Origin of the sequence: Tenacibaculum sp. 47A_GOM-205m (assembly GCF_000518405.1) — a bacterium.
Classification (GTDB): Bacteria; Bacteroidota; Bacteroidia; order Flavobacteriales; family Flavobacteriaceae; genus Polaribacter; species Polaribacter lutimaris.
Genome location: NZ_JADN01000003.1, coordinates 633,453 through 732,026, shown reverse-complemented (window position 1 = coordinate 732,026; position 98,574 = coordinate 633,453). Strand labels below are relative to the sequence as shown.

Here is a 98,574-nt window from a genome sequence, read left to right as displayed (position 1 = left end):
TTTCTTAAAGCGGGTGCAAACATACAAACTGTTTTTATTCTGACAAAAACTTTTTTAAAGTTTTTTTTAGTCTGTTTTTCGCTGTTTTAATGAACTGTCTCCGTTAAAATCGGACTGCAAAGATACTACCTTTACTTTAAATAAAACAAGAAAAAATTAAACTATTTTTTAACCTTTTCTTATTGTATCACACACCCTATTTTAATGAACTCTTACTAACTTTTTAGCTTACCGCTTTTCCGTTAGCGGGTGCAAATATAGAACCCTTTTTCAATACAACAAGCACTTTTCTTACCTTTTTCTTACCCCTCTTTTTAACCCTTTAAACCTTAACTATTTACATGTAAACTTTTTTTACTTAGCTAGCGCTTTTAACTACTCTCTTGTAAGGATTCTCTCTTATATATTGGCACTAACAAGATCCCTTCTTCTTAAAAAACATAGCTTGCCTGAACTTTAAAAAAAAAACAAACGCTAACAATAACTCATTTATTAAGCATCAAAAAACGGAAAATTTAGCGCTTCTTCTTTCTATCTCTTTTCTTACGAAGCTTCTTAAAGTACTCTTTGTACTCCGATACATCCATATATCCCCTACTCTTCAATACAATATTCGTATAGTCCTTCGCTAATTTAGGCTCCTGATACTCCAACTTCTCATCTATATAAGCTCGTTGTAATATATCCTCTATCAAATAATCTTCATTATTACTCTCTGGAACGTATTCTGACTTTAAGGATAACTTGAACATATTTGCCGTAGTGTTGTACCAAAAAGCTTTCCATCCGCTTCGAATTTCTTTCACATTATCAAAGGCTGTTTTTCCTGTTTGACGATGAATTAACTTCAACAATATTCTCCCTTCTGTTCTTGTTAGTTTTTTTAATGGTGCTGTTAATTCTTCTTCGAGGTATTTTTGAACACGCTTTACATATTGCCTCTTTTTGCTTTTTGATTTAATTCTCGACAAACGAGAATTCACACTATCTACTCTTTTTGCAGCTAGAGTTGCATAAGGATATGCTTTGAATACTTTTTTTCGCAACCAATAATAATATAAAATATCGTTTTTCTCTTTAAACTTATGTTTTGGCAACACTGTTACTTCGTTTAACCTTATCATTAAACTATCTCCTACTTTAACTAAAATATATTCATCGTTAAAGTTTGGCAAACTATCTTTAAGTTGAGCACTAATTGTAGTAGTCGCTAATAGTATATATAAGTAAAGTATTCTTTTCATTTAATTTTTATGTACAAAAAGGATTCCAAATGTATCATTTCTGTTTTAAAACAAAAAACTCATGAAAAATTTCATGAGTTTTTTGTTTTATTTCAGGCTTATACTATTCTGCCATTATTGATTCAGCTACTTTTTTATACGTTCCGTTTTCTAATTTTTCACGAATCGCTGTAAATGCTTCTATTGTTTCAGTTACATCGTCCATTGTATGACGTGCAGTTGGAATCAATCTTAAAATAATTAATCCTTTTGGGATTACTGGGTATACTACGATAGAACAGAAAACCCCATGGTTTTCTCTTAAATCGTTGACCATAGCCATTGCTTCAGGAATATCTCCTTTTAAATATACAGGAGTAATACAAGTTTCGGTAGTTCCTAAATCAAACCCTGCTTCACGTAAACCTGATTGCAAAGCATTGGTAACTTCCCATAACTTATCTTTTAACTCTGGTTGTGTACGAATTAAATCTAAACGTTTTAAAGCTCCTTTTACCATTGGCATTGGTAATGATTTTGCAAACATTTGAGATCTCATATTGTACTGTAAATACTGTACTACATCTTTATCTCCTGCAAAAAATGCTCCAATACCCGCCATAGATTTAGCAAAAGTAGCAAAATAGACATCAATTCCGTCTTGTACTCCTTGTTCGAATCCTGTTCCTCTTCCTCCTTCTCCTAAAGTTCCAAATCCGTGCGCATCATCTACTAATAAACGGAAATTGTATTTTTCTTTTAATGCTACAATTTCTTTTAATCTTCCTTGCTCTCCACGCATACCAAAAACTCCTTCAGAAACTAATAAAATTCCTCCACCAGTTTTTTCTGCCATTTTAGTAGCACGTTGTAAGTTTTTCTCACAACTTTCAATATCGTTATGACGGTAAACAAAACGTTTACCTGCATGTAAACGAACACCATCAATAATACATGCGTGCGTATCTACATCATATACAATAATATCGTCTTTAGAAACTAAGGCATCAATTGCCGATACCATACCTTGGTATCCGAAGTTTACTAAATAAGCAGCTTCTTTTCCTACAAATTCAGCACATTCCTTTTCTAATTGTTCATGGTATTTTGTATGACCCGACATCATACGAGCTCCCATAGGGTATGCCATACCATCAGTAGCTGCTGATTCTCCATCAACTTTTAATACTTCTGGATGGTTTGCTAATCCTAAATAATCATTGATACTCCAAGTAACTACTTTTTTTCCATTGAAAGACATTCGGTTAGAAATTGGCCCTTCTAATTTAGGAAACACATAATACCCTTCTGCTTTATCTGCCCATTTTCCTAAAGGTCCCTTATCCCCTTTAATTCTTTCAAATAAATCTTTAACCATTATTATTTTTGATTTTTATAGGTTGCGAAAATAGTGCTTTTTTAACAGATTTTCAAAAATTGTCTATAGCATAATTAATATATAATAAAGAAAGGTGCCTAATTAGGCACCTTTTACTTCATTTTTATTTTTATTAACCTAAAACGTTTGATTTTAATTCTTCTATGAAAGGCTGTTTATATAGTCTTTTTCCTAAAGCTTTATGGATAGCATTAGCCACAGCCCCACCTGCTGGTGGTAAACCTGGTTCTCCTAAACCTGTTGGAGACAACTCATTTTGAACAAAGTGAACTTCTACTTTTGGAGTCTCATTCATTCGTATTAACCTATAACCATCAAAGTTTCTACTAGAAGGTTTCCCTTCTTCAAAAGTTAAATTTCCATACATTGCATGCCCTATACCATCAATAACTCCACCAGCCACTTGATTAATCGCTCCTGTAGGGTTTACAACAATACCACAATCTACCGCAGCAACAACTTTTGTTACGACAGGGACTCCATCTTTCACTTCTACTTCTGCTACTTCTGCAACATGTGAATTATGACTATAATATGCAGAAAAACCTTGATAAACTCCTTCTTTGGCTTTCCCCCATTCTCCTTTTTCAGCTGCTAATCGAATTGCGTCTTGCATTCTCTTTCCTGAATATTCTATCCTTTTATCTTCAGTATCTTTTACATTCTCTAATAAATCTAAACGTAACTGAACTGGATCAACTTCTAGTTCTTGTGCTAATTCATCAAAAAATGATTGTTCTGCATATCCTAGGAAATTGGTATATGGTGCTCTCCAAGCGCCTGTAGTAATATTACTCTTATAATTAGCTGTTGAAACTTTATAGTTTGGAATACACCCTGCAGGGAAGAAATTTGGAATTAACCCATACATATTATCATTAATTGCTGCTTCTTTTAAATGATACCCAGTTATTTTTCCATCTTTTATTGACGCAGCTATTCTGTATTTAATTGCAGGTCGATATATACCGCTTGTTATATCTTCTTCTCTGGTAGAAACCATTTTTATAGGTTTCTTAATTTTATCGGATATCTCAAGAGCTTCATATACAAAATCTCCATACAATCTTCTTCCAAAACCTCCTCCCATTCTGGTCATCTCAATATGAACTTGACTTAAATCACGTCCTAACATTTCAGACGCAACTTGTGCTGCATATTCAGGTGTTTGCACCGGCCCTACCAGATGTACTTTTTCAGCAGTTATGTTTGCAAAAAAGTTCATAGGTTCCATACAATTGTGCGGTAAGAAAGGTGAATGATATGTACGTTCTATAACTTTATCAGCTTCTGAAAATACTTTATCTACATCTCCATCTTCTCTTCTTATATCAAATTTATCTCCTTCTAGTAAACTTAACAATTTTTCATCGTGAAGTTTTGTATCTTCAAGCTGAGAACCTTCTTTCCATGTAGCTTTAATAGCTTTGGATCCTTTGATTGCTGCCCAAGTATTTTCTGCTATAACAACTACTTTATCTGATTTTGACAGCTTGAAAGTCCAATTGTTTTTACCAGATTCAATAAAGTTTCTTGCTTTTTCTCCAATAGTTACAACATCTATCACTCCAGAAACTTTTTTAGCTTCAGATGCATCGAATGATACTAATTCTTCCCCAAAAGAAGGCGGTCTCACAACTGCAGCATAAACCATTCCTTCCTCTTTATAATCTAATCCAAATAATGGTTTACCTGTTACTATTTTATCTACATCAACATTTATAGCATCTTTACCTATGATGGAAAATTCTGAAGGTTTCTTTAATGTTACATTTTCTGGAATTTCTAGTATTGCTGCTTCTTTAACCACTTCTCCATACCCTAACTCATCGCCTTTTGCATTAGTAATTACTCCTTTTGAAGCTGAACAAGTAGCAGCGTCAACTCCCCATTTTACTGCGGCAGCATTGATTAGCATTTGTTTTGTTGTAGCTCCAGTTTGTCTCAAAGCCGTCCAACCGTGGCGAATAGACTGACTCCCTCCTGCTAATTGACGTGTGTAACTTTTAGTATTTAATGGAGCTTGTACCACATGCACTTTGTCCCATTCAACATCTAATTCTTCAGCAATAATCATCGGCATTGATGTTTTTACCCCTTGTCCTATTTCTGGATTCGGAGCGTAAATGGTTACATAACCTTCATCAGAAATTTTAATAAACGCATTAAAATCATTAAAGTTTAGGTTTTCAACATCTACAGATGGTTTTACATTAGGTTTACATGCAGTAAATAAATTAAACCCAATCATGATTCCTCCACTAGCTAATGCTGAGGCTCTTAAAAAATTTCTTCTACTAAAGGTATACTTGTTTTCTTGTGTGCTCATGATTGAAAAATTTTAAGACATTTTTTTAGCAGCTAAAGCAACTGCTTTTTCTATTCTGTTATATGCAGCACAACGACAAATATTACCTTGCATTGCTTCTCTTATTTCTTCATTTGAAGGATTTGGATTTTCCTTTAAAAAAGAAGCGGCTGTCATTATTTGACCTGCTTGACAATATCCGCACTGTGGCACATCTACTTCTTTCCAAGCTTCTTGTAATGGATGATTACCTTCAATTGATAATCCTTCTATGGTTGTGATTTCTTCATCTCCTAACATTGAAACTTGTAGTTGGCAACTTCTCATTGCTGTTCCGTCTACATGAACAGTGCAGGCACCACATTGTGCTATACCGCAACCGAATTTGGTTCCTACCATATCGAGTTCATCACGTAAAACCCACAACAATGGTGTATCAGCATCTGCTGTAAAGGATACCGATTTTCCGTTAATTTTTAATGTATAATTTGGCATTTCAGGTAGTTTTTATAATTCGAAAAGTTACGAAAAAAATAAATGCCACTTAGTTAATGAAGTTATTTTAAATAAAAAAAAGAGGCTTTCGCCTCTCTTACTTATCTATTTTGTAAAAATGTAGTTACATTTTTTTCTATTCTTTCTAGTACATCTTCTGTATTTGCTTTTACAAAAGCTTCTCCTGTAATTTGCTCATACAATTCTATGTATCTATTTGAAATCTCATTGATTTTAGCGTCTGACATTTCAGGAATTTGTTGTCCCTCTTTTCCTTGAAAACCATTTTCAATTAACCATTGACGAACAAACTCTTTAGATAATTGTTTTTGCTTTTCTCCTTTCTCTTGACGCTCTACATATCCGTCCGCATAAAAATAACGAGAAGAGTCTGGTGTATGAATTTCATCAATCAATACAATTTTACCATCTTTTGTTTTTCCAAACTCGTATTTTGTATCTACTAAAATTAATCCTCTTTTAGCTGCTAACTCGGTTCCTCTTTGGAATAATTTTCTAGTATAATCTTCTAGAACTAAATAGTCTTCTTCTGAAACAATTCCTTTAGCCAAAATATCTTCACGAGAAATATCTTCATCGTGCTCTCCATTATCAGCTTTTGTTGAAGGTGTTATAATTGGTGTAGGAAACTTATCATTTTCTTTCATTCCTTCAGGCATTGTTACACCACATAGTGTTCTTTTTCCTGCTGCATATTCACGAGCAGCATGTCCTGATAAATATCCACGAATTACCATTTCTACTTTAAATGGTTCACATAAATGACCTACTGCTACGTTTTCATCTGGGTTAGCTAATAACCAGTTTGGAACGATATCCGAAGTATCATTCATCATTTTAGTAGCAATTTGGTTTAAAATTTGTCCTTTAAAAGGAATTTGACGAGGTAAAATTACATCAAATGCAGAAAGACGATCAGAAGCTATCATCACCAATAATTCATCATTGATGTTATAAACTTCTCTTACTTTTCCTTTGTAAACTGTCTTTTGCCTTGGAAACTGAAAGTTAGTTTCGTTAATTGTATTCATTTTTCTATTTTGTTGTGTTGTCGTGGCGCAAATGTAAGTTAAAAACTTATTTAAATAAAAAAGATGTGCTTTTATAAACACATCTCTCTTAAATTATATTTTAAATATTTTAAAGTCCAATATTAATATAAGTACCAGAGAACTTTCCATCTGAAATAAGAATTGTATTACCTAGCTCTTCTCCATCTAACAATCTTCCTTCAAAAGTTCCTTCAATTATTTTATTTTCTATATCAAACTTCGAAACTACAACTTTACCAACAGAGATTCCTGAACTTGAGTTATAATTGGTATGATATATTTTGTCTGCTTCTCCATCATAGTAACTAATACTTGTTGATGTATAGCCTTTAATTTCAAAAACACCTGCTTCTTTAACATCATCAATAGTTATGTATATTCTATCATTTAAATCGTTCATTTTAAGAATAAATTCTATGTTATTATCACTATAATAACTAACACTACCTATTGATGCGTCTTCTAAATTTGTAAGTTTAAAACTTTCTCTATATAAACTACCTCCAATATTAGCTTCTATGAAACCTTCAGAAAACACTATAACTGCTTCACTATCTGAATCTGAACATGAAACAAAAGATAATATAGAAAAAACAAATAGTAAAAATAAAACGATATTCTTCATAAGCAAAAAATAGATTTGCGAAAATAATATGTTTTTATGAAAAATCACTCAGTTTCTATACTTTTATAAGCTGTTATAATTTGCTTTACTAATCGGTGGCGAATTACATCTTTATCATCTAAGTATACTTGTGCTATTCCTTTGATATCTTTTAAGGCTAATAATGATTCTTTCAATCCTGATACTTGTCTACGTGGTAAATCTATTTGACCAGGATCTCCTGTAATGATAAATTTTGCATGCATTCCCATACGGGTTAGGAACATTTTCATTTGTGCATGCGTGGTATTTTGCGCTTCATCTAAAATCACGAAGGCATTATCTAGCGTACGACCTCGCATAAAAGCTAATGGTGCAATTTGAATCGTTCCGTTTTCTAGATACGCTTGTAACTTTTCGTGTGGAATCATATCTCGTAATGCATCATATAATGGTTGCATGTACGGATCTAACTTTTCTTTTAAATCTCCTGGAAGAAACCCAAGGTTTTCACCAGATTCAACTGCAGGTCTTGTTAAAATAATACGCCTAACTTCTTTTTCTTTTAATGCTTTCACAGCCAATGCTACTGCTGTATATGTTTTTCCTGTTCCGGCTGGACCAACTGCAAATAACATATCATTTTTTTGCATCAAATCAATCATTTTATGTTGGTTGGCTGTTTGTGCCTTGATTAATTTTCCACTAACCCCATGCACTAAAACATCTTTTGCATTTCCTGATTTACGAATCTCTTCTTCTTTACCTGTTGATGTTAAAATACGTTCAATACTATTTTCATCAAGTTTATTATATCGATTAAAATATTTGATAAGCATTTCTAATCGCTTTTCAAACTCATCTAATAATTCTGCTTCACCAAAAATCTTTAATTTATTTCCTCTTGCTACAATTTTTACTTTAGGAAAGAATGTTTTTAACTGAGTAATTGTGCTATTCTGAGCTCCGAAGAAATCATTTGGGTTGATTTCTGTTAATTCAATTATGCGTTCGTTCAAATGACAAAAGTTTTAAGATTATTCACACTAAAAATAATGATTATTTTTGTCGAATTACGTAGTTTTGTTTAAAAATTCAGCATAATTTTTCACAAACTAATTAACAAACACCTAACTTAATGTCTCTTATCACATTAACTACTGATTTTGGAACTAAAGACCACTTTGTAGGGGCTGTAAAAGGGGCTATATACTCAGAATTACCTGACGCTAAGATTGTAGATATAACACATCATATCTCCCCTTTTAACATTACTGAAACAGCGTATATTTTAAAAAATGCATATAAGAGTTTTCCTGATAAAACTATACATGTAATTGGTGTTGATTCTGAGTTAAGTATTCAAAACAAACACATTGCTTTAGAATTAGACAATCATTACTTTATTTGTCCTGACAACGGTTTAATTTCTATGATTGCTTCTGAAATTAAGCCTACTAAAGTTTTTGAGATCAATATTCATGATCGAGTAGAAAGTAGTTTCCCTGTACTAGATGTGTTTGTGCAAGTTGCTAGCCACATTGCTCGTGGTGGGAGTTTAAGTGTTATTGGTAGAGAAATTGATTCTTATAAGCAGATTATTGAAATTCAACCAAAAGTAAACGAACAACAAAATAGTATTGCTGGCGGTGTGATTTATATTGATAATTATGGTAATGTAATTACTAATATTAGCCAAAAGCTATTTAATAGTGTTGGGAAAGGTCGTGATTTTAAAGTTACAGCTAGACGTTATACCTTTACAAAAATTTTTAGTCGATATAATGAAATTGTTGATTACTCGATTGAAAACAATGGTCAGCATGATGGAGAAAAATTGGCTATTTTTAACTCTGCAGGTTTTTTAGAAATTGCTATTTATCGAAGTAATTTAGAAACTGTAGGAGGCGCCTCTACTCTACTTGGATTAGAGTATAGAGACACTATTACTGTTGAATTTGAAAATCCGGTTACACCAGAATTTACACCTATAAATTAACGATATGTTTGTACGAATAGTAAAAATGAGCTTTCAACCAGAAAAAATTGAAGAGTTTTTAAACAACTTTAATTCAAAAAAAGAGTTTATACGAAACTCACCTGGTTGTCGTTTATTAGAGTTATATAGAGACAAAACAAATCCGAATATATTTTTCACTTATAGCTATTGGGATACTGAGCAAGATTTAGAAAACTACAGAAATTCTGAATTATTTAAAGGTGTTTGGGCACAAACCAAAGTTTTATTTAATGATAAGCCTCTTGCTTGGAGTGTAGATAAAATTGAATCGTTACCTTAATGAGTTTATTCAGTCCTTTTCCTGTTTTACATACACCTCGGCTTGTACTAAGAAAACTTGTTGATAATGATAAAGAGGCTATTTTTAAAATTCGATCGAATTCAGTAGTCAATAAATTTATTGATAGAAAGATTCCTAGTGATATTTCTGATGTGGAAGATTTTATAAAACTAATTGATGAATTAGTACTTAAAAACGAAGGTATTTACTGGGTTATTGAAAACAACAACGAGGTTATAGGTTCTATTGGTTTACGTCATTTTAATGACAATTTTTCTTATGCCGAAATTGGCTATGAATTACATCCTGACGCTCACGGAAAAGGTTTTATGAGTGAAGCTTTAAAAGAAGTTATTCAATTTGGTTTTAGTTCACTTAACTTGAATGAAATTGAAGCTTATACTCATAAACACAATAAAGGTTCTATAAATTTGTTAAAAAGGTTTAACTTTAAATTACGTCCCAATAAAAAAGATAACGACTTCGAGAATAATGTTATTTTTGGACTTCTTAAAAACGAACAATAGTATTTTATGCTACCACTACTAAAAAAAGAATTTAACTCATTTTTTGCCTCTCCCATTGCCTATTTGGTTATTGGGGTGTTTTTACTTGTAAATGGCTTATTTTTATGGGTATTTAAAGATAATTTCAACATTTTAAATGCAGGGTTTGCTGATTTGAATAGCTTTTTTTATTTAGCTCCATGGTTGTTTTTATTCCTGATTCCTGCCATAACAATGAAAAGTTTTGCAGATGAGTTTAATAGTGGAACCATTGAAATTTTAAAAACCAAACCACTTACCGATTGGCAAATTGTGCTGGGCAAATTTTTTGCTGCACTTTTACTCGTTATTATAGCATTATTACCTACGTTAACTTATACTTATACTGTGTATCAATTAGGAAGTCCTGTTGGAAATTTAGATGTAGGTAGTACAGTTGGCTCGTATTTAGGATTGTTATTTTTAGCATCAACTTATACTGCTGTAGGATTATTTACTTCTACCCTTTCAAATAACCAGATTGTAGCATTTATTGTAAGTGTATTTATCACTTTTGCTTTATTCTACGGGTTTGATGCTGTCGGATTTTCCTTAGGAAACTCAGGATATACCTTACAACAATTTGGTATTAACGAACACTTTAAAAGTATTAGTCGTGGTGTAGTAGATACTCGTGATTTAATCTACTTTATCAGTGTTACGTTCTTCTTTTTATTCATCACTAAACAACAGTTAAAAAATGAATAAGAAATTACAACACATCGCATTAGCTCTTATTGGACTGTTAGTTCTTAACTATGTGGCTAACTCTATATACAAACGTTTTGATTTAACACAAGATAAACGATATACCTTATCGGAAGTAAGTGAAAGTCTTATTGATAAAATTGATACACCACTAACGATTCATGTATTCTTAGAAGGTGATTTTCCTGCGGAATTTAAGCGTTTACAAACAGAAACACGCCAGTTTTTAGAGGAATTACAAGCAAAAAACTCTAACATCCGCTTCAGATTTATCAATCCTGATAATATTCGTGAACGTTTGGTAAAAAGAGGAATGATGCCTAGCCAGTTAACTGTAGAAGAAGATGGAAAGTTATCTGAAGCTATTATTTTTCCTTGGGCAGAAATTACTTATGGTAAAAAAGTAGAGTTAATTTCTTTACTTTCTAACTCTATTGCTAAAACGCAAGAGGCACAGCTACAAAATGCTGTTGAAAAATTAGAGTATTCTTTTGCTAATGCATTGCATAATGTTACTTTAAAAGAAAGACAGAAAATAGCGGTATTAGCTGGTAATGGAGAACTTCAAGATATTTATCAATATAGTTTGTTAAGTGAAGTTGGTAAAAAATACCGTTTAGCCAAATTTACATTAGATAGTGTGGCTAACAATCCGCAAAAAACCTTGAAAGATTTACGTAACTACGATTTAGCAATTATAGCAAAACCTACTGAACGTTTTACTGAGGAAGAAAAATTTACCGTTGATCAGTTTATAGCAAATGGCGGTAAAAGTTTATGGATGCTAGATAATAACTATGCGGATACTGATAGTTTATACAATGAAGGGAAAATGTTAGCATTTCCTCGTGATTTGAATTTAACTGATTTATTGTTTGGCTATCAAGTTCGTGTAAATAATAAATTAATTCAAGATTTATACTCAGCTAAAATCCCACTAGCTACAGGAAATGTAGGAAACCAAACACAGTTCCAACACTTAAACTGGTTTTATCATCCATTAGTTAATGGAAATCCGAACCATCCGATTACTAAAAATGTAGCACCTGTTCGTTTTCGTTTTGCTACTCAGATAGATACTTTGAAAGGGAATTTGAAAAAAACTCCGTTATTAGTGACTTCTGTACTCACTAAAAAAACTGGAACGCCTAATTTTATTGAGTTACAAAGTATTGCGAAAGAACCTAAAGAAAATGAGTTTGCTTCAGGTCCACAATTATTAGCTGTGTTATTGGAAGGAGCTATTCCTTCAGCATATAAAAACAGAATAAAACCTTTTGACACTCCTGATTTTAAAGCTGAGAGCACAAACAATAAAATGATTGTAATTGCTGATGGTGATGTCGGCAGAAATCAGATTTTAAAAGGAAAACCACACGATTTGTCCTTAGATAAATGGACGGGAGAACAGTTTGGAAATAAAGAATTTTTAATCAATGCTATTGACTATTTATTAGATGATTCTGGATTGATTCAACTGCGTAATAAAACTATTCAAATTAACTTATTGGATAAGCAACGTGCTTTTGCTGAAAAAAGTTTTTGGCAATTTATCAATATTGGTATTCCATTAGTGCTATTAGCACTGTTTGGTTTTGGCTTTAATTACTGGAGGAAGAAGAAATATCAATAAGTGGTTAGTGGTTAGTGGTTAAGTTATTTTTTTAACACTTACAAAAAGAAGAAAAAATTAACAATACATACTACTCACTTTTGACTAAGCTATATACGTAACAAATCATTGTGTTTAAACTGATAACTCAATGCTTTTTGAAGTTTTTTGCTACTAATTATTTTGTAAACTAATGGTTTTGAGTCGTCAAATTCTGGAATAGGTTTTCCTAGAATTTTTCTAGCATTTATATAGAAATCTTCTCTGGTTGGGTGATCGTTTGCACAGGCATTAAAAACTTCACCAAAAACATTCTGTTCTATAATTTGTTCTATAATAGCAATGCAGTCTTCTCTATGTATCATATTTACATAACCTTTTGGATGTGGAATTTTTCTATTAGCAAACCAATTTCCTGGTTGCCTTTTTTCTCCAAATAATCCAGCAAAACGAATTATGGTTGTTTGAAAATTATTATTGTTTCTAAATAAATTTTCTATTTCAACTAGTGGTGAATTTATTGTTTTATCTTCTTCAGTCATTTCCTTATTTAAACTAGGGTACACCGAAGTAGAGCTAATAAAAATTACTTTAGCTGTGTTTGATTTCTCTATAAAAGAAATTAACCTTTTAAAGTTTTCTACCTCTTTGGAAGTGATAGCTATGATTAGAACATCAGCATCTAAAAATTCTGATGAAATATGTTTGTCTGAAATATCAACTAAGTAAGGGGCTATTGCAACTGATTCTAATTCTTGAAGTTTATCTTTAGAAGTTGTTGAACCCTTTACTTTATATCCCTTCCTTTTAAAATATATTCCTAATTCTTTGCCTAACCATCCGCAACCTAAAATACTAACATTTTTCATTACAACAATTATCGTCTTTTACTATTTTACATGAAACCACCGCTAATAAAGCCCCTATAATTGGTGCTAGTATATACAACCACAAATGCTCTAAGTGACCAGAAACTAACGCTGGTGCTATAGAACGAGCAGGATTCATAGAAGCTTTGGTTATAGGTCCTGCAAACATGGCTTCTAATAACACTACACCCCCAATGGCTATACCTGCCATTACTCCTACTTCTTTACTTCCTGTAGATACATTGATAATAGTAAGCATTAAAAAGAAGGTTAATAACAATTCTAAAATAAAAGCTCTCCAAGGCACTACCGTTGGTAATGTAGCTCCGTAAAATTCACTTGTAGGAAATAATACCCAAAGCATAATACTAGCCAACAAAGCTCCTACTAATTGAGCTATGATATATTTAGGCACCTCTTTCCATGAAAATCTTTTAGCATAAGCAAAAGCAATTGTGACTGCAGGATTAAAATGTGCTCCAGAAATTTCTCCAAAGGCATAAATCATTGCCATCACTATCAATCCCCAAGTAATTGCAACCCCAATATGCGTCAAATCTGCTCCATTGGTAATTTCATTTACTGTCATTGCCCCTGTTCCACAGAAAATTAAAGCAAAAGTCCCTATAAATTCAGAAATATATTTTTTCATGATTGCAAATATCTATTAAAACAAGACTACGGTATTTTAAGTTTTTGTTAACATTAATCCGAAGAATTCCTTGTAATTTTAACAAAACTAATTAAAAACAAATCTATTAACATGAAAAAAATACTTTTGAGTTTGTTTGTTGTTGCTTTATCAACAAACATCAATGCCCAGTTAAAGACACCTGCCCCGAGTCCTGCTTCTAAAATAGAACAAAAAGTAGGTTTAACCGATGTTACTGTTGAATATTCAAGACCAAGCATGAAAGGAAGAGCCGTTTTTGGTAATTTAGTTCCTTACGGTAAATTATGGAGAACAGGTGCAAACCAAAACACGAAAGTTACTTTTAGCGACGACGTTACTATTGACGGAAAAACATTAAAAAAAGGAACGTATGCTGTATATACGAAGCCAGGAAAAGACGCTTGGGAAGTATTATTCTATTCTGATGCTAACAACTGGGGAACTCCTCAAAATTGGGATGATGCTAAGGTAGCTGTGTCTACCACTGCTAAGGTTGAAGCTATGCCTATGAAAATTGAAACGTTTACAATGTCTATTGACGATTTAACAAACGATTCTGCTGTATTAGGTATCTTATGGGAAAATGCTTATGTTGGTGTAAAATTTAATACTCCAACAGACAAAGCTGTTGAAGAAAGTATTGCACAAGTAATGGGCGGTCCTTCTGCTAACGATTATTTTTCTTCTGCTGTTTACTATTTACAAGAAGGAAAAGACATCAATAAAGCTAAAGAATGGATTAACAAAGCAGTAGATATGACTAAAGATCAACCTCGTTTTTGGTACTTACGTCAACAATCGTTAATCTTAGCTAAAGCTGGAGATAAAAAAGGAGCTATTAAAGCTGCGAAAGCTTCATTAGCTGGTGCTGAAAAAGTTGGAAATGCTGATTATGTAAAAATGAATAAAGAGTTTATTGCTGAAATGAAATAATTTTCAATAAGAACTTCATTAAATAAAAAGAACTGCTTCATAAATATTTAGTTTATGAGGCAGTTTTTTCGTTTTTATCTCATTATTCCTAAATGGATTACACGTCCACCTGATTGATTTACAGGGTTTACACTCTTCCCTACCACAATTCCTTTTTCTGGCGCGTAATATTTCTTAATCGTATTCCCAAAAACATCTCTTAACGTCGCAATATGATCTCCTTCTTCTACAATATCTCTTAAATCAACATGTACTGTTAACAACCCTCCTTCTTGAGTATACAACCAATATGATTTATTACAAACTACTGTATTTCTTTTAGATGTTTCATATTCATCATCGGTAATTCCTAGATGAGTAAGTACATTATGTACACCTGCTAGTCCACTTTTAATAATTTTCTTTTGAAAACTATGTGGATTTCCTACTTCAATAGTAATAGATGGAATTCCTAATTCTTCTGCAGCTCCACGTAAAGTTCCGTCAGATGGAGGTGTATGTACAATAATTTCTGCATCTTGTAACAAAGCTAATTTCTTAGTAACCTCATTATTCATATCACTTCTAATATAAAATGAATTCACTCTACCAAAACTAGCAGTATGAAGGTCTAAGAGGTAATCAAACTTTTTTACTACCAAATTCAAAAAACGATTGGCATATACTTCACTAGTATTTCCATTGTGTTTCCCTGGCATAATTCTGTTAATGTCTACACCATCACTAAAAACACGAGTTCCTCTAACAAAAGAAGGTACGTTTACAATAGGAATTCCTACTATAGTACCTTTTAAATTATTTGTATCTAAATCTTTAAACAATCGTTGAATTACCGATATTCCATTCAGTTCATTTCCATGAACCGCAGCTGTAAGCCCCAATACAATGCCATCTTCTTTTCCTCTGGCAACCATAATAGGAATACACGTGGCAATTCCTAATGCATTTGAAGTTACTTTTAACCAATAATTCTTAATAGAATTTTGGGGTGTTTGATTTACGTCAAACTCTGTTATATAGTCAATTTGGTGTCCCATACATCTTATAGTTAGTACAACTCATTTAATAAAGTACTATCGTTATTTAAAGAAGTAAATAGTTTCTTTTTAAACTTTTTATTAGAGTTAATTAAGCTAATACACATTTTATCAATAGCAATGGTTGAAAGCACAGTTTGTATGAATGTTTCTATTAAATCATCAATTCCCAAACCTAGTTTATTATAATCTCTTCTATCCATAATTAACAAACGATTGGTGTCTGACGTCCATTCATTCTCTCCTAATTTAACAGATAAATTAGTCCCTAACATCTGCCAAGAATCTTTACTATTCTCTAAATCATTCACAAGAGGTAATAATGCTCTTCTCGAATACATACACAAAGGCTTAATACCATCTTTTGTACTACTAATCATCATACGAATATCAGATACGTAAGTTTCTCCTTTAGCATTTGGCATTGTACCTACATGGTAGTATTTTCCTTTAGTACTTAACGAACTCCAATTGTAATTACCAATTAAACTTTGTACGATAAAACGTTCATACTCTATTTCTAACTTCATAAACTCTTCTAACTCCTCTTCGTTTACAATGGTATATACGCCTTGACCCGCATTACTATATGGAATTTTAATAACCGCTTGTCCCCCCATTTTCTTTACCCACAGTGGAATCTCATTCTTACTTACATCCCAAATAGTATCTGGAATGTTAATTTTCATACCGTGTTCTTCTAACTCAGTATTATAAATATCATAAGCTTTGGCAGCTACCATTTTGTTTCTACCTCCTGCTAAACACGTAATAATCGGATTTAAAATCTTTGTTTTACTATTTACAGGAAAACGATTCCATGGTTTTTGAGTTACATACCTAAAAATACCTCGTAACGGAATCCATTCTTCATTTTGTTTTAAATAAAAAATTTCGTTTTCTATTTTTACATGTGTATTTTCTTTGTTTGAAAAAAACGGAACTAAGAATACATCTTCTTTAAAAACATCTGCAATTACAGCAGCGTAACCAGAGGTTTCCATATAATTTTTATCGTAAAATACAGCTAACCTACCATCTTTAACAAGCTTACGTTTTTTATCTAAAATAGGTTTGAATGTACGCTCTATAAGCAAACGATAAGCTCCATCTTCTTTATTATCGTCTAATAAAGGCATTGACTTTTGACCTGACGGACATGAATTATTTTCAATAATAACCATATTTTTGTCTCCATCTGCCGAAGTAGAATTGATTAAATCGGCACCTCCCCACAAAAAATACTTGCATTCATACGACAAAATTTCTCGTAATTTTTCAGCATTTACTTTAGGATGTAAATGGCAATACCTAGCAATAATTCGTTCTTTATCTAGGTTTAAAAAGAAATTTACCATTGGGTGAATCGTGGCATTCAATGCTTTAGGATACCAATGGTTTTCGTTATTAAATGTATTGGGTTGTATAAGCTCTATTGCTTTCATTTTTGGTTTCTCTATTTTATTTTTCTCTTACAAATACTATTCTTGATAAATTAAAAATAGAAAAAAATACAACTAAAATATGCTTATTTATGTTAATTTATAAACATGCTACTTATTGTCAGGTTTATAAAAAACATGTATTTTAGAAGCTCTTAAAAAATTGCAAATGAAAGGCTATGAATTTTTCTTTCTATTTTTCATGATTATTTTAAGAGTATAAAAAAGTATTACTATCCCCTATTATTTGAGGGATAAAAAAACATTTGTAATACATAAAACTAGTTGGCAGTAATTTGACTCAAGAATACCTAAACAAATGGATTTTTCATCAATCATACATTTCTTAACTGACAAAACAAGAAATTTATCATCTAAAGCCTTATTTATAGTTTTCGGATTTATTTTATTAATATTCTTAGACAATACATTTAGTTTTTCATACTACTATAATACTTCGCAAAAAGTAACTCAAATAAAAGAAATCAATGAAGGACTAAAGGACACAACTTTATCTGTTTCAGAAAAAAAGAAGCTAATCAAACTGCGAAATGATATAATTGAACATAAAACTCTTAAAGATAAAGTCTATGATTATTTGACAAATCTGAATTTTGAAACATCTGACGAAGAAACCACTGAAACTATCAAAACGGCAGAAAAAGAAACGGAAAGAAATTCTAAAATACATTTCATTACTTCCGCTTGGTGGTTAGTACTGTCATTTGGAATAATAGCAATTGCGCTACCTTTTGTACTATTAACTGAAAGAAAAGATATTTTCACAACATTGCTTGGGTTTATATTTATGGGAGGATTTGCGTATCTGATTGCATTACTTTTATCAAAAGTATTCTCTTTTATTCCTCTAATTGACAATAATCCAATTTATAATTATATTCTGAATGCTGTTTTAAGTGGACTAATATTGTTAATTATGATATTAGCTGGAAAAAAGAAAAACAAAAAAACTACTGCCAACAATGTATAACCGCAATTACGGCGGATTCGACTACGTCCGAATCCACTCGGAATTGCTAACGATAATACTAAACTGAAAAATAAACCAAACAATAATGATAAAATCTATTATGACTTTAGGAGTAATGTTAATTACTACCTTATGCTTTGCTCAAACTAAAGGCAATTATATTGTAATCATTAATAATGATTCAATCCGTGTTAACCTAGACAATAACATTAACTACAAAACTACCAAAGGTGAAGAGTTAACTGTTAAAATTATACAACCTGAAATTTTAACCTATTCAGATGATATAATTTCTTTTGATCATAATAAATCATTGAATGTGTCAAACTCAAAAATTGAGGAAGGTATTGAGCAATGTATGATTGTTAAGTCTACAGGAAATGGTTTTATGGTTCAAAAATTTAAAACAATTAACCCTAGTAGCTTAACTCAATTAATGCTTAATGAAATTACTAAAGAAAGCATTAATTATGGCTATTCAAAAACAGAAAAGAAATTCAAGAAAAAAATTAAAAGTGGTCAAACCATTGAAGGTATTGAAGCTACTTTAACATATAAAGGAGAAAGTGAAGTATACACAGTTGCTACTTATGGTGCTAAAGATGAAGGTATAATAGTAGTAACCATGTTTTTAAATGATGATTTTGAAGAGGATAAAGAAATTATAGAATTGTTTTTAGAAACACTATCAATTAATGATTAAATAACTGAACTAAAGAGTTAAAGTATATTCAAATCAATATCTTAAAGTTACACAAAATCAATAACTATACCTTATTAAGCTTACTTAAAAGCCCCAGAAAATATTTTTCTGGGGCTTTTTCACGATTCTCTATAAAAAAACAAAATATTATATACACTTACGTATAAAAAAAATAAAATTGATTTATTAAAAACTGGTTACTTGTGCAAATCCTTGCACAAAAAAAGCGAAATAACCTCTTGATTTTATTGGGCTTACCTACCGCTGTGAAGAAAATGAAGCTTATGTAACTGTATTAAATAATTTATCTATTATGCGATAAAAGAGAAAAGACTAATCTTATAATTATATAATTCATAAATTGCTAAATGAAAATAGTATTTAATCATCTCTAAAATTATAAGTAACATTGCCTAATTTTTCATTTTTATATTCAAAAAATAGTTTATCATAAAAAACCGAATACTCTTCAAAAGGTAAATGTTCTTTTTCTTTTAATTCAAATTCTTTATCAATATTAAACTGACTTATAAGTCTGTCATCAAAAGTAAAACTATACTTTACTTGCATATCCGAATACCTATCAGCTAATTCTATATATAAATTAGTCAACATTTCTTTAAATGTATATTCCTCTCTATCATCTAAATATTCGTTGTTTTCAATAATTGACAGTATGAATTCTCCTGCCTAAGTCCCTATTCCTTTATTTGATTTCCATTCAGGAAAAGCTAAATCCATAAAATGTAAAATCCTACATTTTTACTACACCTTAACATGTTACATCCACTTATTTCACTAGCTATATTACTTTCTGTTTCGGCAAATAGATTTTTACTTTTTCTATATTAATCTTTTATATTCTTATTCTGAACGAATCAACCTTATACTATTCAAACCATAGTTAAATTGGTTTTTTTTTGTGTAAGTGGACACCTCATTTTCTCTAACATTTATAACCTTAACTTTATAGGTGATTGTTATTATTTGATTTTGAGTATTTGTTTCCAATAAAATTTCATCAAATGTTGATTGCATCGTAGCGCCATTTGGTATTGTGGTACAGCGTTTCAATTTTTCTATCGACACAGAATCTTTTGAAAACCATTGGTTTAAAAAGCCCAAATGCTTATCAGAACATTGATAACCCAAATCTAAATAAGTGAGTAGTTTACACTCTAAGTTACTTCTGCTTTCATCGGGACTTCCACTATCCCATTCGCATTCGTTCCCTACAAAGGTAGCGACATACCCTAAAGCCACTCTTTCGGGTTGAGTAATATTTTTTTGATACTCTTTATTCAGAACAATGGTGTTAATATCTGTTTTTAATTCTTCGTCATACACCGTATCCCGCCATAAAATTTTTATGCTATTATTATCAGATATACTTGAACTTATTTTGTTAAATGAAACTAAATACGGTTTTAAGTATGTTATATCTTCATCGCCAGCTTCTTGCAAAATTTTCAATTCCCATTTTATGGAAATTGTATCTCCTTTCACTAATTCATTTATCGGAATGTCATAATACATTATTTGTACAGTATCCTTGTTTTTTTTAGCTAAAAAATACCAATAATCATAATTATCATCGTAACTTAAAAAAGTTACAGTATCGTTATAAATTGTTTTGAGTTCTAATTGTTCATCTGGCCTTAAACGGCTTTTAAAACTATCAAGAGTCTTACTTTCTTTTTCTGAAAAATTTATAATGTCTTTATTATCTGTTTCTACTTTAAACACTGTATTGGTTTCTGTTTTTACAGGTTTTTCAGGTGTATTTTTACAAGAGGTTAAATAAAGACTCAGTAAAGTAGCCAGTAAAAAAAGTGGTGTAATTTTATTTTTCATATTTTGTTTTTAAATTAATATAACTCTAATTCCCAGTCTTCGTATGGAGGCATTACTTTAAAATTAGGGTCACAATACGAACGGATATAATCTACCGCTCTTTTTTCGGCATGCTTTGCATTGAGTACTTCTCCATTTTCATCCAGCTCTATGACATTGGCAAAAATGGCAAAGGCTTGTTCAATTGCACTCGGCTCTTCGCCATAAAGTTTTAGATAATCAACACCTTTTAACAGGTAGTGTGTACCACTTGCCATAAAATATGCAAAGGTTCTAAGTGCTCCGCTAAATGATTCGCTTAGTTTCATGTATTTATTTATAGGTTTTACCATCAAATTTTAGCACCGATGTTTTGGTAGTGATGGTATCTTTACTTTTACAATCTCCATTTTCATCTTCAAAAGCTATATTATTGGTGATTTTATGTTTTACTAAAATATCAAAATAACCATTGTTTTTTTCTTCTGAAATAATGAGTGTTCTTTTTTCGGTTATAAATTCACCATAACAATTACCATCCCATTCACCTCCATTGTCTATTATTTCAAAATTATGTAGGACTTTCTGCAAATTGTTATTAGCTATTATAAACAAGGAAAGACTTTCATTTTCATAAGGATTTACACGTGAACTACCAACAAAATGAGTCTTAACTCCAAAAGCACGTTCATTTTCCGTAATGGTATAAGGTGCAGTATCTATAACTATTTCTGTTAGCATTATAGCATCTGAGGTCCAGCCGTTTGTTTCAGCACTTTCAAAATAGTGAAATAAAACCTGTTTGTTTTCTATATTAACATAGGCAATATGTGTATTGAGCGAAAAGTAATGTTCTTCTTCGCTACCTTCTACGATTTCGGGGATAACCACAATGGCTTCGTGCGGACGGTTGGGCAGTATTTTAAATGCTTGTAAAGCTGGCATTAGTTTAGAGCGATCTATATTTAATTCGTCTATTACCAATTCATAAAATATATCACTGAGGCCTAACATTCTAAATTTTCCGTTGGGTTCAATTTTAACAACACCTGTTTCTTCGCTCACCTTGTATTGATAGTTGATGGTAATACGATCTGTTTCTATTATTGATTTTGTTCGAGCCCAGCTTTCAACAATCTCATCATAAGCTATTATCTCATAAGCAATCACATTACCTTCTAAGTCATAATTAATAAGTCTAGATTCTATTTCCTCATCGCTTTGTAATGCTGTTATGACTACAGTGTAAAAGTCTTTGGATAAGTTTAATCGGTATGCATCAATGGCACGGTAATTAGGTTTGAGTTCTTTCCAATTTTTATAAACCTTAGCAAGCTTTAAGGCTTCGGTATTTATTTTTTGATAATCGCCCTTATCTGTAAAATTATCAAACGAAGTACTATCCACCAAAGGAACCGTTTTTAATTTCAGCTTTAGTAGTTCTTCTTTAAAGGTAGTAGTAACGTGTTCTGATGGTTGGGCTTCAGCTTTAATTTGTTCACCTGCCATTTCTATGGCATTTTCTACTTCTTGTATTTCTATGGCTCCTTTTACTGGCGTTTTTTCTTTATTACTTTTTACGCAAGCGAGAAGTAAAAATATTATCAGTAGATAGCTATATTTCATTTTAAGTTTATTTTTTTTGTAATATAATGGTATCTATTTTTACAACATCACCTTTTTCATAATACTCCAATAGACCATAATGTTGTGTACTGTCATTTTTATAAAGACGGATATTGAAAATGGCTAGTTTTTCATTCTGATACATGCTCAAATCTTCTACCGAAAAACCGCCTAAATCTTCTTCATGATTTATAAAATAGGCAGTACCGTAATCTTGAAATATAGATAGTCTGGAACTTTTGGAATAGTTATAAAAAGCTAACGTTGCGTAAGGTGCTTTGTGTGTATTTTGTGTGTATTTTTTTCCATTGGCTATAAAATTGAGATCTATTTTTTCGACAACTATTTTTTTAATGATATTGTTTAAAGAATCTCGGTTTTTAATCTCATTTTTTACCAAATATAAATTAGGATATATGTTCGATTGAATGAATTCCATTTTTACAAAAAGCAACTGGTAAATAGTAACGCTAACAATTGTGATAAACAGTATTGATACCACACCTACAACTCTTCCTTTTCTTGCAATAACCCATTTTACAATTTTGTAACTCAGGAATAGGACTATACCAAAAAGTAAAATGAGAAAGAAGATAAATACTATTTCCATTTGTAATTTTGTTTAAATTACATCAATTACTTTTTCTAATATATAATGTATGGCTGCAACTACAATGGTAATTGTAAGAAGAGATCCAAATCGTACAATAATTAATTTATCTTTCTTTTTAAATCTCTTTTTTAGGTAAAAAAAATCTACAAGAATAAACAAGAAAGCAATTACGAATCCAACTACCAATCCGACATGAAACAAACCCCAATTGTAAAAAAGATGGAATAAATATCCTAATCCTTCCTTAGATACATTATTCGGACCTAAAACAATTCGCATATACCCTATACCTAACAATAAAGAAAGGCTTGTCCAAATTAGATAAGTAAGTAATTGTTTTAGGTATTTCATTTTATTTTTAATTTAATCTTCTAAATAAGGTAATGCCATTTTTTTATAATATGCTTCATATTCAGTCATACCTAAATTACTAGCTGTCCAGTATAATATTTTATACAATTCATATCTGTACAGGTTATTGTTTTCAATAGGAGCTGCCTTAACCTCAGTCATTAATTGTTCTATTTTACCATCAGAATCTTGATAATCATGAAAATAATTTAAATCAAAATAATATTTAGCTAATATTAATTGTTGAATAAAAGGAGACCATTCATTTATATGGTTTAAATAATTTTCATATTCCTCAACAGTTGCTCCCCATTTAGGCGATACAAACTCTAAATAATTTTTATGAAGCTCTACATCTTCCGGAAACTCACTTATAACATCTTCAAAAAGCTGATGCACATATTGTCTATTTGCATCAATAGCTTTATAAATGGTTAGCAAACAGGCAACAGCATTGGCTTTAAAAATGCTATTTTTATTATTAACTTCTATTAAAATAGCTTCGGCCTTTTTTAAGTGCTTTTTAAAAGACACTAGCTTTTCATTAGATACACTGTCAATAGTTCCTCTCCCTCTTATTCCCCAAGCTTTATGAATTAATTGATATCCTTTTATAATTTTGGGTAAATCATTATATGGTTCTTTATTAATCCATTCATCACTTGTCTTAATATCTCCATATTGACCTAAACTTTCAAAAGCAAATGAACGTTCGCTTGAATTCATGCTCTTTAAAGTTTGTTCTATGTTACTAAACTGTTTTTTATTAAAGAAAGTTATTATTTCTTTTAGTTTGGGATTATTTAAATGTGCTTGATTTTTAAATTTATACTTACCTATTCTATTTATTAAATTATCTATAGGACTAAAGATGCCATATTTATCTAAAAAGTATAAGATTCCAAATCCTACTAAGATCCATTTTACCAGTGGGTATTCATTAAAAAAGTTTATCATAATTGTCAAGAGTTAAAAATTTAAAAGGAAATGAAAAATCGTATAAATTAAATTTGGTGAAAATATTTTATTTATACGATTTTTTTATAATTAGAGTGTTACATTAAAAATCAGTCCAAGCTCTAACAGCCCTCACATTTAAATTATTAATTCCTTTACCGAATCCTTGTGGACTATTATATCCATCTGAAAATCTAAGAATCCTAGCTGAATCATTACTAGATTCAGTACTACTCCAATAAGCGGAGGACCAGTAAGCCGTTTCTTCAAGCACAGTTCCCGAATTTTGAAGACAAGTTGTATTAATAATTTCTTTATTATTATAAATTTCTTGCAATTCACCAATACTTGGTAAAAACCAATCATCATAATTATTTAAACTTAAATCATTACAAATTTGTGCCGCATAAGAACCAACTCCTTGAACATTTACAATAGCTGTAGTATTTACTTGTCCTGTCCCAATTTCTAATGCTGTAGCACCTGTACTAACATTTGTACCATTATACCATCTAATTCCTAGACTTTGGTCGCTTACAGCACAAACCAACCCTTGATCTCCAGATGTATTTACCCAAAATATAACACCTCCAAATTTATACTCACCAACTTCGTGTTTGTCTTCTAAACTTATGGTTACCGTAGCTGTGTTTTGAGCTTTATCCGCAGCAATAGTTGCTGTAATTGTAGGATTTGTTTCAAAATCAAATAAGGTAGCATCTGCAACGGTTAACTCTCCTGTATTTTCATTTATTTCGAGTGCTCCGTTTGGTGTTTGTGAAGTAATGCTAAAGATTAAGGAAGCATTATTATCACTTTCAATCGTCCCTACAACTTGTCCAACTGTTGGATTTTCATCTATTGTAACCTCTAAATTTTGAAGATTAATAACGATTGGATCATCATCTTTACTACAACTATAAGTTATTATTAATAATGTAAGAAATAATGTTTTGGTAAATTGGATTGCGTTTTTCATTTGTTTATTTTTTATTTTTTTTATGGTAAGTCATTTATTAAAGCTTCTAACTCGTTTGCCGTTGCCGTGTTTAAATCGACATCAGAAATAGTTATGATATCACCAGATGCGATGGTTACAGGTTTTATTGCAAAGAGCCAGTTCCCTTTATCTTCACTAACGAACACAATGTGACACTCAAGACCGATAGGTATTTGACCATAATGTTCACTGAAAAGTCCTTGCTCTTCAATATAAGTATCTAATTCACCCAAAGCATTAGGTTCTCCGTTATAATATATGTATACACTACTGTTTTTATTATTAAAACCACTTGGAACATCTACTAACAAGGTAGTTTTAGGTCTTGGATCATTGTAAAACCTATCTACATTAGTCCAACCAAATTCGCCAAAGTCAGAAACATAAAACGTTTCTCCATTATCGCCATTGGCTATCTCTACCTCACCATTCTCTATTTCTTCCCAAACTATATTGTCACAAACCTCTGGCAAATCACAGTCTTCATCTATACCTATTCCTTTCCATAAAATCATTTCATTATCTACTTGCCCAGTAAGGTTTGTAGGCACAAGTACTTGTATGGGACAATCTAACTGTAACTGTACATCTCCTTGAGTAGCACTCACAAAAAATTCCCCTCCTGAAATTAAAAGTGCTTTATCTCCATTTTCCATTTTTCCCATAGTAGGTTTATTTGTAGTTACCATATCTCCACTATTAAACAGTTCGATGACTTTTATATCGGCAGTTCCTGTAATGGGATTTCCGTTATTGGAAAGACAATTTCCATTGATAACAAATTGTACACCACTTTCAGTTGTAAATACTTCTGTTTGGCTTACATCTAGCTGAAAATTTTGCATTTTACTTTCTATAGATGCTGTTTTAAGTGCTTTAAACTCTGTAGAAGTTGTTCTAACTTTAGTAGGGTTATTTTCATCTTTTGAACAGCTTACTAAAAACAATATAGCTATCACTAGTAAGCTCATTGTCAATTTTACATTTTTCATATTATTTTAATTTTTTGAGTTTATAGTGTTTTAATAATCCATCTCGATAAAATCTCCGTTTAATTTATATCGGAAGGTAAATGTTGTGCCTCCGTTTTCAGGATTCAACATCACAACGTATTCAGTTTTAGTGGTGTTTCCATTTTTTGGAAACTTGATATACGCCATGTTTAAAACAGGGTTATCTATACCTTTTTCAGCAGTTAATTGAGTGCTCGATTTTTCAACTAGTTCACCTAATTTAGACAAGTTTATATTGTTGTTTAATTGAAACATAAAGTCTGCTGCTTTACTTCCTTGAGGTACTTCTAATGAAATTTCTGAGTTTTGTTTCCACTTACCTTGTGTTTGGTTCCATTGTCCCATTTTTAGAGATTCAGGTGCTGAGGTAACGGTTACTCCAATAATATTTCCTATTGACTTATTATAAGTAATTGTTAAATCTGTATAATATGCTTTATTACCAAATTCGTTTTTGAGTTCTTTTTCTATAGCGTCAAATCCTTCTTTATTCGCTGCTTGCTTACTTGTTGATTTTCCGCAAGAAACTAACGAAGTAAATATTGCAATGATTGCTATAAGTTTTAATACTTTCATTTTCGTGTTTTTTTATTATTACACCACTAAAAGTATATAGCAAAAGTGAAATAGGAAATAGAAGATCTATTTCTGGAGTTTTTGAATAAATAAACGTGATACTTTACAGAATATTCGAAAAAGCAATAACTTAATTATTTGTCCAGTTTAAGAAAGTGTTTAAAAACTGTTCTTTTTTTCGAGAAGACACTGGTATTTTTTTACCATTTTTTAGATGAATAACCCCCGACTTGTCGTACTTATCTATGAATTTTAAATTGACCATATACGATTGATGTGGACGTGTAAAATTAGCATTACAAAGACGTTCTTCAAACTCTTTTAAGGTTTTTGAAGCCAAGTATTTTTTATTATCATTACAATAAAATGTAGTATATCCTTTGTCTGATTCACAAAACAATAGTTCGTTTAAGTCAATTACCTGAAAACTATCTTGTAAAGACAAAATCAGTTTTGATTCTTCATTATTCCAAGCTTGTTTAGCAATTTGTACTTGTTGTTTTTGTTGAATTATTGGAAGTTGAGTAATTTTTTTAAGCGCTATTTCTAATTCATCTATATCAACGGGTTTTAATAAATAATCTACAGCTCCAATCTTTAAAGCACGTAGAGCATGCTCTTCATAAGCAGTGATAAAGATTACTTTAAAATCGAGGTTTTCTGTTTGCTCTAAAAAATCAAATCCCGTACCATCAGTAAGGTTAATATCTAAAAAAACCAACTCAGGTTTACAGGCATTGGCTACCACAACCGCTTCTTTTACAGATTCGCATTCACCCAATACTGTTATTTCTGTATCCAGTAACTGTAATAGGTTTTGTAAACCTTTCCTAATATATTCTTTATCCTCTATTATTAATGTTTTCACTACTTTCAATGATTATATAAGGGATTGTCAAAGTAACAATAGTTCCTTGTTCGTTATATTTTTTCCTGTCTTCTACAGTAACAGAACCTTTCTTTTTAAAGTCTTTTGATAGTATTTGTAATCGTTCTGATGTAATAGCTGTTGATAATGATTTCTTATCTTGATTTTTTCCCTCTTTCAAATAATCTACACCTACTCCGTTATCTTTAATAACACAAATTAATTCTTCATTTGAATAAGTAAGTTTTATATTAATAGTTTTATTTCCTGTCTGGTTCACAAAAGCATGCTCTATCGCATTTTCTACAAATGGCTGAATAAGCATTGGAGGAATTTTAAAGATAGATGTATTAATACTGTCTTCTACAGAAATAGTATAAGCATATGATTCGTTTTCTAAATTTTGAAGCGCTAAATAGTTTTCTACAGCAATTAATTCTTGAGAAAGTAACACGGTTCTATCTCTAGAGTTTTCTAAAATGGTTCGGAGTAATTTTGAAAATTTAGATAAATAAGAAACCGATTTTTTCTGCTCTTTATTCAAAATCATGCCTTGTAAAACTGAAAGTGAATTAAAAATAAAATGAGGAGTCATTTGCGAACGCAATAGCTTTTGCTCTATAACTACATTTTGTGTTTTTGATTTTTGATTCCTCAGTTTTAAGAGTAGAATGATGATACCTAAAGCCAAGGTTATAATTAAAAAAGCAACAACCCCCAAAAACAGATTTCGTTGTGACTTTTTTAAATTTTGAGAAGTATCAAGTACTGTTTTAGTTAATTTTAACTCTCGAAGACTAGCAGAATCCAAAGCTTGTTTATATTTATACTCGTATTCTAATTGGGTAATTTTTTCAATATTTTCTTTATTGAAAATACTATCATTTAACTTTTTAAATTCTTGATGACTTTCGAAAGCTTTTTGGTATTGCCCTGTATTTTGATAAACTTCAGAAAGTATGTCTGATGCTGTTTTTTGAGGTTCTAACAAGTCTAATTCTTTGGCTATCTGTTGACCTTGCAAAGCAAAATTAAGCGCTTGCAAATAAAGCTTTTCATGTAAGTAAGTTTCTGCAATACCTAAAAAGCTAGTAGATAAAATACGTTTGTTTTCTGTTGTTTTACTTATGTTTTTTGCATTTATGTAATTTTTACGAGCAGCTATTGGTTTACCAAGTTTTAAATAGACGTTTCCAATATTGATGTAGGTTATTGAAGTATGTTTTAAATCATTAATTTCTTGACTTACTTGCAAAGATTCACTAAAATATTCAATAGCTTTTAAATACTCCTTCTTGTAAAAATAAACATTGCCGATATTACTCTTATTAACCGATATAAGCTTCTTATTTTCAGTTTTATGAGATAAGCTCAAAGACTCATAAAGATGTTGTAATGCTTTATCATATTTTTTTATAGAAATATACGTTTCACCCAAATTATTATGCATTCTAGCCATACCTAATATATTTCCTGTCCTTTTATCGTAATCAAGACTTTTATTAAAATTATCGATAGCTAATGGGTAATTACCTTGCACTTTATAAACGACTCCTAAATTGCTATGAACATAAGAAATACCATCTTCATCATTAATAACTTCACTAATAATAAGTGCATCCTTATAGTTGGAAATAGCATCATTGTAATTTCCAATTTCCGAATATACATTTCCAGTATTTATAAGAGTTGTGACAATTTCTCTTTTATTGTTTAGCTCCCTATAAATTTTGGTTGCATTTTGATAATTTTTTATAGCTTCATCATACCTGGATAAATCGTAATTGGTAATTCCGAAAGCTACATACACATCAGCAACTCTTTTTTTGTCTTGAATAATTTCGTAATACTTAAGCGATCTATTAAAAAAATGTAAGCTTTCTGTGTAATTAGCTTTTACATTCTCAAGCATCCCTTTTAAATAATAAACACGAGCCTTCCCCTTTTCATAATTTAAAATAGTGCTTAGGCTATCAGCTTCATTTAGGTAACGATCGGTTGCACCAATATCCTTTCTAAAATTAGCACGCGACAAATCATATAATAAATTAACACGAGTAGTGTCATTAAATTTATAATTTTCTAATTCAATTTTAAGGCTATCTATTTTTTTGTTTTGAGCCTTAATATTTATAATAAAAATGAAGAAAACAGATAGTGTAAGAATATACTTGATGAATTTCATAAAATTTTTATAGCTGGTTTATAGCAAAATAGCGGAGTTAAATCTAGTAAAATTAATTTAATAGATTTTAACTGATAATTGTTTTAAGGTTCTATAAAGTAATTCTTAGTAAAACAACTTTAATTAGAGAACTTTAGTCCTACTTCTTTCAATACTACTTTTTAATTCAATAAATAAGCGGTAAATTTGCACTTACCAAGTGTAAATGATACATGACTGCAATATTTACATTTCAAAAAAACTTTGCGCAAAAGCTTATTGCTTCGTTGCGTTACCTGCTTGATGATATATTTTTAAAAAATTCTAAAGAGTTTATTATTTAAGCCCTACCCACTTTAAAGGTAGGGACAACTTTAGTTTTAATTAATTTAAACTAAGTCCTAAGTGTTTTTCAATACTTAGCGATGGTTTATTTCTATTCATCAATAATTATAAAATAATGACAAAAAATATAATAGTAACTACAGGTATATATGATCTTATAAAAGACCACGTTAGAAGAAAAAAAGTAACTCTTGAAGAGGAAAACCGCTTACTAGCTGAATTAAAAGGTGCTAAACAAGTAAGACGAAGAGAACTTCCTGATGATGTTGTTACCGTAAACAGAAGAGTTTTAATTTTAGACCATTCAGACCAACAAGAAAAAGAATATATTTTTGTTTCTACAAATAAAACTAAACTTCAAAAAAGAAAATTCTCAATCCTTTCAGATATGGCTTTAGCTACAGTAGGATATAAGGTAGGAGATATTATCGATTGGCCTTTTAAAAAAGGAGAAAAAAGAATTGAAATTTTAAAAGTAACTCCTTTCGAGCAACTTTAAGTTTAAAATTTATAACAAGGAGTTTTAAAATAGACTCCTTGTTTTAATTACAGCTTTAATTTAGCTTAAAAACTTCAAATTTATAACGGTTTACTACGCTTATAAAACAGAGTATTCTCCTTTCGCCAAGGTTTATAATTTTACTATTTATTACTTAGTCTAGGCACAAATTATGTTTATGGAAAAAGAAAGAAAAATATTATTACAAGAAAAAAAATATCAATCTGTAGGAAAGCTTACTACAAGTAAAATTATTGATCTTTTTATAGAAAGTGAAAACGAAGCTTTACTCCACAAGTTTCAAGGTCAATTTTACCCGTATCGTCATTATGATATTAATGCAACGCTAACAAAAGCTTTAAAAGGAATAGACAAACAAAAAATTGTTGATGCTTATTTTCACGCCTCTAGATTAGGTATTATTACAAAAGTAAAAGAAAACAATTACCTTCTTTTCCTAAAAGGAATTGAAAAAACACTATCATCTCTTGGTGAGGGATATAATATTAATGTTTTAAGACCTAGTACAGTATATTTACTCTTTGGAGTAAACTCACTAAATGACATAGAAAACCTATACAATACAAAATACAACGAGTTTTTAGAAAACTTAAAATTTGTTACCAAGGTTAACTCGTATACTAGTTATCCTAGTTTACGAAAGAAACTAAAAGTAACTCACTTTTTTGAAAACACGACCCTTTTAAAAAGAGCTCAGAAAATGACTCCTTTCTTTAATGAATTCAATTTTGAAACGGCAGGTGCGTTAGTTTTATTATTAGTTGACTCATCTGAAACTTCTAAAAAAGTTCTTTTTGAGTATCATAACACAGATTTACCAAGAGAAACAGCGTGGACTCTCGGTAGTTTTTATAAAGATTTCTCAAATTCAGAAGCTAACAAACTACTTCTTAAAGACTTATACAAAAAGTATCCTGTAGAATGGATTGATAAATATTATAACTCTATTTACTAGTAGTTTTATAAGTATTTTTGCTTTATGGATTCACTTACGCAAATTGTTCTTGGAGCAGCAGTTGGAGAAGCTGTATTAGGAAAAAAAGTTGGTAATAAAGCAATGCTTTACGGTGCTATCGCTGGTACAATTCCCGATTTAGATGTATATGTTGGAAAACTTTTCGATACTGTTACTGCTCTAGAAATACACAGAGGTTTTACACACTCTGTTTTTTTTGCAATTATTTTTGGGTGGATTTTCGGTTGGCTCATTTCCTTGTATGAGAAAAAAGCCTCCACAAAAGAATGGGCTTTACTCATGTTTTGGGGATTTATAACACATCCTATTCTGGATGCACATACCACTTGGGGAACTCAGCTTTTTTGGCCTCTCGACATACGATTAGCTTTTAAAAACATTTTTGTAATTGATCCTTTATACACGTTACCTTTCTTGGTATTTCTACTAATGGCAATGTTTCAACCTAAAGAAACAACAAAAAGAAGAAAGTACAACAATTTAGGACTTATTATTAGTAGTTCTTATATGGCAATTACTATAATTATAAAAGGAATTACTTACACTAAATTTTCACATGCTTTAAAAGAACAAGGTATAGCTTATAAAGAAATAGAAACTAAACCTACACCTTTCAACACTATTTTATGGTCTGCAAATGTAGAAACTGATAATGCATACCTAATCGGTTATTATTCTTTTTTTGACACCAAGCCCATCAAATTTTACTCATACCCTAAAAATCATCATTTATTAGATAATTATATAGATGATATTTCAGTAAAACGACTCATTAAAATTACCAAAGGTTGGTATACAGTTTCAGAAAAAGAAAATGTTATATATTTAAACGATTTACGTTTTGGATTGCTAAGTGTAGCTCCTAATTTTCAACAATTTGCTTTTAGCTTCGAAATAGCTGAAAAACATAATAAAGTAGTCATAAATGAAGTTCCTAGGAATCGTGAAAAAGCTAAACAATTATTAACAGATTTATGGGAAAGAATTAAAGGTAATTGATTGAATAGTCTCTGTATATATCATAAATTTGCAACTCTATTGTAAAGCAGCATTACTCAGGTTTGAGACAAAAATATTTTCACTTTTTTTCAATTATTTTTTTAGTTCTTACTCAATTCGCATTTATTACTGCGCTATTATTAGAACATAAAAATGTTTTTACGGTAATATCCTTAACAACACTTATTACAGCACTCATAATTTACACCTACATAAAATTCTTTAAAATTAAAGAAGTAGATTTTGAGCCTTTCTATGTAATGATTTTTGTTATCGCTGGTGCATTACTTACAAGTTATTTGCATCTTTTTACTCCTTTGAATTCTGTTTTAGCTGCAGCAATTATCGGAACAATCGCTTCATTTTTACCCAACTTGAATAAAAAGTCAAAAGTTTTACAAAATATACCTAATGCTATGTACTGTGGTTGTTTTGTAGGAATGTCACAAAAACACGTTGCTATTGATTATAGTTTTATACTCATTGCAGGTATGATTACTGGTATCTTTTATATGCTTTCAAAAAATCTGTTTCATGGTGTTGGTGGTAAACTGGGCACCCTTGCTTTTGGTAGTGTCGTTATCTCATCATTATTACTTTTAATTCTCTCATAATGCTTACTACTATATCAATATACATAACAAGTATACTAGGAGCTTTTTTAACTTTTTTAGTAAGCACAAAATACAAACAAGGCCCTGTAAGAGCCTCTGCCCTATTAACTCTTATTGTTGCTGGCATATGCTTTCTTTTTCCTGAGTTATTTTCAGAAGAAATAACTAATCAAATTCCTTGGGTGTTTTTTGGAGCTTCTTTTGTTGGCATGACCTCTAGTAAACTTACTCGTAATTATATTTCAATTATTTTTGGCGGAGTTATTTTCGGGTTTATATATACGGTTAGTCCTGATTTTTTTAGTGGTTATGGAGGCGCATTAGGAACAGCTGCTTGCATTTCTATCTTAGTTGTTATTGGAATAAACAATCTTATCCGACTTTCAATAGCTTCAAAAAAGAAAAAGAAGCTACTTAAAAAAGTTGTGCTTAAAAACTAATTCACTTTTAGGCTTAACTACTAAAACCAAATACAAAATCACTTCCCCCGCTTAAACCTCCTTTATTTTTTCTTAACTTTATCTTTTTAAGATTATAGAGAAATCATGGAGAACAAACCTAAAAAACAAGCTTCTGCTGAACCACCATATAAATTATTAAGCTTAAGAACTGGCAAACCAAAAGATTGGGCTGCTGGTATTCCTGCTGTAGTACACTCTATAAAAAGTCTTATTAGAGATAAAACATTAACCAGAGGAAGTAAAGCTTTGTTTAAAATGAATCAGTTTGATGGTTTTGATTGTCCTAGTTGTGGTTGGCCTGATCCTGATGATGAACGCTCTCCTATTGCGGAATACTGTGAAAATGGTGCTAAAGCTTTAGCTGAAGAAGCCACTAGTAAAAGAATTACCGCAGATTTTTTCAACCAAAACTCTATTTATGAGCTTTCTCAATTAACTGATTATGAAATTGGACATTTAGGGAGACTTTCCGAACCTATGTATCTCCCTAAAGGCGGTACCCATTATGAACCTATAAGTTGGGATAACGCTTTTAATAAAATTGCCGAACACCTAAATAAATTAGAATCTCCTGATAATGCAGCTTTTTATACCTCAGGAAGAACTAGTAATGAAGCTTCGTTTGTGTATCAACTTTTTGTTCGTGAATTCGGAACCAACAATTTCCCTGATTGTTCTAATATGTGTCACGAAACCTCAGGTTTCACCTTAGCAGAAACAACAGGCATTGGAAAAGGAACTGCAACCTTAAACGATTTTTACGATACTGATATCGTAATGATTATTGGGCAAAACCCTGGAACAAACTCACCAAGAATGTTAAGCGCTCTTGAAAAAGGGAAAAAAAACGGGGCTAAAATCATTGCTATTAACCCACTTCCCGAAGCTGGCTTAATGGGGTTTAGAGATCCTCAAAAAGTAAATGGTATTTTAGGAAAAGGGGTTCAACTTGCCGACTTGTATCTCCCCGTAAAAATCAACGGAGATTTAGCCCTTTTAAAGGCAATCGAACAGCTGCTTTTACATTTTGAAAAGGAAACTCCTGGTAAAGTTTTCGATCAAGATTTTATAAAAAATAAAACAGTAGGTTATAATGAATTAATCAAACAAATAGAAAACTATAACCTTGAGGAGCTAGCAAATGCATCTGGTGTTTTAAAAGAAGATATTCGTAAAGCTGCAGAAATGTTAGCTTATAAAAAAAGAATTATTATTTGCTGGGGAATGGGGCTTACCCAACAACCTAATGGAGTTGATATTTTAAAAGAAGTTTTAAATCTATTATTCTTAAAAGGAAGTATCGGTAAACCTGGAGCAGGTTCATGCCCTGTACGTGGTCATAGTAACGTACAAGGAAACAGAACAATGCTCATCAACAATCATCCTTCCCAAGAACAACTAGATAAACTTGAAGAAGTATTTGGTTTTAATCCACCAAGAAAAAATGGTTATGATGTAGTTGATTCCATAAAAGCAATGAATGAAGGTAAAGTTAAAGTACACTTTAGTATGGGTGGAAATTTCTTATCAGCTACTCCTGACACTACTTACACAGCAAACGGATTGAGACAATTAGATTTATCTGTTTCTGTTTCCACCAAACTTAATCGAACCCATTTAATTCACGGTAAAGAATCTATAATTTTGCCTACAATTTCCAGAAGTGAAACAGATATTATAAATGGTGAATTACAACATGTAAGTACCGAAAATGCAATGGGAATTGTTGAATGGTCAAAAGGAATGTTGCAGCCAATTTCAGATAAACTAATCAACGAAACTCATATTGTTTGCCGTATGGCAAAAGCTACTTTAGGAAATAAAAGTGTAATTGATTGGGATCGTTACATGAACAGTTATGATGCTGTAAGAGATGATATTGAAAAATGTATTCCCGGTTTTGAAAACTACAATGTTCGTGTAAAACAAAAAGGCGGATTCTACTTACCAAACGGTGCTCGTGAAGGAAACTTTAAAACAAAAGAATTTGGTGACCGTGTTCCGTTTTCTATAACTGAATTACCTCAAAACACACTAGCCGACGATGAATATTTAATGGCTACTGTAAGAACACACGATCAGTTCAACACCACAATTTATGGATTAGATGATCGTTATCGCGGAATTTATAACGAGCGTCGTGTAATTTTCATGAATAAAAAAGATATTGAAAAAGCAGGTTTTAAAATAGGTGATAAAGTAGATTTATTCAATTATGACAATAATATTGAGCGTGTTGCTCCATTATTTATTATAGTCGAATATCCTATTCCTGAAAAAAATACAGTTACATATTTCCCTGAAACTAATGTACTGGTATCTATTCACAATGTTGTAGCAGGAAGTAACATGCCAGCTTCTAAGCATGTCAAAATTAAAATTAAAAAACATAATCCTAACACTCTAACTAATTAGAAAAAACTCACCAGATATTCCTTAACTAACTAAAATCCTTTCTCTTAAACAAGGATTTTTTTTTATTTTAGTAACTGTTACATCAACTAATACAATACTATGTCTAAAAAAATAGGTTTAAAAGAAGCCATATCTATAGGTATTGGCGGCATGGTTGGCGGTGGTATTTTTGCTGTTTTAGGGCTTGCCGTTTTACTTGCCAAAGGAGGAACTCCAATCGCTTTTTTACTTGCGGGTATTCTTGCCCTTATAACTTCTTATAGTTATGTTCATCTTTCCAAGAAGTACCCAGATAGAGGTGGAACCGTAAAATTTATTAATCAAGGTTTTGGTAAAACAATTTTTAGCGGAGCTATCAATAACCTTTTATGGATAAGTTATATTGTAATGCTTTCATTATATGCTTCTGCATTTGGCTCTTACGCTCCTAACCTATGGGAAATTACGCAAAATAAAACAATCAACTTTCATATATACGCAAGTGTTATTATTATTATAGCTACTGCTATTAATTATTACAGTATTGTTGTTGTAGGAAAAATAGAATCCTATGCTGTTGTAATAAAACTCATTATTCTTATCGGATTTATCGCTATTGGTGCCTATGGACTTATAGGCAATCCTTCTATTTCTCAGTTAGCTATTACAAACTGGGAAAGTCCTGTCAAATTATTTGCTGGTGGAATGGTTATTTTTGTTGCTTATGAAGGTTTTGAATTGATTGCCAATGCTGCTCCTGATATTCTAAATCCTGAGAAAAATATTTCTAAAGCCTATTATTATTCGGTAATATTTGTCATTTTTCTGTATATCATAATAGCTTTGGTTACTGTAGGGTCTTTACCTTTTAATCAAATTGCAAAGGCACAAGATTATGTACTAGCAGAAGCTGCGAAGCCTATGTTAGGGCAACTCGGTTTTACTATCATAACCATTGCTGCTTTAATTTCTACCTTTTCTGCCATTAACGCTTCATTATATGGAGGAAGTAAGGTAAACTATGAAATTGCTGAGGACGATGAATTACCTCACCATTTTTTATCAAAATTCTGGAACCAACCCATCGGCTTATTAATAACCGCTATTGCCACACTTGTTCTGGTAAACACTTTAAATCTTGAAAGTATTTCTACTGCAGGGAGTGTTGGTTTTATTTTAATTTTTGGAATTGTAAATTATGTAGGTTTTAAACTTTCAAAAGAAACAGGTGCTAATAAAACAATTCCTTTATTAGGGTGTTTTTTATGTGTAATTGCTCTAGTTATTCTAATAAAACAACAACTTCAATCGAATCTAACTGGAGTATTTGTAGCTATTGGAATTATTCTCCTTTGTTTTATTATTGAATGGTTTTATAAGAAAAGTGAAGCCAAAAACTAAAAAACTATGGATAAAATGATTGACAACATCACCCGAATTTGGCAAGAATTTCAACAAAATATTTTAGAGCATATCCCAAAAGTTGTATTAGCTCTAATTATAGTTATTCTTTTTGCTCTTGTTGCTAGTGGAGTAAAAAAAATATGTATTAATATTTATCGAAAAGCTTTTAAAGAAAACTACCTAAATATTGAAAGAATTATAGCTTCTTTATTTTACGCACTATTTTTTGCTACTGGTATTTTATTAGCTCTCCATATTTTAGGTTTAGACAAACCGTTTGAAAAACTACTAGCAGGTGCTGGTGTTGTGGGCATCATCGCTGGTTTTGCTTTAAAAGACATTGCTTCTAATATGTTTTCTGGACTTTTAGTTGATTTACAACGTCCTTATAAAGTTGGCGATTGGGTTGAAATTGATGGAAAATATGGTGTTGTACTAGATATTAGCTGGCTTACTACAAAAGTTAAAACCGTACCAGGACAGGAAGTATTTGTTCCTAATCAAATTATTTATAATGGAACTTTTACAAATTATTCCTCTTGGGGAAAACGTCGTATTATTTTAAAGAGTGGAGTTTCGTATGGTGACGATTTAGAACATGTTAGAGCAGTTGCTTTAGATGAAGTTCAAAAAATAGAAGAGTATCTCCCTGAAGAAGGTATCGATTTTTATTTTACTGATATTGGTGGTTCTACTTACGATTTCATACTCCGCTATTGGGTTAAATTTGAGTCTAATGATGATTTTTGTAGAGGAATGAACAATGTTATTATGCGAATTAAAAAACGTTTTGAGCAAGAAAACATTTCTATTGCATACCCTGTTACTACTCTTGATTTTGGTGTTAAAGGAGGTGTAAACCTATTTGATAAGAATATAAATGTTAATTCAAAAAAATAATTAGTAATTTTAAATCCTAACATAATATTCTAGCTATGAAAAACTTAACCTTTTTACTATTTATACTAAGTACTGTATCTATATTTTCTCAAGAATCTAAAAATAAAATTAATTGGCATAATGATATAGACATAGCCATTGCTTTAGGCAAAGAAAAAAATCAAGATATTTTTATTTATTTAGGAGAGAAAAAGTGTGTTCCTTGTAGAGCGGTAGAAAAATACGCTTATAGTACAAAGATATTTCAAGAATATGCTAAGAAGTTCATTATGGTTAAAGTCTATAATGATTTAGATGAAACTAAAACAAAAGAACTACAATACTTTAATGACGCTAAAAAACGATTTAACACCAAATCTGTTCCTCGTTTTATCATCATTAAAAATGGGGAAGAAATTGCAAATTTCTTTGCTTATATAAAATCTCCAGAAGCTTTAATAGAAAAAATAAACTCTTTCTATTAAAGCCTCTAAATAATCTATTTATTCTTCCAATTTTGAATGCTCAGAATACGTACGCCATTTTTCTAAACAAGCGGTAATATCTTCTGGCACTTCAGAATTAAACTGTAAGAATTCTCCTGTAGTTGGATGCGTAAAACCTAACGTTTTTGCATGTAACGCTTGTCTTGGTAAAACCTTAAAGCAGTTCTCTACAAATTGTTTGTACTTCGTAAATGTTGTTCCTTTTAAAATAGTATTACCTCCATAACGCTCGTCGTTAAATAAGGTGTGTCCTATATGTTTAAAGTGCGCTCTAATTTGGTGGGTTCTACCCGTTTCTAACTTACATTGCACTAATGTTACATACGTAAGTCTTTCTAACACTTTATAATGAGTTACTGCATGCTTACCATGCTCTCCATCAGGGAAAACATCCATCTGTAAACGATTTTTAAAACTACGTCCTATATTTCCTTCAATAGTTCCTTCATCCTCTTCTATATTCCCCCAAACTAAAGCATAGTACAAACGTTCTGTAGTTCTATCGAAAAATTGTTTCGATAAATGTGCCATGGCATATTCAGTTTTTGCAACAACTAACAAGCCGCTTGTATCTTTATCGATACGGTGCACCAAACCTGGACGTTCATTCGAGTTTTTAGGTAAGTTTTCTATATGGTGAATTAACCCATTCACTAACGTTCCAGAATAATTTCCATGACCTGGGTGTACCACCATTCCTGCTGGTTTGTTTACTACAATTACCTCGTCATCTTCATACACGATGTCAATTGGAATATCTTCAGCAACCAATAAATTCTCATGTGGTGGATAAGCTAACACGACTCTAACCACATCTTTTGGTTTTACTTTGTAGTTTGGTTTCACCACTACATCATTTACCAAAACATTTCCTGCTTTAGCTGCTTGCTGTATTTTATTTCGAGTAGCATTTTCAATAAAATTCATTAAAAACTTATCTACTCGTAATGGTACTTGACCATCGGTTGCTACAAACCTATGGTGTTCGTATAAATCATCATTCTCAAAATCTGGAGTCGTATCTTCCTGCATCAATCAATATTAAAATTAGTTTCCATTACCATCTCCTAAAATTAAATCGATGGTTGTTTGTTTTGGTAATTTTGTTCCTGGTTCTATTTTTTGTCCATTATATTTTAATCCACGAACCACATCTTTTCCTATATCGTGTACCCAAGTAACATTGCTTCCTACTTTAAATCCTATGGAACGTAAATGTGTAGTTGCTTGACGTCTTGTGCGTCCATTCAAATCAGGTATTACAACATCTCGGTATTTAGACGGATTTAATGTTAAGTATATTTTTCGTTTTTCTTTTACAAAATCTCCCGCTTCAGGATCTTGTTCAATAATCGATTTTTTAGGGTATTCAGGGTTATAACTAGCACTATCAATCACTACAAAATCTAAGTTCAATTCATCTAGCTTTTGTGTTACCTCATCTAAAGACATTTTGTGCAAATTTGGCACTTGTATTTTTTGATTATGATTCGTTGTTACTCCAAGCCACCATTGTAACCCAAATACGAATATAAATATTGCTACAACTGCTATAATTATGTTTGTTAAAAAAGATTTACTTTTAATAAATTGAAATAAACCTCCAGACTTTTCTGTTAAATTACTCATATCATTTTTTTGTAAGACCGCACAAATTTACAGTAAAAATATTACTATTTTAAATTCAACAAGTCTTAAACGAGTTTTTTTGGTAAGTTTGTATAATCCGACGTTCGGATATTAAGGAAACAACAACAAAATAGTAATTGAAATAAAAATAAAGTGAAAAAAAACATCGCTATTATTATGGGAGGATATTCCTCAGAAGTAGGTATATCTTTAAAAAGTGGTAATGTAGTTTACAAACATCTTAATAAGGAAAAATACAACCCATATAGAGTTCATATTTTAAAAGATAAATGGGTTTTAGTTGATGATGAAGAAAATGAACACCCTATAAATAAGCATGATTTTTCTGCTGAAGTAAACGGAACCAACATCTCTTTTGACGCTGTTTTCAACGCTATTCACGGTACTCCTGGTGAAAACGGAGTTATCTTAGCCTATTTTGATCTTATCGGATTAAAACATACCTCTGCCCCATTCTATCAAATGGCTTTAACTTTTAATAAGCGAGATACACTAAGTGTAGTAAAAGAATACGGTATTCCTGCTGCGACTTCTGTGTATTTAAACAAAGGAGATAAAATTAACACCAATACTATTATTGAAAAAGTAGGCTTACCTTGTTTTGTTAAGCCTAATGGTGCTGGTTCTAGTTTTGGAATCTCTAAAGTATACACGCAAGAAGAATTAATTCCTGCTATTGAAAAAGCTTACGAAGAAGATTCTGAAATTTTAATTGAAAGTTTTTTAGACGGAACAGAAGTTTCTGTTGGTGTTATTCAATACAAAGGAGAAACTAAAGTTTTGCCAATTACTGAAATTGTTTCTGATAATGATTTCTTCGATTACAAAGCTAAATATGAAGGAGAATCACAAGAAATTACTCCAGCTCGTTTAACAGAGGCTCAAGAAAAGAGCGTAAACGACATTGCTAAACGTGTCTACGAAATTTTAAATATGAGTGGATTTTCGCGTTCTGAATATATTCTGGTAAATGACATTCCTCATTTCTTAGAAATGAATACCGTTCCTGGATTAACAGAAGCTAGTATTTTACCACAACAAGCCAATCATGCTGGTATTTCATTAACCGAGTTATTTGGTAACGCTATTGAAATGGCTTTAAAAAACTAATTATGAAAAGAGCAATTTTTCCAGGATCATTTGATCCGATCACCTTAGGACATGTGGATATTATTGAACGTGGTGTTACACTTTTTGATGAGTTAATTATTGCTATTGGTATAAATGCCGATAAAAAATATATGTTTTCTTTAGAAGAACGTAAACGTTTTATTGAAGAGACTTTTAAGCATGAACCTAAAATAAAAGTACTTACCTACAGCGGACTTACCGTAAACTTTTGTAAAGAGCAAGACGCTCAGTTTATTTTAAGAGGCTTACGTAATCCTGCCGATTTTGAGTTTGAAAAAGCTATTGCGCATACTAACAGAAAACTTTCTGAAATTGAAACTGTTTTTCTTTTAACCTCTTCGGGTAAAAGTTATATCTCATCATCTATTGTACGTGATGTAATTCGTAACGAAGGAGATTACACAGGTTTGGTTCCTGATGCTGTTAGGATATAATTTTTTAATTATTTTAATAAGTAAAAATATACTAAACTATGAAAAAGCTTTATACATTAACCTTTTTTTTATTCTCTTTTTTTATTCAAGCACAGGAAAAGCACTATGCTATTGGTGATACTATTTTTTACTATAAAGGTACCATCACAGATGATAAAATATGTTCTTCATACTATTCTATTATAAAAGAGAAAGAAGATATAGGAAAAGAGAAAAAGTATAAAATGTATGGATTTCAGCGCTTAAAAGACACTGCTAAGTACTTTTTACATTCCGAATATGAAACAAAGTTTATTGAAGTACAAACTTCTGATGGATTTCAAAAATTTTATCATAAAAATGGAAATATTGCTTCCGAAGGAAAAACAAAAAATGGAAGAGCTATTGGCTTATGGAGACATTGGTATAAAGATGGTAAAATAATGGATGAAAGACTAATACCTGAAAGAGTCCCTCTAGCTAAAGTAGATAAGCATTATACCATAAAAAACTTTTGGAACAAAGAAGGTGTTCAAACAGTTATAGATGGCAATGGAACTTTTGAATTAAAAAAAGACAGTGTAACCAATAAGGGTTTTTATAAAAATGGTAAAAGACATGGTAAATTCTCAGGTTTTATAAACAACAAGAAGTATTATGAAGAATACTATAATAATGGAAAATTAATAAGTGGTGTTAGCTGGGGAGAAAACAATAAAAAATTTAAATACAAAGAAGTATTTTCAAACCCTCGATATAAAAAAGGGCAAGAAAGCATTAAGAATCTTTTAGCAAAAAACTTTGATATTCCTAAATATGCTTATGAAAAGAAAATAGAAGGAAGAATGCTTATAAGTTTTAGAGTAAAGAAAGATGGTGAAATTGATAATATCAAAGTAGCTAAAAGTTTATGTAATCCTTGTGATGATGAAGCTATAAGAGTTGTAAAAATGATGAAAAAATGGAAACCTGCTAAATATAGAGGACAACATATAAATATAAGATACACTTTACCTATAAGTTATAAACTTTAAAAATGAAAAATTTAAATTTACTCTTTGTTCTTTCTATAATCTTTTCATGTCAAAAAACAGAAACTAAAGATTTTACGACACTGTTTGAAACCTCAAATGGAACTGAAACACCTACTTATAATAAGGTAATTTCTTATTACAAAGATTTAGCTGATACCTATCCTGAAATTTCTTTGTTTGAAATAGGTACAACAGACATTGGCAAACCTTTACACCTAGCTGTTTTTAATAGGGATGGAAAAACAAACATCAATCAAATTAAAAACTCCTCAAAAAATAGGATTTTAATCAATAACGGAATTCACCCTGGAGAATCTGACGGAATAGATGCATCAATGTTACTATTGAGAGATATTGTTCAGAATGACTCGTTAAAAAAAACGTATCAAAATTCTTTAATTTGTGTAATTCCTGTATACAATATTGGTGGAGCTTTAAATAGGAACTCATATACGAGAGCCAATCAAAACGGACCAAAAGAGTACGGTTTTAGAGGAAATGCTCGTAATTATGACTTAAATAGAGATTTTATTAAGCAAGACACTAAAAATGCAGCTGCATTTGCAGAAATATTCCATACAGTAAACCCAGATGTTTTTATAGACAATCATGTAAGCAATGGTGCCGATTATCAATATGCTATTACACATCTATTTACGCAACACAATCAATTAGGAGGAAAATTAGGTAAGTTTATTGAAAAGGAAATGCGTCCAGAGATAGAACAATCTTTAGCTAAGAAAGATATTATTATAACTCCATATGTTAATGTTTGGGGAACAACACCAGAAAGTGGTTGGTCTCAGTTTTTCGACTCTCCTAGATATTCTACTGGATACACTTCCCTATTCAACACCTTAGGTTTGATGGTAGAAACGCACATGCTTAAACCTTATAAAACACGTGTAGAGCAAACATATGAACTGTTGTTTTCTACTTTAGATTTTTCCGAAGAAAACAGCACAAGAATAAAAGATTTACGAAAAAAAGCTGTTAATGAAATAATAAATAGGAAAACGTATCCAGTTGTATTTACAGTCGATAAGAATAATCCTACAACTCTTCATTTTAAAGGATACGAAGGAACTTTTATAGATAGTAAGGTTACTAATGGCAAGCGTTTGTTTTATGATAGAACAAAGCCTTACACTAAAGAAATCTCATATTACAATAATTATATACCTACAAAAGAAATTACGATACCTGAAGCTTATATTTTAGAACAAGGTTGGCATAAAGTTGTTGAACGATTACTTAACAATCACATTGAATTTACTCGTTTTAAGAATGATACTGTTTTAACGGTAGAAACACAGCACATCAAAAATTTTGAAACTCGAAACGCTGCATACGAGGGACATTATTTACATTATAATACTGAAGTAACTAAAACGGAAAATCAGAAAATTAAATTTAGCAAAGGAGATATTTATATCCCAACCAATCAAGCAGGTATTCGATATATTATAGAAACCTTGGAAGCTGAGGCAGTAGATTCATTTTTCAACTGGAATTTTTTCGATACCATTTTACAACAAAAAGAAGGTTACTCTGCTTATGTTTTTGAAGACATTGCTGAAACTTTTTTACAAGAAAACCCTTCAATAAAAAAACATTTTGAAGAATTGCTGATTACCGATGAGAATTTTGCTAAAAATCCACAATCACAACTATATTGGATTTATACAAAAACTCCTCATTATGAAAAAGCTCATAAAAAACTACCTATTTTTAAGTTATATTAGCGATTATTCCCCCTCATAATTACATTTTTATATTTTTGCTTATAGTTAGGACATTAATCTAATGAATAAAGAACCCTTAAAATCCGTTTGTGAACAACAAAACTTTGAAGAAGTTTTCAATAAACATTCACAAACCTTACGAAATTACATCTACTATAAATGTGGCGATACTCAGCAAGCTGAAGATATTGTACAGGAAGCTTATATCAAATTATGGAACAATTGTGCTAAAGTAATTTTTGAAAAAGCTAAATCCTTTTTATACACAGTAGCCAACAATCATTTTTTAAATGAAGTCGCTCATAAGAAAGTAGTATTAGAATATCAAAAACAAAATGTTACTAATAGTACAACTATAGAGACTCCTCAATATTTATTGGAAGAAGAAGAGTTTCATAAAAAATTAAAAAAAGCGATTGCTGATCTTCCTGAAAGACAACGAGAAGTTTTTTTACTAAGCAGAATAGATAAGAAAAAATACAGTGAAATTTCCGAAATTTTAGGTATTTCTGTCAAAGCTGTAGAGAAAAGAATGAGTAAGGCATTACTTACTTTAAAAGAACAAATAGGTAAAGTGTAATAAAAAATACTATTTGCAGTAGGGTAATTAGTTTTTTAATTGTTTATATTACAAATAGCACGAATTATAGGAAATGAAAATAAATTATAAAGATGAGACTTTTTTAGCTAGGTGGATAGCCAATGAGCTTTCCCTTAAGGAGCTGGAAGAATTTCAACAATCTGACGTTTATCATCAATTTAAAGCCATTGATGATGCTTCTCAGTTGTTAAAAGCCCCTGATTATAATCAGAAAGAAGCTCTTACTCAAATTCAAAATAAATTACAGTCTAAAGAGGCAAATAAAAAAGTCGTAAAATTAATTCCTAATTGGATGTATGGCGCTGTTGCTTCCATAGCTCTGTTAATTAGCTTTTTTTACTTTAATTATAGTACAACTGATTTTTCTACAAGTTACGGTGAGTATTCAACCATAACTTTACCAGATAATTCGACTGTACATCTTTCACCTAATTCTACCGTTAGTTATAAAAAATACAAATGGGATGCTAACAGAGAGGTATCATTAAGAGGAAAAGCATTTTTTGAAGTTGAAAAGGGTAAATCTTTTACTGTAAACACCACAGAAGGTAACGTTACTGTTTTAGGAACAAAATTTACAGTTAATACTTCTGAAAATTATTTTGAAGTTCTATGCTACGAAGGAAAAGTGGGAGTTACTTCTAAAAATAAAGGTGAAACAATTTTAACTTTAGGTAAAGCTTACAGAAATTATAACGAAAAAACTGAGGAATGGACTTTTAACTCAAACAGCCCTTCTTGGTTAAAAGGTGAAAGTTCTTTTATGAACACTCCTTTATATCAAGTAATTAAAGCATTAGAAAACCAATTCAATTTAAAATTTGATTCTTCAAAAATAGATACTGAAAAACGATTTACTGGTACTTTTACACATGAAGATGTTAATATAGCATTACAAACTGTTTTTGCTCCTATGAAAATTTCTTATAAATTAGCAAAAAATAGTACTGTTATATTGACATATAAATGAAAATAAAATTAAGTATACTTTTTATATGCTTAGCGATGTCTATTTTTTCTCAGGAAAAGATAGACATTTCTTTTATAAACACTCCTTTGTTAGATGTTTTAAAACAAACCGAATCTAATTTTGGAGTAAAATTCTCGTTTAATACCGAAATTATTCAAAAAGAAATTTTTTCTTTTTCAAAAAAGAATTGCGAGTTAGTATATCTTTTAGGCGAAATAGAGCGTCAAACCTCCTTTACTTTTAAAAAAATTAATGACCGTTACTATTACATAACAAACAAAGCAACTCTTGGCGAAGACTATTACACTCTTTTAAATGAAATCCTTGTTACTAATTATATCACATCTGGAATTAACAAGAAGAAAAGTGGAGCTATTTCTATTTTACCAAAAGAGCTAGGTGTGTTGCCGGGGTTAACCGAACCAGATGTTTTAGAAAGTTTAAAAATTATTCCAGGGGTTCAAAGTCCTGATGAAACTGCTGCTGGAATTTATATTAGAGGAGGCACACCGAATCAAAATTTGGTACTTTGGGATGGTATAAAAACTTACTACTTAGGTCATTTTTTCGGAATGATTTCTGCCTTCAACCCTTACACAACAAAAGAAGTTGTATTATCTAAAAGTGGTACAAGTGCAAGATATGGAAATAGAGTTTCTGGAGTTATTGATATAAAAACAACTGAAGAAATCCCTGAAAAAACTACCGGTAGCTTTGGTTTGAACATGACCCATGCAGATGCTTTTGTTAATATTCCCTTATCTAAACAAACAGCTTTATCATTTTCTGCTCGAAGTTCTTATTCTAATTTTTTAAAGACTTTCACTTTTAATAAATTGTCTACAAGAGTATTTCAAACATTCAATAATAACCAAGAAAATAACATTATTGATAAAAACATAAAATTTAGTAGAGATAATGAATTTAATTTTTCTGACTACACAGCAAAATTTATAACTAATCTCTCTGAAAAAGAATCATTATCCTTTAGTTTTTTACACACTAAAAATAAAATGTATAATGATTTTACAGTTCCTGATTATGAAGATAAGTACAATGACCAAATAAATATTAAGAACACTGGTATGAGTATTAATTGGGAAAAACAAAGTAATGAAAAAACTACCCATAACATAAAAAGTTATTTTTCTACTTTTACCTTAGACTACAGTGCTGATTATAGTTATTTTCAAGATTATCTTACAGAACATTCAAGTAAAATCAATATTTTAAATGATGTGGGTATTTCTTATAATGTAAATTACTCTCTTAACAACAAAACAGATATACTTTTAGGATACGACTATACTTCTACAGATTCTGAATATGATTTAAAGTACTCTTATAGCTTGCAAGGACAGAATCAATACAACTCTCAACAAAACGAAGAAAGCTCAAACGATACACATTCAATTTTTGGAGAATATTTATACGATTCTTATAATTGGAATATAAATGCTGGATTACGATTCAATTATTTTTCTAAAATTGATAAGTTAGTTTTAGAACCCAGGTTATACCTTGAAAAAAAGTTAAACACTAATTTTAGCTTTAAAACTTCATTTGAACAAAAACATCAAACACTTAGCCAAATAATAGAATTTCAAACCTCTAGTTTAGGTTTTGATTTAGAAAATCAAATATGGGCACAAGTAAACGATGATGATATTCCTCTACAAAAAAGTTTACAAATTTCTACAGGAATACTTTTTAATAAAGATAATTGGAAAATAGATATAGAACCCTATTATAAAAAAGTAACTGGTATGACCTCTCAAACTAGTGGCTATAATGATCAAACAGACGATTTTTCTAACGGTGAAGGTAAAATATATGGAATTGATGTATTAATTAATAAAAAGTTTAATAATTACAGAACGTGGGTAAACTACTCTTATACCAAAAACAGGTTTAAGTTTTTAGATTTAGAAAATAAATTTTTTCCCGCAAATCATGATATTACCAATTACTTTTCTTGGTCTCATGCCTACAAGTTAAACTCATATGAGTTTTCTTTAGGATGGATTTACAGAACAGGAAACCCCTACACCGCTGTAAAAGAATTTTATAATACAGAAAATGGCTTCCCCATAATTGATTTAGACTCTGACAATATCAACGCTCTTAGATTACCTAATTATCATCGTTTAGATGCTTCAATGACTTACACTTTTAATTTTTCAAAAAATTGGAAAGGTAAATTAGGCGTATCTGTTTTAAACATTTACAATCAAAAAAATATCTTAAGTAGAACTTATAATGCTATTCCTACTATAAATTCAGATAATGATCTTGAATACCAACTAGAACAAGTTGATAAGGTTTCTTTAGGAATAACACCTAATATTGTTTTTCGTGTAAGCTTTTAATAAAAAAGGCTCTACTAAAAAGTAAAGCCTTTAATATTAATAATTTCTATATTGTTTTGTTTCTTCAAAAATGTGTTCTAAAATTTGTTTTTCTTGATCATCAAACACAATACCACGTCTTTCCATCACCACTTCAGCTACTTCAAAAACTTTATTTGTTTTATATTCTGTAAATCCTGATGCTCCACCCCAACTAAACGATGGTACAAAATTTCTTGGAAATCCACTTCCAAAAATATTAGCAGAAACACCAACAACAGTACCAGTATTGAACATAGTATTAATTCCGCATTTTGAATGATCTCCCATCATTAAACCACAAAACTGTAATCCTGTTTTAGCAAAACGCCCAGTTTCATAATTCCATAACCTAACTTCTGCATAATTATTCTTCAAATTTGAATTATTACTGTCTGCCCCTATATTACACCATTCTCCTAAAACTGAATTTCCTAAAAACCCATCATGCCCTTTATTGGAGTACCCAAATAAAACAGAATTATTTACCTCTCCTCCTACTTTACTATGAGGTCCTAATGTAGTTGCTCCATATATTTTAGCTCCTAATTTTAATACTGAATATTCACACATTGCTAACGATCCTCTTACTACAACACCTTCCATAATTTCAGCATTCTTACCGATATAAATAGGACCTGTTGAAGCATTTAAAGTAGCAAAAGTTAATTTTGCTCCTTTCTCTACAAAAATATCATCTCTATTAATACAATTAACTGTTTCAGGAATGGGTTGTGATTTCCTTCCTTCAGTAATTAAATCAAAATCAGCACGAATAGCTTTATCATTTAAAGAAAAAATATCCCATGTATTTTTAATTTGAATTATATCATCTTCAAACTCTATATGCTCGTAAGAAGAAAAGTCTACTTCTTCTTGATTATCTGAAGTAAAAAAAGCAATTACATCTTCTCCTTTAAATATTGCTTGATTTTCTTGTAAATTCTTCACCATTTCAATCAGAGGTTTAGTAGGCAAAAAAGAGGCATTTAACAATACATTTTCTTCCATTTCAACCATAGGGTATTTCTCCTCTAAATATTCCTCGGTTACTGTGGTTGTTGTTAAACCTAAGTATTTTTCCCACTTTTCTCTAATCGTTAAAATACCAACTCTTATATCAGCTACGGGTCTTGTATATGTAAATGGTAATAAAGCAGTACGCACATCACCATCGAATAAAATATAATTCATAATTATCATTTTTTTGAAGCAACACAAACTTACCACTTTCAATTCATTTTACAAGTCAAAATATAAATCTTACTTTTGTTATTATACATTCTTCAATTAAACACTATGAAAAAAATTTTAGGCTTAATTTTACTTGGTATTGCCCTTATCACGGCGTTATACTACGCTTTTATTTACTTTGTTCCTTATAGTGAAGGAGTTCGCTCAGGAGAACTGATAAAAATTAGTTATAAAGGTGTGGTTGTAAAAACTTGGGAAGGAGAAATTAGCCAAGGAATTTCTGGTGCTCAAATTTTTGCTTTTTCTGTAGAAGATAATCAAAAAGAAGTTATTGATAAGCTTCAAAAATACCAAGGTCGCTATGTAAAAGTTACTTACAAAGAACGTTTTGGTACTTTCTTTTGGTTAGGAGACACCAAGTATTTTATAACTCATGTTGAAGAAGAACAATCTCCTCATTTTAGAGGACTAAATAATGATAATGAACAATAATTTTAGAAATATAGAAGACACTCGCATTAGCATATCTGAGTTAATGCTTCCATCACATGCCAATTTTAGTGGTAAAATTCATGGTGGATACATTTTAAAACTTATGGATCAAATAGCTTTTGCTTGTGCATCAAAACACTCTGGTACCTATTGTGTTACAGCATCAGTAGATACGGTTGATTTTTTAAATCCGATTGATGTAGGTGAATTAGTTACCATGAAAGCCTCTATTAATTATGTAGGAAGAACCTCTATGGTAGTGGGTATTCGTGTTGAATCACAAAACATACAAACAGGCAATGTTAAACACTGTAATTCTTCTTACTTTACTATGGTTGCTAAAAATGATGAAAAAGAACAAGTTATTGTTCCTGGAATCATTATTAACAACGAAAAAGAAATGCGTCGTTTTTTAGAAGCAATTAAACGCTTAGAAATGAAAAAGAAAAGACAAGAAGAATTTAACAGCGATAATTTTGTTGCTGAAGATTATATTGAAGATTTAGAAAAATACAATGTAAAGATTGAATTGTAATATGCCTGAAATTATTGATTTAAGTCAAGAGATTTTTGAAGGAATGCCTGTTTATAAGAGCCTCCCTCAAGTTAAAATGTCTGTTCATAATACTCATGAAGAATGGGATGGTATAGAAAATCCTTCAATTCAAACTCCTGCTGTTTATAAGTTAGAAATGGGCGAGCATACAGGTACTCATGTAGATGCTTTAAACCATATGGCTGCTAAACATAAAGGAAAATCAATTGATACTATGCCACTTTCTATGTTTTACACAGAAGGTATATGTTTAGATTTTTCTCATAAAAACCTCCAAGAATTAATAACTTCTGAAGAAGTTAAAGCCCAATTACAAAAGGAAAAATTACAGATAAAAAAAGGAGATACTATTCTTTTTTGTACCAAACATTATGTCAAACATTTTAATACAGAAAATTGGGGAAAGGGTCCTGGTATTACTGCCGAATGTGCGACTTGGTTAGGAAAGCAAAAAATAGCAGCTTTTGGTGTAGAAACAATGTCTCCCGGTATCCCTAAAATTTCCAATAAAGAAGTACATCATATTTGTGGTGACATGGGATTTACACATTATGAAAATATGATTAATTTAGATAAATTATTAGGTAGAGGTAGATTCCGTTTTATAGCCTTACCGCTAAAAATAAAAGGAGGAACTGGCTCTCCTGTAAGAGCTGTTGCCATTTTTGAATAGATTATTTTTTTGATTTTCTAAATTCGTGAAATTTAAAAAAATTAGATAAAATTGAATCATAAAAAAAACCGAAATCATAATAACTTCGGTTTTTTATTTTATTTCTAAAATTTATTTACTCAAATACATTTTACGTCTTGCGTATAAATCATAGAACTGATCGTCTCTTAAACTTTCAATAAATAAGATACTTTCTCCTGTCGACTTCATTTCTGGACCTAATTTCTTATTTACATTCGGGAATTTGTTGAAAGAGAATACTGGCTGCTTAATTGCAAATCCTTCCAATTGCGGATTAAAATCAAAATCAGTTACTTTTTTCTCTCCTAACATCACTTTAGTTGCGTAGTTTACGTAAGGCTCCTTATAAGCTTTTGCTATAAATGGAACTGTACGAGATGCACGCGGGTTTGCTTCGATTATATATACCTTATCATCTTTAATAGCAAACTGAATGTTAATTAATCCAACTGTATCCAATGCTAAAGCAATCGTTTTTGTATACTCTCTAATTTGTTCTAACACTAACTCTCCTAAGTTAAACGCAGGTAAAGTTGCATTTGAATCTCCAGAGTGAATTCCACATGGTTCAATGTGCTCCATAATTCCGATAATGTACACATTTTCTCCATCACAAATCGCATCTGCTTCAGCTTCAATAGCTCCTTCTAAATAATGATCTAATAATAATTTGTTATTAGGAATCTTACGTAATAAATCTACTACATGCTCTAATAACTCCTCTTTATTAATCACAATTTTCATTCCTTGTCCTCCTAATACATATGATGGACGTACTAAAATTGGGAAATCTAACTCATCTGCTAAAGCTAAGGCTTCATCAGCATTCTCTGCTACTCCAAACTCAGGATAAGGAATATTATTATCTTTTAATAACGTTGAGAAGCTTCCTCTATCTTCGGCTAAATCTAATGCTTTATAGCTTGTTCCAATAATTGGGATTCCATATCTATCTAGTTTTTCAGCTAATTTTAAAGCTGTTTGTCCTCCTAATTGAACAATAACTCCTTCTGGCTTCTCATGCTTGATGATATCATAGATGTGCTCCCAGAAAACTGGCTCGAAGTATAACTTATCAGCCGTGTCAAAATCGGTAGAAACAGTTTCAGGATTACAGTTAATCATAATGGTTTCGTAACCGCACTCTTTTGCTGCATATACACCATGAACACAACAGTAATCAAACTCAATTCCTTGTCCAATTCGGTTTGGTCCTGAACCTAAAACAATAATTTTCTTCTTATCAGAAACCACACTTTCGTTTGATACTAAAACTTCTCCGTCTTCAGTTTCAATTTCACTTTCAAAAGTTGAATAGTAATATGGAGTTTGTGCCTTGAATTCAGCAGCACACGTATCTACTAATTTATAAACACGCTTAATTTTTAAATCCTCACGTTTTTTATATACTTCACTTTCTAAACAACCTAACATGTGTGCTATTTGACGGTCACCATATCCTTTTTGTTTAGCTTCTAATAATAACTCTCTGTCAAGGGTATCAATTGTGTACTTAGAAATTTCTTTTTCTAACTCATATAACTCTTCGTATTGACGTAAGTACCACATATCTATCTTGGTGATTTCATGAATCTTACTTAACGGCATTCCTATCTGGATAGCATCATAAATAGCGAATACACGATCCCAAGAAGCATACTTTAACTTATCTTTAATTTGGTTATAATCTTTATAACTTTTACCGTCAGCTCCAATTCCGTTACGCTTAATTTCTAACGATTGTGTTGCTTTGTGTAACGCTTCTTGGAACGAACGTCCAATTCCCATTACTTCTCCAACTGCTTTCATCTGTAAACCTAACGTTCTATCAGATCCTTCAAATTTATCGAAGTTCCAACGAGGAATTTTTACGATTACATAGTCTAAAGTTGGTTCAAATAATGCTGAAGTAGACTTGGTAATTTGGTTATCTAACTCATCTAAAGTATAACCCGTTGCTAATTTAGCGGCAATTTTTGCGATAGGATATCCCGTTGCTTTTGATGCTAATGCAGATGAACGAGATACACGTGGGTTAATTTCAATCGCTATAATATCTTCTTTTTCATCTGGTGAAACAGCGAATTGTACGTTACAACCTCCTGCAAATTCACCGATAGAACGCATCATTTTAATTGCCATGTCACGCATTTTTTGGAATGTTTTATCCGAAAGCGTCATGGCTGGAGCTACTGTAATAGAATCTCCTGTGTGGATTCCCATAGGATCCATATTCTCGATAGAACAGATAATCACTACGTTATCGTTATCATCACGTAACAACTCTAATTCGTATTCTTTCCATCCCATCATAGCCTTATCAATCATTACCTCGTGAATTGGAGAAATCTCTAATCCTCTTGATAACAATTCTTCAAACTCTTCTTCATTATAAACGATAGAGGCTCCTGCTCCTCCTAAAGTAAACGACGCTCTAATACATAATGGAAAACCAAATTCTTGTGCTATTTCTTTTCCTTTTAAGAATGAAGTAGCTGTTGCTTGAGGTGCCATTGGCACACCAATTTCTTCCATTAATAAACGGAATTTATCTCTATCTTCTGTGATATTAATTGCATCAATATCTACTCCAATAATCTCTACATCAAAATCTTTCCAAATTCCTTTTTCATCAGCTTCAATACAAAGATTTAAAGCTGTTTGTCCACCCATTGTAGGTAAAACAGCATCAATTTGAGGGTGTTCTTTTAAAATTTGAACAATAGACTTTGTAGTAAGCGGCAACAAGTATACATGATCAGCCATCGAAGGGTCTGTCATAATCGTTGCAGGGTTTGAATTAATTAAGATGGTTTCAATTCCGTCTTCTCTCAAAGATCTTAACGCTTGAGATCCTGAATAATCAAATTCACATGCTTGACCAATAACAATTGGTCCTGATCCAATAATTAAAATCGATTTAAGGTCTTGTCTTTTAGGCATTTTAGTTCGTGTTGTGTTGTGGTGTAAAAATAAAAATTGTTTGGTTATAAAAAAAGGCGATACTTATTAGTAACGCCTTTAAATATTAACAATAGTTAATCATTATTTCTTTGGTCTTGATTCAGATGAAACAGACAACTTTTTTCTTCCCTTTGCTCTTCTTCTAGCTAATACTTTACGTCCATTAGCAGAAGCCATTCTTTCGCGGAAACCGTGTTTGTTTCTTCTTTTTCTCTTCGATGGTTGGTACGTTCTTTTACTCATTACAGTATATCTTAAATATCTTCTTTAAATAATGTTTTGCTTTTGTGAAATTCCGTCTGCTAAAAGCGTGGGCAAATATACAACAGTTTTTCAGTCTGGCAAACCCTATTTTTATTTTTTTTCAAAAAAAGTAGGTTTGGCAAAAATACTAAAACTTAAACAATCTTTTTTCTCTTTTTTTATTTGCTGTAATTGCCAGACTTCTTACTTTTGCGCAAACCTAACAACACCATGAACAACACAAAATACGTTTTTGTAACTGGAGGCGTAACTTCATCACTAGGAAAAGGAATTATAGCCGCTTCTTTAGCTAAATTATTACAAGAAAGAGGATACTCTGTAACTATTCAAAAATTAGATCCATATATTAATATTGATCCAGGAACATTAAACCCATACGAACATGGAGAATGTTATGTTACTGATGATGGTGCCGAAACCGATTTAGATTTAGGACACTACGAGCGTTACTTAAACATTCCTACTTCACAGGCAAACAATGTAACTACAGGTAGAATATATCAATCTGTAATTAATAAAGAACGTAAAGGAGAGTTTTTAGGAAAAACTGTACAGGTGATTCCTCATATTACTGATGAAATTAAAAACAGAGTTCAAATTTTAGGGAATACTGGTGATTTTGACATCGTTATTACTGAAATTGGAGGAACTGTAGGAGATATTGAGTCATTACCTTATATTGAAGCTGTTCGTCAATTACAATGGGATTTAGGTGAAGACAATGCTGTAGTTGTTCACTTGACCTTAGTTCCTTATTTGGCTGCTGCAGGTGAATTAAAGACAAAACCTACACAACACTCTGTAAAAATGTTAATGCAAAGTGGAGTAAGTCCTGATATTTTAGTTTGTCGTTCAGAACATGAAATTTCTGATGATATTAAACGTAAACTAGCATTATTCTGTAATGTTAAAAAGCAAAACGTAATTCAATCGTTAGATGCTGAGACTATTTACGATGTTCCTAACTTAATGTTTAAAGAAGGATTAGACTATGTTGTTTTAGACAAATTACGTTTATCTACTCGTAAACAACCTAAGTTAACTGCTTGGAACCGTTTTTTAGAGCGTCATAAAAACCCAACCTCTACTATTGAGATTGGTTTAGTAGGAAAATATGTAGAATTACACGATTCATATAAATCAATTACCGAAGCATTTATTCATGCTGGTGCTGCCAATAAAACCAAAGTTAACGTTCGTTGGATTCACTCTGAAGAATTAACGCCAGAAAATGCTATACAACAATTAGAAGGTGTAGACGGTGTTTTAGTAGCTCCAGGGTTTGGTGATAGAGGTATCGAAGGAAAAATTGCAGCAGTGCAATATGTACGTGAAAATAACATTCCGTTTTTAGGAATTTGTTTAGGTATGCAAATGGCAGTTATTGAGTTTGCTCGTAACGTATTAAACTTAAAAGATGCTAACTCTACCGAAATGGATCCTAAAGTTGCACATCCTGTTATTAACTTAATGGAAGAGCAAAAAGATGTTACCGATAAAGGAGGAACTATGCGTTTGGGTGCTTGGGACTGTCAATTAACACAAGATTCTAAAGTTTTTCAAGCATATAAAGAAGAATTAATTAGTGAACGTCACCGTCACAGATACGAATATAATAACGAATATAAAGAACAATTAGAAGCAGCAGGAATGAAAACTGCAGGTATCAATCCTAAAACTGGATTGGTAGAAATTGTTGAGATCGACTCTCATCCTTGGTTTGTTGGTGTACAATATCATCCAGAATATAAGAGTACGGTATTAAATCCGCATCCTTTATTTGTAAGTTTCATTAAAGCAGCTTTAAAGCAATCAAAAAAATAAACTCAAAAATCCTGTAATTGAATTTACAGGATTTTTTATTCCTCTATAAAATTTGGAATACTGTTTGAGCTACTATTCTTAACAAAATTATTCATTGTAAATCCTCTGATAATCTTTGGGGTTTTACTACCTTTGTCGGGTTTTTCAGACAACTAGAAAAACTTTAAGTGACAAGTTGACATTTTAACATATATCAATGGAACAAAAAAAATTTGATTTAAATTCCTTTATAGGAATGCTTTTATTAGGAGGAATTATGCTTTGGTGGATGAATACCCAAAAACCAGACGAAACTCCTGAAGCCACTACCCAAACAGAACAAACCACTAACGCTACCGAAAACGTTCAGAACAACTTAACTGAAAACACCGTTTTAAACGATTCGTTACAGCAAATTGCTTTACAAAATAAGTTTGGAGCCTTTGCTTATGGAGCTTCTACAACTAAAGAAGGTAGTACTACAATTGAAAACAATCTTGTTAAGTTAACTATAGATAATAAAGGAGGGCAAATTATTGAAGCCTTAGTTAAAAACTATAAAACCTACGATTCGTTACCTTTATATTTAGTTAAAGATAAAAACGCATCGTTCAATATCAACTTCGGTACTACTGACAATCGAATTTTAAACACCAAAGATTTATTATTTACTCCTTCCCTAACTAAAAATGGAGATACGCAAGTACTTTCTATGAAGTTAAAAGTAGCTGAAGATAAATTCTTAGAGTACCGTTACGAAATGAAAGAGGGTGATTACCGTGTAGGTTTCGCTGTTCGTTCACAAGGTTTGAATAATGTTATCAATAGTTCTCAAGAAATCAATTTAGATTGGAACTTAAAAGGTTTTAGACATGAAAAGAGTTTAAAAACCGAAAACATGTATTCTTACTACTATTATAAAGCTGATGATGAAGTAGATTACTTACAAATGAACGATAATGAGGTAGTTAATGATATTGATTGGGTTGCGTTTAAACAACACTTCTTCTCTTCTGTTTTAACTTCTGAAACTCCTTTAAATAACGCTACCTTAAAATCTATTGATTTTGCAGGCGAAGATGTAGATAGCGTTTATACTAAAACCTACGAATTAAAAGCTCCTTTAGCTTTAACAAATGGAGAATTAAATTATAACATGCAATGGTTTTACGGACCAACTGATTATAATTTATTAAAATCGTACGAAGGAACTAGTCTTAACGAAATTGCTGATTTAGGCTGGGGAATTTTCGGTTTCTTAAACCGTACAATTTTCTACCCTGTATTCAATATGTTAAAAGGATTTATTGGTAACTACGGATTAATCATTATTTTAATGACAATCGTTGTACGTATACTAATGTCTCCCGTATTATACAAGTCGTACTTATCTAGTGCAAAGATGAAAGTGATTCGCCCAGAAATGGAAGAAATCAACAAAAAGTACCCAGGTAAAGAAAACGCTATGAAGCGTCAGCAAGAAATTATGGCAGTACAGCGAAAAGCTGGAGTTAATATGATGTCGGGTTGTATACCCGCATTAATGCAAATGCCTGTATTCTTTGCTTTATTCAAATTCTTCCCTACGAATATCGAATTTAGACAAAAAGGTTTTTTATGGGCAAATGATTTATCTTCTTATGATACGGTTTTTCAACTTCCTTTTAAGATTCCATTTTATGGAGATCATGTAAGTTTATTCCCAATTTTAGCGTCTGTGGCAATTTTCTTCTATATGAAAATGAACCAGAGCCAACAAGCTAATATGCAAGCTCCTACGCAAGAAGGTATGCCAGATATGAGCAAAATGATGAAGTGGATGATTTACTTCTCTCCTATCATGATGTTATTCTTCTTTAATAACTACGCAAGTGGATTAAGTTTATACTATTTCATTTCTAACTTGTTAACTATTGCAATTATGTTTATTATTAAAAACTACGTAATTGATGAAGATAAGATCCACGCTCAGATCGAAGAAAACAAAAAGAAGCCTGTTAAAAAGAGTAAATTCCGTGAGCGTTTAGATGCTGCCATGAAGCAAGCTCAAGAACAACAAGCTGCACAACAGCGTACTAAGAAAAAATAAATTACCTAATTTTAGGTAATTCGATTTTAAAAAACCAACTTTTTCTATCAGATGAAAAAGTTGGTTTTTTATTTTTAGCCTTTTCATTTATCGCTCTTAATTCCCTCTTTTTCAACTTCATTTCTTATTTAACATTCTTTTAACTAAACACCATTAAACCTTTCGGGAAATTTGCGGTCAAACAAGCTTTATAAATCAACGTAATGAAGAAATTTACCTTACTTATTATTTTACTAATTAGTTTTACAACTTTTGCCCAACGATCTGGCTCAAAAATCACCCTATCAGGAAAAGTAATCGAGACCAACTCAAAACAACCACTAGAATATGCAACTTTGGTACTTACAAACACTAGCACTCAACAAGTTGTTGGAGGTGTAACTGACGCCAACGGAAACTTTTCTATAGATGCTACATCAGGTACTTATGCTGTAAAAGTTGAATTTATTGGTTTTAAATCTAAAAGTTTAGGAAACCACACACTTACCGAGAATAAAAATCTAGGAGTAATTTCTCTTTCTGAAGATACTGAAACTTTAGATGAAGTTGAAATTATCGCAGAAAAATCGACTGTAGAAATACGATTAGATAAAAAGATTTACAACGTAGGTAAAGATATGACTGTTAAAGGAGGTAATGCTTCTGATGTGTTAGATAACGTGCCTTCTGTAAATGTAGATGCTGAAGGGGCTGTAAGCTTACGTGGTAACGAAAACGTTCGTATTTTAATTGATGGTAAACCTTCTGCCTTAGTAGGTTTAAGTGGTACAGATGCTTTAAGAAACCTTCCTGCTGACGCCATAGAGAAAGTAGAAGTAATTACTTCTCCTTCTGCTCGATATGATGCAGAAGGTACAGCGGGTATCTTAAACATTATTCTTAGAAAAGGGAAAATTACTGGGTTTAATGGTTCTGTAAACTTCTCTGTAGGTAATCCTGATTTATACCAAGTAAGCAGTAACTTAAATTACCGTACAAAAAAGTTTAACATCTTTTCTAACTTAGGCTATTCATACAGAAAAGGTCCAGGAAACTCTTATAGCGACTTCACGTATTTATCTGATGGTATAATTGATAGTTTAAGTACAGAAAAAAGAGTTTTTGATAGAAAAAATAAAAACTTCAACGGTTCATTTGGATTAGAGTATTATTTAAATGATAAAAGCTCTATTACAGGTACAGTTTTCTACAGAAATAATGATGGAGAAGATATCGCGACTAACAATACCCGTACTTTTGCTCCAGATAAATCTCTTATCAGAAGTTTTGAAAGAATTGAGTTTGAAACAGAAGATAACATCGATACTCAATACTCATTAAACTACACGAATAATATAGATGACAAAGGTCAAAAATTAATTATTGACTTACAGTATAGCGAAAACGAAGAAGATGAATATGCCAACATTACTAACAATTCAGTCTTAACTGAAAGAAATAGTCAAATTACTAAATCTAGAAATAGGTTATTTCAAATAGACTATGTGTTACCTCTTGGTGAAAAAAGTCAATTAGAATTAGGTCATAAAGCTGATTTACAAAACTTAACTTCTGATTTTCAAGTACGTGATGCAAATGGGCAACCTTTCGAGTTTGATCCTTCAAACGCCATTGATTTCAAACAATATATTTATGCCTACTACGCTCAATATGGTAGTAAGATAGATAAATTCTCGTACCTTTTAGGGTTACGTGCTGAACATACAGACATTGATTTAAGAGTTTTAAATACAGGAGAATTATCAGACAAAAACTATACGGAATGGTTTCCAACTGTAAATTTAGGCTATGAATTTAACGAAACTGATAATTTAACTTTAGGATATGCACGTAGATTGCAAAGACCACGTCACTGGTTTTTAAACCCTTTTGAAACTAGAAGTTCGAGTACCAATGTTTTTAAAGGTAACCCTGATTTAAATCCAGCTTACACTAGTTCTTTTGATTTAGGATATACTACACGTGTTAGTAAAATTACTTTAAACTCATCTTTATATTATCAATTTTCAACAGATTTAATCAGACCTGTATCAAGAGTTGAAACTAGAGATAATGGTAATGTGTTTGTTCGTCAATTTTTAAACTTAAACGATGAAAACCGTTATGGTTTTGAATTAACAACCAACTACAACCCTGTTAAATGGGCACGTTTATCAGCAACCTTTAACTATTTTAAATTTAATACTGATGCTTTTGATTATACATATTCTTACATAAATTCTGATACTGGTAATACAGTAACAGAAACAAAAACTTTACCAGAAGTAAATAGCAGTAGTTGGTTTGCTCGTTTTAATTCAAGAATTACCTTACCTGCAAAAATTGATTGGCAAACACGTATCATGTATCGTGGGCCTCAAGATGATGCACAAGGAAGTAGAGAAGGTATTTTTGTAACTAATTTAGCTTTCAGTAAAGACATCTTTAAAGAAAAAGCTTCTGTAGTGCTTAATGTTAGTGATTTGTTTAACGAACGTAAAAGAAAAGGCTACACTAATACTGATGATGTAAGATCATATCAAGAATTCCAATGGAGAGAACGTCAAATAACGTTAAGTTTTACCTACCGTTTTAACCAAAAGAAAAAACGTGAGCGTCCAGAACGAAACGGAGATTTCGATGGTGGTGGTGAAGGATTTTAATACTTAACCTAATACAATAAAAAGAGAGCTGAATAATCAGCTCTCTTTTTTTTATTTTAAAATTTTAGGAAAGCAACCATCTAAATAAAAAAATATAGCTCTAACTTAAACTTATTTCTAGTTAAATAGAAGCACAAAAAAACCACACCTATTAGCGTGGTTTAAATATTATTTTATGGTATCTATAGATTACTTACCTTCTTCGGCAGCTCTCTTAGCTTCTCTTTTTAATTTCATGTTTTCCCAGATAGTTCCGCCAATCCAGTAAGGAACTACAAATGTTAATAAGAAAATTAACAGCCAAAATCCAGCTGTAAAAATAAACATGAATAATACTAATCCTGAGAATTCTGAAAAATCTAACATTTGTTTCTTGTTAATAATTGTTATGCTACAAAATTATAACTATTTTTCTTTTCTTCCAATAAAATCTAATAAAAATCGCTCGTAAAAACTATTAGAATTTGTAATTTTGGACATCATTAATTTTTAGCATTTTAAATCATTCCAAATGACAAAATATAGAATTGAGAAAGACACTATGGGACAGGTAGAAGTACCTGCTGATAAATATTGGGGAGCGCAAACTGAGCGTTCTCGTAACAATTTTAAAATTGGTCCTGCTGCCTCTATGCCTTTAGAAGTAGTATACGGATTTGCATACTTAAAAAAAGCTGCTGCATACACTAACGCAGAATTAGGTGTTTTAGCTACTGAAAAGCGTGATTTAATTGCACAAGTATGTGATGAAATTTTAGAAGGAAAGCATGATAATCAATTCCCATTAGTAATTTGGCAAACAGGTTCTGGTACGCAAAGTAACATGAACGTTAACGAAGTAATTGCAAACCGTGCTCATGAAATTGCTGGAAAAGTGATTGGTGAAGGCGAAAAAACAATTCAACCTAACGATGATGTAAACAAATCACAATCATCTAACGACACCTTCCCTACTGGAATGCACATTGCAGCTTACAAAAAAATTGTAGAAGTAACTATTCCTGGTGTTGAGCAATTACGAGATACTTTACAAGCAAAAGCAGAAGCTTTTAAAGATGTTGTAAAAATTGGACGTACACACTTAATGGATGCTACTCCCCTAACCTTAGGGCAAGAATTTTCTGGGTATGTAGCGCAATTAAACTTCGGATTAAACGCTTTAAAGAACACATTAGCACACTTAGCTCAATTAGCATTAGGAGGAACTGCGGTAGGAACTGGATTAAACACTCCTGCTGGTTATGATGTGTTAGTGGCTAAATATATTGCTGAATTTACAGGATTACCATTTGTAACTGCTGAAAATAAATTTGAAGCTTTAGCTGCTCATGATGCTTTAGTAGAAACTCACGGAGCTTTAAAACAATTAGCTGTTTCTTTAAATAAAATTGCCAATGATATTCGTTTAATGGCATCAGGACCTCGTTCTGGAATTGGAGAAATTATTATTCCTGCTAACGAACCAGGGTCTTCTATTATGCCAGGAAAAGTAAACCCAACTCAAGCAGAAGCTATGACTATGGTTTGTGCACAAGTTATGGGTAACGATGTTGCAGTAACTGTTGGTGGTACACAAGGTCACTACGAATTAAACGTTTTCAAACCTATGATGGCCGCTAACGTATTACAATCAGCTCAATTAATTGGAGATGCATGTGTGTCTTTCGACGTAAATTGTGCTGCTGGTATTGAACCAAACCAAACAAGAATTACTGAGTTATTAAACAACTCATTAATGTTAGTTACCGCGTTAAATACTAAAATTGGATACTATAAAGCTGCTGAAATTGCAAATACAGCACATGCTAACGGAACTACTTTAAAAGAAGAAGCTGTACGTTTAGGATATGTAACTCCAGAACAATATGACGAATGGGTAAAACCAGAAGACATGATTGGAAGTTTAAAATAACCTCTTATTTACTAGAGAAATTTATTTAAAACTATTTAATAAATGAAGCCTCCCCAGTAATTTAACACTGAGGAGGCTTTTTTGTAAAGTCAATCTAAAAACTCTACTTTAAGCTATTTCTCATAAAGTCTTCTACTTCTTGTTTTGCTTTAATAGCTTCTACTTCATTAAATGTTTTTCCTTCTCCTCTTAATAAGTAAGCGTTAAAAACATGACTTATATATAGCGGTGATTTCTTATTTGTTGAAAAATTTACAGCATTATGACAGCTAAAACAGTTTGCTAAATTATCTGCTTCAATATCTTTTAAACTACTTTTAAAAGTTTGTGTATACGTTTCCATGGTAACATTAGCACAATTTACTGATCCTCTTGCTACCGAAGTACTATCAGGTGTTGCGTTTCCTATGTTTCCTCCTAAACTATTTATTGTAGCTGTTTGCTCTTCAGCAGTCAATCCATCTGTATCAATCCAAAGAGAGCCATTGTAAAAGTAATTTTTCCAAACATCAGTTAAACTTTCTTTTACACAAGTATTAAGATTATCAATATTGTCAAAATTTATAGGTTCTGATTGGCTTGTGTTCATAAAGTTTCCTACACTATCTCTTGGAACCCCATACTTAAATAAATCGTACGCTTTATATGGTAGCTTAGCACTACCACTACTCCATACAATACCGTCAATTCCCGTAGTAGTTCCTTCAGCAAATAATAATTTATTAGTAGATGAAGTTGCGTTATTGTCTTTCCAATTATAGTTTGGTGCTAAATCGTCATGTTCAAATGTAGCCCAAATAAACTCTGGGTGATTCTCTACAATACCTACAACGTGCATTCCTAATAAAGCTACTTCAGTATTTGTATATATTTCTCCATCTCTACTTAAAGCTGCAACAGTTGTATAATAGTTACCTATTTCTTCTTCAGCAATAGCAGTTACTGGTGTCCATGATACTTTTAACTCTAAAGAGCCCACTGGAAAAGATGCTTGATTATTTCCACTTAAAGTTCCGCTAACTATAGAATCTCTATACTTTCTTGATGCTTCTCTCATTGTAGGACTTATGTGAATTGAGTAAAATACTGTTTCTAAAACCCCATCTTCGTTATACCCAGGGTTTGTTTTTAAAGTTCCGCCCGATCCTGCTTGAGCAGTATCTACTAAAACCAAAGCAGCTCCTTCTTTTTGTTTTACATCTTGCATATGAGCTGTAACTTGGTGCATTTTCTTTGGGTTTAAAAACAACGGTAACGTTTCTCCTACGTATAAAGGAACTTCCTTTCCCTCCTGCTTTACTGCTAGTTTTTCTATTTGATATTCTGGTTTAGTTAGCCATAAAAACTTTTGCCAAGACCATTGATGAAAAATTGCATTGGTTGTGCTCGATACATCAAACGGACTTCCTTTTCCTTCTGAAGGGGCTGGGGTTTGTGTGTGAGGGAACCAATCACTTTCACATAAACTTTGGGTTGCTGTTTTATTGTAAGCTACTTCTTCATCTTTTTTTTCAGCTTCTTTTTCTTTCTTCTTACAAGAATTTAAAAACACAATACTCATTATAAGCAATGTATTTAAAATAAACTTTGATGTTAATTTCATGATTGATTAGTTTTTGATTTTAAACAACAAGTTATATAAACCCTGTTTGAATATTAAAAAAGATACCATGAGTTATCTAATTATAGTTACGACACGCCCTATTTTAAGATCGAGTGTCATTTTACTTATGTATTAAAAAAGCTTATCAACGATTAAAATTGTATGTTACTTCATAAATGAAATGAAAGAAAAGACTTAGCTTTGTATTCCTTTTTTTATAAAAATTAAACAATGAATACACACGAAGAATATATGAGTGAAGCTGTAAAAGCAGCTTTAAAAGGAATGCAAAACAACGAAGGAGGACCTTTTGGTTGTATTGTTGTTAAAAATGGAAAAATCATTGGAAGAGGAAACAACAAAGTTACTTCTACCAACGACCCTACAGCTCACGCAGAAGTAACAGCCATTCGTGATGCTTGTAAAAATATAGGTTCTTTTCAGTTAGATGGTTGTATTGTATATACTTCTTGCGAACCTTGCCCTATGTGTTTAGGAGCTATTTATTGGGCGCGTCCTGATAAAGTTTTTTACGGTAGTAACCAACAAGATGCTGCTAACATTGGTTTTGATGATGAATTTATTTACAAAGAAATTCCGTTGCCATACGAAAAGAGAAGTATTCCGTTTGAGCAAATAGGACGTAACATCGCCTTAGAACCTTTTCAAAAATGGTCTGAAAAAGAAGATAAAATTGAGTATTAGAGTAAATAACCTCGAGATATTATACCCTTCGGCGGTGCCAATAAAGTTCCCTTTGTAGTTTTTACAAAGGGTTTCTTTTTTATTACACTTAAGAATCTAATATTTTTTTAGCCTCTTCATATTCTTCTTTGGTGATTTCACCTTTTGCAAAACGTCTTTTAAGGACTTCTAACGGAGATTCTTTTTTTGTTACTTGGAATAAAGAACTATAAAACAAGAAAAAGAATACTCCTATTACTATCCAAACAATCCACCATACAAAGTGCATTCCCCAAAAATGTCCGTCGTGATAATGCATAACTATTGTTTTTTATAAAATCAACACTAAGTTACGAAATTATACATCTGAATGCCAGTTAAATATACTTTTAAATATACGTTTTGCAACGCCCACTTTTCTTTTCAGTCTTTAATCATATAAAAATTAAAAAAATTGAGATGAAACTACTTACACTATTATTATCGTTATGTATTTGTTCAACAGCCTTTAGCCAAAGAACAAAAGACTTAAAGACTTTTAAACACTATTCTGTAGTAACAAGTAAAGACACCATTAACTATCACACATATGCTAAAAAAGACATTGAATCTACCAATGTTCTTCTCTTATATGTTCAAGGATCCAAAGCAATGTCTCTATATCAAACAATGAAAGAAAACGGAAAAACGTATGTTGGAACAACATTACCTCATGATTTTAACCTTTTGCCTGATAATTATCTATTTGTTGTAATATCTAAAAAAGGATTTCCTTTCTTAACAAAAATGGATGAGGAGTTTCCTGTTCCTAAATCATATTATGAAAACCAAACATTAGCGTATCGAACTCATCAAGCTAACCAAGTAATTAACAGTATAACTAAAAAGTATCCAAATAAATTCAAAAAAGTTATTGCTCTCGGACACTCTGAAGGAAGCGATGTTGTAGCTAAACTAGGAACAATAAATACTAGTATAACTCATTTTGGGTATTTGTCTGGTGGAGGAAACACACAGTTTATTGACTTTATTACATTTACTAGAAAGAAATTAGCTAAAGGCTTAATTAGTGAAAAAGAAGCACAAAGAGAGATCAATTCAATATTAGAAGATTTTAAAAAAATAATGGCAAACCCTAATGCTACCGATAAATATTGGGCAGGTAAAAATAATAGTTATAAAAGATGGAGTTCTTTTTCTGAACCACCAATTGACAATTTATTAAAAATTTCAAAGCCTCTATTTGTAGCTATTGGAACAAAAGATCAGGCTGTAGCTCCTGAATCCGCTTACCTAATTCCAATAGAATTTATTAGGAAACAGAAAAACAATTTAACATTCAAGGCTTATTCAGGTTTAGACCATGGATTTGGAAAAGAACTAGAGAATGGAAAATATGAAAAGTATTGGAACGTTGTTTTTAAAGATTTTTTGAACTGGGTTAACGAAAAATAAAAGCTACCTTCCTTTTCATGTTATTTTTTTATATTTGAGAGAATAAAAATTGTTAAACTTTATGTTATCCCATGCTATTATCGGGATAAAACAACTAAAGTTTGAGATATAACAAGTTGTAGCCAATTAGACAAAACGATATGAAAAAAATAACATTTTTACTTTTAATCTTCTGTTCACTAAATGCAATTGGACAAAAAAAACTGAAAATCGAAATCGATAATCCCGAACCGAGAGTTGGACAAAGCGTTACATTTTCAATTAACGTTGACTTTTTGACTGATTATTTCAAAAAAGAATTAGGAAAGAACGTGGAATTTACTCGCTCAACATCAATTTTCGGAATGCAATCGGATGATTTTAAAAGAGTAATTATTTTCAAAAAAGCAAAAAAATATGAAATCGGACCTTTTAATTTAGAATTTAACGGTAAAAAATATACAACAGAAAAAATTCAAGTAAATGTTCTTCCAAAACTACCAATGGAAAATGGACTCTGGTTAAGAAAAACAGAATTTGAAGGTCAACAATACCTTATTTTAGAACAATTAATGAGTAACGAATCTAACAAAACCGATAATGAAAACGGAGGATATTCTCATACTATCGGCGGAGTAAAACCTGAAGGAAAAGAATTTGCAGAACTGAAAGAAGAATTGACTGAAGGAATAGAGTTAAGCAATTATAGTTCTTCATCAAATACTCTAAGACCAGAAGGAGCTGGTCTTTTTGATATTGGTTTTTCATATTCAATCAAAAAGTATAAGATAAAGTTTGACGATAGCTTTAGTGGTGAATATATGATTTCAGAAAAGGATATTCAGAATTTGCCGGAGACATTTGAAATAGGAAAAATTGAATTAAAAAAATAACTGGCTACAACAACGTGTATAATTCATTGCTTCTGATTTTCCTTTCGGAAAATCCTCGCGCTGAATTATTGCCTTTGTTTTTTTACTAAATCAGTTGCTGAAACACGCAACGAAATCATACACAAATACGTTGTACACAATTTGAGAAATGAACAAATTTGACAAAATTGGAATTGGATTAATCATATTTGGATTTTTAATTCCATTTTTTGTTTTTATGGGAGGAATAATCGGTGTTCCTGTTTTTATAATCGGTGCAATTACTCTTTCATTCGGAACACTTAAACTGAAACAAAAGCTAATCTGGATTTTAACACCTTTGATTTTATATTATCCAATTTCTAAAGCTTACTATGAAATCACATTCTATTTTGCGGATATTCAAAAAGTTGACTTAATTCTACCGGCTAACTTTAAAGGAACTGCAATTATTATTGACAACACTGATTTCGGACAAACATTTGAAAAAATTCATAGACGAGAGCAAATTATTTTTGACGAAAATGGAATTGCTTTCTATCCAACTGAATTGGAATTACAAAGCTCTCAATTTAGGGTTTTCGTCAAGCAAAAAAACGGAGAATTAAAAAGAATCTTGTTGAGTTCTAATAGTTCGGACAAGACAACACTTCTCGCTTATGGAGAAAGTAGTTTTGAAAAAACAATCGAATCTGAAAACAAATATATTCCATACGATTTTGTTAGAATTGGAGAAAATTTCACAGAACAAACCAATTCGGAAAAAAGGTGTGAATTAATTGATTTAATCAAAAAAGGAGAAATAAAAACTGTGTACAACAACGTGTATAATTAATTGCTTGGGCAATTGCCTACTTCTGAAAATCCTCGCGGATTTTCTATTTAGTTTGTATTTACTAAATTAGGTGCTTAAACACGCCACTAATCATACACAAAAACGTTGGTAAACATTGATAAATAAATAATAATGGACGTTACGCAAGCACTAAAAGATGCTGAAAATGTTTTAAGAGATTTTCTACTTTCTCAATTGACTTCTAGATACGGGCAAAACTGGTTAGAAAGCATAGGTGTATCTGAAGACCGAATAGTTAAATGGAAGGAAAGAAAAAGCGAAGAGGCTAAATCCTTCAGCTCTGGCAATATTGACGAACGTATTTTGTACTATGCTGATTTTTATGACCTCGAAACAATAATTCACAAAAATTGGGACTCTGAAATGAAAGAAGCATTGGGAGATAAAAAAGAAATTCTTTTGTTTTTAAAACTATTAGGAAAGTATCGTAATCCAGATGCTCATAGAAGAGAATTATTACCACATCAAAAACACTTGGTTTTGGGTATTAGTGGTGAAATCAAAACTAGACTTGTGAAATACAGAAGTATGAAAGAAGATTCGTCAGAAAACTATTATCCAAAATTTGATATAGTTCAAGATAATTATGGAAACAAAATAATATCTAATCAATACTCAAAAAAGAGCTCTACAATCCTAAGACCCGGTGATACGATTGAATTTATTTTAACCGCCAGTGATCCATATGGTGAAGAATTAGAGTTTTGGGGGAGTGTATACGCTGGTGGTGAGCTTACCAAGACTAGTGGGAATACTTTTTCCATAAGAATAGAAGAAAATCACGTTAGAGATTCTTTTGATATTGAGTTTTTCGTTCGAAGTAAAAGAGAATATCATAGAGAAGGTAGCATTGACGATAGAGCAAGATTTTCTTATAAAGTTTTACCCCCTAAAAAATAACAGTTTACCAACAACACCTATACGCAATGCCCTGCGGGACACTGCGCATAGCCAAAACGTTGTAAGTAATTTAACCAAATCGATAATGAAATACCTAATCCTCATAATTATTTGTGTAATTATACAATCTTGTGGTTCGGATTGCACAAATGTCTATTTTACTGAAAACGATAAAACTTGGTTCAATAATTACGAAGCAGGAAATAAATTGATTTTCAAATCGCAACTCAATGATTTTGATACAATTTTCATTACTAATAAAATCACAAAAGAACCCAAAGGAGAATGCAACCCTTTTGTTTCTAATTTTGACAAAGAATTTGCTCGTATAGATTACAAAATTAAAAAGGACACTTTCAATTTAGTCGAAGACTATTTTATACAAATTAACGCGAATGAAAAAAAGAAAGATGCAAGTCCTGTCATTCGCTTATTAAATTTGGAATTTAGCAGTTTCAATAATATTCTTCCGAAAACAAAACAATCTGAATTAAAAACTGAATGGAAAAATGTTTACACGTTTAACAAAAATAATTGTCCTTATTCGAATCTAAATGGAAAATTTGGACTGACCGAATTTGAATGGGATAAAGAATTTGGACTTATCTCATACACAAATGAAAAGGGAGAAAAATGGACATTAATAAAAAAGGAATAAAAACTACTTACAACAATGAACTAAGCTAAAATCCAAATAATTTCACTCTAATTTACTGCATAATTAGGATCGTAATTTAGACCGGACCTAGCTATTCCAAAAGCTTGTTTTATTAATTTATTGCATACTGCTATTAGTGCTAGCTTTTTACTTTTTCCTTTTGAAACGATTCTTTCATATAAAGCTTTGCACTGAGGATTATGAATGCTTGCTGTAAAACTACACATAAATAGATACAGAAGGTTATAATGTTGTTAATAAAGTTCAAGAAAACAATAACTTATATATTAATTCCTTTGGCACTGACATTAATTTAAATACTCAAGCATCACCTATTTTTAATATTAGAAATAGTATTTCTTATCCAAAGTTTTTTGTAGCAAAACGTGGAAATGCCGAAAGATTAGCTATAGCCGATGACTTTATATCTGCTCTTGAGGAAAGTAATGTCTCAGTATCGCAAATTCACGGAAGTATATATGATCATACTGGAATAAATAACGCTATTGGCGAACTAAATGAAAGTTTAATAACCAATCCTTTAATTTAATTCTTAGAAGAATGCTTTGAAGAATAACTACTGCCAACACCGTGTCCTATAAAAAGCACTAGTCCAGTTTTTTTTAAAAATTACTATTTCTTTTTTTAATTATCTCATATTGTTAATTTTGGGTGTGTTGAATTGTTGATAATTCCGAAGGGTTATCAACAATTCAATACCTTATAACTGCAACTTTTCTTATACAACAAGGTTACCAAATTAGTTTACCTCAAAAAAACTATCAACAACCCAACCACTCCTAAAAATAAACATAGTGGAGAAAAATACTTAGTATCGTTTACGGCAAACTCTGTTGCCTTGGTTTTCTTAAAAAAGCCTACATACTTAAAATCACCTATAGCCCTAATGAGAAAAATACTAGCCACAACGTAAAGTCCATAGTCTTGCAACCATGTAGGCATTGAATTCAGCGTAAATAGCTGTATTTTTTCTGCATACACAACCGCAAAAGCACCTATTACTATAGCTACTAGAAAAGTTAGTGCTTTAGGTGGATTCATCGCTTTTTCATTTGCTGTTTTAGTAGGTATTACAGCATCTACCCATAAAGTTCCACCAAAAGCCCAATAAACGTGAATTAACGAAATAGAAAAGAGTATTAAAACGCAAATCACTCCTAAAAAATGTATCATAAATTGTAGTTTTTACCGTAAGTTTGTCTAACAAATTTAAGCATTCAACATGACAACTTTATTCATAAACATCAAAGAATTAATCCAAATTAGAGAAACAAGCACTAAAAAAGTATCAGGAGCTGCGATGAACATTTTACCTACCATTAAAAATGCTTTTTTATTGGTTGAAAACGGTATTATTACTGACTATGGAAGCATGAAAAAAGCCCCTACTTCTGCTGATAAAACTGTGGATTGTACTGGTAAAATGATGTTGCCTACTTGGTGCGATTCGCATACGCATATTGTATATGCAGGCAATCGTGAGCAAGAGTTTGTAGATAGAATTAACGGATTGAGTTATGAAGAAATTGCCAATCGTGGTGGTGGTATCGTAAACTCTGCAAAGAAGTTACAAGAAACGTCAGAAGAAGAGCTATACCAACAATCGGCAAAACGATTAGAAGAAGTTATTGCTTTAGGTACGGGTGCAGTTGAAATAAAATCAGGATATGGTTTAACCGTAGACGCTGAATTAAAAATGTTACGTGTTATTAAAAAACTACGCGAGAATTACAACATTCCTGTAAAAGCTACCTTTTTAGGAGCGCATGCCTTCCCTACCGAATATAAAAACAATAAAGAAGGATACATCAATTTAATTATTGATGAAATGCTACCTAAAGTTGCAGAAGAAAACCTTGCTGATTTTGTAGATGCTTTCTGTGAAACAGGATATTTCTCGGTAGAAGATACCGACAGAATTTTAACCGCTGCTCAACAATACGGATTAACACCAAAAGTACATGTAAATCAGTTTACAACTATTGGTGGAGTTCAAGTAAGTATAAAACACAATGCCTTATCTGTAGACCATTTAGAAGTTATGAATACAGAAGATATTGAAGCATTGAAAGGAACGCAAACCATGCCTGTTGCCTTACCATCTTGTTCGTATTTTTTAAGTATTCCGTACACACCTGCACGTGATATTATCAATGCAGGATTACCTTTAGCTTTAGCTACCGATTATAACCCAGGGTCTACTCCATCAGGAAACATGAACTTTGTAGTAGCAACCGCTTGTATTAAAATGAAAATGACACCAGAAGAAGCGATTAATGCAGCAACGATTAACGGAGCCTATGCTATGAATTTATCTGAAGAAGTTGGAAGTATTACCAAAGGAAAGAAAGCGAATTTAATCCTTACAAAGGAAATTCCTTCTTATGGATTTTTACCGTATTCCTTCGGAAGTAATTTAATTGATTCAGTATTTATCAACGGAAATAAACTGTAAATTATACCCTGTCATTCCGAGTGGTAACGAGGAATCTCATTAAGGTAAGTTACAAACATTCTTGAGATTTCTCCTTTCGTTACACTTCAGTTCGAAATGACGTTTCCTAAAAAGAAAATACAATATGCTAACAATATTCAACGAAAAAGACATACAAGAGTTTGTAACGCCTCGTGAAGGTGAAACAAAGTTAGGAGAATGTGTTGCGACCATCAATTCTAAAAAAGAGCTACAAGAGGAACTTAAAAACTCAACTGCTTCTTTTGTTATTTTAGGAGTCCCTGAAGATATTGGTGTTCGTATGAATGGTGGAAATGGAGGTGCTCACACTGCTTTTGTTCCTGCTTTAAAGGCATTTTTAAATACACAGCAGAATCAGTTTATTGACGGAAATAACATTATAGTTTTAGGATATTTAGATTGTTTAGACAATGTATATAGCTTTGACGTTAACGACAGAGAGAAAGGTGATTTATTAGTAAAAGTAATTGATAAAGAACTTTCTAACCTTATCAAAGTCATTGTTAAAAGTGGTAAAACACCAATTATTATTGGTGGAGGTCATAACAACGCTTACGGAAACATTAAAGGACTTTCTGAAGGAAAGGAACAACCTGTAAATGTAATTAACCTAGATGCGCATACCGATTTACGTCGTTTAGAAGAACGTCATAGCGGTAACGGATTCTCGTATGCGTTGCAAGAAGGTTATATTCAAAATTACTTTATGTTTGGATTGCATGAAAACTACACGCCTCAGTATATTTTCGAGATGATTCACGACAATATTAATCTAGAATACAATACGTTTGAAGAATTAGAAGTATATCAATCTACTTCCTTTGATGGTGAGTTACAACGCGCTGAAAGTTTTATAGAAAATACTCCTTTCGGAATTGAAATCGATTTGGATTGCATACAACACTTCCCTAGTAGTGCCATGACACCTAGCGGATTTACACCACAGCAAGCACGTAGATTCACTCATTATTTTGGAAAGCTACAAAATGCTTCTTATTTACACATTTGTGAGGGTGCTCCAGCAGTTGTTAAAGATGACATTGCTAACGGACAAGTAGGGAAATATATCAGCTACTTAATTTCTGATTTTATTAAGGCTAAGAATAATTCTTAAAAAGTTGTCATTTCGAACTGAAGTGTAACGAAAGGAGAAATCTCAAGAATGTTTGTAACTCATTTTAAAGAGATAATTATATCATTTATGATCTTCTTCATGAGATTACTCCCATAAAGACATCGTTTTGACCAGAGGAGAGAAATATCATGAGTGTTTTTTACTCTCTTTCAAAGTATTCATACCAAATCAATTGGTTTATATAATCACTGTTTCTTCTTCTAAATAAAATACTATTTTACTTTTATCAAAAAAAGAATTAGACTTTAATACTTTTAACCACAAAACATTATCATTATCATTATCATTATCATAAACAATCTTAAAATATGATTTTCTATATAAAAAAAGGGATATCATAATACTATTAGGAAAGTTAGTATTTTTAACTTTAAAGTCTTTTTCAAAAAGAGTAGAAGCATTTTTGTTAACTTTCTTATAACTTTTTAATGTTAACCTTCTTTTTTCCATAAAATTGTGCACTTCTTTTTTGGGAAATGTTTCTGGAAAAAATAATGGGTTTAATAAGAATTTAACTATTAAAACCAAAAATAAAATAACAATAGAAACAGCAAAAATCATAATAAAAACATCTGTATCCATAATTTTCTATTAAAAAATTCCTTGTAATATTTTAGAACTTATTTCTACTTTTAGTATAATTAACATAAGTGTACTATATCTAATACTTATACTTCATCTGCTTTATTCATCAAAATACTTTAATTTAATATCTATGTTCTCTTCTCTTGTTTTAATAAAGCACTCATTAACATCTTTATTTTTTATAAGTGAGTCACCTAAAGATATCTTATAAAATAATTCTTCTGAAACTCCACATCTAGGCTCAAAAAAAGAGCCATCTCTTTTCTTTAGCTTTAGAACATACGCTCGATTAGTTTTCTGTTTTTCAATTAAAATAGCTTTAAACTCCTCTTTCTTACACTCATCAGAAATGCGTTTATTTGTCCCTAAGCTATTAAAATTAAACACAAAACTGGCAATAACACTTGTAATAACCATTGATAAAACAACCCTAAAGCTTTTATTCACAATATATTTTGTAATTATTTCTTACTTCTATTAACTCTTAGACAGGATCAAACCATTCCTTGCGTTCAACAACTTCTATTAAATGTTTTATTGAAAAATATTTTTGCATTCCCCAATATTTAAACATATTTCTTAATAGGTTATGAAATGGGGCTTCGCCAGAAAAATATATATCAAATTCGAAACTTGTCATATTAATATTAAAATGCTTTTCAAAATCGTAAAAAAAAGTTTCTGCATCTAAGCCATCTGTACCTATTAAATCAAACGATTCGGATGTATCTAAAACAATATAACCTAACTTAAGCTTAATAAAATCTATAACATCTCCTTCCACTATACTTTTCTAATATAAAATATTAACAATAAAAAATACTACCTAAAACAACTGCTCTTTTTTCACCTGTTCATATTCAGTAACAATAGCTTCCAACACTTCTTTTGCTGGTTTAATTTCATGGATAAGCCCTGCTATTTGACCTATTTCTAACTCCCCATCATCTAAGTTTCCTTCAAACATACCACGTTTTGCACGAGCACGCCCTAACAATTCTTTTAACTGTTCTACGGTTGGTCCTTGTTGATATAATGCTTGTATTTCTTGATAAAACTTATTTTTCACCAAACGTACAGGTGCTAACTCCTTTAATGTTAAATGAGTATCCCCTTCTTTTACATCAACAATTGTCTTTTTAAAATTATCATGTGCTGAAGATTCTATAGTAGCTGCAAAACGACTTCCAATTTGTACTCCATCTGCTCCTAATACCATTGCCGCTAACATTCCTCTACCCGAACCGATACCTCCCGCAGCAATTACAGGAATTTTCACCTGTTCTTTCACCATAGGAATTAGTGTAAACGTCGTAGTTTCTTCACGTCCATTATGGCCTCCTGCTTCAAATCCTTCACAAACAACAGCATCAACTCCAGCTTCTTCTGCTTTTAATGCAAATTTTACCGAACTTACTACATGTACTACTGTAATTCCCTTTTCCTTTAAAAAAGAAGTCCATGTTTTTGGATTACCTGCAGAAGTGAACACTATTTTCACCCCTTCTTCAACAATAATATCCATGATTTTTTCAATATCAGGATATAACATTGGTACATTTACACCAAAAGGTTTATCTGTTGCTTTTTTACATTTTTGAATGTGTTCACGAAGTACTTCTGGATACATAGATCCTGCTCCTATTAAACCTAATCCGCCTGCATTAGACACTGCTGAGGCAAGCTTCCATCCACTAACCCAAATCATTCCGCCTTGAACAATTGGATACTGTATATTAAAAAGTTTGGTAATTTTATTTTGCATCGCGTAAATGTACAATCATTAAATAGCAAGCACAAAAAAACCTCGAAAAAATCGAGGTCTTATTTTATTTTTATTTGAATTATAAGATTACGAAATCACACCAGAACCTAACAGCTCTTCGTTTTTATACCAAGCTACAAACTGCCCTTCTTGAATAGCTGATTGTGGGTTTTCAAACTCTACATAAATTCCGTTGTCAACTTTATACAACGTAGCTTTTTCTAATGGTTGACGGTAGCGAATACGTGCCTCTACTTCCATCATTTCTCCTGTTTGTAAAGCTAAATCTTCACGTACCCAATGCAATTCTTCATTTGATACAAATAATACACTTCGATACAGTCCTTGGTGATTTTTACCTTCTCCTGTATAAATAATGTTGGTATCAACATCGGTTTCAATCACAAATAGTGGTTCTTTTGTTCCGCCGACAGCTAATCCTTTTCGTTGCCCTTTAGTGAAATAATGTGCTCCTTGATGCTTTCCAACTACCTTTCCGTCTTCTTTATTATAAGAGAATTTAGTTGAAAAATATTCCAATTCTGCTTCTTTATTCTCAAATTCTGGAACTGAACGATTGTACTGCTCAAATTCATCCGGAATACGGACGATATCTCCTTCTTTCGGTTGTAATTTTTGCTGTAAAAAATCAGGAAGTCTTACTTTTCCAATAAAACATAATCCTTGACTATCTTTTTTATCCGCAGTAATTAAATCAGCTTCTTTTGCAATTTCACGAACTTCAGGTTTTGTCAACTCTCCAATAGGGAACAATGCTTTCGATAATTGTTCTTGCGATAACTGACATAAAAAATATGATTGGTCTTTATTGGTGTCTTTTCCTGCTAATAACTTATACACAGGTTTTCCATCAATAATTTCTTCTGCTTTTCTACAATAATGTCCTGTTGCTACATAATCAGCTCCTAAACTTAATGCGATGTCCATAAACACATCAAACTTAATTTCACGATTACATAATACATCAGGATTAGGTGTACGTCCTTTTTCATATTCATTGAACATATAGTCAACGATACGTTCTTTGTATTGTTCGCTTAAATCAACTGTTTGAAAAGGAATTCCTAATTTTTCAGCAACAATCATTGCATCATTACTATCTTCTAACCACGGACATTCATCGGAAATAGTTACTGAATCATCATGCCAGTTTTTCATAAACAGCCCGATAACTTCATACCCTTGCTCTTTTAGTAAATAAGCTGTTACACTACTATCTACACCTCCTGAAAGTCCCACTACTACTCTTTTCATTTTGTACTTTTGAAGCTGCAAATTTACGAAATAATAAATGTTTTTATTATGGAAATAATTGATGACATCATTATAAAAATTGATGGACTCAAGTATACCTGAGTGCATCATCATTTCTTATAAACTTAATTTTGTATTTACTATCTCTAGCTCTTAATTTTTGGGGATTGTATGTATGGTTCTTTTTCTTTTATCGGTAACAACCTCTCCATCCATATAAAACTCCCATTTACCGTCTCTTTTTCCGTTTTTATACATTCCTTTTTCTTTTAGACTACCTTTTAAGTCGTAATATCTACCTTCTCCTTCAAGTTTTCCAGCTACATAATTTACCTCTTCAATCATAATACCTGAATCAGTAAAAATTTTAGAGACTCCATCTTTCTCTCCCTTTTTATAATAAGTTTCCTCTGTTAACTTTCCGTTTCTGTAGTAGTTCTTTACAACTCCATCTAGCTTACCATCCACATATTCTTCTTCTGAAAATATATTTCCATCAGAAAAATAATAAACCCACTTACCTACTCTCTTTTTTCCTATCATCCATCCTTTTGTTTTTACTTTTCCTTTTGGAGTAAAAAACTGAACAAAAGCACTATCAGATTTTACCGAAAATTCTTTTGTCATAGAGGGTATTCCATAAGAGTTTGGTTCATAAAACTTAAAAGTTCCTATTTCTTTACCGTTTTTGAACTGCCCAGTATATCGAACATCATTTTTATCATCATCATAATATTTTTTCCAAACACCATCTCTCTTTCCGTTAGCATCTAACTGATTTATTTTTTGTGCCTGCGCAGTAGTTATAAAAAATGCAGACAATAGAAGTGTTGTTGAAAATATCCTTTTTATATTTATCATGCTATTATTTCTTTTACTATTCAAATTTACACAAACCATACCAATATGAAAGCTGATTTTTTAATTTCTGTTTTAAATGATGTTGATACTGCTGCTAGAATAAACAGAGAAAAAGCTTCAAATATTGTATTACAAAACCCAAAACTTGTAAAAAACTTAGTAGAATTTACTTTTGATGTCGACAATAAACTATCCATTAAAGCCGCTTGGGTATTGGAATGGATTTGTACCCATCACGGAATTGAAAATATACTACGATATTTAGATGCTTTTACTGAAAAATTAGCTCAAGTACACTTTGATAGTGCCTTAAGACCTTGCGCAAAAATATGTGAACAATTGGCTACTGCGTACGCTTCTAAAACAGATAACGAAGTAAAACAAAAGCTCACTAAACAACAAATTGATTTAATTATTGAAACAGGGTTTGACTGGTTAATAACCGATCAAAAAATAGCAGTGAAGGCTTATACTATGAATACGTTATACCTTTTGGGTTTACAAAAAGATTGGGTACATCCTGAACTGGAATATATCATTCGAACAAAAGTTATTCATGAAAGTAAAGGTTGTAAAGCTAGAGGTAAGAAAATAATGAGTTTAATTCAAAAAAGGTCTAGTTCTTGATAAGATTAAAAAAACTGTATTATGAGAAAGTTAATCTATTTTTTATTTATTTTAGGTCTTACTTCATGTAAAAAAGAATTCAATCCTGATAATTTTAAAGGGGTTTGGATGAATATTGATAAAGATAGTTCTTCCTATTATTTACCTTCATTAACTTTTAAAAATGATTCTGTTTACTTAGAAGATATATACACATATGTTACAAAAGGAAAATTTAAAATATCAAAAAACAAAATAACTTATTACTTAAAAAAAGACACTTTAGTTTATAATTTTTCTTTTAATAATAAAGATTCTACAATCCTTATAAACAATAATAAATATGGCTTCTGGGATGGTTATTCTTATAATGATGAATTAATTAGTTATGATTTAATAGATATTAAAAACTTAGATCTAATTACAACTGACTCATTAGTTAGGTTTTATGGTGGGTTCCATATGTTTAAAAATAGCTCTGGAGTTACAACATTAAAATTAAATGATAAAATCACTTCCGATTTTAATGAAATATATCGTTTTGAATTTGACATACACTTTGATATCCCTATACCCGTTATCTACATTGGTGACAAAATTGAAACCACTGATCTTATTAATTCTTATTTCCAACTAGGGAATTTAAGAGCAGCTTTATTAATAACAAATTATGACCCAAAAACAAATCTGTACAATGGTTTTTTAGACAAATTTCAATTTTGGAATTCACAAATTGAAAAATATTACAATTATAAAATTCCAAACAAAGTTCCTGAATTATTAAGCAGAGAAAAATACTTTAAAAAATTCTCACCAAGTTTAATAGAAATCAACACCAAAAAAGACATAGTTAAATTAGGCTCTTTAAAGGCACATAATTTCTACCTTATTTCAATAAACCCTGAAATTGACTTAAAAAGTTATCTTTTATTAAAACAACAACTTTTAGATATTAAAAAGGAAAAAGGTATTAAAATAAGAACGGAGTTTAATTTTTTTCTTCAAAATTAGTTGGTTTTCGATATCCTTGAAAAGGCTGTTTTAATAACTCTTTTAAACTAGAATTTTTTTCTTCGTCAGGAAAGGTATCTACTCCGTAAACAATTTTTTCTCTATCCAATTCCATGTAAGTTCCTAATAAACGATCCCATATAGAAAAAATATTTCCGTAGTTAGAATCAGTATAAGGCAATAAGTTATGATGATGTACTTTATGCATATCAGGTGAAACAATAACATAACTTAATACTCTATCCAATTTTTTTGGCATCCTAATATTAGCGTGTGTTAATTGTGTAAACACCAAAGACATTGATTGGTATAACATAACAATAGCAATAGGAGTACCTACTAAAAATACACCTAGTAAAGTAAATGTAAAACGAATAACGCTTTCTATCGGGTGGTGTCTGTTTGCTGTCGTGGTATCTACTTTATGATCTGAATGATGCACTAAATGTACCATCCATAAAGGTTTCACTTTATGCTCTACTAAATGTGCTAAATAAGCTCCGAAAAAGTCTAAAAACAATATACCTAACAATACATACAACCATAATGGCATTTCAGGAAGCCAATTAATCAATCCAAAATCATTTGCTTGTACCCAATCGGCTGTTCTCAATAATAAAAAAGCCAAAGCAAAATTAATTACCACCGTTGTTCCTGTAAAAAACAAATTTGGCCATGCGTGCTTCCATTTATTATATCTGAACTTAAATAAAGGAATACCAGATTCTAACAACCAGAAAAAAGTTATTCCACCAACTAAAATTATACTTCTATGACTAGAAGGAATGGTTTCAAAATAATGTATAAGGGTTTCCAAAGTATTATATTTTTCCTAAAAATAGGAAAAAATAAATTACTCCTCACCCCTACTGAGGCAACCTTTTTTTAAGCTCTTCTACTATTCTGTATGTTGCAGGACAAACCTCTGTGTTTTTAATTGTTAAATCGGCTAACTGGATAAACTTTTTACGATTCGTATGTGGATATTCTGAACAAGCTTTCGGACGTACATCGTAAATAAAACATGTATTATCAGATTCATCTAAAAAAGTACACGGAGCTGATTGTAAGACCATAAAATTATCTTCATCTCTTCGTAGGTATTGATTTGTAAAATCAATCACTTTCATTTTTAAGTGTTTTGCAATACGCTCTATATCTTTTTCGGTAAATATTGGCGAGGTTGTTTTACAACAATTGGCACACTCCAAACAATCTGTACGTTCAAATTCTTCCTCATGCAATTCTTGCATTAGTAAGTCTAAACGTTTAGGTGTACGCTTTTTTAATTTCTGAAAATACTTTTTGTTTTCCTGTAAAGCGTCTTTCGCTAATTTTGATAAGTTTTCAAGGTCTTTATCCATAATGCAAAGGTACAAAAGCGACTTTGAAGTCTACCATTTTTACCTCTCAAAAAATCATCAGTGAAATCGTGGGAATAAAAAATTAAAAACACTAATTTTGTGCGATAATCAAAAAGAACCAATGAATATTCAATCGTTAATCGAAACGAAAGTAAAAGAAGGATTTTTAGCCCTGTATAATGTAGAAATTCCAAGTGTAGAATTTCAAGCAACCCGTAAAGATTTTGAAGGTGACATTACCGTTGTCGTTTTCCCGCTATTACGGTACAAAAAAGGAAATCCAGTTCAAATTGGTGAAGATTTAGGAAAGTATTTGGTTGAAAACATCAACGAAATTACCAACTACAATGTTGTAAAAGGTTTTTTAAACTTGGTAGTTGACGATTCTTTCTACGTAAACTTTTTTAATGAAATTGCAGCAGATGCAAGGTATGGTTTTGTAAAGGAAGATGAAACAGATGCTCGAATGGTTGAGTATTCTTCTCCAAACACAAACAAACCTTTACACTTAGGACATGTTCGTAATGTATTATTAGGGTATTCTGTTGCTGAAATTTTAAAAGCAGCAGGACATAAAGTATATAAAACACAAATTATCAACGACCGTGGTATCCATATTTGTAAGTCAATGTTGGCTTGGAAAAAATTTGGAGAAGGCGAAACTCCTGAATCTACAGGATTAAAAGGAGATAAACTGGTTGGTAATTACTACGTAAAGTTTGATCAAGAGTATAAAAAAGAAATTTCTGAATTAGTTTCAAAAGGAATTTCTGAAGAAGATGCTAAAAAACAAGCCCCATTATTTTTAGAGGCACAAGAAATGCTTCGTAAATGGGAAGCTGGAGATAAAGAAGTTGTTACCCTTTGGGAAATGATGAACGGATGGGTGTATAAGGGGTTCGATGTTACTTATGAAAACATCGGAGTTAACTTTGACAAATTATACTACGAAAGTAATACCTATTTATTAGGAAAAGATGTTATTGAAGAAGGACTTAAAAATGGTGTTTTCTTTAAAAAAGATGATGGTTCCGTTTGGTGTGATTTAACTGACGAAGGACTAGACGAAAAACTAGTATTACGTTCTGACGGAACTGCGGTGTACATGACGCAAGATATTGGTACTGCTATCCAACGTTCTAAAGATTTTCCTGATGTAAACGGAATGGTATATACCGTAGGTAACGAACAAGATTACCACTTTAAAGTGTTGTTCTTAATCTTACAAAAGCTAGGCTATTCTTGGGCTAAACAATTATTCCATTTAAGTTATGGAATGGTAGATTTACCTTCTGGAAAAATGAAATCTCGTGAAGGGACTGTAGTAGATGCTGATGATTTAATGGACGAAATGACCAATACGGCTCGTGAAATTTCACAAGAGTTAGGTAAGTTGGAAGGCTATTCAACTGAAGAGAAAGAGGAATTATATAAAATTATTGGATTAGGTGCTTTAAAATATTTTATTTTAAAAGTTGATCCTAAAAAGAGAATTTTGTTTGACCCACAAGCATCGGTAGATTTTCAGGGGAATACAGGTCCGTTTGTACAATATACGTATGCGAGAATTCAATCGATCTTACGTAAAGCTGATTTCAATTATTCTTCTTCGGTATCAGTAGAATTACACGAGAAAGAAAAAGAATTAATCAAGCAATTAGAATTGTACCCTGAAGTAATTCAACAAGCAGCGAGTAACTATTCTCCTGCTGTGATTGCTAATTACACCTATGATTTGGTAAAAGAGTTTAACTCATTCTACCAAAACGTATCCATTTTAGGAGAAGAAAATCAAAATAAAAAAATATTTAGAGTTCAGTTATCTAAAAAAGTAGCTGACACCATAAAATCAGCATTCAATTTATTAGGAATTCAGGTTCCTGAAAGAATGTAATAAATTAACAAACAACAAGTAAAAATAAACGACATGAAATACGACGTATTAATAATCGGAAGTGGTCCTGGAGGTTATGTAACTGCCATTAGAGCATCTCAATTAGGATTTAAAACCGCTGTAGTTGAAAAAGAAAGCTTAGGTGGAATTTGCTTAAACTGGGGATGTATTCCTACGAAAGCATTATTAAAATCTGCTCAAGTATATGATTATTTAAAACATGTTGATGAGTATGGTTTAAAAGCAGAAGCAATCGATAAAGATTTTGAAGCGGTTATTAAGCGTAGTCGTGGTGTTGCTGAAGGAATGAGCAAAGGTGTTCAGTTCTTAATGAAGAAAAACAAAATTGATATCATCGATGGTTTTGGTAAAGTAAAAGCTGGTAAAAAAGTAGATGTTACTGATAAAGATGGTAAGGTAACTGAGTACTCTGCTGACCACATTATTATTGCTACAGGGGCTCGCTCTCGTGAATTACCAAGTTTACCACAAGATGGTAAAAAAGTTATCGGATATCGTGAAGCAATGAGCTTACCTAAACAACCAAAATCAATGATTGTTGTAGGTTCTGGTGCTATTGGAGTAGAGTTTGCGCACTTTTATAATTCAATGGGAACTGACGTTACTGTTGTTGAGTTTATGCCAACAATTGTTCCTGTAGAAGATAAAGATGTTTCTAAACAAATGGAGCGTTCTTTCAAAAAAGCCGGAATTAAAGTAATGACTAGTTCTTCTGTAGAATCTGTTGATACTTCTGGTGACGGAGTAAAAGCTACCGTTAAAACTAAAAAAGGAGAAGAAGTTTTAGAAGCTGACATCGTATTATCAGCAGTTGGTATTAAAACTAACATTGAAAACATCGGTTTAGAAGATGTGGGTATTATTACTGATAGAGATAAAATCTTAGTAAACGATTGGTATCAAACTAACATTCCTGGTTATTATGCTATTGGTGATGTTACTCCTGGTCCAGCATTAGCTCACGTTGCTTCTGCTGAAGGAATTACTTGTGTTGAAAAAATCGCTGGATTACATACTGAAGCTATCGACTATGGAAACATCCCTGGTTGTACCTATGCTACTCCTGAAATTGCTTCTGTTGGTTTAACTGAAGAACAAGCAAAGGAAAAAGGTTACGAATTAAAAGTTGGAAAATTCCCATTCTCTGCTTCAGGTAAAGCTAAAGCTGCTGGAACTCCTGACGGATTTGTAAAAGTAATTTTTGATGCTAAGTACGGTGAATGGTTAGGATGCCATATGATTGGTGCTGGTGTTACCGATATGATTGCTGAAGCTGTTTTAGGGCGTAAATTAGAAACTACTGGTCATGAAGTATTAAAAGCAATTCACCCTCACCCAACCATGAGTGAAGCGGTTATGGAAGCTGTTGCTGATGCTTACGATGAAGTAATTCACTTATAAAAATCATATACTTTATATAATTAAAACCTCGTCTTTTTTAACGAGGTTTTTTTATATTTGAATATGAAAAAATTATTCACACTATTCGTATTATTATGCTGTTTTTACTCTTGTAAAACAGAAGAAAAAAAAGCACCTGTAAATCCGTTAACTGTTCCATTTAGCGAACGCCCAACTCCTCAACTTCCAAATACTAATAATAACTCTGTTAATATTATTGGAGGAGCGCATTATATATGCCCTAAAAAGTGCGAAGGAGGAACTTCAAGTGTTCAAGGTACTGCTTGTCCTGTTTGTAAAACTCCTCTTGCTCATAACCTTGCGTTTCACAATTCACAAAACACAACTTCTAATTCACCAATATCAACACCTATAACTCCAACTACTTCTAGCGGACCAAATGCTTCTGGGCAATATCATTATACCTGTACCAATGGTTGTGCTGGTGGTGGAGATACTACAGGAAAATGTAACAGCTGTGGTGGAGATTTAGCGCATAATGCTGCTTATCATCAATAAAAAAGGAAGTGCATAACTAGAGAACTATTTAATCTCCATTTATTTATCAGGTTTAAATATTTGATTCTCAACCTTAAGATATACAAAGCTCACCAATTGGTGAGCTTTTGTTATTTTAATAATTAAATTTTAAAACACGTTAATTAAAACCATTATAAATTACATTTAAAGCAATAATTAAATAAAAAAAATAAACTTTCGGAATGATTATTGTTAAATTTAAAATAGTAACATAATACCATTACTATGAAAAACTATCTACAAAACAGTTTAACATTGGGGGGATAATTGTTATAGAAAAAGAAAAAACTCGAAGCTGCTAACTTCGAGTTTTGTTTTATATAATTTATGACAACTAATTATTATCTAATTAACTTCTTGTATTTAATACGTTTTGGCATTAAATCACCTCCTAAACGTTTCTTTTTATTCTCTTCGTAATCAGAGAAAGATCCTTCAAAGAAATACACTTGACTATCTCCTTCAAAAGCTAAAATATGTGTACAGATACGATCTAAGAACCATCTATCATGCGAAATTACAACAGCACAACCTGCAAAGTTTTCTAAACCTTCTTCTAAAGCACGTAGCGTATTTACATCTAAATCGTTTGTTGGCTCATCTAATAACAATACGTTACCCTCTTCTTTTAACGTCATTGCTAAATGTAAGCGGTTACGCTCTCCTCCAGATAATGTTGAAACCTTTTTGTTTTGCTCATTTCCTGAGAAATTAAAACGACTTAAGTAAGCTCTAGAGTTTACTTGTTTCCCTCCCATCATCACTAAATCTTGTCCTTCTGAGAAGTTTTCCCAAATAGTTTTTTCAGGATCAATATTTGAGTGTGACTGATCTACATATGCTATTTTAGCTGTCTCACCAACAGAGAAGCTTCCTGTATCAGGAGTTTCTTCTCCCATGATCATTCTAAAAATAGTAGTTTTACCTGCTCCGTTCGGACCAATAATTCCTACAATTCCTGCTTGTGGTAAATTAAATTCTAAGTTTTCATATAATAACTTATCTCCATAAGCTTTAGAAACACCAGTAGCTTCAATTACATTCGTACCTAAACGTGGACCATTTGGAATATAGATTTCTAATTTTTCTTCCGTTTGCTTTTGGTCTTGACTCATTAACTTTTCATAGTTCTTCAAACGTGCTTTTTGCTTTGTTTGACGACCTTTTGCTCCTTGACGTACCCATTCTAACTCTCGTTCTAACGTTTTTTGACGCTTAGAAGCTGTTTTACTTTCTTGTGCTAAACGTTGAGATTTTTGATCTAACCAAGAAGAATAGTTTCCTTTCCAAGGAATACCTTCTCCTCTATCCAATTCTAAAATCCATCCTGCAACATTATCTAAGAAATAACGGTCGTGCGTTACCGCAATTACCGTTCCTTTATATTGTGCTAAATGATGCTCTAACCAGTGAACAGATTCTGCATCTAAATGGTTGGTAGGCTCATCTAATAATAAAATTTCTGGTTCTTGTAATAATAAACGACATAAGGCTACACGACGACGCTCTCCTCCTGATAATACTCCGATTTTTTTATCTCCTTCAGGGGTACGTAAGGCATCCATAGCAATTTCTAACTTGGTATCTAATTCCCAAGCGTTTGAAGCATCAATTTTATCTTGTAGCTCCGCCTGACGCGCCATTAACTTGTCCATTTTGTCTGGATCAGAATACACTTCCTCTAAACCAAACATATCGTTTATTTTGTTGTATTCATCTAAAATAGCAACCGTTTCTGCTACTCCTTCTTTAACAATTTCTAAAACAGTTTTTTCTTCATCTAATTGCGGTTCTTGCTCTAAGTACCCAACCTTATATCCTGGAGAAAAAGTAACATCTCCTTGATAATTCTTTTCTACTCCTGCAATAATCTTTAATAAAGTAGATTTACCCGAACCGTTTAAACCTAAAATACCAATTTTAGCTCCGTAAAAGAAACTTAAATAAATATCTTTTAAAACTTGTTTTCCTGTACTTTGATAGGTCTTAGAGACCTTATTCATTGAAAAAATGACTTTTTTATCGTCGCTCATTTTCTTGTATTTTCTTAATTAAACTCTACCTTTTAGGGCATTAAACACCCATGCATTTGCAAAAAAACCTAAACCAACAGCACCAAAGCCATATCCAGCTATTTCATCATACTTGAATATTGCTAACCCAATAAGTAATATTCCCATTAAAATCATTATAAGCGTTGCCCAACCTAGGACAGTGTTTTTGTTCATTGCCATAATTTACTTTTTTCAAAAAAATTGTGAGCCACAAATATCGGTAATTATTTAGACTTATTCATGTTTATAATACGCATAAAAAAAGTCCTGCGTAAGCAAGACTTTTTTAGTGATTTTAAATTTATATAAAACTAAATTTCAGCAGCTAACCTGCTTCCTTGATTTATCGCTCTTTTAGCATCTAATTCAGCAGCAACATCTGCTCCACCTATTACATGTACCTTCATCCCTTTTGCTTGCAAAGGCTCTAACAATTCTTTAAACGGAACTTGACCTGCACAAATAATTACATTATCTACCGGTAATACTTTTTGTTCTTCATTTTGAACATAATGTAAACCTTCATCATCTATTTTTGTGTACTGTACCTCATTAATAAACTGTACTTTTTTTCTTTTTAATACTGAACGATGAATCCATCCTGTAGTTTTACCTAAATTTCCTCCAAACTTTCCTGAACTACGCTTGAACATAAATATCTCTCTAGGTGATGGGTGCATTTTTGGAGTAACTCCTTCAATTCCTGCACGTGCTTTTAATGTTTTATCTATTCCCCATTCTTCTAACCAAGCATCTACATTTAAAGAAGTGCTCTCTCCTTCATGAGCCAAGTATTCTGAAACGTCAAAACCAATTCCTCCTGCTCCAATAACCGCAACACGTTTACCTACAGGTTTCTTTAATTTTACAACATCAATATAACTCAATACTTTTTCGTGCTCTATACCTTCTATCCTTGGAGTTCTTGGCGTAATTCCTGTTGCTAAAATGACCTCATCAAAATTACCGTTGTATAAATCTTCTGCAGAAACTCTTGTGTTTAACTTTACATTTACGTTGTGTAATTCTAGCTGCTTATTAAAGTAACGAATGGTTTCATAAAACTCTTCTTTTCCTGGAATCTGTTTTGCAATATTGAATTGCCCTCCTGTTTCTTTATCTGCATCAAATAAGGTTACATCATGTCCTCTTTGTGCTGCTACTGTTGAAGCTGCTAAACCAGCTGGCCCTGCTCCTACGACTGCTATTTTCTTCTTTTTTGAAGTTGGATTGTAGTTAAGTTCTGTTTCGTGACATGCTCTTGGATTTACCAAGCAACTTGCCACTTTCTTTTGAAATGCATGATCTAAACAAGCTTGATTACAAGCTATACAAGTGTTTATTTCATCTACTCTTTCTTCTTTCGCTTTATTTACCCATTCTGGATCTGCTAAAAACGGACGTGCCATTGAAATGATATCAGCATGCCCTTCTGCCAAAACTTTTTCAGCAGTATCAGGCATATTAATTCTGTTAGAAGTAACTAACGGAATAGATAATTCTTCTTTCATTTTTTTAGTTACCCAAGTAAACGCAGCCCTAGGTACTGAAGTTGCTATAGTAGGTATTCGTGCTTCGTGCCAACCAATACCTGTATTGATAATAGTAGCTCCTGCTTTTTCTATTTCTTTCCCTAATTGCACTACTTCTTCCCAAGAGCTTCCTTGCTCTACCAAATCTAGCATTGATAAACGATAGATAATGATAAAATGCTCACCAACTGCTTCTCTAATTTTTCGAACTAACTCTACCGCTAAACGAATTCTATTTTCATAATTTCCTCCATAATCATCGGTTCGTTTATTTGTTCTTGTTACTATAAACTGATTGATTAAATATCCTTCAGATCCCATGATTTCTACTCCATCATATCCTACCTCTTGTGATAACTTAGCACAGTTAACAAAATCTTTTACTGTTCTTCGTATTCCTGATTGCTTTAATGCAAACGGTTTAAAAGGAGTTATTGGTGATTTTATTTTTGAAGGTGCTACGTTAAATGGATGATATCCATAACGTCCAGAATGTAAAATTTGCATACATATTTTACCTCCTTCTTTATGAACTGCTTCTGTAATTACTTTATGCTCTCGTGCATGTTTTTTTGTGCTCATACGAGCAGAAAAAGGAGCTGTCCACCCCTGGATATTTGGAGAAATACCTCCTGTAACAATCAAACCTACTCCACCACGTGCACGCTCTGCATAATAAGCAGCAATGCGCTCAATTCCATTTTTTTCTTCTTCTAACCCCGTATGCATAGACCCCATTAAAATTCGGTTTTTTAAGGTTGTAAATCCTAAATCTAAGGGTTCGAAAATATGTTTGTACTTCATCTTTTTTGTATTAAAATATTATGCACGCATAATAAATGGCAAGATACGATTTTTTAGAAAACAAAAAACTCGAAGTTTACATCTTCGAGCTATAACCTATTATCTATTAAAATGAAGTTTTTGAATCATATCAGGAGAAAGTGATTCTGAATACATTCCATAGGCATCAACTAAAACACCTTTAATTCCTTGTGAAGTTTCAATAGCATATACAACCGAGTTATCACCAGCACTACTCATACCTTCAAAGCGATATACCTCAACTACTTCAAAAACTTCTGGAGAATACAATTCTTTAGTTGTTTTACTTTCTATTTGTGTATAAGTAAGGTTAAAATCATGTGTATAACCTCTTTTTTGTAAATCATTTAAGGCCTCTGAAAGTGTGTCGTATGTATACATAATTGTACTCTTTTTTGCTCACTTTTAAAGATACAACTTTTAAATCACAACCTAAATTCTAGTTATAAAAAAGGAGTAAAAAACGGTAGTTATTGTCTTATTTTGTCTAATAAGTTACTAAGTTGAGTGGCTTCTTCTTCAGTAAGATTATTTATAAAATCTAAATGTAAGTTTTTGTCAATTTCTTCTAATAAGCTCTCACCTTTCTTCGTAATATCAATATAAACTACTCTCCTATCGTGTTCACAACGTATACGGCTAATTAAGTCTTTTTCACAAAGTTTATCCATTAACCTTGTAGCATTTGGTGCACGTTCAATCATTCTATCCTTGATTGTTTGTACCTTAATAGCCTTCTTTGCTCCTCTTAAAATACGTAAAATATTGAATTGTTGCGAAGAGATACTATATTGTTTAAAAAACTCATTCTCTTTACTACTCACCCAATTAGCTGTGTATTTTATATTGATAAACGCTTTAATCCTATTATTTGGAAATTTGGAATTAATGTCTTTTGAAATATCGCCCATAGTTTTGGTTATTGGCTGTTGGTATTAACTTCTAACTACCAACTATTTATCCCCTTAATTTTAAATCTTGCATTAGCTTATTAAATGTATCCGAAGTTGGTGTTAAGTACACTTCATCATCAATAAATAAGGTTGGATACTTTACTTGTCCTTCATACAATTCTTTACTATGTTCCCTCGCTTCTTGGTCTGTGGAAACATCTTTATATACAAAAGGTACTTCTGCAGATTTTAAAAAGTTCTTATAAGCTACAGTATGTGCATGACCTTTTCTTCCGTATAAAACTATCTTCATTTTAATCTCCTTTCTTATTGCAAAAATACAACAACCCCTAACTATTTACCAAGGAAAATAACTCTATTTCAAATAATTAAAAGGAATATTTTTTTTCATCACTTTTTTTATTCTATCAAGAATCTTATCCTTTAAACTCAACTTTTACATGAGCTCCATCACAGTAAGGTTTATTTTGAGAAGCACCACACCTGCAAAAAGCTGTTGTTTTACTTTTCTTTTCAATCTTTCCCTTTGAATTGGTTACATGTAATGTTCCGTAAATTAATAAAGGACCATTTTCTAAGGCTTCTACTTTTGTTTCAGTATGTGCAGATGCTTGACTACCTTCCTTTTTTGATATATAAGATAATGCTCCCGAAGGACATTCTTCTACTTGTTTTTTTATTCTTTCTGTGGTTGCTCCATCCATGTTAATCCAAGGTCTATTTTGTGGATTAAAAACCTGTATCAAGCCTTTCCAACATTTTTTTGAATGAATACACTTATTCGGTTGCCAAACTACAGTAATATCGTCATTACTGTACTTTTTAATAACTTCTTTAGTTCCTGACATGACTTTATGATTTAAGGATTACACTTTATTCACGAAAGTCTTCACTACTTTTTTCAAATCTTCATTAAACTCCTCATTTACAACACTTCCGTCTTTAAAGTTATCATAAAATTTTGGTAATGAAAAATCTGCTATAATATTTGCTCCCATATGAGGAAATCCGTTTTTAGCAATTGCCATAGAAGAAGCTCCTCCTCTTCCTCCTGGTGAAGTTGAAAGCAACAGCATTGGTTTATTACTCCAAAGTTTTTGTTCTATTCTTGACATCCAATCTACAATATTCTTCAAAGCCACAGTAAAATTTCCGTTATGCTCTGCTAATGATAATATAACACCATCAGCTTCTTTAATCTTGTTTAAAAAGATTACCGCATTTGTAGGAAATCCATTTTCCGTTTCTTCATCAATACCATAAATTGGCAGTGGATAGTCATTTAAATCTAAAACTTCTACCTCTAAGTCTCTCAATAAACTAGAAGCATATACCACCAATTGCTTGTTGATTGATTTTTTACTATTACTACCTGCAAATGCAATAATTTTCTTCATTTAAGTCGTTATTTTTGAATCTATCACTGTTTCTCCTTTTACCATTTTTGCTACAGGACACTTACCAGCTATTTCTAATAATTTAGTTCGCTGTTCATCTGTAACTTCTTTTTCAAAAGAAATTTCTTCTACTAATGATTTTTTAATTCCTTCGGGAGTTAGTTGCTCTTTTTGACTAACATTTACCGTAATTTTTCCTAAATCCCAACCTTTACGTTCTGCATACATACGTAAAGTGATAGAAACACAACCTCCTATTGCAGTTAGTAAATATTCTACTGGGGTTGGTCCGTTATCGTCTCCTCCTTTATCTAAAGGTTCATCAATAACGGCAAAATGATTTCTCATTTTACCTTCTGCTAAGTAATTTCGTTCAGTTAAAGTAACTGTTGCTGTTGGATTATTGCTCATTATATTTTTTTACTATAAATATACGAAACTATTAATAGTACCGTTGCTATTACAGCTCCAGTTTGTTCTCCATCTCCTATCATAAAGTGAGCGAAAAAGGCCAGAATAAACGCAAAGAAATACCCTGCATATGCCCACTCATTTATAAACTTACCTCTAAAAAACCATAATGCTACTAAACCTAATATTTTTGCTATTGCATAGGGATAAATAATGTATGTTGGATATCCAAATGCTGTAAACATTTTAGCTACTTCTGCATGGTTAAAAAAATACATTCCTGCTGAAAAAAACATCAATAGTGTTAACAAGCCTGTAGCTACATAAAAAATAATTTTATCTCTTTTCATTTTTAATTGTTATTTAAAGTTCTTTTACAAATATATGAAAATATTTAATTATTTTCCGTGGTATATATTTTCTAGGTATTTATTAAAATAAGTAAGTTATTGTTTCGAATTAGAAAAACATTTATATTTGCAATTATATAAGTACTTATATTTTATAAATGGATGCATTAAAAGGGTTAGGAGAAATAGGTTTAGGTTCTAGATTAAAGAGAACTAGTGAATATATGATGCGTGAAACACAGTTGGTATATGATGAGTTTAATATTGACTTTGACCCTTACCTATTCCCCACTTTTAAAATTATAAAAAACAAAGATGGTGTAACAAATACTGAGATTACCAACAGTTTAAAAACATCACAACCTGCTACAACGCAAGCAATTAATAAACTTCAAAAAAAAGGACTTATCATTCTAAAAGAAGATAAGTTAGATAAGCGAAAAAAAGTTGTTTTTGTATCCGATAAAGGAAAACAATTTATTAAAAGTGTTACACCTATTTGGAACAGTATTGAGTACATTATTAAAGAGTATACAAATATAAAATCTGAGTCTCTAACTGAACTCATAAATGAGTTAGAAACTAAATTTAAAGAAAAGCCCTTCAGTAAAACTATTATTGAACATATAAGAATGAATACGACAAAAAACACTGTAGCAATTACCACATTTAAAGAAGAGTATAGCTCTTCTTTTTACGATTTGAACATTGAATGGTTGCGAACTTTTTTTTATGTAGAACCATACGATGAAGAAGTTCTTAGTAAACCCAATAAATACATCATTGACAAAGGGGGATACATTTTCTTTGCCAAGTTAAATGATGAAATTATAGGTACAGTTGCCCTAATGCCTATGAGCGAACCAAATGTTTTTGAGTTAACTAAAATGGCTGTTTCACCTAATCATAGAGGACACAAAACAGGGCAAAAACTAATGCAACACTGTATTGATTTTGCTAGTAAAAACAACTTTAATAAACTTGTTTTATATTCAAATACGATATTAGAAAACGCTATTTATATTTATAGAAAATTTGGTTTTGTAGAAATTCCTGTGGAAGAAGGTTGCCCTTATGAACGTTGTAATATTAAAATGGAACTGAAAACAAAGTCTTGATAATTTACTCTATGGATGCAACTCAAATAATTAATATTCAAAAGGAGGCTGAAAAGCTAATAGATTACTTTTCTCCTAAAATAATTTCTGAGGTTAATAATGAATACGTTAAAATCGCTAAAATTAAAGGAGAAGATATTCCCTGGCATAATCACGAAAATGAGGATGAGCTTTTTTACATTATTGATGGAAACCTTTTAATGGAAATTGAAAATCAACCTAGTTTTACGATGAAAACAGGAGATTTATACGTAGTTCCTAAAGGTGTAAACCATAGAGTTAGTTCTTCTGATGAGTGTTTAATTATGCTTATTGAAACAAAATCTACCAAACATACTGGTGATGTAATAACTCCTATTACAAAATCTATTGATAACCAAAAATATTAAAGCTCCCATTAAGGGAGCTTTTGCTTCAAAATAAAATTTACAACCACTAATTATAAATTTATTTTTTTAATACTTGATAAAATTTCCCGCTATGCAAACAAACAACTAAAACAAACCAAACATAACGGGAAGTTTACAAACAACTAAGATTTTTTATATAACTACCGCACTTTCTTCTTCTAATCTTTTATCTTTTGTTCCTGCTTCAAATTGATTAGACGTATTCTTTTCACCACTCGCTTTCAGCGCCTTGTCTCCTGCAAAAAATGTTTTATGATCATCTCCTAAATCTGAACCAGCCATACGCTGATGTTTTACACACGACACTCCTTTTCTAATTTCTTGTCGTTGCACACCTTTTACGTAAGCTAACATTCCATCTTCCCCAAAATAACCTTCTGTTAAATCATTCATATGTAGTGCTGTTGTATGGTACGTTGGTAAAGTGATTAAATGATGAAAGATTCCTGCTTCTCTTGCCCCATCTATTTGGAACGTTCGAATTTTCTCATCTGCTAATTGGCAAAGTTGTGACCCGTCATAAGCTACATCCATTAAATTATTTCTATCATATATTGAAACATCATATCCTTGCATTATCATTTCATCATATGCTTGATTACGGAAATTTAAAGTCCAGTTAAATGATGGCGAGTTGTTGTATACTAATTTTGCATTTGGTACTACAGCTCTTACTCTATTTACCATATTTGCTATTTGCCCTACATGAGGTGTAGGTGTTTCAATCCAAAGTAAATCTGCACCATTTTGCAAGCTTGTAATACAATCTAGCACTACCCTATCAATATTAGTTCCTTCTCTAAACTTATACAAACCATTTGCCAAACGTACAGGACGCACCAGCTTTCCTCCACGTTTTAACAACACATCATCTTCCCTTGCTTCTTCAATCGTAATTTCTTCAGCTTCTACAAATGCTAAGTATTGTGATGCTAAATCTCCTGGTTCTTGACTTACTGGTAATTTTTGTGTTAATCCTGCTCCTTCTGAATCCGTTCTAGCAACAATAACCCCATCTTCTATACCTAATTCTAAAAAGGCATATCTAATTGCATTAAGCTTTGCTATAAAATCTTCATGTGGTACAGTTACTTTTCCATCTTGATGTCCGCATTGTTTAGCGTCTGAAACTTGGTTTTCTATTTGAATAGCACAAGCACCAGCTTGAATCATTTTTTTTGCTAATAAATACGTTGCTTCTTCATTACCAAAACCAGCGTCAATATCTGCAATAATTGGTACAATGTGCGTTTCGAAATTATCGATTTCATTTTGCACGTCTTCTCCGTTTTCTAATCTTCTAAATAAATCGTTTAATTCAATAGCGTCTGCTTGACGTAGAAAATCATAAATTTCTTCAATTAATGCAGGAACTGCTGTTTTTTCATGCATTGACTGGTCTGGTAACGGTCCGAATTCTGAGCGTAACGCAGCTACCATCCATCCAGAAAGATATAAATAACGTTTACTAGTAGTTTTATGATGCTTTTTAACCGCAATCATTTTTTGTTGTGCAACAAATCCATGCCAGCATCCTAGAGATTGTGTATAGTTAGATGGATCTGCATCGTAAGTAGCCATATCATTTCGCATAATAGCAGCAGTATATCTTGCAATATCTAAACCTGTTTTAAAACGGTTTTGTGCTACCATTCTAGCTGCATTTTCTGGTGATACTGAATGCCAAGTTGATCCGAACTTTTTCTTTAATTCTTTTACAGTTTGTAAAGCAGAACTATAATTAGCGTGTGCTAAATTTTTCATAATTTTGTGATTGATAAGGTTATTAATTTTTATTGATAGCTCGCCCTCTTAAATGTTGCCGCATTTTTGAGGGCTTTTTTTACTCGATAATCGAGATTAAATATTTCAAGTTTAGTCTGTATATTAAGATATTTGTTTACATAAGAACTTCTTCTCTAAATAGTTTATACTACAAGTATTTATACGCTGGTAAGGTTAAGAATTCAACAAATTCTTTGTTTAAAATTAACTCGTCAAATAATTGAATAGCTAATTCAAATTTCCCGTTGTTGTATCTGTCTTCACCTACATAACTTTTTATTTTTTTTAATTCTTCTTTTTTAAATTGCTCATACATTCCTTCTGTAAATGTTCTACCATCTTCAAGCATTACGCTTTTATGCAACCATTGCCATACTTGTGTTCGAGATATTTCAGCTGTTGCTGCATCTTCCATTAAGTTATACAAAGCAGCTGCTCCTTGCCCCATTAACCAAGATTCTATATACAGAATTCCAACGTTAATGTTTTCTCGTATACCATTTTCAGTAATTGTACCTTCAGGTAATGCCACTAAATCTTCTTCAGTAATAGTTAAATCTTTTAGCTTTTTATCTATTTGATTTGCATTAGGCATTGTTTTATTAAAAACATCCATTGCAATTGCTACTAAACCAGGATGAGCAACCCAAGTTCCATCATGACCATTCTTAACTTCTTGCTCCTTATCATTCTTCACCTTTGCAAAAGCTTCGTTATTTAACGCTTCGTTATTCTTTACTGGAATTTGTGCAGCCATTCCTCCCATAGCATGTACACCACGTTTATGACATGATTGAATAACTCGTAACGAATATGCTTTCATAAATGGACTACTCATGGTTACTTGTGATCGATTTGGCACTATAAAACCAGCATGATTTCTAAACTTTTTAATGTATGAGAAAATATAATCCCAACGACCACAGTTTAATCCAGCCATATGATCTTTTAACTCATAAATAATTTCATCTAACTGAAAACTTGCTGTAATTGTTTCAATTAACACTGTTGCTTTAATTGTTTTTTGTGGCACTCCTAAATATTCTTGTGCAAAGACAAAAACATCATTCCACCAACTTGCTTCTTTGTAATGCTCTAGTTTAGGTAAATAAAAATAAGTTGCACTTCCTCGCTCTTGTAACGTTTTGATATTATGGAAAAAGTACAAACCAAAATCAACCAAAGAACCTGACATTTCTATTCCATCAATCAACAAATGTTTTTCGTTTAAGTGCAATCCTCTTGGTCTTACTAATAAAGTAGCTACTTTGTCTTTCAACTCATAGCTCTTATCTTTTGCAGCGTTGTAAAATGAAATTGTTCTATTTACTGCATCTCGTAAGTTCACCTGACCATCTAAAATATTTTGAATTGTAGGTGAATTACTATCTTCAAAATCTGCCATAAATGTTTTTGCTCCAGAATTTAAAGCATTGATAATCATCTTACGCTCTACTGGTCCTGTAATTTCTACTCTCCTATCTAACAAATCTTCAGGTAACGGAGCACATACCCAATCGCTTTCTCTAATTTCTTTCGTTTCTAAAGGAAATGTTGGATTATTTCCTGCATCAAAATGAGCTTGTTCTATTTCTCTTTCAGCTAATAACTGAAGTCTTTGGGTGTTAAACTTTTCTTGAAGTTGAATTAAAAACGCTTTGGCTTCATTAGTTAGAACACTTTTATACTCGGCTTGATTAAAACCTACACATTGAATTTCTTTTGCTAAAACATCTTGATTCATATCTATTTATTTTTTCTTATTGATTGACAGTTCAATATTAAAAAAAAGAACTCAAACAAAAAAGCGAACGTTCGCTAAAAATAAATAATTTACTAATTTTTATTAATTCGCTAAATTTTATACCTTTGAATTACGAATCTTTTAATAAAAACACCTTGGAAGAAGAATATATCAGATTAGTTTTCGGATTAAAGCTTAAGCAAATACGCACAGATAAAAACCTATCACTCTTTGGATTAGCTAAACTAACAGGATTATCAAAATCATATTTAAACGAAATTGAGAAAGGAAAAAAGTACCCAAAAACTGATAAAATTGTTATTCTTTCTGAGAAGCTAGAAGTGCCTTATGACCATTTAGTTTCCCTAAAGTTAGATAAAAACTTAGCGCCAATTGGTGAAATTTTACAATCGAAAATTTTAAAAGAAATCCCTTTAGATTTATTTGGCATACAAGAAAACAACTTGATTGATATTATTGCGAACGCCCCTGCTAAAGTAAATGCATTCATTAGTAC

General features: G+C 31.5%; 99 protein-coding genes and 1 pseudogene (1 of these 100 cut by a window edge). 47 read left to right on the top strand and 53 right to left on the bottom strand.

Annotation, left to right across the window (positions count from 1 at the left end; translation table 11 throughout):
• Positions 1-515: 515 nt before the first annotated feature.
• The 7 genes from N534_RS0103540 to N534_RS0103510 all read right to left on the bottom strand — a co-directional run bounded on the left by N534_RS0103540 (position 516) and on the right by N534_RS0103510 (position 8,121).
• Positions 516-1,244, bottom strand: coding sequence for a DUF4294 domain-containing protein (locus N534_RS0103540; protein WP_028891163.1), 729 nt, complete (start codon positions 1,242-1,244; stop codon positions 516-518).
• A gap of 103 nt (positions 1,245-1,347) precedes the next feature.
• Complete coding sequence (locus tag N534_RS0103535; RefSeq protein ID WP_028891162.1) at positions 1,348-2,601, bottom strand: aminotransferase class I/II-fold pyridoxal phosphate-dependent enzyme; 1,254 nt, start codon at positions 2,599-2,601, stop codon at positions 1,348-1,350.
• Between the two features lie 133 nt (positions 2,602-2,734).
• Positions 2,735-4,951, bottom strand: a complete 2,217-nt coding sequence (locus N534_RS0103530) for a xanthine dehydrogenase family protein molybdopterin-binding subunit (RefSeq protein ID WP_028891161.1) — start codon at positions 4,949-4,951, stop codon at positions 2,735-2,737.
• A 12-nt stretch (positions 4,952-4,963) separates the two neighbouring features.
• A complete protein-coding gene (locus tag N534_RS0103525) occupies positions 4,964-5,425 on the bottom strand; it encodes a (2Fe-2S)-binding protein (protein ID WP_028891160.1) in 462 nt (153 codons plus the stop codon).
• A gap of 101 nt (positions 5,426-5,526) precedes the next feature.
• Positions 5,527-6,477: a phosphoribosylaminoimidazolesuccinocarboxamide synthase gene (locus tag N534_RS0103520; RefSeq protein WP_028891159.1), complete on the bottom strand. Its 951-nt coding sequence runs from the start codon at positions 6,475-6,477 to the stop codon at positions 5,527-5,529.
• A gap of 109 nt (positions 6,478-6,586) precedes the next feature.
• Positions 6,587-7,123, bottom strand: coding sequence for a hypothetical protein (locus tag N534_RS0103515; protein WP_028891158.1), 537 nt, complete (start codon positions 7,121-7,123; stop codon positions 6,587-6,589).
• Between the two features lie 44 nt (positions 7,124-7,167).
• On the bottom strand, positions 7,168-8,121 hold the full coding sequence (locus N534_RS0103510; RefSeq protein ID WP_028891157.1) for a PhoH family protein: 954 nt from the start codon (positions 8,119-8,121) through the stop codon (positions 7,168-7,170).
• Between the two features lie 119 nt (positions 8,122-8,240).
• Between N534_RS0103510 and N534_RS0103505 the strand changes: the two genes are divergently transcribed.
• The 5 genes from N534_RS0103505 to gldG are packed head-to-tail and all read left to right on the top strand — an operon-like array spanning position 8,241 to position 12,288.
• A complete protein-coding gene (locus tag N534_RS0103505) occupies positions 8,241-9,101 on the top strand; it encodes an S-adenosyl-l-methionine hydroxide adenosyltransferase family protein (protein ID WP_028891156.1) in 861 nt (286 codons plus the stop codon).
• A 4-nt stretch (positions 9,102-9,105) separates the two neighbouring features.
• A complete protein-coding gene (locus N534_RS0103500) occupies positions 9,106-9,402 on the top strand; it encodes a putative quinol monooxygenase (RefSeq protein WP_028891155.1) in 297 nt (98 codons plus the stop codon).
• Positions 9,402-9,929 (top strand): GNAT family N-acetyltransferase, encoded by a 528-nt coding sequence (locus tag N534_RS0103495; protein ID WP_028891154.1) that lies wholly within the window; start codon positions 9,402-9,404, stop codon positions 9,927-9,929. The genes N534_RS0103500 and N534_RS0103495 overlap by 1 nt, the downstream gene beginning before the upstream one ends.
• A 6-nt stretch (positions 9,930-9,935) precedes the next feature.
• On the top strand, positions 9,936-10,655 hold the full coding sequence (gene gldF, locus N534_RS0103490) for a gliding motility-associated ABC transporter permease subunit GldF (protein ID WP_028891153.1): 720 nt from the start codon (positions 9,936-9,938) through the stop codon (positions 10,653-10,655).
• Positions 10,648-12,288, top strand: a complete 1,641-nt coding sequence (gldG, locus tag N534_RS0103485) for a gliding motility-associated ABC transporter substrate-binding protein GldG (RefSeq protein ID WP_028891152.1) — start codon at positions 10,648-10,650, stop codon at positions 12,286-12,288. The genes gldF and gldG overlap by 8 nt, the downstream gene beginning before the upstream one ends.
• Positions 12,289-12,377: 89 nt before the next feature.
• Here gldG and N534_RS0103480 read toward each other — a convergent pair whose 3' ends face one another.
• Both N534_RS0103480 and N534_RS0103475 read right to left on the bottom strand, forming a co-directional pair.
• Complete coding sequence (locus N534_RS0103480) at positions 12,378-13,136, bottom strand: dTDP-glucose 4,6-dehydratase (protein WP_028891151.1); 759 nt, start codon at positions 13,134-13,136, stop codon at positions 12,378-12,380.
• Positions 13,123-13,788 carry an MIP family channel protein gene (locus N534_RS0103475; protein WP_028891150.1) on the bottom strand — a complete coding sequence of 222 codons (666 nt, stop codon included), beginning with the start codon at positions 13,786-13,788 and terminating at the stop codon, positions 13,123-13,125. The genes N534_RS0103480 and N534_RS0103475 overlap by 14 nt, the downstream gene beginning before the upstream one ends.
• A 111-nt stretch (positions 13,789-13,899) precedes the next feature.
• Here N534_RS0103475 and N534_RS0103470 point away from each other — a divergent pair, with 111 nt between their 5' ends.
• Positions 13,900-14,742, top strand: a complete 843-nt coding sequence (locus N534_RS0103470; RefSeq protein ID WP_028891149.1) for a DUF2911 domain-containing protein — start codon at positions 13,900-13,902, stop codon at positions 14,740-14,742.
• Positions 14,743-14,816: 74 nt separating this feature from the next.
• Here N534_RS0103470 and N534_RS0103465 read toward each other — a convergent pair whose 3' ends face one another.
• The gene (locus N534_RS0103465; RefSeq protein WP_028891148.1) at positions 14,817-15,779 is read right to left on the bottom strand and encodes a succinylglutamate desuccinylase/aspartoacylase family protein; all 963 of its coding nucleotides are present in this window, start codon (positions 15,777-15,779) and stop codon (positions 14,817-14,819) included.
• Positions 15,780-15,790: 11 nt separating this feature from the next.
• Positions 15,791-17,224: a hypothetical protein gene (locus tag N534_RS0103460; protein ID WP_038005294.1), complete on the bottom strand. Its 1,434-nt coding sequence runs from the start codon at positions 17,222-17,224 to the stop codon at positions 15,791-15,793.
• 316 nt (positions 17,225-17,540) lie between these two features.
• Here N534_RS0103460 and N534_RS0103455 point away from each other — a divergent pair, with 316 nt between their 5' ends.
• Positions 17,541-18,212, top strand: coding sequence for a hypothetical protein (locus N534_RS0103455; RefSeq protein ID WP_028891146.1), 672 nt, complete (start codon positions 17,541-17,543; stop codon positions 18,210-18,212).
• An 85-nt stretch (positions 18,213-18,297) separates the two neighbouring features.
• Entirely contained in the window at positions 18,298-18,915 is a 618-nt protein-coding gene (locus N534_RS0103450; protein WP_028891145.1) for a hypothetical protein, read from the top strand.
• 381 nt (positions 18,916-19,296) lie between these two features.
• Here N534_RS0103450 and N534_RS0103445 read toward each other — a convergent pair whose 3' ends face one another.
• The 12 genes from N534_RS0103445 to N534_RS0103390 all read right to left on the bottom strand — a co-directional run bounded on the left by N534_RS0103445 (position 19,297) and on the right by N534_RS0103390 (position 29,937).
• Complete coding sequence (locus tag N534_RS0103445) at positions 19,297-19,530, bottom strand: hypothetical protein (RefSeq protein ID WP_156025538.1); 234 nt, start codon at positions 19,528-19,530, stop codon at positions 19,297-19,299.
• 249 nt (positions 19,531-19,779) lie between these two features.
• Entirely contained in the window at positions 19,780-20,769 is a 990-nt protein-coding gene (locus N534_RS14990; protein ID WP_051435832.1) for a hypothetical protein, read from the bottom strand.
• A 14-nt stretch (positions 20,770-20,783) separates the two neighbouring features.
• Positions 20,784-21,077, bottom strand: coding sequence for a hypothetical protein (locus N534_RS0103435; protein WP_028891143.1), 294 nt, complete (start codon positions 21,075-21,077; stop codon positions 20,784-20,786).
• Positions 21,078-21,081: 4 nt separating this feature from the next.
• Positions 21,082-22,374, bottom strand: a complete 1,293-nt coding sequence (locus N534_RS14985) for a hypothetical protein (protein WP_051435831.1) — start codon at positions 22,372-22,374, stop codon at positions 21,082-21,084.
• A gap of 7 nt (positions 22,375-22,381) precedes the next feature.
• Positions 22,382-22,984 (bottom strand): hypothetical protein, encoded by a 603-nt coding sequence (locus N534_RS0103425; protein WP_028891142.1) that lies wholly within the window; start codon positions 22,982-22,984, stop codon positions 22,382-22,384.
• A 12-nt stretch (positions 22,985-22,996) separates the two neighbouring features.
• Entirely contained in the window at positions 22,997-23,338 is a 342-nt protein-coding gene (locus tag N534_RS0103420; protein ID WP_028891141.1) for a hypothetical protein, read from the bottom strand.
• Between the two features lie 12 nt (positions 23,339-23,350).
• Positions 23,351-24,295: a hypothetical protein gene (locus N534_RS0103415; protein ID WP_028891140.1), complete on the bottom strand. Its 945-nt coding sequence runs from the start codon at positions 24,293-24,295 to the stop codon at positions 23,351-23,353.
• A gap of 103 nt (positions 24,296-24,398) precedes the next feature.
• Positions 24,399-25,274, bottom strand: a complete 876-nt coding sequence (locus N534_RS0103410; protein ID WP_028891139.1) for a DUF1566 domain-containing protein — start codon at positions 25,272-25,274, stop codon at positions 24,399-24,401.
• 20 nt (positions 25,275-25,294) lie between these two features.
• Positions 25,295-26,287 (bottom strand): hypothetical protein, encoded by a 993-nt coding sequence (locus N534_RS0103405; RefSeq protein ID WP_028891138.1) that lies wholly within the window; start codon positions 26,285-26,287, stop codon positions 25,295-25,297.
• A gap of 30 nt (positions 26,288-26,317) precedes the next feature.
• Positions 26,318-26,884, bottom strand: coding sequence for a hypothetical protein (locus N534_RS0103400; protein WP_028891137.1), 567 nt, complete (start codon positions 26,882-26,884; stop codon positions 26,318-26,320).
• A 130-nt stretch (positions 26,885-27,014) separates the two neighbouring features.
• Complete coding sequence (locus tag N534_RS0103395) at positions 27,015-27,752, bottom strand: LytTR family DNA-binding domain-containing protein (RefSeq protein ID WP_028891136.1); 738 nt, start codon at positions 27,750-27,752, stop codon at positions 27,015-27,017.
• On the bottom strand, positions 27,727-29,937 hold the full coding sequence (locus N534_RS0103390; protein WP_028891135.1) for a tetratricopeptide repeat protein: 2,211 nt from the start codon (positions 29,935-29,937) through the stop codon (positions 27,727-27,729). Before N534_RS0103390 ends, N534_RS0103395 begins: the two co-directional genes overlap by 26 nt.
• A gap of 439 nt (positions 29,938-30,376) precedes the next feature.
• On the opposite strand from N534_RS0103390, the gene N534_RS0103380 reads away from it, so the two are divergent.
• From N534_RS0103380 to N534_RS0103340, 9 genes are all read left to right on the top strand, one after another.
• On the top strand, positions 30,377-30,760 hold the full coding sequence (locus N534_RS0103380; RefSeq protein ID WP_028891134.1) for a GreA/GreB family elongation factor: 384 nt from the start codon (positions 30,377-30,379) through the stop codon (positions 30,758-30,760).
• A 178-nt stretch (positions 30,761-30,938) separates the two neighbouring features.
• Complete coding sequence (locus N534_RS14360) at positions 30,939-31,736, top strand: hypothetical protein (protein WP_051435830.1); 798 nt, start codon at positions 30,939-30,941, stop codon at positions 31,734-31,736.
• Positions 31,737-31,760: 24 nt separating this feature from the next.
• Positions 31,761-32,756: a metal-dependent hydrolase gene (locus N534_RS0103370; protein ID WP_028891133.1), complete on the top strand. Its 996-nt coding sequence runs from the start codon at positions 31,761-31,763 to the stop codon at positions 32,754-32,756.
• A 62-nt stretch (positions 32,757-32,818) separates the two neighbouring features.
• Positions 32,819-33,370 (top strand): hypothetical protein, encoded by a 552-nt coding sequence (locus tag N534_RS0103365; RefSeq protein ID WP_028891132.1) that lies wholly within the window; start codon positions 32,819-32,821, stop codon positions 33,368-33,370.
• Positions 33,370-33,810, top strand: coding sequence for a hypothetical protein (locus tag N534_RS14355; protein ID WP_038005289.1), 441 nt, complete (start codon positions 33,370-33,372; stop codon positions 33,808-33,810). Before N534_RS0103365 ends, N534_RS14355 begins: the two co-directional genes overlap by 1 nt.
• A 105-nt stretch (positions 33,811-33,915) precedes the next feature.
• On the top strand, positions 33,916-36,246 hold the full coding sequence (locus N534_RS0103355; RefSeq protein WP_028891131.1) for an FdhF/YdeP family oxidoreductase: 2,331 nt from the start codon (positions 33,916-33,918) through the stop codon (positions 36,244-36,246).
• A gap of 99 nt (positions 36,247-36,345) precedes the next feature.
• Positions 36,346-37,626, top strand: coding sequence for an APC family permease (locus N534_RS0103350; protein WP_028891130.1), 1,281 nt, complete (start codon positions 36,346-36,348; stop codon positions 37,624-37,626).
• A 6-nt stretch (positions 37,627-37,632) separates the two neighbouring features.
• On the top strand, positions 37,633-38,529 hold the full coding sequence (locus tag N534_RS0103345; protein WP_028891129.1) for a mechanosensitive ion channel family protein: 897 nt from the start codon (positions 37,633-37,635) through the stop codon (positions 38,527-38,529).
• Positions 38,530-38,564: 35 nt separating this feature from the next.
• Entirely contained in the window at positions 38,565-38,993 is a 429-nt protein-coding gene (locus N534_RS0103340; protein WP_028891128.1) for a thioredoxin family protein, read from the top strand.
• 18 nt (positions 38,994-39,011) lie between these two features.
• Here N534_RS0103340 and N534_RS0103335 read toward each other — a convergent pair whose 3' ends face one another.
• Both N534_RS0103335 and N534_RS0103330 read right to left on the bottom strand, forming a co-directional pair.
• The gene (locus N534_RS0103335) at positions 39,012-40,046 is read right to left on the bottom strand and encodes an RluA family pseudouridine synthase (RefSeq protein ID WP_028891127.1); all 1,035 of its coding nucleotides are present in this window, start codon (positions 40,044-40,046) and stop codon (positions 39,012-39,014) included.
• Positions 40,047-40,061: 15 nt separating this feature from the next.
• Positions 40,062-40,643 carry a PASTA domain-containing protein gene (locus N534_RS0103330; protein WP_038005287.1) on the bottom strand — a complete coding sequence of 194 codons (582 nt, stop codon included), beginning with the start codon at positions 40,641-40,643 and terminating at the stop codon, positions 40,062-40,064.
• A 153-nt stretch (positions 40,644-40,796) separates the two neighbouring features.
• Here N534_RS0103330 and N534_RS0103325 point away from each other — a divergent pair, with 153 nt between their 5' ends.
• The 7 genes from N534_RS0103325 to N534_RS0103295 all read left to right on the top strand — a co-directional run bounded on the left by N534_RS0103325 (position 40,797) and on the right by N534_RS0103295 (position 48,927).
• Positions 40,797-41,774: a D-alanine--D-alanine ligase gene (locus N534_RS0103325; protein WP_028891125.1), complete on the top strand. Its 978-nt coding sequence runs from the start codon at positions 40,797-40,799 to the stop codon at positions 41,772-41,774.
• 2 nt (positions 41,775-41,776) lie between these two features.
• The gene (gene coaD / locus N534_RS0103320; RefSeq protein WP_028891124.1) at positions 41,777-42,229 is read left to right on the top strand and encodes a pantetheine-phosphate adenylyltransferase; all 453 of its coding nucleotides are present in this window, start codon (positions 41,777-41,779) and stop codon (positions 42,227-42,229) included.
• Positions 42,230-42,267: 38 nt separating this feature from the next.
• Positions 42,268-43,242 carry an energy transducer TonB gene (locus tag N534_RS0103315; RefSeq protein WP_028891123.1) on the top strand — a complete coding sequence of 325 codons (975 nt, stop codon included), beginning with the start codon at positions 42,268-42,270 and terminating at the stop codon, positions 43,240-43,242.
• Positions 43,243-43,244: 2 nt separating this feature from the next.
• The gene (locus N534_RS0103310) at positions 43,245-44,987 is read left to right on the top strand and encodes a M14 family metallopeptidase (protein ID WP_028891122.1); all 1,743 of its coding nucleotides are present in this window, start codon (positions 43,245-43,247) and stop codon (positions 44,985-44,987) included.
• A 61-nt stretch (positions 44,988-45,048) separates the two neighbouring features.
• The gene (locus tag N534_RS0103305; protein ID WP_028891121.1) at positions 45,049-45,567 is read left to right on the top strand and encodes an RNA polymerase sigma factor; all 519 of its coding nucleotides are present in this window, start codon (positions 45,049-45,051) and stop codon (positions 45,565-45,567) included.
• Positions 45,568-45,640: 73 nt separating this feature from the next.
• Positions 45,641-46,558 carry a FecR family protein gene (locus N534_RS0103300; protein WP_028891120.1) on the top strand — a complete coding sequence of 306 codons (918 nt, stop codon included), beginning with the start codon at positions 45,641-45,643 and terminating at the stop codon, positions 46,556-46,558.
• Positions 46,555-48,927, top strand: a complete 2,373-nt coding sequence (locus N534_RS0103295; protein ID WP_081728272.1) for a TonB-dependent receptor plug domain-containing protein — start codon at positions 46,555-46,557, stop codon at positions 48,925-48,927. Before N534_RS0103300 ends, N534_RS0103295 begins: the two co-directional genes overlap by 4 nt.
• A gap of 36 nt (positions 48,928-48,963) precedes the next feature.
• Here N534_RS0103295 and N534_RS0103290 read toward each other — a convergent pair whose 3' ends face one another.
• The gene (locus N534_RS0103290) at positions 48,964-50,139 is read right to left on the bottom strand and encodes a GlmU family protein (RefSeq protein WP_028891118.1); all 1,176 of its coding nucleotides are present in this window, start codon (positions 50,137-50,139) and stop codon (positions 48,964-48,966) included.
• 105 nt (positions 50,140-50,244) lie between these two features.
• Between N534_RS0103290 and N534_RS0103285 the strand changes: the two genes are divergently transcribed.
• Genes N534_RS0103285 through N534_RS0103275 form a run of 3 tightly spaced genes read left to right on the top strand, consistent with a single transcriptional unit; the run spans position 50,245 to position 51,860 of the window.
• Positions 50,245-50,631, top strand: coding sequence for a hypothetical protein (locus tag N534_RS0103285; protein ID WP_028891117.1), 387 nt, complete (start codon positions 50,245-50,247; stop codon positions 50,629-50,631).
• Positions 50,621-51,166 (top strand): acyl-CoA thioesterase, encoded by a 546-nt coding sequence (locus N534_RS0103280; RefSeq protein WP_028891116.1) that lies wholly within the window; start codon positions 50,621-50,623, stop codon positions 51,164-51,166. The genes N534_RS0103285 and N534_RS0103280 overlap by 11 nt, the downstream gene beginning before the upstream one ends.
• A 1-nt stretch (position 51,167) precedes the next feature.
• Positions 51,168-51,860, top strand: a complete 693-nt coding sequence (locus N534_RS0103275) for a cyclase family protein (RefSeq protein ID WP_028891115.1) — start codon at positions 51,168-51,170, stop codon at positions 51,858-51,860.
• Between the two features lie 111 nt (positions 51,861-51,971).
• Here the strand turns inward: N534_RS0103275 and carB are convergent, their stop codons facing one another.
• On the bottom strand, positions 51,972-54,824 hold the full coding sequence (gene carB, locus N534_RS0103270) for a carbamoyl-phosphate synthase large subunit (RefSeq protein WP_028891114.1): 2,853 nt from the start codon (positions 54,822-54,824) through the stop codon (positions 51,972-51,974).
• A gap of 102 nt (positions 54,825-54,926) precedes the next feature.
• Positions 54,927-55,088 (bottom strand): 50S ribosomal protein L34, encoded by a 162-nt coding sequence (gene rpmH / locus N534_RS0103265; protein WP_028891113.1) that lies wholly within the window; start codon positions 55,086-55,088, stop codon positions 54,927-54,929.
• A gap of 231 nt (positions 55,089-55,319) precedes the next feature.
• On the opposite strand from rpmH, the gene N534_RS0103260 reads away from it, so the two are divergent.
• The 3 genes from N534_RS0103260 (at position 55,320) to N534_RS0103250 (ending at position 61,643) form a co-directional block, all read left to right on the top strand.
• Positions 55,320-56,933 (top strand): CTP synthase, encoded by a 1,614-nt coding sequence (locus N534_RS0103260; RefSeq protein ID WP_028891112.1) that lies wholly within the window; start codon positions 55,320-55,322, stop codon positions 56,931-56,933.
• 196 nt (positions 56,934-57,129) lie between these two features.
• Positions 57,130-59,001, top strand: a complete 1,872-nt coding sequence (gene yidC, locus N534_RS0103255; protein WP_028891111.1) for a membrane protein insertase YidC — start codon at positions 57,130-57,132, stop codon at positions 58,999-59,001.
• 203 nt (positions 59,002-59,204) lie between these two features.
• Complete coding sequence (locus N534_RS0103250) at positions 59,205-61,643, top strand: TonB-dependent receptor domain-containing protein (RefSeq protein ID WP_028891110.1); 2,439 nt, start codon at positions 59,205-59,207, stop codon at positions 61,641-61,643.
• 189 nt (positions 61,644-61,832) lie between these two features.
• Here the strand turns inward: N534_RS0103250 and N534_RS15415 are convergent, their stop codons facing one another.
• Positions 61,833-62,009 (bottom strand): hypothetical protein, encoded by a 177-nt coding sequence (locus N534_RS15415; RefSeq protein WP_028891109.1) that lies wholly within the window; start codon positions 62,007-62,009, stop codon positions 61,833-61,835.
• A gap of 145 nt (positions 62,010-62,154) precedes the next feature.
• Between N534_RS15415 and fumC the strand changes: the two genes are divergently transcribed.
• A complete protein-coding gene (gene fumC / locus N534_RS0103240; protein ID WP_028891108.1) occupies positions 62,155-63,555 on the top strand; it encodes a class II fumarate hydratase in 1,401 nt (466 codons plus the stop codon).
• Between the two features lie 103 nt (positions 63,556-63,658).
• On the opposite strand, the gene N534_RS0103235 is transcribed toward fumC, so the two are convergent.
• On the bottom strand, positions 63,659-65,158 hold the full coding sequence (locus N534_RS0103235; RefSeq protein WP_028891107.1) for a hypothetical protein: 1,500 nt from the start codon (positions 65,156-65,158) through the stop codon (positions 63,659-63,661).
• Positions 65,159-65,389: 231 nt separating this feature from the next.
• Between N534_RS0103235 and N534_RS0103230 the strand changes: the two genes are divergently transcribed.
• Positions 65,390-65,863 (top strand): nucleoside deaminase, encoded by a 474-nt coding sequence (locus N534_RS0103230; protein WP_028891106.1) that lies wholly within the window; start codon positions 65,390-65,392, stop codon positions 65,861-65,863.
• Positions 65,864-65,951: 88 nt separating this feature from the next.
• On the opposite strand, the gene N534_RS0103225 is transcribed toward N534_RS0103230, so the two are convergent.
• Complete coding sequence (locus N534_RS0103225; RefSeq protein ID WP_028891105.1) at positions 65,952-66,161, bottom strand: SHOCT domain-containing protein; 210 nt, start codon at positions 66,159-66,161, stop codon at positions 65,952-65,954.
• Positions 66,162-66,301: 140 nt separating this feature from the next.
• Here N534_RS0103225 and N534_RS0103220 point away from each other — a divergent pair, with 140 nt between their 5' ends.
• The 5 genes from N534_RS0103220 to N534_RS0103200 all read left to right on the top strand — a co-directional run bounded on the left by N534_RS0103220 (position 66,302) and on the right by N534_RS0103200 (position 70,562).
• Entirely contained in the window at positions 66,302-67,297 is a 996-nt protein-coding gene (locus N534_RS0103220; RefSeq protein WP_051435829.1) for a dienelactone hydrolase family protein, read from the top strand.
• Positions 67,298-67,437: 140 nt separating this feature from the next.
• Positions 67,438-68,169 carry a hypothetical protein gene (locus N534_RS0103215; protein WP_028891103.1) on the top strand — a complete coding sequence of 244 codons (732 nt, stop codon included), beginning with the start codon at positions 67,438-67,440 and terminating at the stop codon, positions 68,167-68,169.
• A 148-nt stretch (positions 68,170-68,317) separates the two neighbouring features.
• On the top strand, positions 68,318-68,983 hold the full coding sequence (locus tag N534_RS0103210) for a hypothetical protein (protein WP_028891102.1): 666 nt from the start codon (positions 68,318-68,320) through the stop codon (positions 68,981-68,983).
• Positions 68,984-69,115: 132 nt separating this feature from the next.
• On the top strand, positions 69,116-69,904 hold the full coding sequence (locus N534_RS0103205) for a hypothetical protein (RefSeq protein WP_028891101.1): 789 nt from the start codon (positions 69,116-69,118) through the stop codon (positions 69,902-69,904).
• Positions 69,905-69,989: 85 nt separating this feature from the next.
• Positions 69,990-70,562 carry a hypothetical protein gene (locus tag N534_RS0103200; RefSeq protein ID WP_028891100.1) on the top strand — a complete coding sequence of 191 codons (573 nt, stop codon included), beginning with the start codon at positions 69,990-69,992 and terminating at the stop codon, positions 70,560-70,562.
• A 47-nt stretch (positions 70,563-70,609) separates the two neighbouring features.
• Here N534_RS0103200 and N534_RS15495 read toward each other — a convergent pair.
• Both N534_RS15495 and N534_RS0103190 read right to left on the bottom strand, forming a co-directional pair.
• Positions 70,610-70,795, bottom strand: a pseudogene (locus N534_RS15495) (IS110 family transposase); the annotation flags it as partial.
• Between the two features lie 532 nt (positions 70,796-71,327).
• Complete coding sequence (locus tag N534_RS0103190) at positions 71,328-71,756, bottom strand: DUF3995 domain-containing protein (protein WP_028891098.1); 429 nt, start codon at positions 71,754-71,756, stop codon at positions 71,328-71,330.
• 49 nt (positions 71,757-71,805) lie between these two features.
• Here N534_RS0103190 and hutI point away from each other — a divergent pair, with 49 nt between their 5' ends.
• Both hutI and N534_RS0103180 read left to right on the top strand, forming a co-directional pair.
• Positions 71,806-73,038: an imidazolonepropionase gene (gene hutI, locus N534_RS0103185; protein WP_028891097.1), complete on the top strand. Its 1,233-nt coding sequence runs from the start codon at positions 71,806-71,808 to the stop codon at positions 73,036-73,038.
• A gap of 124 nt (positions 73,039-73,162) precedes the next feature.
• On the top strand, positions 73,163-74,173 hold the full coding sequence (locus N534_RS0103180; RefSeq protein ID WP_038005278.1) for a formimidoylglutamase: 1,011 nt from the start codon (positions 73,163-73,165) through the stop codon (positions 74,171-74,173).
• A gap of 198 nt (positions 74,174-74,371) precedes the next feature.
• Here the strand turns inward: N534_RS0103180 and N534_RS0103175 are convergent, their stop codons facing one another.
• From N534_RS0103175 to N534_RS0103150, 6 genes are all read right to left on the bottom strand, one after another.
• On the bottom strand, positions 74,372-74,776 hold the full coding sequence (locus N534_RS0103175) for a hypothetical protein (RefSeq protein WP_028891095.1): 405 nt from the start codon (positions 74,774-74,776) through the stop codon (positions 74,372-74,374).
• Positions 74,777-74,878: 102 nt separating this feature from the next.
• On the bottom strand, positions 74,879-75,226 hold the full coding sequence (locus N534_RS0103170; RefSeq protein WP_156025537.1) for a hypothetical protein: 348 nt from the start codon (positions 75,224-75,226) through the stop codon (positions 74,879-74,881).
• 37 nt (positions 75,227-75,263) lie between these two features.
• On the bottom strand, positions 75,264-75,563 hold the full coding sequence (locus N534_RS0103165; protein ID WP_028891093.1) for a DUF1493 family protein: 300 nt from the start codon (positions 75,561-75,563) through the stop codon (positions 75,264-75,266).
• A gap of 42 nt (positions 75,564-75,605) precedes the next feature.
• The gene (locus tag N534_RS0103160; protein WP_028891092.1) at positions 75,606-76,544 is read right to left on the bottom strand and encodes a nitronate monooxygenase family protein; all 939 of its coding nucleotides are present in this window, start codon (positions 76,542-76,544) and stop codon (positions 75,606-75,608) included.
• An 87-nt stretch (positions 76,545-76,631) separates the two neighbouring features.
• Positions 76,632-77,927, bottom strand: a complete 1,296-nt coding sequence (mnmA, locus tag N534_RS0103155; RefSeq protein ID WP_081728278.1) for a tRNA 2-thiouridine(34) synthase MnmA — start codon at positions 77,925-77,927, stop codon at positions 76,632-76,634.
• 45 nt (positions 77,928-77,972) lie between these two features.
• Positions 77,973-78,680 carry a toxin-antitoxin system YwqK family antitoxin gene (locus N534_RS0103150; RefSeq protein ID WP_028891090.1) on the bottom strand — a complete coding sequence of 236 codons (708 nt, stop codon included), beginning with the start codon at positions 78,678-78,680 and terminating at the stop codon, positions 77,973-77,975.
• A 45-nt stretch (positions 78,681-78,725) separates the two neighbouring features.
• Between N534_RS0103150 and N534_RS0103145 the strand changes: the two genes are divergently transcribed.
• Both N534_RS0103145 and N534_RS0103140 read left to right on the top strand, forming a co-directional pair.
• A complete protein-coding gene (locus N534_RS0103145; RefSeq protein WP_028891089.1) occupies positions 78,726-79,307 on the top strand; it encodes a hypothetical protein in 582 nt (193 codons plus the stop codon).
• Between the two features lie 21 nt (positions 79,308-79,328).
• Positions 79,329-80,297 (top strand): hypothetical protein, encoded by a 969-nt coding sequence (locus N534_RS0103140; RefSeq protein WP_028891088.1) that lies wholly within the window; start codon positions 79,329-79,331, stop codon positions 80,295-80,297.
• Here N534_RS0103140 and N534_RS0103135 read toward each other — a convergent pair.
• Positions 80,275-81,114, bottom strand: a complete 840-nt coding sequence (locus tag N534_RS0103135) for a sterol desaturase family protein (RefSeq protein WP_028891087.1) — start codon at positions 81,112-81,114, stop codon at positions 80,275-80,277. The two genes, N534_RS0103140 and N534_RS0103135, sit on opposite strands and share 23 nt — an antisense overlap.
• A gap of 49 nt (positions 81,115-81,163) precedes the next feature.
• Entirely contained in the window at positions 81,164-81,661 is a 498-nt protein-coding gene (locus N534_RS0103130; RefSeq protein WP_028891086.1) for a YkgJ family cysteine cluster protein, read from the bottom strand.
• A gap of 121 nt (positions 81,662-81,782) precedes the next feature.
• Between N534_RS0103130 and argS the strand changes: the two genes are divergently transcribed.
• The 3 genes from argS to N534_RS0103115 all read left to right on the top strand — a co-directional run bounded on the left by argS (position 81,783) and on the right by N534_RS0103115 (position 85,496).
• Complete coding sequence (gene argS, locus N534_RS0103125; protein WP_028891085.1) at positions 81,783-83,555, top strand: arginine--tRNA ligase; 1,773 nt, start codon at positions 81,783-81,785, stop codon at positions 83,553-83,555.
• A 33-nt stretch (positions 83,556-83,588) separates the two neighbouring features.
• A complete protein-coding gene (gene lpdA / locus N534_RS0103120) occupies positions 83,589-84,977 on the top strand; it encodes a dihydrolipoyl dehydrogenase (protein ID WP_081728269.1) in 1,389 nt (462 codons plus the stop codon).
• A gap of 63 nt (positions 84,978-85,040) precedes the next feature.
• A complete protein-coding gene (locus N534_RS0103115) occupies positions 85,041-85,496 on the top strand; it encodes a hypothetical protein (RefSeq protein ID WP_028891083.1) in 456 nt (151 codons plus the stop codon).
• Positions 85,497-85,858: 362 nt separating this feature from the next.
• On the opposite strand, the gene ettA is transcribed toward N534_RS0103115, so the two are convergent.
• From ettA to N534_RS0103065, 10 genes are all read right to left on the bottom strand, one after another.
• Positions 85,859-87,550: an energy-dependent translational throttle protein EttA gene (ettA, locus tag N534_RS0103110; protein WP_028891082.1), complete on the bottom strand. Its 1,692-nt coding sequence runs from the start codon at positions 87,548-87,550 to the stop codon at positions 85,859-85,861.
• 18 nt (positions 87,551-87,568) lie between these two features.
• Entirely contained in the window at positions 87,569-87,745 is a 177-nt protein-coding gene (locus tag N534_RS14350) for a CAL67264 family membrane protein (RefSeq protein ID WP_231517298.1), read from the bottom strand.
• A gap of 137 nt (positions 87,746-87,882) precedes the next feature.
• On the bottom strand, positions 87,883-89,907 hold the full coding sequence (locus tag N534_RS0103100) for an NADPH-dependent 2,4-dienoyl-CoA reductase (protein WP_028891081.1): 2,025 nt from the start codon (positions 89,905-89,907) through the stop codon (positions 87,883-87,885).
• 99 nt (positions 89,908-90,006) lie between these two features.
• Positions 90,007-90,309 carry a hypothetical protein gene (locus tag N534_RS0103095; RefSeq protein WP_028891080.1) on the bottom strand — a complete coding sequence of 101 codons (303 nt, stop codon included), beginning with the start codon at positions 90,307-90,309 and terminating at the stop codon, positions 90,007-90,009.
• A gap of 89 nt (positions 90,310-90,398) precedes the next feature.
• On the bottom strand, positions 90,399-90,839 hold the full coding sequence (locus tag N534_RS0103090) for a MarR family winged helix-turn-helix transcriptional regulator (RefSeq protein WP_028891079.1): 441 nt from the start codon (positions 90,837-90,839) through the stop codon (positions 90,399-90,401).
• 46 nt (positions 90,840-90,885) lie between these two features.
• Complete coding sequence (locus tag N534_RS0103085) at positions 90,886-91,134, bottom strand: glutaredoxin domain-containing protein (RefSeq protein ID WP_028891078.1); 249 nt, start codon at positions 91,132-91,134, stop codon at positions 90,886-90,888.
• A gap of 124 nt (positions 91,135-91,258) precedes the next feature.
• Positions 91,259-91,690, bottom strand: coding sequence for a (4Fe-4S)-binding protein (locus N534_RS0103080; RefSeq protein WP_028891077.1), 432 nt, complete (start codon positions 91,688-91,690; stop codon positions 91,259-91,261).
• An 18-nt stretch (positions 91,691-91,708) separates the two neighbouring features.
• Positions 91,709-92,239: an NADPH-dependent FMN reductase gene (locus tag N534_RS0103075; RefSeq protein WP_028891076.1), complete on the bottom strand. Its 531-nt coding sequence runs from the start codon at positions 92,237-92,239 to the stop codon at positions 91,709-91,711.
• On the bottom strand, positions 92,240-92,650 hold the full coding sequence (locus tag N534_RS0103070) for an OsmC family protein (RefSeq protein WP_028891075.1): 411 nt from the start codon (positions 92,648-92,650) through the stop codon (positions 92,240-92,242). It abuts the gene before it with no gap.
• A complete protein-coding gene (locus N534_RS0103065; RefSeq protein ID WP_028891074.1) occupies positions 92,650-93,000 on the bottom strand; it encodes a DoxX family protein in 351 nt (116 codons plus the stop codon). The genes N534_RS0103070 and N534_RS0103065 overlap by 1 nt, the downstream gene beginning before the upstream one ends.
• Positions 93,001-93,158: 158 nt before the next feature.
• On the opposite strand from N534_RS0103065, the gene N534_RS15580 reads away from it, so the two are divergent.
• Both N534_RS15580 and N534_RS0103055 read left to right on the top strand, forming a co-directional pair.
• Entirely contained in the window at positions 93,159-94,118 is a 960-nt protein-coding gene (locus tag N534_RS15580) for a bifunctional helix-turn-helix transcriptional regulator/GNAT family N-acetyltransferase (RefSeq protein ID WP_081728268.1), read from the top strand.
• An 11-nt stretch (positions 94,119-94,129) separates the two neighbouring features.
• Positions 94,130-94,507, top strand: a complete 378-nt coding sequence (locus N534_RS0103055; protein ID WP_038005268.1) for a cupin domain-containing protein — start codon at positions 94,130-94,132, stop codon at positions 94,505-94,507.
• Between the two features lie 153 nt (positions 94,508-94,660).
• On the opposite strand, the gene N534_RS0103050 is transcribed toward N534_RS0103055, so the two are convergent.
• Together N534_RS0103050 and aceB are read right to left on the bottom strand one after the other, a co-directional pair.
• Entirely contained in the window at positions 94,661-96,292 is a 1,632-nt protein-coding gene (locus N534_RS0103050) for an isocitrate lyase (protein ID WP_028891071.1), read from the bottom strand.
• A 169-nt stretch (positions 96,293-96,461) separates the two neighbouring features.
• Positions 96,462-98,057 carry a malate synthase A gene (gene aceB / locus N534_RS0103045; protein WP_051435828.1) on the bottom strand — a complete coding sequence of 532 codons (1,596 nt, stop codon included), beginning with the start codon at positions 98,055-98,057 and terminating at the stop codon, positions 96,462-96,464.
• Positions 98,058-98,212: 155 nt separating this feature from the next.
• Here aceB and N534_RS0103040 point away from each other — a divergent pair, with 155 nt between their 5' ends.
• Positions 98,213-98,574 carry the beginning of a helix-turn-helix domain-containing protein gene (locus N534_RS0103040; RefSeq protein WP_028891069.1) on the top strand. The gene runs 1,117 nt beyond the window's last position, so the window shows 362 of its 1,479 coding nt (coding positions 1-362); the start codon lies at positions 98,213-98,215; its stop codon lies beyond the right edge, outside the window.

Excerpts from the sequence above, each read along its gene's own strand:
- N534_RS0103390 (WP_028891135.1), bottom strand. The coding sequence starts at position 29,937 with ATGAAATTCATCAAGTATATTCTTACACTATCTGTTTTCTTCATTTTT.
- N534_RS0103505 (WP_028891156.1), top strand. The coding sequence starts at position 8,241 with ATGTCTCTTATCACATTAACTACTGATTTTGGAACTAAAGACCACTTT.
- N534_RS0103350 (WP_028891130.1), top strand. The coding sequence starts at position 36,346 with ATGTCTAAAAAAATAGGTTTAAAAGAAGCCATATCTATAGGTATTGGC.
- N534_RS0103115 (WP_028891083.1), top strand. The coding sequence starts at position 85,041 with ATGAAAAAATTATTCACACTATTCGTATTATTATGCTGTTTTTACTCT.
- N534_RS0103535 (WP_028891162.1), bottom strand. The coding sequence starts at position 2,601 with ATGGTTAAAGATTTATTTGAAAGAATTAAAGGGGATAAGGGACCTTTA.
- N534_RS0103455 (WP_028891146.1), top strand. The coding sequence starts at position 17,541 with ATGGATTTTTCATCAATCATACATTTCTTAACTGACAAAACAAGAAAT.
- N534_RS0103470 (WP_028891149.1), top strand. The coding sequence starts at position 13,900 with ATGAAAAAAATACTTTTGAGTTTGTTTGTTGTTGCTTTATCAACAAAC.
- hutI (WP_028891097.1), top strand. The coding sequence starts at position 71,806 with ATGACAACTTTATTCATAAACATCAAAGAATTAATCCAAATTAGAGAA.
- N534_RS0103160 (WP_028891092.1), bottom strand. The coding sequence starts at position 76,544 with ATGCAAAATAAAATTACCAAACTTTTTAATATACAGTATCCAATTGTT.
- coaD (WP_028891124.1), top strand. The coding sequence starts at position 41,777 with ATGAAAAGAGCAATTTTTCCAGGATCATTTGATCCGATCACCTTAGGA.
- N534_RS0103480 (WP_028891151.1), bottom strand. The coding sequence starts at position 13,136 with ATGAAAAATGTTAGTATTTTAGGTTGCGGATGGTTAGGCAAAGAATTA.
- N534_RS14360 (WP_051435830.1), top strand. The coding sequence starts at position 30,939 with ATGGAAAAAGAAAGAAAAATATTATTACAAGAAAAAAAATATCAATCT.
- N534_RS0103500 (WP_028891155.1), top strand. The coding sequence starts at position 9,106 with ATGTTTGTACGAATAGTAAAAATGAGCTTTCAACCAGAAAAAATTGAA.
- N534_RS0103145 (WP_028891089.1), top strand. The coding sequence starts at position 78,726 with ATGAAAGCTGATTTTTTAATTTCTGTTTTAAATGATGTTGATACTGCT.
- N534_RS0103425 (WP_028891142.1), bottom strand. The coding sequence starts at position 22,984 with ATGGAAATAGTATTTATCTTCTTTCTCATTTTACTTTTTGGTATAGTC.
- N534_RS14985 (WP_051435831.1), bottom strand. The coding sequence starts at position 22,374 with ATGAAATATAGCTATCTACTGATAATATTTTTACTTCTCGCTTGCGTA.
- gldF (WP_028891153.1), top strand. The coding sequence starts at position 9,936 with ATGCTACCACTACTAAAAAAAGAATTTAACTCATTTTTTGCCTCTCCC.
- N534_RS0103530 (WP_028891161.1), bottom strand. The coding sequence starts at position 4,951 with ATGAGCACACAAGAAAACAAGTATACCTTTAGTAGAAGAAATTTTTTA.
- N534_RS0103290 (WP_028891118.1), bottom strand. The coding sequence starts at position 50,139 with ATGAATTATATTTTATTCGATGGTGATGTGCGTACTGCTTTATTACCA.
- N534_RS0103080 (WP_028891077.1), bottom strand. The coding sequence starts at position 91,690 with ATGTCAGGAACTAAAGAAGTTATTAAAAAGTACAGTAATGACGATATT.
- ettA (WP_028891082.1), bottom strand. The coding sequence starts at position 87,550 with ATGAGCGACGATAAAAAAGTCATTTTTTCAATGAATAAGGTCTCTAAG.
- N534_RS0103190 (WP_028891098.1), bottom strand. The coding sequence starts at position 71,756 with ATGATACATTTTTTAGGAGTGATTTGCGTTTTAATACTCTTTTCTATT.
- N534_RS15415 (WP_028891109.1), bottom strand. The coding sequence starts at position 62,009 with ATGTTAGATTTTTCAGAATTCTCAGGATTAGTATTATTCATGTTTATT.
- N534_RS0103445 (WP_156025538.1), bottom strand. The coding sequence starts at position 19,530 with ATGTTGACTAATTTATATATAGAATTAGCTGATAGGTATTCGGATATG.
- N534_RS0103520 (WP_028891159.1), bottom strand. The coding sequence starts at position 6,477 with ATGAATACAATTAACGAAACTAACTTTCAGTTTCCAAGGCAAAAGACA.
- N534_RS14350 (WP_231517298.1), bottom strand. The coding sequence starts at position 87,745 with ATGAACAAAAACACTGTCCTAGGTTGGGCAACGCTTATAATGATTTTA.
- argS (WP_028891085.1), top strand. The coding sequence starts at position 81,783 with ATGAATATTCAATCGTTAATCGAAACGAAAGTAAAAGAAGGATTTTTA.
- N534_RS0103070 (WP_028891075.1), bottom strand. The coding sequence starts at position 92,650 with ATGAGCAATAATCCAACAGCAACAGTTACTTTAACTGAACGAAATTAC.
- N534_RS0103140 (WP_028891088.1), top strand. The coding sequence starts at position 79,329 with ATGAGAAAGTTAATCTATTTTTTATTTATTTTAGGTCTTACTTCATGT.
- N534_RS0103420 (WP_028891141.1), bottom strand. The coding sequence starts at position 23,338 with ATGAAATACCTAAAACAATTACTTACTTATCTAATTTGGACAAGCCTT.
- N534_RS0103100 (WP_028891081.1), bottom strand. The coding sequence starts at position 89,907 with ATGAAGTACAAACATATTTTCGAACCCTTAGATTTAGGATTTACAACC.
- fumC (WP_028891108.1), top strand. The coding sequence starts at position 62,155 with ATGACAAAATATAGAATTGAGAAAGACACTATGGGACAGGTAGAAGTA.
- aceB (WP_051435828.1), bottom strand. The coding sequence starts at position 98,057 with ATGAATCAAGATGTTTTAGCAAAAGAAATTCAATGTGTAGGTTTTAAT.
- N534_RS0103540 (WP_028891163.1), bottom strand. The coding sequence starts at position 1,244 with ATGAAAAGAATACTTTACTTATATATACTATTAGCGACTACTACAATT.
- N534_RS0103280 (WP_028891116.1), top strand. The coding sequence starts at position 50,621 with ATGAACAATAATTTTAGAAATATAGAAGACACTCGCATTAGCATATCT.
- carB (WP_028891114.1), bottom strand. The coding sequence starts at position 54,824 with ATGCCTAAAAGACAAGACCTTAAATCGATTTTAATTATTGGATCAGGA.
- N534_RS0103370 (WP_028891133.1), top strand. The coding sequence starts at position 31,761 with ATGGATTCACTTACGCAAATTGTTCTTGGAGCAGCAGTTGGAGAAGCT.
- N534_RS0103460 (WP_038005294.1), bottom strand. The coding sequence starts at position 17,224 with ATGAAAGCAATAGAGCTTATACAACCCAATACATTTAATAACGAAAAC.
- N534_RS0103475 (WP_028891150.1), bottom strand. The coding sequence starts at position 13,788 with ATGAAAAAATATATTTCTGAATTTATAGGGACTTTTGCTTTAATTTTC.
- N534_RS0103085 (WP_028891078.1), bottom strand. The coding sequence starts at position 91,134 with ATGAAGATAGTTTTATACGGAAGAAAAGGTCATGCACATACTGTAGCT.
- N534_RS0103285 (WP_028891117.1), top strand. The coding sequence starts at position 50,245 with ATGAAAAAAATTTTAGGCTTAATTTTACTTGGTATTGCCCTTATCACG.
- N534_RS0103220 (WP_051435829.1), top strand. The coding sequence starts at position 66,302 with ATGAAACTACTTACACTATTATTATCGTTATGTATTTGTTCAACAGCC.
- N534_RS0103205 (WP_028891101.1), top strand. The coding sequence starts at position 69,116 with ATGGACGTTACGCAAGCACTAAAAGATGCTGAAAATGTTTTAAGAGAT.
- N534_RS15580 (WP_081728268.1), top strand. The coding sequence starts at position 93,159 with ATGGATGCATTAAAAGGGTTAGGAGAAATAGGTTTAGGTTCTAGATTA.
- N534_RS0103330 (WP_038005287.1), bottom strand. The coding sequence starts at position 40,643 with ATGAGTAATTTAACAGAAAAGTCTGGAGGTTTATTTCAATTTATTAAA.
- N534_RS0103055 (WP_038005268.1), top strand. The coding sequence starts at position 94,130 with ATGGATGCAACTCAAATAATTAATATTCAAAAGGAGGCTGAAAAGCTA.
- N534_RS0103275 (WP_028891115.1), top strand. The coding sequence starts at position 51,168 with ATGCCTGAAATTATTGATTTAAGTCAAGAGATTTTTGAAGGAATGCCT.
- N534_RS0103180 (WP_038005278.1), top strand. The coding sequence starts at position 73,163 with ATGCTAACAATATTCAACGAAAAAGACATACAAGAGTTTGTAACGCCT.
- N534_RS0103380 (WP_028891134.1), top strand. The coding sequence starts at position 30,377 with ATGACAAAAAATATAATAGTAACTACAGGTATATATGATCTTATAAAA.
- gldG (WP_028891152.1), top strand. The coding sequence starts at position 10,648 with ATGAATAAGAAATTACAACACATCGCATTAGCTCTTATTGGACTGTTA.
- rpmH (WP_028891113.1), bottom strand. The coding sequence starts at position 55,088 with ATGAGTAAAAGAACGTACCAACCATCGAAGAGAAAAAGAAGAAACAAA.
- N534_RS0103355 (WP_028891131.1), top strand. The coding sequence starts at position 33,916 with ATGGAGAACAAACCTAAAAAACAAGCTTCTGCTGAACCACCATATAAA.
- N534_RS0103235 (WP_028891107.1), bottom strand. The coding sequence starts at position 65,158 with ATGAAATTAACATCAAAGTTTATTTTAAATACATTGCTTATAATGAGT.
- N534_RS0103175 (WP_028891095.1), bottom strand. The coding sequence starts at position 74,776 with ATGGATACAGATGTTTTTATTATGATTTTTGCTGTTTCTATTGTTATT.
- N534_RS0103435 (WP_028891143.1), bottom strand. The coding sequence starts at position 21,077 with ATGAAACTAAGCGAATCATTTAGCGGAGCACTTAGAACCTTTGCATAT.
- N534_RS0103305 (WP_028891121.1), top strand. The coding sequence starts at position 45,049 with ATGAATAAAGAACCCTTAAAATCCGTTTGTGAACAACAAAACTTTGAA.
- N534_RS0103210 (WP_028891102.1), top strand. The coding sequence starts at position 68,318 with ATGAACAAATTTGACAAAATTGGAATTGGATTAATCATATTTGGATTT.
- N534_RS14990 (WP_051435832.1), bottom strand. The coding sequence starts at position 20,769 with ATGAAAAATAAAATTACACCACTTTTTTTACTGGCTACTTTACTGAGT.
- N534_RS0103260 (WP_028891112.1), top strand. The coding sequence starts at position 55,320 with ATGAACAACACAAAATACGTTTTTGTAACTGGAGGCGTAACTTCATCA.
- N534_RS0103515 (WP_028891158.1), bottom strand. The coding sequence starts at position 7,123 with ATGAAGAATATCGTTTTATTTTTACTATTTGTTTTTTCTATATTATCT.
- N534_RS0103335 (WP_028891127.1), bottom strand. The coding sequence starts at position 40,046 with ATGCAGGAAGATACGACTCCAGATTTTGAGAATGATGATTTATACGAA.
- mnmA (WP_081728278.1), bottom strand. The coding sequence starts at position 77,927 with ATGCACTCAGGTATACTTGAGTCCATCAATTTTTATAATGATGTCATC.
- N534_RS0103340 (WP_028891128.1), top strand. The coding sequence starts at position 38,565 with ATGAAAAACTTAACCTTTTTACTATTTATACTAAGTACTGTATCTATA.
- N534_RS0103495 (WP_028891154.1), top strand. The coding sequence starts at position 9,402 with ATGAGTTTATTCAGTCCTTTTCCTGTTTTACATACACCTCGGCTTGTA.
- N534_RS0103065 (WP_028891074.1), bottom strand. The coding sequence starts at position 93,000 with ATGAAAAGAGATAAAATTATTTTTTATGTAGCTACAGGCTTGTTAACA.
- N534_RS0103215 (WP_028891103.1), top strand. The coding sequence starts at position 67,438 with ATGAAAAAAATAACATTTTTACTTTTAATCTTCTGTTCACTAAATGCA.
- yidC (WP_028891111.1), top strand. The coding sequence starts at position 57,130 with ATGGAACAAAAAAAATTTGATTTAAATTCCTTTATAGGAATGCTTTTA.
- N534_RS0103400 (WP_028891137.1), bottom strand. The coding sequence starts at position 26,884 with ATGAAAGTATTAAAACTTATAGCAATCATTGCAATATTTACTTCGTTA.
- N534_RS0103095 (WP_028891080.1), bottom strand. The coding sequence starts at position 90,309 with ATGTATACATACGACACACTTTCAGAGGCCTTAAATGATTTACAAAAA.
- N534_RS0103250 (WP_028891110.1), top strand. The coding sequence starts at position 59,205 with ATGAAGAAATTTACCTTACTTATTATTTTACTAATTAGTTTTACAACT.
- N534_RS0103200 (WP_028891100.1), top strand. The coding sequence starts at position 69,990 with ATGAAATACCTAATCCTCATAATTATTTGTGTAATTATACAATCTTGT.
- N534_RS0103230 (WP_028891106.1), top strand. The coding sequence starts at position 65,390 with ATGAATACACACGAAGAATATATGAGTGAAGCTGTAAAAGCAGCTTTA.
- N534_RS0103310 (WP_028891122.1), top strand. The coding sequence starts at position 43,245 with ATGAAAAATTTAAATTTACTCTTTGTTCTTTCTATAATCTTTTCATGT.
- N534_RS0103090 (WP_028891079.1), bottom strand. The coding sequence starts at position 90,839 with ATGGGCGATATTTCAAAAGACATTAATTCCAAATTTCCAAATAATAGG.
- N534_RS0103315 (WP_028891123.1), top strand. The coding sequence starts at position 42,268 with ATGAAAAAGCTTTATACATTAACCTTTTTTTTATTCTCTTTTTTTATT.
- N534_RS0103130 (WP_028891086.1), bottom strand. The coding sequence starts at position 81,661 with ATGGATAAAGACCTTGAAAACTTATCAAAATTAGCGAAAGACGCTTTA.
- N534_RS0103415 (WP_028891140.1), bottom strand. The coding sequence starts at position 24,295 with ATGATAAACTTTTTTAATGAATACCCACTGGTAAAATGGATCTTAGTA.
- N534_RS0103450 (WP_028891145.1), top strand. The coding sequence starts at position 18,298 with ATGATAAAATCTATTATGACTTTAGGAGTAATGTTAATTACTACCTTA.
- N534_RS0103075 (WP_028891076.1), bottom strand. The coding sequence starts at position 92,239 with ATGAAGAAAATTATTGCATTTGCAGGTAGTAATAGTAAAAAATCAATC.
- N534_RS0103150 (WP_028891090.1), bottom strand. The coding sequence starts at position 78,680 with ATGATAAATATAAAAAGGATATTTTCAACAACACTTCTATTGTCTGCA.
- N534_RS14355 (WP_038005289.1), top strand. The coding sequence starts at position 33,370 with ATGCTTACTACTATATCAATATACATAACAAGTATACTAGGAGCTTTT.
- N534_RS0103295 (WP_081728272.1), top strand. The coding sequence starts at position 46,555 with ATGAAAATAAAATTAAGTATACTTTTTATATGCTTAGCGATGTCTATT.
- N534_RS0103405 (WP_028891138.1), bottom strand. The coding sequence starts at position 26,287 with ATGAAAAATGTAAAATTGACAATGAGCTTACTAGTGATAGCTATATTG.
- N534_RS0103300 (WP_028891120.1), top strand. The coding sequence starts at position 45,641 with ATGAAAATAAATTATAAAGATGAGACTTTTTTAGCTAGGTGGATAGCC.
- N534_RS0103225 (WP_028891105.1), bottom strand. The coding sequence starts at position 66,161 with ATGCATTATCACGACGGACATTTTTGGGGAATGCACTTTGTATGGTGG.
- N534_RS0103465 (WP_028891148.1), bottom strand. The coding sequence starts at position 15,779 with ATGGGACACCAAATTGACTATATAACAGAGTTTGACGTAAATCAAACA.
- N534_RS0103410 (WP_028891139.1), bottom strand. The coding sequence starts at position 25,274 with ATGAAAAACGCAATCCAATTTACCAAAACATTATTTCTTACATTATTA.
- N534_RS0103345 (WP_028891129.1), top strand. The coding sequence starts at position 37,633 with ATGGATAAAATGATTGACAACATCACCCGAATTTGGCAAGAATTTCAA.
- N534_RS0103050 (WP_028891071.1), bottom strand. The coding sequence starts at position 96,292 with ATGAAAAATTTAGCACACGCTAATTATAGTTCTGCTTTACAAACTGTA.
- lpdA (WP_081728269.1), top strand. The coding sequence starts at position 83,589 with ATGAAATACGACGTATTAATAATCGGAAGTGGTCCTGGAGGTTATGTA.
- N534_RS0103525 (WP_028891160.1), bottom strand. The coding sequence starts at position 5,425 with ATGCCAAATTATACATTAAAAATTAACGGAAAATCGGTATCCTTTACA.